Source organism: Vibrio cionasavignyae (assembly GCF_050337155.1).
GTDB classification, from domain to species: domain Bacteria; phylum Pseudomonadota; class Gammaproteobacteria; order Enterobacterales; family Vibrionaceae; genus Vibrio; species Vibrio nomapromontoriensis.
This window is the reverse complement of sequence record NZ_JAKJSR010000014.1, coordinates 1-115,343: the sequence shown is the minus strand read 5'-3', so window position 1 is coordinate 115,343 and position 115,343 is coordinate 1. Positions and strand designations below refer to the sequence as shown.

The following is a 115,343-nucleotide window of genomic DNA, read 5'->3' as shown; positions in this document are numbered from 1 at the left end:
AAAAAACTCAAACGCGCTATTTATCCCATTTGACGACCGTCTATCAAAAGGCAACGAAGCCTTTGCCGTACGTTTAGGTGAAGACGACAAAACAGCTTTCTTCAATGAATGGATACAAGCTCGCACTGACGATGGGTGGCTAAAAGAGCGCTACGAGTACTGGTTCTCAACCCTTGATTGGCAAAATCAGGTAGCAAGCGGACAATAGCTCATGACCAAACCCAACGCGTTTACCACCAAGCCTGACCAACCTCGTTTTTTCCGTTGGCGCCCTAACACGCTCGATATTGCGCTATTAACTTTATTAGCGATGGTGGCAGTATGGCTTGGCTATCGTTCTTCTATTGGTATTCACTACCAATGGCGCTGGCACGATGCATTCGCGTTGGTTTTCACTCCAAGGGCTGATGGCAGCTTACCCTATTTTGTTCAAGGTATTATTTCAACACTGCGATTAAGTCTATGGGGAATGTTACTGGCACTATCACTGGGTACACTACTCGGACTCGCCAAACACTCAGCCATTAAGGCGATCGCGATCCCTGCGAACTTATTCATCCAATTGGTCAGAAACATACCGCCACTGGTATTCATCTTTATTTTTTACTTTTTTGTATCTAACCAACTGATTCCATTACTCGGGCTAACCGAAGTTCTAAGAGAACATTCAGGATCAATTAATGGTATACAGTCTTTTCTGTTTGGTCCTAGTAGGTTATGGGAAAACTTACTGTCTGGGGTTGTTTGCATTGGGTTGCTGTCATCAGCGTATGTGGCTGAAATTGTTCGCTCTGGATTGGCGGCAATACCAAAAGGACAATGGGAAGCAGGCAAGACATTAGGGCTGTCGACTTGGAGCCAATATAAAGACGTTATTGCCCCGCAAGTCTTAACCATGATAAGCCCAGCTCTTGCAGGACAGGCCATTTCTTTAGTAAAAGACACCTCGATCGTTTCTTTAATCTCGATCCAAGAAATGACATTTGTTGGCACAGAAATCGCTAACTCTTCCGGCCTCATTTTCGAAATATGGCTGATTGTTGGCTTGTGTTACTTCATTTTATGCTTATCACTTTCACTGCTCTTTAAACGCCTTGAATCATCACGCTCATCCCCGCTTTAAAGGACGGGCATAAAATCTCAGCGATCAATATTCTCATCCATACAGCTCATTAAATAGGTAGATAGTGATCCACCAGAAGTACAACGAACAGTACCATTAAGTGTATGATCGAAAACTTAAATGTCTCTATCGCGGTTTTGTCATCTGCGGCAAATTTTAATTTCCAGGCATAATAGATAAAACCAGCACTTAATCCGGTTGAACCGACGAGATAGAGCAGCCCAGTCATTCCCACCAGCGCAGGCATTAAGCATACTAACGCCAATAAAATGGTATAGAGCAAAATAGAGGTTTTCGTATACTCCACTCCATGGGTTACAGGTAGCATTGGAATGTCTGCTTTAGCATAATCGTCCTTTCTATGTATCGCCAACGCCCAAAAATGAGGTGGTGTCCAAATAAAGATAATCATGACCAATAGCCATGCATTGGCATGAAGCTCACCAGTCACTGCTGTCCAGCCAAGTAGAGGCGGCATCGCGCCCGCGATACCCGCAATAACAATATTTTGTGGTGTCGCTCGTTTCAAATATAAGGTATATACCACCGCGTAACCCAGCAAACTTGCAAACGTAAGCCACGCTGTTAGCCAGTTTACGGTGGATGTTAAAATCACAAAACCCGCAACACCTATGCTTGATGCAAACACCGACACCTTAAATACGCTTAAATCTCCTGATGGTAACGGGCGCTTATGGGTACGAGACATGATGCCATCAATTCGACGATCTATTAGGTGGTTAAATGCCGCCGCCGAACCCGCCATAAGTGCAATCCCAAGTAAGCCCATAATAGTTTGCTGTAACGGCAGTGCCCCCGGAACGGCAAGACACATCCCAACTAACGCTGTAAGAATCATCAACGCCACCACTTTAGGCTTAGTTAAAGTAAGATAAACTCTCCAGTCAGCTTTATGCTTTGCAGCACCCTTGGAAACAACGTTACTTTTACTAGAAGGAATGAGCGGCACACCACTCGTTGGTACTGTCGTCGTTTTATTCATAGAGATCTCTCCTTATCCCCAGACGCTTTAGCGGGCGAAATCGACTCGTAGGACTCGATAACACTAAACTTAGGCTTACTACGCGTCACCGCTCTCGCAGACCAGATAACGTAATTAGTTTTAATCAAAGTCAATAGAAGCAATGCAGCCCCCAAGTTATGCAGAACTGCAATGCCTAACGGCAAATGAAACAGTACATTGCAAACACCAAGTAACAGTTGCATCACTAGCATCATGGCTAGCCCTTTTCCGAGACGCTTAAACGCTTTGTGTTGCTCGCGCATTAATTGATAAATAAGCAAACAAACCACCACTGTGACTAACATTGCGCCTATACGATGCGTGACATGAATCGTCATACGTGCTGCATAATCTAAAACCCCAAACTCATAGCTTTCCACACCAAAATGCACGGGCGTAAAGGCCGTGATAAAGTCCAAAGATTCAAACCACTGCCCTTCACATATTGGCAAGCTTGTACACACCACTGCCGCGTAATTAGACGACGTCCATCCACCGAGCATGATTTGAATAATGGTTAGTACGAGCGCGACTGCAGCTAAATACTTAAGGGAATTAGGCAACTCAGATGCAGATATCTGTCTTGAAAATGGCTCTGTATCTATCCCTTGATTCGGTGTGACGACTTTAGGTTGAAAAGGCTGGCGTTGTGGTGATGTCGAAAGATCGTTGGCTCCTACTTGCTCTGCTCGTCTATCAATTTCAACGCTGGGTCGTAACCGTAGATAACTAAAGAACAGCAGTGCAAACATGGTAAAGCCACCGAGTAAGTGCCCCATCACCACAATCGGCATGAGTTTCAGTGTCACCGTCCACATACCTAATGCCGCTTGAAAAACAATGATAACCGATAAGGATAACGGTAATAGCAAGCCCATTCGATGGCGTTCTTTGACAATGCCAGTCACGGTAATCATAAACACCAGTAACCCTAAAGCACCCGCTAAGTAGCGATGTATCATTTCTAGCCAAGCCTTGTCTTGCTCCACAGCCCTTTCGGGATATAGCGTGTTAGCCACTTGCACTTCCACTTTATCCGTAGGCACGGTCAACTGTCCGTAACACCCTGGCCAGTCCGGACAACCAAGCCCCGCATCCGCCAACCGAGTATAGGCCCCCATCGCAATGACAATCACGGTCAGTACTAAACTCAATCTGATTAGATGAATCAATTTCATAGCGACTCCTTGTTATCTCACTTTTTGCTTCCATGCGGCGAAACGTGAGCTTTTTAGCAAATGAACCGACCATTAAGTCACATCAATGCTTTACCCCACACGTGACAATTTAAGTAGCTTACGTAAATCCGTTAGCACTCCTTTACTGTGTGATGCTTCATTCTCAGCAGTCGCCGCTTCAAAAGACATGACAAGCTGTCCTAATGTATCGACAATCACATACCCTTCCTTTGGAACTGCACTGACAAATTGATCAGTCACCTCTATCATCATCACCGAGTCAGGTAATTCAGGCACCGTTTGACCGGGTAATACATAAACAACTGGTGTCACTCGCTCTTGGTGGCGCCCCAATGCAATATAGGTTTGCCCTAACACGTATAAACGATTTTGACACGCGGCTTGGCAAACGCTTGGAAGCATATAACCAAGTTGCCAGCTTTCGTGTTGCAACGGATTATTTACGCCAAGATCTCCAAGGGTAACTCTTGGCTCAACAAGCACTCCGTGGTTGGTAACGCCAGATTGATACCAATGATTAGACAAAATCGTTTTGGCGAAAATAAAAGGCAGGGCAAAGAATAAAATAAGCACAAGTAGGGTCAGCCTACCTTTCCACTGAGCACGACGATTTGTCCCCGAGTCGTTGTGCTTTCTTAGCGAATGTGGCGTGTTTTTGTGTTGGTGCTGTAACGTGTTCTCTTCGCTCATGACGCCTCCTTGCGAGATGATTTGAACGATCTTCTGGCGACAGCAAGCATAATGAATGCAAACACCGCCGCCATAGAAAACCATTGCAATGAATAACCAAAGTGCTTGTTAGAATTCATTGATATCGGCTTCCAAGGATGCACATTACCCGTTGACCCGTCTGTGGGCTGGATGACCCAACCAAGTAAAGGTTGGGTCATCCACTCAGCCATGTCAGCTAAATTCAAGTTCTGAATTCTATAAGTTTTATATGTGCTCGCGTTAACCTCTTGCAACATCGGTAACGTTTCTAAATACAGCGCATTTCCTAATGGATTCGGTTGCTTCTGATATAAACGTCCCGTCACTTGCACATGGCCCGTAAAGGGAGAGATATAAGGCAGCGCATCTCGACTGCCCATCACTGGAGCGAAACCTAATTCAAGCATGATGCGACGACCGCTAGAATCTTGCATGAGTTGGTACACCAAATAGCCAACTTTGCCATCAACCGTTTGGTTATCGAGATAAAATAGAATCGGTTCAGGTTGCAACTTCGCCAATATGGGATAACCAAGAAAAGCACGATATTCATGTTGAGCGGCATCAACGTTAGCCATGCTAACCGCGGTGGGAATATCCTGTTCTGACAGTAATGTTGGTGGCTGCTGAGCTCGTTCTGCAAGCATGGATTCAATATCTTGTTTTTCTAACCCACGCTCCCATTGCCAGAAACCCAATTTGACCAATAACGAAAAGACGACCACAGTTAAAATCAACGCCGTCCAAAACCAAGCCGACAGCATACTAGGAGAGCTTATGTTGACCCCATTAGTATTTAAAGTTGTTTTAGTACTGCTGCTACTTTTCATTATTTTTAACTTGGCCCTTGCTCTAATTCGAATGGTAAAAGACGACACAACTTCTGATAAACCGATGAGCTACTACCTTGGACGACGCGTACTATTCTCCGCTATAGTGGTTATATTGCTGATTATTGCCCTTAAGAGCGGTATTTTGGTGCCCAATATGAGGCCCTATTAGAACCTCAAGCCCAGCCCTTTCGACCTTGTAACGTGTTGTTCTACAACACATACACAAATACAAACAAACACAACCACACCACATCAACAAAATGCCAATACCAACTGCCCGCTTGAAACGCGAAATGGTTCTTGGGAGTAAAGTGATCCTTTGCAATTCGAAACAGTAATACGATTAAAAAGATAGTCCCCAAGCATACGTGTAAACCGTGAAACCCAGTGAGCATGAAGAAGGTATTACCGTACACGCCTGATTGCAGCGTCAATCCCATATCTTGATAGGCATGCGCGTATTCTACGGTTTGAAAATAGAGAAAGAACACCGCCAAAACGATGGTAATTTCTAACCAAACAATCAGTGCGGTACGTTTGTTTTTTTCTAAGCTGACATGAGCCATATGTAAGGTAATAGAAGACAGCAACAGAAGAATGGTGTTTTTAAGCGGTAAACCCTGCCACGGCATCGCTTCGGTTTCAGTCCCTCCGGGCGTCAGAGTCAACGGCCACATAGCTTCAAATGCTGGCCATAACACTTCATGCGTCATGACATTATTGTCTGCCCCGCCGAGCCATGGCACAGAAATCATTCGCGCGTAAAACAGTGCACCGAAAAAAGCACCAAAGAACATGACTTCTGAAAAAATAAACCAACTCATGCCCTGCTTAAATGAGCGAGTAATTTGTTCAGAGTACAGTCCTGATAAAGACTCTGTCACGACGTTACTAAACCAACCAGACAACATATACAGCAAAATAATAAAGCCTAACGCCAAGATGACGTTACCAATAACGCTTCCGGCTCCCCCAACTTCTAAATTTTGCACTGTTAGACCAGCACCAACGGCCACTAAGAACAACGCAATAGCGCCGATAATTGGCCAGCTACTTTGCGCTGGAACGTAATAAGATTGAGGTTTACTCATTGCTTAACTCCCTGTTAAGTGCGCTTTTACTGCCTGTACTGCTTTGACTAACATCAATGACACCCTGCGGGTTAACGCTATTAGAGTCACTATTATTGGCGCTATTGGTAATGTTGGTTGTATTGGTAATATTGAAAAGCGTGTATGACAAAGTCAGTGTGTGTATAGACTCAGGCACATCAGGCTCTATATAGAAAATAAGCGGCATTTCTGCCTGAGCGCTTGCTTCTAATGGCTGTTGATTAAAACAAAAGCACTCTATTTTATTAAAGTACGCCGCGCCCAATCCAGGAGAGACAGAAGGAACCGCTTGTCCTACTAAAGGCTGTGTCGCATTATTCGTCGCCATATAGGCGGTTTGGATCACCTGACCCGGATGCACATCCATAACGACCTGCTGAGGCGTAAACGCCCAAGGCATGTCTGGGTTAATGTGCGCCATAAACTCCACACGAATGGTTCTTGATGTATCGATCTGCATGCCAACCGGCTGAACTGCCGATACCGTATTCGTCTTACCGTTAATACCCAAGACGTCACACATCACGTCATATAAAGGGACAAGCGCAAACCCAAACCCAAACATACCGATCACCGCAGCGCATAGTATGGCTATCAGTTTTTTATTTGACGCTTGGGGTTTGCTTTCCATCAAAAGACCCGCCTTTAATCAACGCGTGGTGGCGTAGAAAATGTGTGATGCGGTGCAGGACTAGGTACCGTCCACTCAAGACCCTCTGCACGCTCCCATGGTTTCGCTTGTGCTTTTTCACCACCGCGAATGCACTTAATCACCAACCACAAAAAGATAAGTTGCGATAAGCCAAAGGCAAAACCACCAATTGATACTATCTGGTTCACATCGGCAAACTGAATCGCGTAATCAGGGATCCTTCTTGGCATTCCTGCTAACCCTAAGAAATGCATAGGGAAAAACAACACATTGACGGAAATCACTGAGCACCAAAAGTGCCACAAACTCAACTTATGGTCATACATATGTCCCGTCCACTTCGGCAACCAGTAATAAGCCGCCGCCATAATCGAGAAGACCGCGCCAGTTACCAACACATAATGGAAGTGCGCCACCACAAAATAGGTATCGTGATACTGAAAGTCCGCAGGCACGATCGCCAACATGAGTCCCGAAAAGCCCCCAATGGTAAATAAAATAATAAAGGCGATGGCAAATAGCATGGGCGTTTCAAAGGTCAACGCCCCGCGCCACATCGTTGCGACCCAGTTAAAGACTTTGACACCCGTGGGGACAGCAATCAGCATGGTGCAATACATAAAGAACAGCTCAGCAAACACAGGCATTCCCGTGGTAAACATATGATGCGCCCAAACCAAAAATGACAGTAAAGCAATACTGCATGTGGCATAAACCATCGAGTGGTAGCCGAATAACTTCTTGCCACTGAACGCAGGAACAATGGCGGAAATAATGCCGAATGATGGCAAAATCATAATGTAAACTTCTGGGTGTCCAAAGAACCAGAATATGTGCTGAAACATGACAGGGTCACCACCACCAGCCGCGTCAAAGAAACTGGTACCAAAGTACTTATCTGTCAATATCATGGTTACCGCGCCCGCAAGTACGGGCATCACGGCAATCAACAAAAACGCAGTGATAAGCCATGTCCACACAAAAAGCGGCATCTTCATTAACTTCATACCCGGCGCTCGCATATTGAAAATGGTCACGATGACGTTAATGGCACCCATAATCGAGCTAATACCCATGATGTGTACAGAAAAGACAAACAACGCGGTGCTGTCTGGTCCATATGTAGTGGACAATGGGGCGTAGAACGTCCACCCAAAGTCGGGGCCACCTCCGGGCATAAATAATGAAGAGAGAAGGATAAGGAACGCAAACGGCAGAATCCAAAAGCTTAGGTTATTCATACGAGGCAGCGCCATATCGGGCGCCCCTATCATCATAGGAATCATCCAGTTCGCCAACCCAGTAAAGGCTGGCATCACCGCACCAAACACCATCACTAAACCATGAACAGTGGTCATCTGATTGAAAAAATGCGGATCAATCAACTGCAAACCGGGCTGAAATAACTCTGCACGGATGACCATTGCCATCGCGCCTCCCGTCAAAAACATGATGAAACTAAACCAAAGGTAAAGCGTACCTATATCTTTATGGTTGGTAGAATACACCCAACGCGCCCAACCGGTTGGGGTGGCATGGTGCTCATCATGTTCAGGCTCGTCTTGTAATATCCCCTCTGAGACTGCACCACTTTCTGCACGGCTCAATTCAGCATCTGTCGCAGCTGACGATTTTGTTGTTTCCATGGGATCCATCTTCATCACTGCTCCTCGGAGCTAACAGGCTCCATTCCTTGAGTTTTGTACGCATTTACGTCTGATGCCTGCACGGTATCACCCGTATCATTTCCCCAGGCATTTCGCTGATAGGTTACGACTGCCGCGATTTCTTTATCACTCAGCTGATTAGCAAAGGACTGCATCGCCGTACCATTCACACCATCAACAATTTTTGCAAGGTGCACCGATACCTCTCCGGTCGTTGCCACAGGACTCCCCGCAATCGCAGGAAATGCGCCCGTAATTCCGCTCCCATTCGCTTGATGACACACGGCACAACGAGCGGTGTAAACCTCCTCTCCAAGAGCCATCAACGTTTCCATAGACAAGGTTGCATCCAACGATTTTGCGGCTTCTTCTTTCGCCAATGCCATTTCTTGTTTTTTCTCACTTAGCCACGCGTCGTAATCCTCTTGCGTCATCGCATGCACGACAATTGGCATGAAGCCATGTGCCTTACCACAGAGCTCTGCACATTGGCCTCGATAGACACCTGGCTGTTCTATTTTGGTCCATGCTTCATTAATGAAACCTGGGATGGTGTCTTTTTTGACGGCAAAGTCTGGTACCCACCATGAGTGAATCACATCATCCGACGTCATGAGAAAACGAATCTTCTGGTTGATTGGAAGTACCAAGGCATTATCAACCTCAAGCAAATAGTGAGCGCCTTTCTCTTCAATGCCATCTATTTGCTTTTGGCTGGTTGCAAGTAATGAATAAAAACCGACATCTTCGCCAAAATACTCGTAGTGCCATTTCCACTGTGAGCCAGTGATCTTAATGGTTAGATCCGATTGAGAAGTGTCTTCCATCGCAATTAACGTCTTGGTAGCGGGAATAGCCATAGCAACGAGGATGATAATGGGAATCACCGTCCATAACACTTCGACTTTGGTACTTTCGTGGAAATTGGCGGCGACAGCACCTTTCGATTTTCGATGTTTGATGATGGAATAGAACATCACACCAAAGACTAAAAATGCGATGGCACAGCATATGTAGAAGATAAGCATATGAAGGTCATAGACCTTATTGCTAATGTCCGTCACCCCACGGGTGAGGTTGTAGTTGTTTGATTCAGCGCTCACAGGCTGGCTGACGAGCATCGCCGTCATAGCCATCCATGAGCAAACGGGCAGCAATCTTTTCAAAAGATTTCTCCTTTGCCTAGCCACATCTCTCCTGATGCGGTTCCCCTTAAACATCAACCAAGCACGTCCAAACAGTGATCAAACTGATTAGGATGGTGATGCCGTAATCAAGCTCAGATTGCTTCATTCTTAGTCACAACACTCTAATCGCTATGTTGTAAATTCTAAAAAGGCAACTGAGCTTTAGCACGTTCCGCTACAAATTAGCGAAACAAGGTGAGCCAAAAGGCTCAAACAAACCCAACAGGTAAATGCTCAAAGCAAACAACGAACCACTTACTTATTAAGTTTAGTGTCAATAAATATAACGTAAGCACTTGTTATATTTTTGTTAATTAAATGCTAGTTAGAGAAGTCGAGTTCTGCAAGAAGAAAAATAAAAGGCTTGATTTTGTGATGACGCTTGGCTTGATTTTCGAAAGATTTTGACAAATTCCAAAACAAAAACTCTACTCGAAAGAGAGCGATGGGTCCCCCGAAACCATGCAGTTCCATCAGCAATTTCAAGCAAAAAAAACGCTAGACTGAATGTCTAGCGCTTCTATAGTTTGTATTAGCAATAGGACCAACCAGAGTCCTTCATACTAGTTACTCACTACTAGATACTTACTACTAATTATTAAGCTTGGACTGGTCGAAGCATGAACCAATAAGGGAAGTTCTCGCTTTTCGACAACACTGTGAAACCTCGACGTTCGAACGTCTTCACTACCGTCTCACTTGATGCCACGACATAAGTTGGCTTACCTGTTTCATCGGCTTGATCTGTTACTGTTTTAATCAAAGCACCCGCTAAACCTTTACCGCCAGCTTTAGGAGAAACACCTAATCCCCATAACCAGTAACAGTCTTGAAGAGGCGGTACTGCCAACATTTGCTCGCAAACCTCTTTTGCCAACTCAATTTTTGTCGAGCCCATCATGCGTGTCACAATCGCAAGTAATTCCATCTTCTGCATAATATCGGCTTCATGTTTACCCGGAGAGCGCATGATCACACAACCTTCATTGTCTGGTGTGGTGTACACTTCGCCGCCCCCTAAACCCCATTCGCCAAGAGCCCAACGCCAATATGAATCATGAGCAAAATCGGATGCTTCATCTTGTCGTAAAGCCGCCTGCATAGCTTCATTGTTTGCATATGCATCAATAAACATCTCACTCAATGCTGGCACGGCAGAGTAGTCTGCCTTTATAATCTTCAATTCAGACATGTTATTTCCTCAAACGGATCAAAATGACTAGGTCATAAACAGACGCCAGTTATGCTTGGCATCCTTGTTACCCAAATGGGTACTTACCAAAATATTTTTTATACCCAAACCTCAATAAAACAGGACTTGAGCAACTTGTCAATAGCAATCAGTTGCAAACGTTCGCATACCTAAGCTATTGAAGTTCCTCTTCAAAAGCCGTTTTGTCAGCATAATTCAGCTTCCGTATTAGATAAAAATAAACTGTCGATATAAGCTATCTAATTGCTGTCGAATGTCGTCAATAGCACCCCTGTCTCGCTCGGCAGATACAAGTAGCAATTGTCCCTCCAATGCCGTTATACGCTGACATAATTCCGTTAAATTGTGGCAAAAGCTTGTCTCGTAAACTGGCTGTATCGGCGTAGCTTCTGAAGATATTTTCCGTTTTGATGATGCAGGAGAAATACTATGTACCTGATTGTAGGAGATTTGCCTCTGTCGCCTGCTATTTGACTCTGCAATGGCTTGCTGCATCGCTGGTGTGACTTTGTCAGCATACAAAATCGCCAGTCCATTAACATTGCGAGCTGCCCGCCCAATAATTTGAATAAGCGCTTGTTTAGAGCGTAAAAAGCCAGCGTGGTCTGCATCAAAAATAGCAATCAGAGAGGCCTCTGGAATATCTAGTCCCTCTCTTAACAGGTTAATTCCAATTAGCACATCAATGTCACCACGCCGTAATGAGTCAATAATTTCTACTCGGTCTGAGGTTTTCACATCAGAGTGAATATAACCAACCTTAATACCTAACGTCTTAAGGTGTTGTTCAAGAGATTCGGCACTTCGTTTAGTTAACGTCGTCACCAATACCCTTTCATCAACCTGAATTCTTTTCTGTATTTCGCCAATAAGATCGTCAACTTGAGTAGCAAGCGGCCTAATATCAATGACTGGGTCTAAGAGCCCTGTGGGCCGGATAATCTGTTCAACCACATGATTACCTGAGCGCTTTAACTCATACGCTCCCGGTGTCGCTGATACAAAAATCGTCTGAGGTTTTAGCTTTTCAAATTCGCTAAACATGATGGGGCGATTGTGCTGTGCTGATGGCAACCGAAAGCCATAATCAATGAGTGTCTCTTTTCGGCTTTGATCGCTTTTATACATTGCGGATATTTGAGGAATCATGACATGAGATTCATCGATAAACAGCAAGCCATCTTTCGGTAAATAATCCAACAGTGTCGTTGGGGGCAATTCAACATCACGCTTATTTAAATAACTCGCGTAGTTTTCCATTCCAGAGCAATAACCAAAATCCCGCATCATGTCTAAATCATGCATGGTCCGCTCGAACAAGCGACTTGCCTCGGTTAAACGAGACTCGGCAGTAAGCGCTTGTATCCTTTTTTCAAGCTCAAGCTGAATGGATTCTCGAGCAGCCAGTAACTGACTTCGTGAAGCCGCATAGAGCGTTTTCGGTGATACTCGGTAGTGCTGTATGTCCTCTAAGGCTTTCCCTAAAATCGGATCCATCCACTGCAAACGTTCGACAGTTTGATTGCCCAAAATCACCCGAATCGCTTTATACTCAGAATCAGCAGGGAAAATATCAACCACATTACCATCAACACGAAACGTAGCTCGTTCAATCGTTTTTTGGCATTGCGTATATTGCAACGCATACAGTCTCGATACTAACTCTTCTTTATCAACCATTGCGCCTACCGTTAACGGTATTTGAATGGCCCGATAATCCGCAGGATCGCCCAACCCATAAATGGCAGACACCGACGCAACCACTATCGTATCTCTGCGCTCTACGAGCGATTTCGTTGTCGATAAACGTAGGCGTTCCAATTGTTCGTTGATAGCGGAGTCTTTGCGAATGAAGCGATCGCTTCCAGGAATGTAGACCTCTGGCTGGTAATAGTCGTAATAGGAGACAAAATACTCAACGGCATTATTGGGGAAAAAAGCCTTCATTTCACTGTAGAGTTGCGACGCCAGGGTTTTGTTATGAGCCAATATCAGAGTCGGTTTTTTTAATCGGTGAATAATATTCGCCATGGTAAATGTTTTACCAGACCCGGTCACACCTTGTAATGTCTGATGCGTTGCCGCATTTTGAACGCCTTGAATGAGCCTAGCTATCGCTTCTGGTTGATCGCCCGATGGGGGATATTTTGAGTGTAATATAAAAGAGTCGTAGGCCATCACGTCATCCTCAGCATCAATATGTCACTTGAGTATATACCCCACAAGATAATTTACATGACGATAGCGTTTCTCATTCGTTTACTTAGTGTGCCCTCTTTTGAACTATCTTTTACATGAACTATATTTGACAGACACTCAGCAGATCGAGGTCGATTTTGAAAAAGCAATTCATAAATAATTTTCGCTACGTAAGCTGGATTGCCATTATCAGCTCCCTGTGCGGGTCTGCTTTGTTAAGTTTAATCGGTGCGACCAAAGCTTACGCCGCTTTCTATGTCTATTTTATTGGTACAGAAAAAACCGCCAATATGTCGCATTTAGATACCGCTGATCTTGCAATAAATTATATGGTGAAATCTTTAGATACCTTTTTGGTTGCACTGGTGCTTTTTATCTTTGCGCACGGAGTGTTCACTTTATTTATTTGGGACAGTGAAAACGATAAACTCAAGTCGTTTAATGTCTTACATTGGATAAAAACACCCAATATCGGCCATCTAAAAAACATTCTTGCAGAAGTCATCATTGTCATTCTTTTTGTCAAATTCTTAGAGCTAGTTTTGGTTGATTTTAACAATCTGAGCTGGGAAACACTTATCTTACCTATCGCTATACTGATGTTAAGTTTAGGGCTAAAATTTCTCGGCTTAGCACACGATGAAAAACAACCGACCAACGATGATAAAGAGTAAGCATTGCAATGATCAATAGAGCTTTAAAAACCGTCACTGCGGCTGACATGCCGCAATTTAGCGCTTGTATGACGGCAGCGTTTTTAAGCGATCCTGCCGCGCGTTACATTTGGCCAAGCGCAGAACTTTTCATGCGAGTATTCCCAGACTACGCCAAGCTATATCAAGGGCCATCAATTATTGATGGTACCGCATGGGCGACAAAGGATTTTTCTGGCGTTATTACATGGCTCGCCCCCGACCGTCACCCCGATGAAGATAAGATAAAACAGCTCGCATTTACCACCTGCCCCACCGGAATCTTAAGTGAAGTACAACGTTTTTTTCATGAGCTTGAACAGTTTTACCCATCAGAGCCCTGCTGGTACTTACCTTTAATCGGTGTAGACCCTGCCTACATGGGACAAGGGATTGGTCATGATTTAATGGCAGCCACATTGCCGACGATTGACGCCAGTGGGAAACCCGCCTACTTAGAGTGCTCTAGCCCTAGAAATGTTGCCTTCTATCAGCGGTTTGGCTTTCAGCCTATTGGCGAAGTCTCACTCGGAGGAAGGCCGATATCCACTCCAATGATTCGCTTAGCAAAATAGCGTAAAGTAACATCCTGTTTAATATCGATTTTAGTTCTACTTCTCTTTATTCCAGTATATGATGCGCCACCTTTAAATGTGACGCATCACCACTACCATATGCCGTTAAGCAACGCGACCAATCAAGCGCTATTTCTTCTTATTTTTGCCAACCTATTAGCCTCTTTTTCAGATGTCTCTCTTAAAGTGCTCAATGGTGAAGTTCCGACTTTCCAGTATGTTTTCATTCGGCAATTATTCAGTGTCATTCTGCTGCTTCCCTTGTGGCTAAAGCTCCCTAAAGCAGTCCGAATGCAAGGAGGATGTCGCATTAATTTTTTACGTGCACAGTTCATTCTCATGGGCAGTGGCTGCGCGATGATTGCGGTCACCCACTTAACTCTCGCAACTGCAAATGCGATGTTTTATGTCGGACCAATATTGATGCTGCCATTGTCAGTGATATTGCTCAAAGAAAAGCTAAACTCTACCAAAGTGATTGCGACATTAATTGGCTTTATAGGTGTAGTCATTGTCCTACGCCCTGAACAATTTCATTGGGCTGCCATCGCAGGGCTTGGCAGTGCGCTCTCTATGGGGGTTGGAAATGTGCTGATTAAGCGACTGCCCAATGATCAGCATATTGTTGCCACGCTATTTTGGACGGGAGTAATGACTCTGCCACTCGCGCTTGCGCTCGCAATACCGCAGTGGAGTACTATTGAATGGCACCATATTGGCTGGATTATGGTCATTAATCTATTGGTTCTGGGCTATCATGCGCTGGTTGTGGTTGCCTATAGAAAGGCGCCTGCTAATCAAATCGCGCTGGCTGAATATTCTGGACTTATCTTTGTTACGGCGTTTGGGGTGATGTGGTTTGATGAAATACCCGATATCCTCACCCTTATTGGTATTGCGCTAATCGTTATACCTATTATGCCCATTCGATGGACAAAGTGGCTACCCCGCTCACAGCAAAAACAAGTTGAGACGATCTAGGCAAGTCGATACGGCTCAACGATACATGCCACTTGATGGTTACCTATTTCAACGGATCATCATCAGGTAATGCGCTATGGATCCATAGCGCTAATCGCTTTCTAATATTTTTTCCATCGCATTTATCGGCGGGAAGGGGGGTTATCTGATTCACTTCTACTAAAAACAAGTAGATGGCTTTTGCCTTCATGGACGGAGTCGTCCCTTGGTTGGTGAGTGTGTAACCTTGCATTGCAGCAATTTTAGTACCGACTTCTAACGCCTTCTTGAACAACTTGTCTTCATTTTCTAACTTCGCTGTTTTCGACATTTATTCACCATCAATCTCAATAAATCTTGATGCAATTATATGAGAAAATACCAATTAGTGTTTTTAAGCCAGTAGCAAATCCGACATTTTATCAATGGAATACGCTAGCGACACATGCGCCTCGAAAGCACCACTTTCGCCCACTATATCGCGACCCACTCTACCTCTATCAATGTCACGTCAGCCTGCTTGATTCGCCCTAAGAAACGATCACCCGCCATGATTTCACCCACACCTTTTGGGGTTCCCGTCATGACAACATCGCCATCTTCTAAATCCGTGTATGACAATAACTCGGTTAAAATCACATCCGGCTTATAGATCATTTGCTTAGTACCACCAAGCTGCATTCGCATACTATTGATGAAAAGTTCAACTTCCAATTCATTGATATCAATACCATTAAGTGGCACAAAGCGGCTGAATTTAGCTGAATGATGGAACGCTTTTGCTCGCTCCCAAGGCAGTCCTTTCGACTTTAACTGTGACTGCAATGCTCGCTTGGTTAAGTCCAACCCAAAGCCAACCCCATAAAAGCGCTGGTTTTTAACCAAAAAACAGATCTCGGCTTCATAGTGGAGTGGTTCATCGATATAAGAAAAGAGTTCTGCCGCAATGCTTGAGTTGGGCTTGTTAAACACCACCATATTCTCTGGAACTTCGTTTCCAAGCTCTTCAATATGTTCAACATAATTGCGCCCAACGCACAGTATTTTAGATGGGGTGTACTGCTCATTGTCGACTAAAACTGTTTTCATCATCCTTCCTTAGACATACAGGCAATTCATATCAAGAACTCATCGCGGTCTTAGCGGCTGCCACGTAATGACACACACTCACCGACGACGGTAGCCGAGCATGATAACGGAAGATGAATGACAACTTGATGATTTTGTCACTATTTTTGTAAAGTTGAGGTGAAGATCGAGGTTTGTTGCTAACGATAAATCAACGTCAGTGTTGGGGTATCGTCTTACTATCCAACATGAATTCTCATTGAACCTTGCAATTTACGTCGTTTTACATAACCATTTGTATATTCAATTAAGTTAGCTAAGTAGCCAATGTATGTCATCTGAACCCCTTTACATCCAAATCAAACGTTTCATCGAAAATAATATCGAAAATGGTCATTGGGCTGTGGGTCATCAGATCACAACCGAAATGGAGTTGACCAAGCAATTTTCTGTCAGTCGAATGACCGTGAATAAAGCTATTCGAGATCTGGTTGGCGAAGGCAAACTTGAGAGAAAACCACGATTAGGCACCTTTGTAAAAGCACCGTCGACAAAAGCAGAGTCACCTTTGCTGGATACCCGAAATATTGCTGAAGAAGTGCAGCAACGCGGCAAAACGTATTCCAGCCAAGTTATCCAACATGCGTCGATCAATGCTGATCAAGAGATCGCTATTAAGCTGGGCATCATGCTAGACAGTCCGGTCTTTTACAGTGAAATACTGCATAAAGAAGATGAGCAACCCATCCAACTCGAATGCCGCTGGGTAAACGCCAAATATGCTCCGAATTACCACCAGCAAGACTTCACAACCGTCACCCCTAATGAATACTTGAGTGCAAACTGCCCAATGAGTGCCGTTGAGCATACCGTCGAAGCCATCACATGTGATGCCAACCTCGCTTCTTTGCTCGCGATGAGCGCACATGAACCTTGCCTACTGCTTCACCGCAGAACATGGAGTGGTGATAAATTGATCAGCAGCGCCTTGCTATATCATCCTGGTAATCGATATCAACTAAGTTCAAAAATCACTCTCTAATGAACAGTGACTAGAACCCACCGCATCTATCTGTGTTCAAAACGACATCCCTAGCGATAACGATAATTCGTCATCAACCCTTAAATCACTCGCTGTTTTTCGGTACATTAACCACTAAAGACTGAGCTGGCAATAAGCCGCTCATCGCCGAAAATGCCCATCCAATAGAAGTAAAGTCGTACAGAGCATTTCGTAAACTCCCTGCTCAATAATTCCTCAACGATCACGTTTCTTTATCGATCTTCTTGATCAATTGTATAGATTAAACTAAATATTTGTATATACAATAATGAGCGGACTGATATGAATCTAATTCTAACCAATGCCAGACTGGTTTCCATGATAGAAGGCGCGAGCGGGTATACCCCGTCCGAACCTTGTTCTGTCATCATTGAGAACGGCATAATTGCCCGTCTGTCGCCAGAACGCGACACGAGCGTTGATGCTCATCTCAGCTTCCCTCGCATAGATTGCAAAGGCACGATTGTCACGCCGGGTTTTATCGACCCGCATACCCACCTTGTTTTCGCAGGTAACCGCGCTGAAGAGTTTGAAGCAAGGCTGCAAGGCGAGTCCTACGAGTCTATTGCACAACGAGGTGGCGGTATCAACAGTACCGTACTAGCGACGCGTGCAGCCAATGTCGAATCACTCATCGCCTTAGCCTTACCTCGCCTAGATAGCCTCATCAAAAGCGGTTGTACCAGCGTAGAAATCAAGTCAGGCTATGGTCTAACATTAGAAGATGAAGCCAAAATGCTCATTGCGGCCAAGTCATTAGAGCAGCATCGACGCATACGAATTACCACAACACTACTGGCAGCTCACGCGGTCCCACTAGAATATCGTAACGATCCCGATGGCTACATTGAATATGTCGTCAACACCATTATTCCTTATGTAGCCGAGCACAAACTCGCCGATGCCGTGGACGTTTTTTGTGAATCAATCGGCTTCAACTTACAGCAAACAGAGCGCGTATTTAAAGCCGCTGTAGAGCATGGTTTGGCGATTAAAGGCCATACCGAACAACTAAGTAATTTGGGCGGAACGCAGCTCGCCGCGCAATACCAGGCGCTTTCCGCTGATCATATTGAGTACCTAGATGAAGCTGGCGTGTTAGCTATCGCGCAAAACGGTACGGTCGCCACATTGTTACCCGGTGCTTTCTACTTTTTGCGTGAAACACAATTACCACCCATTCAAGCTCTCAGATTGCATAAAGTGCCAATGGCACTGGGTTCTGATCTCAACCCCGGCACCTCACCTTTTGCCGATCTTCGCTTAACAATGAACATGGCCTGCACCCTATTTCGTCTTACCCCTGAAGAAGCACTGCGTGGCGTAACTTGTCATGCTGCACAAGCGATCGGTCAACAAGACACGTTAGGAAAAATCGCCGTTGGTTATACGGCCGACCTAGCGATTTGGGACATCGCGCACCCAAGCGAATTGAGCTATCAAATTGGCATGGGTGAACTCAAGCATAGAGTCGTTAATGGGGTAATTGAAGATGTCCATTAAATCAACACAAACTGAACATTGCTTCCTTTGGCAAGGACGAGATGACCAAGAAGACGGAGAAAATCGCTATCGCCTCCATCATCTTATCAAGCCAGTGGCAACCTTAGCCAATCAACAGTTGGACAAACAACCTCGTGTGGCATTGCTCGGCTTTGAAACGGATGAGGGCGTTCAACGAAACAAAGGTCGCATCGGTGCCAGTCAGGGCCCTGATAGTATTCGCCAAGCGCTCTGCAACCTGGCTTGGCATGAAACATCAACACTCTATGACTTAGGAAATGTCTCTACAGTAGCAATGGCGCTAGAAGCAAACCAAGCCCTCACTGCTGAGATAATTTCACAGGAGTTACAACACGCTCCTCTCGTGGTACTGGGTGGTGGGCATGAAATTGCCTGGTCCTCTTTTCTAGGTCTTGCTCAGCACTTAGAAAAACAGAGCCCAGCACCACGTATAGGCATCATCAACTTCGATGCGCATTTTGATTTGCGTGAATACCGAACTCACCAAGGTGATGGCCGTACTACCAAGGCTTCAAGCGCAAAAAGCCAAACGTTACAACCTAGCTCGGGGACACCCTTTTCTCAAATTGCTGATTATTGTCAATCCCATCATCTGCCATTTAATTACATGTGTATTGGCGTCAGCAAAGCCAGCAATACCAAGGCGCTATTTGAACGGGCCGAGCAGCTCAATGTACAAACCTTGCTTGATGAAGAGATGTTGTTTGACGTCACGCCATCTCACCTTCAAGCGCTAGAGCGCTTCATAGATAACGTCGATCACCTCTATTTAACCATTGATCTTGACGTATTCAGTGCCGCTCATGCACCGGGGGTCAGTGCACCTGCCGCATTAGGTCTGTCTCCAGAGATTTTTTACCCTTATTTCAAAACCATATTAAAGCATAAAGACAAACTTCGTCTCGCGGATATTGCCGAGTACAACCCAGACTTAGATATCGATGGTCGCACCGCCAAGCTGGCGGCTCGCCTCGTTTGGCAAATTATGACCGCGCTATCCCAGACGAAATAGTGCTCTATAAAAGATAGACGAAAACAAACGTATTAATAACGATAAAAACAGTTAACCCAATAACTCTAAACGCAGCCCAATAAAAAGACCGACGTCGTGACTTCCATGAAGGGACGGCGATAAAGGTCTTCTGGCTAGCCATCAAAAGGAAAGGAACCATGACACACCGTTGTAATCCTCGCTTAGACACAGAGCGCACAATTCAAGCTCCACGCGGCACGACCCTAAATGCCAAATCTTGGTTAACCGAAGCACCATTGCGTATGTTGATGAATAATCTCGATGCTGAGGTGGCAGAACACCCACACGCCCTTGTTGTTTATGGTGGTATTGGACGTGCAGCAAGAGACTGGGCCTGTTATGACAAAATCGTTGAAGTGCTGAAGCGCCTTGAAGAAGACCAAACGCTTCTCGTGCAATCCGGTAAGCCTGTCGGCGTGTTCCCAACTCATAAAGATGCCCCTCGCGTACTCATCGCCAACTCAAACCTTGTACCTCATTGGGCAACATGGGAGCACTTTAATGAGCTCGATAAAGAAGGGTTAATGATGTATGGCCAAATGACTGCTGGCTCATGGATCTATATTGGCTCTCAAGGCATTGTGCAAGGAACCTACGAAACCTTTGTTGCTATGGCGAAACAGCACTTTTCTGGTGATCCAAGTAATAAGTGGATACTAACCGGCGGCTTGGGCGGTATGGGAGGAGCACAACCTCTTGCAGCCACCATGGCCGGCTTCTCTATGATCGCTGTAGAGTGTGATGAATCACGCATTGATTACCGACTAAATACCGGCTACGTCGATACCAAAGCGCATTCTCTTAGCGAAGCCCTATCGATTATCGAGCAAAGTGATACACCAATTTCTGTTGGGTTACTGGGCAATGCAGCGGATGTTTACGCTGAAATGGTGGCGAAAAATATCACCCCTGATGTGGTCACTGACCAAACGTCTGCTCACGATCCATTAAACGGTTACTTGCCTCAAGGCTGGAGCATGGAGCACGCAAAACGCCAAAGAGAACAGCACCCAGAGGAAGTTGTCAAAGCGGCAAAAGCCTCAATGGCTGTGCAAGTTCGTGCCATTTTAGACATGCAAAATAGAGGCGCTGTCGCCACCGATTATGGCAATAACATCCGCCAAATGGCCCTGGAAGAAGGCGTGAATAATGCCTTTGATTTCCCGGGCTTTGTTCCTGCCTATATTCGACCTTTATTTTGTGAAGGCATCGGCCCCTTCCGTTGGGCTGCCCTGTCTGGCGACCCAGAAGACATCTATAAAACAGACCAAAAAGTGAAAGAACTTATTCCCGATAACCCTCACCTTCACAATTGGCTAGACATGGCGAGAGAACGTATTCAGTTCCAAGGTTTGCCTGCCAGAATTTGCTGGGTTGGTTTGAAGGATCGTGAGCGTCTCGGGCAAGCCTTCAACGAAATGGTGAAAACAGGTGAGCTATCTGCACCAGTCGTCATTGGTAGAGATCACCTCGACTCAGGCTCTGTTGCCAGCCCTAACCGAGAAACGGAAGGCATGATGGATGGCTCCGATGCGGTTTCTGACTGGCCTTTACTGAACGCCCTACTCAACACCGCCGGCGGCGCTACGTGGGTCTCGCTTCACCATGGCGGCGGCGTAGGAATGGGATTCTCACAGCACAGTGGCATGGTAATTTGCTGCGATGGCAGTGAGGATGCCTCTCGCAGAATCGGTCGTGTTCTTCATAATGACCCCGCCACTGGCGTTATGCGTCATGCCGATGCCGGTTATGACATTGCCAAAGCATGCGCAACAGAGCAAGGGCTTGATTTGCCAATGCTCGACACTCGCTCTCAGCACAACAATGGTTAAGGAGCCTAACATGTTAAAACTCGTTCTAGAACCAGGTCAGTTATCGCTGAAACAATTGCGCCAAATCAGCCGTTCACCAGTTAACTTATCCCTTCACCCCGACGCGTTTGAAGGTATCGAGGCCAGTACTCGCGTTGTCGAGCAAGTTATTGCTGAAGACCGTACCGTTTATGGCATCAATACAGGCTTTGGCTTGCTTGCCAATACTCGCATCGAACCGGAAGATCTCGAAGTACTACAAAAAAGCATCGTACTGTCTCACGCAGCAGGCATTGGTAAGCTCATGAGCGACGAAACCGTACGCTTAATGATGGTACTAAAAATCAATAGCTTAGCCCGTGGCTACTCCGGTATTCGATTACACGTTATTCAAGCATTAATCGAGCTCGTGAATTCTCAGGTTTACCCTTGTGTACCGCAAAAAGGTTCAGTGGGCGCATCTGGAGATCTCGCACCACTGGCTCATATGAGTACCATTTTATTGGGTGAAGGCGAAGCAAGGCATAACGGGAAAATCATCAGTGGTCTTGAAGCGCTACAAATTGCCGGGCTGACACCAATCACCCTTGCACCGAAAGAAGGGCTCGCGTTACTTAATGGTACACAAGCTTCTACCGCCTTTGCGCTAGAAGGATTGTTTGTTGCTGAAGATCTCTTTGCTTCTGCAACGTTATGTGGCGCCATGTCCGTTGAAGCCGCACTGGGTAGCCGACGACCATTTGATCCTCGCATTCACCGTGTGCGAGGACACCGAGCGCAAATGGACGCCGCCCTTGCCTATCGCCACCTGTTAGATACCACAAGTGAAATTGGCGAATCACACCAGTGTTGTGAAAAAGTACAAGACCCTTATTCACTGCGTTGCCAGCCACAGGTCATGGGCGCGTGCTTGCAGCAAATACGCAATTCCGCTGACACTCTGCAAGTAGAAGCGAATGCAGTTTCTGACAATCCGCTGGTTTTTGCTGAGGACGGCGACATTATTTCTGGCGGTAACTTTCATGCTGAACCCGTTGCTATGGCGGCGGATAATCTGGCGCTAGCCATCGCGGAAATTGGCAGTTTATCAGAGCGAAGAATGGCGCTACTCATCGATAATGCATTGAGTAAACTGCCGCCATTTTTAGTCGATAACGGAGGGGTAAACTCTGGATTCATGATCGCGCAAGTCACCTCAGCGGCGCTGGCAAGTGAGAACAAAACCCTCGCCCACCCAGCATCAATAGACAGCTTACCAACCTCGGCAAACCAAGAGGATCATGTGTCGATGGCTACCTTTGCTGCTCGACGGTTACGCTATATGGCAGAAAACACCCGTGGCATCCTTGCGGTTGAATACTTGGCTTCCGCTCAAGGGTTGGACTTCAGAGCGCCATTAACGTCATCACCGCGAATTGAACAAGGCAAGCAACAACTCAGGGAGTCCGTCGCGTTCTACGATAAAGATCGCTACTTTGCTCCGGATATTGCCAAGGCAAACGACATTATTAAGCTGGCGCTGCACCATCAGTTGATGCCAGAGAATATATTACCAAGCGTTTAGGCTATTTTTCTAACAAAGCGATCTCTACAAAAACCGCGCATGAATACTCGTTTTTCTGGGCGGTTTATCTTTTGTCGGAATACACTAGAGTTTGATCGCTTTCAGCTGCATTTCGAGTGAGAATGTCAGGAGCAGTACAATAAAAATTGATTAGTTTTAGAAACGTTTGTAGACAGAAGTTAATTGCAGTAGTTGTTAAATTAGAAAATTACGAATAATCACAGGTATTGCAAAGTTGTTGTGAAGAGCTAGTGCGATGAGTAAAATCGCACTAGCAGTAAGGTTAGTATATACGACCAACAGTATAGGTGCGCACTAAACCAATTATGTTAATCAACCAGTTCTAGAGCTTCTCGCACAAGGAAAGGTCGGTAACATAATCACGCATCAAATTTTTCTTGTAGCCGATTTTAAGAGGGCATTCGAGCAACCCATTCGGTTTAATGATAAAACAATATCTAGCATAATTAATACTCGTTCCTATCGCCATACCTATAATCACCGAGATATATAGAACTCTTGTTAACCCTTTAACTTCTTTCTTATCCAAAAAAGCACTAATAAAAATTGACGATGCAAATAAACCTAATACAAACACAGACCATGCAGCTATATCAGGTAAAGGAACCCAATTAAATAAAACCTTTTCTAATTTATTAGTAAAAAACGGCGTCACTGTTTGATATGAAATCCACCCAGAAAAGAACGTGATAAAAACAGAAAGTACAAGTCTAATCTTCATCAAATGCACCTATAACAGATTCGACAAGCTTACCCTCAAATTGAGTTTTTTGATCTGCTCCCCAAACAAGAAGGCTACTCAACACTAAGATTACACTGGTTGCTAATATAGTTGTTGGAGCAACGATCGTTCCTATAACTAACGCTGTACCAGCTACAGCTAGAATATTAACAAGTAACTTCGCCTCATCGACCCCTAGCTGTTTTAAAGTGTATTCGTCATTTAAAACATACTGTAAAACGTTAATGGCAGAACCAACTAATATTTCCATAGGAGCGGTGACTTTGACATAACGAGCCATACCTTTAGCTGAATCCAAAGCACCTAAACCAAGCTTGACTACCTGAGGGTTTGAGGCTTTAAAACGATGACCCGCTAACAATGTTTTCATATGCTGTTTGTAACCTTTCAAGATCAGGAAATCGACTCCGTTATGTGTTTTCACGTAAGCAGTAACCCCCAACCCTCCTAATTTTTTAGCGGTATCAAATGCATCGTAAGTACCTTTCATTGCACCGCCGATATTTTGCGTTTTATCGAGCGCATCAAAAAATTCTTTCCACTCTTCCGGAGCAAGAACGGTAGTTTCTACAACGTCTTGTGTATATCGAATATGGATCTCTTTCTCTCCCTCTTTCGCTAGGAAGTTGTAAGGAGGCCAATACATATTATTAGGGTTAATTTCTGGCGAACTGGGTTGAACGGAAGCTATATCTACACTTCTACCTGACGGCTCCTGAGCGAGTTCACTAGCAAACTGTTCAAATATGTCATTTGATACTTCACCCATCGGTTTTAACGGACGCTCAAGTGGATTAGCTAAACCATCTTCCGTAGGATTTAAACGACCACGGATAGCATCATTCATGTTTTTAAATGCCTTGATGCCTCTTGCTTCAAGCGCGAGCTGTTCCTGCTCTTTCTTTTGGTAAAAGGCACTCTGATCCTGTGTGTATGCCCTTTGAGCATCAAAAATTGTCGAATACTTCACTCTTTTGTAAACCAATGAATTAACAATTGGACCATTCCCTAAATGTTGCTGCAGCGCGGTTTGATCATAAAACATATCAACGGCTTGATCATATGTGACATGACACTTTTCCCAAAAGGGACTACCACGCTGTGCGAACGGATAATTTCGACCTTTCGGTGGAAGGGGTCTGCTCATGATGTACTCACATTGTTGAATTAAGAGTGTGTAATCATAACGATTTTTCTTGGTGCGTAATATTGGAAAATTGTTAGATAGGTAAATTCACTATCAAAAACAACACTTAGAAGTCAATCGAGCACTCCTAGCGAAGATTTTGAACACTTGAATAAAACAACATACTTTCATGCGACCTTGTAAGTGTGTGATGCTTCCAGATCGATTTTAAGGGCAAAATCAACGTCTTCGTTTGTAGAAAGAACCGCACCATGAGCCTCATTTTTCATACTTTGTGAACTTGTGATATCAGATTAGCTACATTTGGGAAAAATTTGGTTCTCTACGAACTCGTACTTATGCGTGAAAATGATAAAGGGGCATTTTCGATTTAGAAAGTGCCAACTGTAACGTTTCTGAATAAAACCTATAACACCGAATACGGAAAGTCATTGTTGAATTCTCCTTCATTATTGATTTAACTCACGATATACCTTAATCACGACTGGGTGTTACCCGAGAGGAACGCTCACAAATTATGATATTTATTTGAGTGGCTATGGATACACACTTTTATTAAAACAACGAAACCACAAGCTAACCCGATCATACCACCATTAAAAACATCGCCAATCTAGTCACAACGCACGGGTTCTACCATTAAATTAAGGGTTGGGACAGTCACTAAATTTAGGTTGGATTTGTCTATATACCTGATATTCTCACGTTATTTTATTGATATGAGTCGTGACAATGACCACAATTCACGAGACAGTTCTCACTCCATTTACTCGACGCCTGTTTCAAATCGCCGTCTTGGTGATTGGCGCGGGCTTACTCCTTGGTGCAGTTTTTTATGACACGCAGGCGCTAACCCTCATATTATCAGCGTTAGCAACGCTGTATGTGATTGTAGGTTTTGTTTTCAAACCTAAGCTACGCCAACACATCTACCGACACGAGGATGCTATAGAGGTGACCAAGTCGGCACTCATGTCTCAAATAGACAAATGGGCATCAGGAAGCTTCATTGTGATGGCCGTAGCGAGCAATATCCATATATTGGTGGATGCCACTATGCCAATGCTTGCTAATCTGGTCTATCAAATATGCCTATCTGCATTCGTATACAAGCAAATGACTCACGACGTTTTGCTTATCTTGCCATTGACTGAGAAATATATCTTTCTAGAAAACAAGCAGTCAGACTGTTTGTTGATGCAAAGGTTTGACATCTATTCACTCACGCCCCCCACTGAAACATTGCCAGAGTCAGAGGAAAAAGAACCAATTGAAGCCAAAGAACAGGCGCTTCAGTTTATTGGCACACTGTCTCTGGTGGAAGAACCGTTTGAGGGTGAAGACGCTAGGGCCGTCCTTACTACGCTAAATCAGCATCTCTCCCTCACTCTAGGGAACACAGAAACCCAAAAGTCATGGCCAGAGCGCGGCAAAGCCTTTGTATTGAGCCTCGCTGGTCTATACGTGTACGTAGTTTGGCTGCCTGAGCTGTTTAAACTTATGTTTCCTGTTGGTCGATATCGAAATAAGCATCAGATGCTGGTGACACGAACTGAAGACATGTCAGATTTTGGGGTGTATTTTATGATGTTTATCATGTTCATCACTCTCGCCGTACCTTGTTTAATTGCAGTCTTTACCTTTTATCAACAGGTGAGGCGAGGCATGTTTAAGGCAACGTGCATCACCAACGAGGATCTCTGGCTATTAACGCCTAGCATAAAGGGTCATTATTCGAGAACAATATCACGCACTGAAATGGCCTACATCAGCTACGCTTATGGCCGATCCAATACTGAGTCTTCGGGTCCAATCGGTGTGTGTATCGACCACGACATAAAGCTGATTGGTGTTGATAATAACCTAATCTCATTGAACGGTTGGGCATGGAGCGGCCATTTTACATTCAATCATTTAGTCAAATTCGGTCTGCCAGTGCGCCTAGCTCAACAAAAAAGACCGCTACCAACTGAGTAACTACTAACACTGGCCGATAGTTGGGTTTGTAAAGTGTCTGAGAAATAAAACAAAGATATTTATAATTGCTCCAAGGTATTTTGCCGATTCACAACAAATTGTCCTAAACGTGACGACGCTATAGGGTAGTAATTTTAATTAATTGTATGATACGTCGACATAAATTTCATGTAACGAAGAGACTTTATACGAGTATGGCATCTGAAATACAGCTTATTATTTTTGATTGTGACGGTACGTTAGTGGATAGTGAGCGTCTTTGTAATCTTGCCTTAGAGCGTCAACTGGCTGAAGTTGGGGTTCGCTATAGCGCAGAGCAGCTCATCGCCAACTACCGTGGCGTTAAATTCACTGAAATCCTATCCAGTATTCAATCTGAATGCCAACTGACGCTTCCCGACTCGTTTGAGACAGAATATCGCCTTAAGGTTCGTGATCTCTTCGATCAGCAATTAACCGCTAATGAAGGCGTTGCCGAGGTATTAAAGTCTCTCACAATCCCAGTTTGCATCGGCTCATCGGCACCTCGTGCCAAGATAGAGCATGCTCTAAACGTCACCGGACTCGAAAAATACTTCGACAACGCAATATTTAGCGCTCATGAAGTGGGTTCTTGGAAACCAGAACCCGGATTATTTTTGCACGCGGCAAACACCATGGGGGTTGCCCCCGAGCATTGTTGTGTTGTAGAAGATAGTTTGGTGGGCTTACAAGCAACACATCGTGCAGGAATGACCAGTGTTTACTACGCCCCGCACTTAGAAGAGATTGACGTGTTTGGTTCTACTCATATCCAGCATATGTCCGAGTTGCTTAATGTTATTCGGTAATCTATTCCATCAAACGAGTAAGCAGTGAACCTATGCAAGCCCATCGATGGTAAGTTTTATTCCTGAGAGTAACAAAAATAGATAGCACAATCGGTATATCCATTGCTGGCTAACACGATGTAATAACCACACCCCTAACTTTACGCCAACCGGCGCAAGGGGCATCAAAATAAGCGCCGTGATTACGTTAACCCTGTCAAACTCACCAAGGACGGAATAAGGAACCAGTTTGACTAGGTTAACTAACCCAAATAACACCGCCATCGTCGCGACCAAGACCACTTTATCCAGTTTCAGTGGCAACATATAAATACTGGCAGGTCCGCCGCCCGCATGAATTGCGGTACTAGAAAAGCCACTCAATAAACTCCAGAACCACGCGCTCACTTTTCCCGCTGGTTTTTGCTTATTCTCGTCCACCAGCCAATATTGCCCACAGAATAGCAATGATAGGATGCCGATCAGCAACTTAAGGCCAGATTCCGGAGTGACACTCAAAAACAATCCAGCCAACATGACACCAAGAATCGCCCCTGGAAGCATCCGCTGAATTACTGAATAATCGGCATTTCGGTAATGATGTTTCACCGCAAACACATCCATCACACATAAAATCGGTAACAGAATCGCGGCAGCTTGTGTCGGTGCAATAGTCATCGCCATCAAGGGAACCGCGATAATACCCAATGCACCGCCTAACCCGCCTTTACCAATGCCATAAATTATCACGGTGGGAATCGCCGTGATATAAAACCATGGGTCAGTAACGAATAACACGAACCACTCCTTTACCAGCGATTACCTTTGCCTTTTTGATAAAGAGAAACGTCACTAGCCAAATCCTTTTTCAAGCAGATAATCACGGCTTTGTTTAATGTCGTTTAACGTCCCTGCAGAGTGTTTAGGATCTCGTTCTTGCTCAATAGTGATCCAGTCTGAATAACCGATCTGACTAAGCGCCGAATACACAGCAGCATAGTCGATTACCCCTTCGCCAATGGGACACATCACCCCTTGTGCGCAAGCTTGCCAAAAACCAACTTTATTTTGTATCACTTGAGTAAACACTGCCTGATTAATGTCTTTAAAATGAACGTACTCCAAGCGTGAAGCGTATTCAATTAAGCTTTGAGCCGGATCCATACCAGCGTAATGCAAATGCCCCGTATCCAAGCAAAGTCCCACCTCATGATGAGTAAGATCAGCCAGCATCCGATCAATTTCATCTCGGTATTCAATGTAGCCACCAGCATGAGGGTGAACGACAGGGCGAACACCATAATGCGCGGCAATGGTCGCGACCTCTCGAATCGTTTGCATCATTGTGCCCCAACGCTGCTCATCAAGTCTTGGCGCTTCATCGCTCAACCCCGCGCACGCACTGCGACGATCATTCACGCAATCAATCACCACAACTTTTTTGCTGCCAATACGTTTCAGCATCGAGCATAAGTCATGGGCTCTAGCCAATATGCTTTCTTTATGCTCAAAAGATGAAAGTGGCTCAAAGATAGTCCCCGCGCAAATTCTTAAACCACTCTCTACCATCGCGGCACTCACACGATCACCCTCAAGAGGCATGTAGCCGTAGGGGCCTAATTCCAGCCCTTGATACCCCGCCGATTTACCTTCCGTTATGACCGTAGTCCAAAGCGGGTTGTGCACATTAGTGGCCGATTCGACTCCCCAACAGCAGGGCGCACACGCGATAAAGTTATTCATGACTATCCTCCTTGTGATTGGTTGATACTGCTATTTAATCAGCGCGTTATTATCGCGCTTACACCCAATCAATATACTCCAAACCCCTCTTCCTTCGTTTTGCATTTATGCAAACCGCGTTTCTGCCAATGGCTATAACACCCCTCTCACTGCATCTTTTAGAATGGATTCATCACTCGAATTTAGTCGCTACTTTCAGCGCATACTGATACAGGATAAAACCATGGAACCTATCTATATTGTTGCAGCAAAACGAACGCCTATCGGCAGTTTCAACGGTGCCCTATCTCCGGTTCCCGCCCCTACATTAGGCGCTGCGGCTATTAAAGGTGCGCTAAGCCAATGTCATATCAACCCAACCCTGATTGACGAAGTCATCGTTGGTAATGTCCTTAGCGCTGGCATTGGCATGGGGCCCGGTCGTCAAGCGGCCATGCAAGCAGGTATTCCCGAAACGGTTCCGGCCTATACCCTCAATATGATTTGTGGCAGTGGCATGAAAACTGTCATGGATGCGGCCAGTCATATTAAAGCGGGGGATGCTGAAATTGTTGTGGCGTGTGGTATGGAAAGTATGTCACAAGCGCCATTTATACAGACTCATCAAGTCCGAGGCGGCGTTCGTATGGGCAGTATTTCTCTAGAAGATAGCATTATTACTGACGGCTTAACCGATGCCTTTAATCAATATCATATGGGCATGACTGCAGAAAACATCGCAGAGTCGCTATCTATCTCGCGTGAAGAGCAAGATGCGTTCGCCTTAAGTAGCCAGCTGAAAGCCGCAAACGCATTGGAAACTCATGGTTTCAGAACCGAAATCGAACCAATAGAGGTCTCGGTACGTCGTCAGCAATATACCGTTGAAATGGATGAGTATCCAAAGGCGAACACCACATCAGACAGCCTAGCTCGCTTGCGTCCTGCGTTTAAAAAAGAGGGAACCGTGACTGCAGGCAACGCGTCTGGCATTAACGACGGCGCCGCTGCCATCATTCTGGCTTCAAAATCAGCCGTGGAACGATATCAGTTACAGCCAATAGCGGAAATGGTTAGTTACGCTCAGGCAGGGTTGTCTCCCGACATGATGGGATTAGGACCGGTTCCGGCTATTGCTAATGCACTGGAAAAAACCACGTTATCACTGCAAGACATTGAAGTTTTTGAGCTCAATGAAGCCTTCGCCGCTCAAGCACTTGGTGTGGCTAAGCAATTAGCTGAACAGCACAATGTTGACCAAAACTGGCTCTTAGAACGCACCAACCATAATGGCGGAGCAATTGCTTTAGGTCACCCACTCGGTGCCTCCGGTATTCGGATTATTGTCAGCCTCGTTTATGAACTAGAACGTCAAAACAAAGATTATGGACTCGCATCCCTGTGTATTGGCGGAGGAATGGGGACAGCTGTCATCCTTAAGCGATGTGCGGCTTAGCCAAACGTAAACTAAAACTAAAACGTAAAGTAAAACTTAAAAAACAGAATCTAGAGTAGCCAAAAATAGTACTAACAACGTCTAGCACTAAGCCTCTTTATAAAGGCAAATGATGTATAAGGGTAAAGGATGAGAAAGAAAATCACAGGCAGCGATATTGCAGAAAAGCTACATGACGGCATGACTATCATGATTGGTGGTTTTATGGCGAATGGCGCACCAGAGGGTCTTATCGACTTGCTACTTGAGCACAATATTAAAGACATCACTCTTATCTCCACCGATACGGGTACGCAAACATCAGGGTCGGGTCGCTTAATTGCTGCCAAGCGTATTAAAAAACTCTTTGCCTCTCATATAGGGACAAACCCGGAAACAGGCAACCAAATGAACGCGGGCACATTAGACGTTGAACTCGTTCCTCAAGGGACGTTAGCGGAGCGTATTCGAGCTGGAGGCGCAGGATTAGGCGGAATCCTCACTCCTACTGGTTTGGGCACTATGGTTGCAGAAGGAAAGCAAGTCCTCAACATAGACGGCCAAGATTACTTGTTAGAAAAACCACTGCGTGCAGATCTCGCCTTTATTCGTGGTTCGCGTGTGGATGTAAAAGGCAACGTTTTCTACAACAAGACGACGCAAAATTTCAACCCGTTAATGGCAACCGCCGCTGATCTCGTTATTGTCGAAGCCGAATCTTTGGTGCCTCTTGGCGATATAGCACCGGAAAGTGTCCACACTCCAGGGCTTTATGTCGATTATGTTTATCACACGGAGGCAAAATAATGACAAATTTCCTCAAGACTCTGTCACTTTATCGTGATACTCCTATCGGCGAAAAAATTACCGATAAAGCCGCCATTCGCCGAAACATAGCCTGGCGTGTTGCACAAGAGTTGCACGATGGCGATGTGGTTAACCTAGGGATTGGTTTACCCTCGCTTGTCGCCAACGAAATTAGTAGCGATATTGAACTACTTCTTCAATCTGAGAATGGCTTATTGGGCATTGATGCTATTGCTAATGAACATAATCGCGACGCCGATTTAGTCAATGCCGGAGGTCAACCCATCACCGCGAGTATCGGTGCCAGTTATTTCGATAGTGCAGACTCTTTTACCATTATTCGTGGCGGGCATGTGGACGTCACCGTTTTGGGTGCGTTGCAGGTCGATGAGCAAGGGAACCTCGCTAACTGGATCATACCGGGAAAAATGGTCCCCGGTATGGGCGGCGCTATGGATTTAGTCGTCGGTGCAAAGAAAGTGATTGTGGCAATGGAGCACACCGCCAAAGGGAAGCATAAGCTACTACAAACCTGCTCCTTACCATTAACCGCACTCAACCAAGTCGATATGGTCGTCACGGAAATGGGCGTTATTGTTATCCACGATTCACAAATGATATTAACCGAAATAGCCCCCGGCTACACCCCAGAGGAAGTTCAGCAAGCTACAGAAGCCACATTAGTGATCCCCAAACCACTAACCATTATGCCGCAACCCATGCTGTAAATTATTACACGACAAACTGTTATGACGCTCCACGTCAGTATTGCCCATACATCCTGTGTGACACAGCGAGATGTGTGGGCTTTTTTGTTTGAGTCTACTTAACTGGCACGCCTCTGCTATTTCCCTATGTTAAATCAGGGAAATACTTTGCGACATCGACCACATCAATCTGCTCCGGTTTCAGGTATTTCTGTGCATAGACGAGATAAGCATTACTGCTTAATAGCAGCTTGAATGTTTCTATATCGATATGCTCATCCAGTGCCATTTTATACATGATATCAATCGCCACACTGATCGGCTTAGCCGTCTTATATGGACGATCGCTTGCCGTTAATGCCTCGAATATATCGGAGACGACCAGGATTCGCTCCGGTATCGACAACTCGTCGCCTTTGAGTTTTCTGGGGTATCCTGTCCCCTTCATCGTTTCATGGTGAGTAGAGGCATAACGCGGCACACGACTGAGTTCTTGAGGGAAAGGGATACTCTCCAAGATTTTTATGGTGCCTATCATGTGCTCATTAATCTTAAATCGGTCTTCTGCGGTTAAGGTGCCGCGTGTTATCGTTAAATTATACACTTCACCAAGATTGTATAAATGCTCAGGGACTATCATGTCTATCTGATGTTCAGGGTCAAACGAGATAGGCTGCTCACGTTTAATAATATGTTCTGGCTTATCAGACAGAAGTCTCTCTTCAAATGGAAGTGATGTACTCTCTCCCCTGTTGCTCTCCTCTGCCGGCGACAAACCCATCGTGTCATCAAAATGGCGAACCCAAACCGTTGACGCAATGTCCTTAATTCGCGCCACTTTTTCCTCGCTCATGAACTCGCCGCCGACGTTAGCATTAGCAACAAATTCAAAGTCTTGCTTAAGTTGCTGCTGAACTTCATACAACTCGGACTCTATTTGTTCGGTACTGTGTTCACCATTTAGTCGCTGTTGTAGCGATACTATTTCAGCATCACGCCAGAGCACTTCAAAACGGGTACGAATCTCATGAATACGATTGTAGTTAGCTTCAAGTTTGCTGCCTTTATCGACAATATGTTCGGGAGTAGTTATTTTTCCGCAGTCATGCAGCCATGCCGCAATTCTAAACTCGCGCTTTTCATCATCGTTGTTAAACCTGAACTGAGAAAATTGTTCAAGTTGAGATTTCTCTGCCGCGTCCGCCAACATCATGCCTAATTCAGGTACGCGGTGGCAATGTCCTCCGGTGTATGGTGACTTATCATCAATAGCTTGCGCGATTAGCTTAATGAAAGATTCGACAAACTCTTCTTGCGTCTTTTCATGTTGCTTTAGCTCTTTGGCCATATCTTTAATGGCAACCGATAAGTCCCACACTTCTTTTATCGGCGTTCTAACCACTGCCACCTCTTCATAACGCCTGTCCTGTATCTTCTCAGCTTCAACAATCAACTGCTTGATAGGTCGTACAATGGGTGCCCCAAACACCCACGCAAGCGGTAGCGTTAGACACATTAACAACAAGGTAATAAATATTGAGGTAATCACTCGAGATCGAACCGTCTCAAAGATCTCTCGCTCAGGAATGACGACCGCAAAGTATTCAGAATAGTGCTTGCCCGTTTCGATCTCTTTTAGATAAACATGCTTCTCTTCTCCATTTAACGTCATCGCGATAATGTCAGCGCTCAGAGTTGCAGACTGAACCATGTCATACAGCTCGGTATACGGCACTGTATTGTCGCTTTTATCACCCTGACTATGGAACCATTTACCCGCAAGGGCTGAACGCTGCGCTGGAGTGATATTATTTATCGCTAGGTTGAGGATCGGCACAAGGTCGGCAAGTTCACGGCTTAATACGATGTGAAAATCCATCGAGTACATTTCACCCAAGTCGATCAGATTTGAGTTAACTTTTAGGTCTGAATAAAACAGCCTATCCAAACCAAATGAAAGTACCGGCTTTGAATCAAGCACTGCAAAACACGCACCAGTTTCGACCGAATCAAACGCTGCATTCAGAGTTTCAAATTCTACTAGCTCAACACCGGGAAAGTCTTTTCTTAACGTGGGAATTATCGACCAACCGGCGATAATGGCGACCTTCTTTCCTTCTAATTGCGCATAATTAGAAATAATTTCGGTATCCATTTTGGTCACAACGGAAAAAGGTAATTCGTAGATTGGCTGTGTGTATACACCTTTTGCGTAATCAACAACACTTCCCTGCTGTTTCTGTGCTGATTGCAACGCATCTAAGTCACCTTGCACAAATTTATTAGCTAACTCTTTCCACGAGAACCCATTCACAAAATCAAATTCAAGGCCGGTGGTTTGTGAAATAAGTGCTATAACATCAACAGCATAACCATTGGGCTTACCCGCAACCGAATAATCCAAAGGCCCCCAATCATTTTGATTGGAGATCAAAACTGGACTCGCATTGGCGACAATCTCTTTTTGTCTATCAGTCAAGATAAGCTTAGGGCTTTCTGGAAACAGATCTTGCTCTGAGGGTGGTTTATTCGAAGCGATAATATTGCCTGATTTGGAGTAAACAAACGCTTCGACTTCGCTGTCTTCTCTTAACCCCAATGAAGAGGCAGAGATTTGGTCAGCTAACGAAGATAAAATGATATCAATACCAATTACCTTTTGGCTGTTATTACCGTTTTTTGAGTGGAATGCCAAAGAGTAAGTTTGTCCCGTCACCTGCAGATGATGAAATAAATATGGATCCGTTTTACTCACCGCATCGTACTTGGCTTCGATGTACCATGGTCGAGTGGTAGGATAATAGTTACTGCTCACGAGCGTTTCCGCTCTCAAATTGAAGGCCTCATCAAAATAAGCCGTTTTTCTCGTTCGTTTGCTGTCTATATCTCGCACTGTAATGACAACCCAACGATCACTTGCTTTTGCACCAAGCCTTTTCCTAACATCAGGCGAAGACTCTAGATTAATTATTTGGTAAAAGTCATCATTTTCTGAACCAACATAAATGCTGTAAAACAAGTCGTTATCTTTTACCGCCTCAGACAAAATCGCCCTCACCTCTTGTTCAGATAAATGATGACTGATTGAGCGACTAATTTTTGAGAGAAGTTGTATGGTATTGGTTGCGTCAGCGTCTACTTTGCCGATCACTTCATTCAATTGCTGAGAGACAATTGTAAGGTTAGACAACGTCTGTTCCGTCGCCATTTTTTTACTAAAATAATATTGCAAAGAAACCGCTACTATCGCGGTCAGGATTGTCGCAACGACAAACATTCCTACCACCGTGACCCGGAATGAAACCTTGGTATTATTCATTATTACTCTATCCTTGAGCCGCCTTCATTGATGGCTCTGCCTGACAATCAGTTTTTTGGAAAAATCCATATTTCCAAAATTACTTTTGAAGATTAGCAGGTTAGCGATAAATTGCTTTTGCAACGCAAACTAAACTTAAGTTTAACGACCTGTAAGCTATTTATTTATATGAAGTTGTGCGGTCCATCTCAAAACAGCGGTTTTACTGTTCGCAGAGATTTCTTAATGAGGACGCGATTAAAGGCCAGTGAGCATATCAAAGAAGCGTTGTCTGGAGGCCGGCGTATTGTCGCGATGAGTCTGGTACTCTACGTGCTTATCGGCATGCGCTGACGGTGATAGTTTGATACTCCACAGTGCGTTAAGTTGATTAGGTACAATCGAATATCGGACATCGATGATACGCAACTCATCGGTGGGGTCTTGCGCTAAATAACCATTGGAAAACCATCGGAAGCGTTCAATGTCTATCGCTTGCTGCGAACGCAGATCGAGCCAAGGAAAGTCTTTATTAATATTGAGCTTGCTGATGGATTCTCCGGGATAGGTTTTTACCGATGCGCCTACCCTCACCGCATCAATATGGTAGTTGCCCTCGACTTCATAAACCACTTTCCAAAGCAATATGTTAGCGAAGCTCGGCTTAGCCTCCAGCTGAACGGGAAAGTGTTGCCGTTCTTTAGCCAATTGCCATCCGGCAGCCTCAGCCCTATCCCTTTGTATCATTCCTAACGTCGGATAGATCAGCGCCCATAGAAACGCAATACGAGCTAACCACGGCTGTCGCTTTAGGGTGGCAAATACCAGCAATATCAATATGGGCAGTGTGAATACGGGATCAATGACAGAGACTGTATTCCAAGCATAACGCTCATTGGTTAACGGCCAAAATAGCTGGGTGCCATAAGTGGTACAGGCATCCAGCAACGCATGAGTGCTATAGCCTAAACCGCAATAAAGCCAACTCTGTTTGAACGACAGCCCGCGATTTTTTGCTATCAAACGATGCAAAAAAAGCGCACAAATTAAACTTCCAATCGGGATAAAAAACAGCGAATGCGTAAATTGTCGGTGAAACTCTAAAAACAGTAAAGGATCACTCTGTGAGCGAATAAGCACATCCAAATCCGGCGCCATTCCGGCAAGTAGCCCTAAAGCCCCAGCGACGACTAAGTGTTGTTTTTTGCTCACCGATTGGGGCAAAGAGGCGCCCAGTAAACCCTGCGTTAATGGATCCATAGTTAACTCATTGATAGCATAAAACTGAATCGAACACGATACATTCAGCTATAGCACTAAACGACCTTTAACAATGAGATATTTGCCCAATTTTGCGTGTAAACACGTCATAAGCACACGGTAAAGTGATTTGAAAGCACCCGTTTGTTGCGCTTCCTGAATGACGTTCTTCAAATCATCTTGTCATAAGAAACCAGCTAAAAACCACTTTACTTGCGATTTTTACTGCCAATTACCATCTCATAGCCATTGCAACTGGATTATTTTGGAAGGTCAAGTTAGGTGTGTCCTTCTCAGGTTAGGTTTTTGCTTCCAAATAAACACAGACTGGTTCGAACCAATGAATTAGTAATCGCTATTTTAATAGCAATAGATGCTATACAGACGCTCAACCTTACCACAGCTTCAATATCACCACAGGTCATTATGTGATATACATCACATAAACCAGCGGGCGTTATTTCATCAAACCAAGAATAAACTTATCATTCGCAACATTGGTACGTACCAATTGGTTTTTTGGCTAGCAATGTCGATTTGTAGGCTAGCTATGTTTACACATAGACTTTGTAAGAAATGAAAGTGCCGCCTGCAGGCTTTCTACAAATAGGGAAATTGATGACAAGACCAAAATGTAGCGGTGATTGCTATCACGACTTACGAGAACATTGACAATAAGCTCAATAAAACAACATTTTAACTTAGTATAGAGACCCCATATTATGGAATATTTTGACAAACTACATAATCAACTATCTTTGCTAGAAGAAAAGAACAAAGCAGCGCTTACCAAAGCAATTGAACAGTTCTCTAAAGCTATTGTTAACGACAAAATGATTCAGGTGCTAGGTACTGGTCACTCACATATGGTCGGGCTAGAAGGCTTCATCCGTGCTGGCGGTCTAGGCAACATTAACGCCATACTAGATTCAACGGTACTAACGAGTGACGGAGCGCTTCGTGGCTCAGAACTTGAAAAACTTAGTGGCCTTGCGGATGTTTTATGGAATGACCAAAACATCGCGCCAGGTGATGTTGTTGTTGTTATCTCAAACTCGGGTCGAAACGCTTTGCCAATCGAGTTTGCTCAGCGAGCAAAAAAGGAAGGCCATACTGTTATCGCAATCACTTCACTTGAACAATCTTCACTTTACCCTAGCCGCCACCACTCTAAATTAAAGTTGATGGATATCGCGGATATCGTACTGGATAACCTTGTTCCTGCAGGAGATGGTTTGTGTCTTGTCAATAACAAAATCACTGGCGCGTTCTCCAGCATCTCTGGTATGGCGTTGATGAACGTTATTTGTGTCGAGGCTCAGAAGCAAGCGCTTGAAGCAGGTGTCACACCACTCATCTTCACTAGTCAAAACGTCGATGGTTTTGATAATGATTATATTTATAACCATTTTGATGGAAGACTGAAGTGCAAATAGGCATGTTTATGGTACTGGGCTAATAAATACTCAACCCAATGTACAAACGATCTTTGAGAACGTTGAATGGCATCAGATAATCATCTCATGACTTAAGTCTTATTGATCGTTAGTATATTGTTAGACAGCTTAACTTAGTGAAGGAACCAATAGTGTATCTTTATCAAACTATTGCCGAAAAAATCCATAAGATGATTCAGACTCGAGAAGTCAACATGAAGCTTCCCGATGAACGCACCTTAGCTGAACAGTTTTCTGTTAGTCGCTCCACTATACGTAAAGCCATTTTCGAACTTAAAGATCGAGGTTTGTTACGAGTGACTCAAGGAGATGGTATTTATGTAAAAGATGGCGACCTGGTCCAAGACTTAGGATCCGGTTTCTATAGCCTAACCAATGATATGAAAGACATAGGCAGAACAGTTGAAACCACTGTGATTGACAGACAAGAAGTGTCTGTTGCTGATATGCCGAGTTTAAGTGACTTTAGCAGCTCAAAGGTCTACAAGATTTTACGCACACGAACCATTGATGGGGATCGTGGGATCTACGAGTTAAACTATCTTGATTCAGACAAACTTCCAAACCTATTGGATAAGGTTTCTGATAATGAATCTTTATACAATATCATTAATCAAGATTATGGTATTTACTTTGATGAAGGCCACGAACTTCTATCTGTTGTCATCGGCAATGAGGTAGCAGAACAAATTCTCGCTTTACCTGCAAACTCTCCTCTCGTACGGGTTGAAAGATGTGTCTACTTAAAAAACCAGCTATTTGAAAAATCTATTTCTTACATCAAACCAAATTTTTTCTCTTGGCGATATGAACTTAAAGGTAAAAAACCTCTTTTTTAGTCCGACGCAAATAGTATCGTGGTTCATTGAATTTAGCCTCTCCTTTGGAGGCTTATTTTAAGTCACGCACTCAACTTTCCTTCGCTCAAACCGATTCTCACTAAGCGCGATCTCTTCTCTTCCAATAACCGAGCAAAAAAGCAAATACCTTAAAAAGCAATAAAGGATCGGGCTCATTTAATGCCTTTTGTGTCTGTCCTTTTACTCTGTTGTTCTATTGACTCACCACTCTTGCAAAGCCCCCCACTAGCACACATACGTCATTATTTTTAACCCACGTCCTTTTTTAACGAGACATTAACAAATACTCTCCTAGCATCTATATGCACATCTATACATAAGGAGACTATTGTGAACGTGCTTATTGATACCGATGTTGATTTTGATGATTACATGGCAATGCTATACCTTCTGCACCATCCCGATATTTCTGTCGCAGGGATATCTATAACCGGTACTGGAGATGTTCATCTCACACGTGGCATAGACAACGTAAAAAATATGCTCACATTAACCGGAAACCCAGAACACTTAACTATTCCTGTTTGTCGTGGTTTCAACGCTCCACTACGATACAGCAACACTTTTCCTGGAGAAGAGAGAGAAGCCGCTGACAATCATTACGATAGTCCCTTCCCGTCATCAAATCCAAACAAGTCGGTGTACGATGCTATTGAGTTTCTTACGGACTTTATGTTGGAAACACAGGAACCTGTGACGCTTCTTTGTATTGGAGGGGGCACTACTTGGGGTCACATGTTCGAAAAAGCAAAAAGGAACGCTGCCTTAGCTGACGCGTTAAAAACCAAACTAACACGAATCGTGATGATGGGAGGAAACTTAACTGATGAGTTCGTGGAGCCGGGCGCAACAGGTAATATCCAACCTACGTTAGGAGAGCACCCTTGTTATAGTAACAAAGTTGCTGAGTGGAATATCTTTATTGACCCCCTTGGTGCTCAAATTATCTTCGAAAGTGATATTGAGATTGTTCTGGTTGCTCTCAATGCCACGCAGCAGGTTCCAGTTACCCAGTCCTTCGTTAACGCACTGGCTTCAATAAAAACCCCGAGCGCACAATTCCTCACTAGTGTTTTATCCAGCCCTACTATTCAACCTGGTATTGGCCACTACCTCGACTTCTGGGATCCACTCGCAGCCAGTGTCATTACCAATCCTGAACTCATCCACTCACGGACCTTCCCTATTCGCGTAGAACAATCACTAAACGAAGAAAATGATAAGTCGGGTCAAATACTGGTTGATCACGACCAAGGCTCGCCGGTGAAAGTTGCACTTTCAGCCAACGCTACTCTGACCTATGAAAATTATCTAAAAATAATATCACGTGACAACGTCACGATATAACTAAAAAAATAACAACGTCACATCACTAGGAAAGTAATATGAGATTTATCACATCAACACTCCGATCAATAGCACTAATCCTATCAGGATTTCTACTACTCTTGGCAACAGCGACCGCGGATACTCCGGCTTGGGACAACGCTGTCAACACTCCTCCCGCTGACTGGACGGGTCCTGTATTTGAACTTAGCGATCAATATCCAACGCAACTCCCAGCAAAGTGCACCAAACAGTCTTGTCCATGGCTATTTATAGATCTACCAATGAAAGCTAACCTCAATGCGACTAGCAGCCCTGACTGGTCACAGGATCCTGTTTATAACGAATATATCACTAGCATCTTAGATTACATCCGCCAAGGGCAAAGCGCTGATCTTAACAATAAACAAGGCCTTCAGGTCAACCTAGATGGTGAAACGAGGTGGTTTCATATCCCATGGATGGCCTATGCACAAAAAACTGGCCGTGAATTTGTTCACGGGCTTACCAATGAACGTACCGCTCACTTAAGTGATTTTTACGGTAATGTGAACAATGAAACAAACGACAAGCGAGGGTTTGAAACTTGGGCGGTGGGCATGTACAACGATATTGGTGCCTACACAGTCGGCCAAAGTTTTAATAACCAAGGTAAACCAGTTCTAGAAACTGTGAATGGCATCACCTCAACCAAAGGCATGCCATTTAAAGAAGGTACCGTTGTGGTTAAGTTTTTGTTTTCTACAGTAACGCCTAACGATGTACCCTATCTTAATAACTCACCTAAATGGCAAGCTAATCGCCATGTAGAAAGCGAAGGCGAGTTTCTCCAGTGCCAACGAAAAGTCCGCGACGTCTACCTAGTACAAGTTGATGTTGCTGTCGTTGACACTCGTTCACCTTCACGTTGGGTTTATGGCACGTTCGCATACATTGATGATGGTGGAAAAACCGTCTGGGACAACCTTAAACCCGTCGGTTTGCAATGGGGAATGGATCCTTGGACGTTTCCTGCCGTACCTAAATCAGAATCGATTCCCGCTCAGCAAAGTGTTTTGAACACTGAAATAAAACCCTATGAGCATTTTGGCTGCCAAAGCCGCCTTGCAGGACCGGTAGATAACAAACAAAGCTCGTGTTTATCCTGCCATGCTGGCGCGTACGCCAATCCGGATGATGCGAATCCAACAATGGGCGTCACCATTCCACCGATATTTGGCTTTGATGGTCTATGTGAACAATACAGCCAAGAAAACGTCAATTACTTTCAAACCACTCAATTTCCTCAAGCCTACAGTGGCGGTAATTATGTCAACTTGCTCAATCTAGACACCTCTCTTCAAATGCAGATAGCCGTACAGGAGCATGCTAAGTTTGCCGCAGACGCTCCACTCGAGTGTGAGGAGTAAAAAATGATTAAGTTTCAATATGGATTGGTGGCATTATTACTCTCATCCCACCAGCTAGAGGCGCAAACGCAAGAAGAGCTGTATGGACACTTAGAGCCCGAGCTTTCGGGCCACCTTCTGGCAGAAGTTCCTTCTCAACCATTTGCCGCGTCAGGCGTGGTTAAGCGTCCCTTTTTTGACTATTTCAATTGGCAAAACTTCATCGCGCTTATGTGGCCCTCTCATGTAAAAAGTCATGGTGAGGCTTTTGAGCCCGACAATCAAAAAGTGTTTGGACAATATAATGATGACCGCCTCCCGGTCTGGCTGGGTTGGAAGTCAGCATTTGATCTTTTCCCTCAAGATGGTTCAAAGCCCGTTGAATGGGTTGCCAACGGAACATCGGCAATCTGCAAAAACGATGGCTACAAAGGTAAGCCAGCGCTCGTTTCTGGTTCAAAGTTTAGTACGGTTGCAGACGAATTAGATCAAGCTTTTAGCGGACCATTGGTTGACCAAACCGGTCTATTTACTCGCTATGAGGTAAGAACAAATAGAGTCGAGTATGATTTTATTCGCGATAAGGGTTATTACAATCGCTCAAATTGGCCTGACGATGGTGTGATTACCCTTCCCAGTGGAAATGGCACTACAGAAGTTGGTGTCATTGAAGTAAAAGCCGCGTGGAGAGATTTAAGTAAAGTAGACCCTAAGTTTCACTCACGGTTTTTTAACTTAAAGAACGCTATTGTCTCAGTACCTGGTACGTGTGACGACAGCGAAAATGCCATGATGAAATGCGACTGCTCAACAACCACGGTTGGGTTAGTTGGATTTCACATTGCACAGAAAACACCAGACTTTCCTCAATGGGTGTGGGGCACTTTCGAACAAGTGGACAACCTTGGCGAAGACGCTTCAACACCATCAACAATGGTTCCTTCCTATTATGACCCTACGCTATATCAAAGAGAGTCAACCGTACTAAGGGCTAATCCCGCCAAGCACCCGGGGTCAAGCAGGGTACCAGAGCCTGGAGATTTCGCCGACACAACACCAATAAATGTGGTGCGTTTAAGCCAGATACCCGACACCCCGCAAAGAGAAAACCCAGAAGCACTGGGATACTCCACCACCGATATGAACCAGCGATATCGTGCCGCCTTAAAGGGTACTGTCTGGCAATACTATCAATTGATTGGGTCTCAATGGCCACAGTTGCCTTCTGCTTCACCGAAAAGCCCAACAGATGGCGACTTTGGGTGCGAAGATGGCACCGCTATGCAGGCTGGGGGAATGCCATTCCCAGAGTGCTTACTGGCTAACGTCACCATGGAAACCTACCACCAATATGATAGTTGTATGAACTGTCACCAAGGCGCGCAACGTGCTGGAGCGGACTTCAGTTGGATCTTAGCGACCCGCGCATACGATGATAGCAACGAGAAAGGAAAAGACAATGAAACAAAAAAATGATTCCACGCCGAATCCGCTGACACAAGCACAAGACTTTAAGTTTACTGAAAAAGTCATCGTCCCACTCAATATACATGGGCAAGGTGTGGTGCTCATATCGAAACAAAAAGACTGTGATCTGACTTATCTCGATCTTTGCTTAGGTTCAGAGCACCGCGCGGTAAAGCTCTCTATTACGAATCAGTCAACCACTCTATATGGCCTGACTGGACAAGGAGATTGGAGTCCGCTTGTATCCAGTGATGATTCCCTAGATCAAGATCCACTTTGCCAATATTGGTTGAGTATTGACAGTAACAATGCGGTGATTCGCTATGGGAAAGGCGAGATTCGTGGTAACACCGTTATTTTGGAGTACGGCTTGGAAAACCATCAACACTACTTAAAACCAGACGATGTAGGAAATGAAACGCAAAGCTGGCTAAAGCTCGTCCAGAGCGTCGATATTCTTGCCTCTGACAACCGGCTAGATTCAAGTGTACTCAATGATCCTGTGACGATTGACCCTCCATTATTTGTTGCTTCCATTGATACCATAAGTATGGACGACATCGCTTTTCATCAAAAAACCGTTATCGATAACCTCCCCCTCGCTTGTCAGCAACTTTACTCGAATATCGCAGGTAAGCAGTTTACGCTCAACACAGAGGCATTTCCTCAGTTTGAACAAGCGATTAACGAAAGTATTCTTGACAAAAATGGCTGGTGTTATAAGACATTACTGAATAAAATCGATGAGTTTGGTGATGATAACCCCAATGAAACCTACCTTCGAATCACAATGGGCGTCAATCAAGGGAACTCTCCAGGGATACCTTTTGTTATGGAGATCTGGCCCAGCGAACATGGCTCACCCATTCACAACCACGGTGACGCGAATGCCATCATTAGAGTGCTTTCAGGAGAGATCACCGTCAACTTATTTTCAATGCTATCGAAATTTCATAGTAAGCCATTCGCCACTCAGACTTTTAAAGAAGGGGAAATTACGTGGATATCTCCAGGCCTTAATCAAACCCATCAACTGAGAAATATCGCACCATCAGGGCAAGCGTGCATTACCATACAGTGCTATCAATACAGTACGGCTAACACTCAACACTATGAGTATTTTGATTATCTTGAACCAAATGGTGAAATCGAACAATTTACTCCCAATAGTGACATGGGATTTTTAGAGTTTAAGTCGTTAATGTGGCAAGAATGGCGACAACGACACGGCGCTTAACATACAATGTCAGTGATACATTAATGTGTCACTGACATCTTCGTGTAACTCAAAAAAAAACTTATAAGAGAACAGGTTAACTATACGGAAATGTGTACCCTGTAGTGGTCGAAATTACCTTGAAATTCTTTCACTGTACTACCAGCTAAGCAAACACCTCTTATTTAGTGCTGCTTCATAAACGCCACCGCTAAACCTGAAGAGATAAATGTTAATCCTGCCCCTACGTTTAGAGCTGATACCAATTTAGGTTTGCGCCTAAACCAATGAGATAACTGCGATGCGAAAACACCCATCAAGCTAAAACCAATCGCGGTAAGTAATGCGAACCAAACGCCATAACCAACCATTTGAACAGTGACCGAGCCTAACGCTGGATTGACGAACTGGGGGACAAAAGCGAGAACAAACATACCTGGTTTTGGGTTGAGGGCTGCTGATAAAAAGCCTGTCGAGAAAATCGCTTTTATTGATTGTTTTTTCGCCGGCTCCAAAGAGAATAAACTGCGGGTACGCAGTACCTTTATCCCTAACCAAATCAAATACGCTGCGCCCGCAATCTTAACGACATAGAACGCCAATTCTGAGGTTTGAATAAGTAAGGTAAGACCAAACGTTGCCGCAATAACATGAAAAAGGATCCCCGCGCCAGACGACAACCCCGAGACTATCGCCGCCACCCTACCTTGACTTAAACCCCGCCCAACGGCCAGCAAATTATCAGGCCCCGGTGAAATAACCAGCAAAAGACAAGCCACTGTATAGGGCAGAAAAACTTCAATTGGAAACATGTCACCTCCTTGTTACGTCTATTCAAGTGCTAACGTCGTATCCACACAACTCGAACTATCGGTATGCACATACTTCCCGTGAGCATCGATTGCTCTGTCACTATGACACTTGTGAAATCAGAGAGCTACCTGCTCCTTTTGTATTTGAGTACATACGCTTTACTTCACAGGAACTGTCATCATGTTTATGAAACAACCCATAAGTCACGGCTCTTTGGTTTTCATAAACAGCTAGAGTCCTTACCCTCCAGCTTCCAAGGAGGATTTAGTCTATTTTCGCCAGCCCAATATAGCTTAATTTTGTTGCCTGATGGGTCACTTAACGCCGCTTCTCTCCAAAGATAAGTCTGCATCGTTGGATCTTGAGAAAAATTGATACCCTTCGATTTTAGGTGCTCAACTAACTGATCAAGATCTTCATGCTCAAAATAAACGACACCACGACAATCTAAACCTTTCTTTTCAGTATCTAGATAGATTGAAAAAGTCGCATCACCATCTGGAAATGAAAAACGCGCGTAATAGTCGTTCCCAACAATTTGGGTCAACCCAAGTGTCGTATAGAATTTGACTGCCGACTCAATATCATGAACAGCCAAGGTTATTTGATTTAAGTTCATCTACTTTCCTTGTTTACGCCTCTATTTCAGCGTAAATATCCAACCATGGAATATAAAATACCAACTATTGGCCGTTATTCTTAAATGCACTTTTTAACGCATTACCTATTACACTAGAACCAAGCCTTTTGACCTGTCACATAGGCTGCTACAAACTCTAAAATTGAACCTTTCATTTAGATTTCAGCAGTAATGCATTAATTACAAAGATTTACCATGAAGCACACAACCTAAAAACTGCTCCCCCACACTTTTGCGACACATTCAACGTTATGCATAAAATCTAGAATTAATCTAAAGCCTAAGTAAGCTGCCGCTAACCTGAGTAATCGAGTTGTATTGCATTTTCAATACGATTGCATTGAGATCTGCATAGGTTGAAGTATCTGTTTTAATCGCCGAGGCTTTGACATCACCTCGCAATAACCTTAGCTCCAAGTTCGCACGTTTTAATACTTTCTACTGTACTTTCGCTTCAAAATTACTCTTCTGAATTTCTGAATATTGCCAACTTATGAGCGATTACTTGCCGTCGGTAAACCTAAACAGTATCAAGAGTTGCCTGTATGAGAAAGATGGTTGTGATTCTCAATTCTATGCTTAGAGACGGTGTTATATGGGACGAAAACTGCGCCAAAAATCAACTATTGACGCCATAGTCTCTTGTTAGTCCACATCACTTAACGCGTAACTTGAGCTAATAATGCTCCAGGCCAACCCCTGGCCAAGGATAGGGTATATAGCGTATTTTCTGCCGTTCGCCAGCTGCCATTCTGTGCCGCCTGCTTATCCCAAGCAAACATAAAGTATGTAAAAGTACTCACCACGCTAATGACACCAGTAAATGTCCAACTCCGATCCGTTATTTTGAATGCACCAACGGCTGACTTTTGGGTATATCGACCAATAGAAAATTCCGTCAACATCACGCTAAATCCGATGAAAATAACAAAAGCAAAGTAGATAAGAACAAACGCCCCACCCCCACTTTCACCAGCGGTATACGGGAATTTCCAAATATTCCCAAGTCCGACCGCGGAACCGACGGCGGCCATAACAAAGCCAAGCTTTGATCCCCATGTATCTCTTGATTGTGAAAGGTGACTTGCCACAACATCTCCGAAAGTAATGTTAAAAAATAGATGAATTTGATTGTGTTTCTGAGCAGTAATGAAAGCGACGCGTTGTGTGATCACGCGTCACTAGAAAAAGCGCTGCGTATAGTAGGAGGAGAGTGTGGCAAACGAAACCGTAGAATTACGGTATTAACATCAAAAAGTGCGAAAGGGACGCACTCATTCAATGCCAAGATATTTTCATCGCTCGGAAAACGGCAACTGCGGCTCAAAAAAAAGCAGTCGCCGGAGCGACTGCTTGATAACGACCAATTTAACGTTACATCGTAGGAAAATTGAAGCGACTAGCGTGCTCTTCCAAACGCACGCTGGCAGGCCATCGGCTTGTCACAGTTTTCATGCGTGTATAAAAACGAACACCGTCGCCACCGTGCATATTTAGCGGTCCAAAGATAGAGCGCTTCCATCCGCCAAAACTGTGAAACGCCATGGGTACGGGCAGTGGCACATTCACGCCAACCATCCCGGCAAGCACTTCTTCTTCAAACTGACGAGCGGTTTCACCGTCGCGAGTAAAAATCGCCGTGCCGTTACCGTACTCATGCTGATTAATCAATTCCAGTCCGGTGGCGTAATTGGGCACACGGACGATGGCGAGTACCGGACCAAAGATTTCTTCTTGGTAAATGGTCATCCCTGGCGTGACATGATCAAACAATGTCGGTCCCACAAAATAACCTTGCTCGTAGCCTGAGATTGTCAAATCTCTCCCATCAACCAACAAAGACGCGCCTTGCTCAACCCCATTTGTGACAAGGTCACAAATCTTTTGTTTATGCGGCGCAGAAATCACCGGCCCCATGTCATTTTCTTTACCTTCAACAATACCCGGCCCCACTTGCATCGTTGCTATTTGGGTTCGTAATTTATCAATTAAGCGATCCGCGGTTTCATCTCCCACCGCGACCACCACCGATAACGCCATACACCGTTCTCCCGCCGCGCCGTAAGCCGCGCCCATAATGGCATTAGAGGCCATATCTAAATCCGCATCGGGCATCACTAAGCAATGATTCTTGGCACCGCCTAATGCTTGGCATCGTTTGCCGTGCGCAGAAGCCGTTGCATAAATGTATTCTGCTATGGGCGTTGAGCCAACAAAACTCACCGCTTGAACACGTTCATCCGTCAGCAGAACATCCACTGCTTCCTTATCCCCTTGAACCACGTTGAATACACCGTCAGGTAAACCCGCTTGCTTAAGCAAGAGCGCTAGCTCGACTGCCAGAGAAGGATCCTTCTCTGACGGTTTTAATACAAACGTGTTACCCGTCGCCAACGCAATCGGAAACATCCACATTGGAACCATTGCCGGGAAATTAAACGGGGTAATACCAACGCAAACCCCTAAAGGTTGCATGAGTGAGTGGCTATCCACCCCTGTCCCCACATTAGAAGAGTGTTCGCCTTTTTGTAAATGCGGAATGCCACATGCAAACTCCACCACTTCAAGCCCACGCGCTAGCTCTCCAATGGCATCCGAATACACCTTTCCATGTTCACTAGAAATCAAACGAGCCAAGCGCTCTAGGTTCTCTTCCACTAACGCTTTAAAGGCAAATAATACTCGGGCCCGTTTTAGTGGCGAGGTTTTCGCCCAGTCGGCATAAGCATGTTGAGCGGCTGCAATCGCGTGTTGGGTTTGCGCCTCATCGCTCAGTCTAACCTGCTTAGTCTGCTGCCCTGTCGCGGGGTCAAAAATGGGAGAGATACGGTTAGACTGCGGTTCACCAACAGCATCATGAACTGCACCATTAATAAAGTTAAATACGGTTTCCATAACTGCGTTCCTTAATTTGATACCAATGTAGTGGATTCTGTTTGTAAAAGGCTCTGCACTGAATTTGAATTCGGCTCGTTCAATTGGCGCTCACGCCATGCAGTAATTAATCGTTGGTAGTTGGTTTTTACTTGAGCGACGAACTCATCATCCCCTATCTCATTCGACAACCATAAGCTAGACGGTAGACCAAAGAGAGTGCGCCCCACTGCAAAACCTTTAACAAGCGAGCAATCTGCCGCTGCGTTAAAACCCGCTTTTACCTCATCGATCGGCGCATCTAAACCGAGAATCAACACTCCTCGACAATAAGGATCATTTTCATGGACGATTCGTTCTACGCAACGCCACGAAGAAGGTGACAATGGTGGCAATTTCCACCAATCGGGTTTGACATCGATTGCATAGAATTGCTGCAATAACGCAACATAAAACCCATCATTTGCTTCACAGCCTTTCGGTAAGATAACTTCAAGAAGCAGTTCATGCCCAGACTGACAGCAAGCTTGGTACACCTCTTTAACCGTCTTTTCCTGTGCATGACGAAGCGTCGGCTCGTCATCTGGATGACAAAAGACCAGGCATTTCACCACATGTTCCAAGGGCCATGAAAGGAGTTGTGAACCAATATTCCCATGCTCAAGTTGCAGCGGTCGAGAGCCCGGAAGTTCAATGGGCCGACCTATCCACACCCCTGTTCCTGTCGCCGCATTCAGAACCGATTGACCGAATCGGCTGTCGCAAAGCACACCCGACTGCTCGGCTAGCCCTTCCTCAGCAGAGACCTCTTGTGACGCACGGTAGATCAACGCTTTTAGCGGGGCGATTTGAGACCGATCTGCCCCCGTATCTAGAACCATTTGTTCAAATTGACTGCGATGATCAAAAGCCAGAACACATAAATCGTCCCAGTGTTTTTTTCGAGTCGTGACACGATGTAAGTGGTTTAAATGCTGGTCTTGATCAGGACGCGGTACGCTTGATGCCCTGAGTAAGTAGTTGTCGAGCTCCTCTTTCGTTGGCATCGCTGGCGCGCAACCATGTCGAGATACCACCAAAGCGCCACAGGCGTTGGCATAACGACAAGCGTGCTCCCAGCCTTCATTATTGAGATAACCACGCAGCAGCCCGGACATAAACGCGTCGCCTGCGCCTAAAACGTTAAGGACATCAACACGCACCCCTTCAATCGTGATACCGTCATCAAGGCACTCAGGTATTTCGTTTGTAAACACAGAGCATCCTAATGCACCTCGTTTACATACAAGATCAGCCTGACTCACACGCCGCACTGTACGCAGCGCCTCCACCGTGTCCGTTGATCCGCCCGCGATATGAAACTCTTCTTCCGTACCAACAATCACATCGAAAAGACCCAGCACGTGCTGCAACTGTTGTGTTACTTCATCGGATCCAATAAAGCGCGTTTCTCCGTCGCCTAATGCGGTTAAACCCCATAATACCGGACGATAATCAATATCGAGCACTGTCTTAACATCATGTTTTTTTGCATAGTTTAAGGCAAGCAGTACCGCATCACGCGTTCGTGGGTGGGATAAATGTGTCCCGGTAATGGCTAAACATCGTGCCGAGGCAATATAGGATTCAGAAATATCGTCCACACTGATCGCCATATCCGCACAGTTATCTCGATAAAACACCAACGGAAACGTCTCTTCGTCCTTAATCCCCAGCAACACTAATGCCGTTAACCGCTCTTTATCAGTAATTAGGTGGCTTGTATCAACGCCGACAGATTGCAATTCTTGGCGTACAAATCGTCCCATATGTTCATCACCCACTCGAGCGAGCATGGAAGACTTTAGCCCTTGCCTAGCCGTGCCAAACGCAACGTTGCCAGACGAACCACCTAAGTATTTTGCAAATGTACTCATTGATTCTAACGGCGAGCCTATTTGCTCCCCATACAGATCAACCGCGACTCTACCCAAACAAATTAAATCCAGCGTTTTATCTTCCAACTTCATATTTCTATTCCCTACGACTAAGCGTTCATTTCACTCACTGCGCTTTAGCGGTTCCAATAGCAACAACAGTGTGTGCTGTTTTACCAACTGAAAAGATGATCAATCAAACAAAATGAAATTAGGTTAATGAAGAGAACGATCATTCTGTTTTACTCTTTATATGAAATGTACATTCTAAAATCAAAGTAAAACGAAATATTTAATCCAAATGAGTGATCACGGTTACATTACCGGCTTGTTATTAGACTTTAGTCTTACGCTAAAAAATGAAAAAATAGAAAAAATTTTCCAACTCTTTTTTCATCGAATTATTTTTGTAACCCAAATTCTTTAGCCAATCTAAATCAATAACTTAGAGATAAAAACAGAAACAACCTTGATATTTTATCTTTATTTATCATCAAGTTATAAAACTGCGACATATCACAAAAATTAACACCTACAAGATCTATGTAACAATTATAACAATTGTGCTCACTATCTAATGGCAAAAATAATTTTCTATCTATATAGTTATCAGTGAAATAAATGAAAAATATTTATCATTTAAAATACACAATAAATATCACCCTTTAATGGAATAAAAAGACCCAATTTATAATGCCTATTCATTAATCGTCGACATTACATTGTGAAACGTCCCGTGATAGGCAGTAAAAGTGATAACAACAAGGAGACAGTCAATGTCATCAAAAATGAACACTCTTTTTCAATGTGTAACCCGCTTCTCGCATAAGATTGCTTGCTATCAAGAGACCACTAAACGAGTGGTAAAAACGGGCCTCGTTGCTATTGGTTTAATGAGCCTTGTCGCGTGTGGCGGAGAAGAGAGCAAAAGCGATGTTGTGACAATTGGCGTCGCCATTCCTAACTTTGACGATACTTTCTTAGTCAATATGAAAGACTCAATGACCGCCTATGCAGAGAAGCAAGACAATATTGAACTCATCTTTGTCGATGCTAAAGAAGATACGGTTAAGCAGCTCGGTCAGGTACAAAACTTCATCATCCAACAAGTCGACGGCATTATTTTAGTGCCGGTAAATACCGATGCAACGCAACCGATGACAGACAAAATATTGGATGCAGGGATCGAATTGGTTTACCTCAACCGACGCCCTTCTTACCTTCCAGAAGGAGTGGCTTACGTCGGCTCTGAAGAGCTGCAATTTGGTAAAGAACAAGCGAAGTACGTCGCCAATAAAAGTGATGGTGGCAACATCGGTATTTTGATGGGCATGATGACCATTGAAGCCGCGATCCTTCGAACTGAAGGTGTCGAAGATTATTTCCAAGACAAACCTGACTTCAACATCATTCGTAAGCAAACCGCGTTATGGCAGCGCTCGCAAGCCATGGTCGTGATGGAAAACTGGATCAATTCGGGCGACAAACTTGATGTCATCATTGCCAATAACGACGACATGGCGCTGGGTGCTATTCAGGCACTGCGTGCCGCAGGCAAACTTGATGACACCATTGTGGTTGGCGTGGATGCAACGCCAGATGGATTAATGGCGATTGAAAGCGGCGCACTGGATGCCACCGTGTTCCAAGACGGCGGTGGTCAGGCTCGCGGCGCGATCGACGCAGCACTCAATGGCATCAAAAAACAACCGCGTGAAAAAATCACATGGATACCTGCCGAGCTTGTCACCAAAGACAACCTTGCTGAGTTCAAAGCTAAACAAGGTTAACGTCACCTTTACTCATATGTTCTATGTGCTGTCTTACCGTTCAAGTAGAACCGGCGCATAGAACATTTCAAACGGAGCTGTAATTATGAGTCAAGCCCTCTTGGAAATGCGTGGTATTTCTAAATCCTTCCCTGGAGTTAAAGCCCTCGATAATGTGCAACTGACATTAAGAAAGGGGCGCGTCATGGCCTTAATGGGCGAAAATGGTGCCGGAAAATCCACCCTAATGAAAGTGCTTTTTGGGATATATCAACGAGACGATGGCACCATTCGCTATCAAGGAACTCCCGTCAACTTCACCGGCGCTAAAGATGCGCTTGAGTCTGGAATTTCGATGATTCACCAGGAACTGTCCCCTATTCTTCACCGCAGCATTGCTGAAAACATTTGGTTGGGTAGAGAGCCCACTAAGGGGCCTTTCAATCTCATCGACCATAGCAAGATGTACCGTGATACCACCACGTTATTGGAAAAGCTAGATTTACACTTAGACCCTCGCACGCCCATGAGTGAACTTACCGTTGCCACCATGCAAATGATCGAGATTTCAAAAGCGATTTCCTATCACTCTAAGATCATCATTATGGATGAACCCACTTCTGCTTTAACGGGCAAAGAAGTTGACCATCTGTTCGAAATTATTGAATTACTCAAATCCCAAGGCGTCGCAGTGGTGTATATCAGCCACAAAATGGATGAGATTTTCCGTATTTGTGATGACATCACCGTCTTTCGAGATGGCAATTTCATTGGTGAACGTGAAGCGGCTTCCACTAACAACGACGAACTCGTTCACATGATGGTAGGACGCGATCTTGGTGACGTTTATCCGCCAATCACGGCTAAACCAGGCAAAGTGAGATTAGACGTACGAAACCTCTCTGTTGAGGGTCAGTTCAGTGATATCAGCTTCAAGCTTCATGAAGGCGAGATCCTTGGAATAGCCGGACTGGTGGGCTCTGGTCGCACCGAACTGATTGAAACGCTGTTTGGAGTGAGAAAAAAAGACGTAGGCGAAATTTGGATCAACGGTGACAACGTTGAAATCAAAACGCCTACCGATGCCATTAACCACAAGATGGCCTTTCTTACCGAGGATCGCCGCCATTCTGGTCTGTATTTGATGTTGGATATTTTTGCTAATACCTCCATTGCCCACCTTGACGCTTACCGCCATAAGGTCAGTAATTTACTTGATGTCAGAAAAATGCAGAAAGACTGCTCAACGCAATGCTCGTCACTCAAAGTGAAAACCCCTGGCATGTCTGAAGCCATTGATAATTTAAGCGGTGGCAACCAACAAAAAGTATTGCTGGCTCGTTGGATGCTAACCAAGCCAGACATTCTGTTTCTCGACGAGCCAACACGAGGTATCGACGTTGGTGCAAAATCCGAGATCTACAAGCTGATGCGTCTGCTCACAGGCATGGGGAAAAGCCTGGTCATGATCTCATCAGAATTACCCGAGGTCATTGGTATGAGTGACCGAATTCTTGTTATGCATGATGGTCAATTCAAAGGCGAACTGGACGGTCACGAGGCCTCTCAGCAACAAGTCATGTCATTAGCGTTCAATTAATACGTGTTTAATTGGCACCGCAAGCTAGCCCAACCTATCAAGGAAAGTAGTTATGATAGCTAAACTTCTTCAAGCCACGTCGGATCAACCGAAAACTGGCAACAAAACTCGTTTTATTTCCAAATACGCCATCTATGTCGTCTTTGTTGCCATGTGCGTGGTCATGAGCATTTTATCTCCGGTTTTTCTCACCGTCGCTAACTTACTCAATGTAATGACACAGATGGCCAGTATCGGTCTACTTGCGTTAGGCGTCACCATCATCATCATCACCCGCGGGATAGACTTATCTTCAGGTTCGGTGTTAGCGGTAGCAGCCGTGGTATCAGCCAGTACCGCGCAAACCCTCGACTGGGGCATGAGAATGTACCCAAACTTGCCTGAACTGCCGGTTATTGTGCCTATTTTGGTCGCGCTCGGTGTGGGGGCTTTTTGTGGCTTAATTAACGGAGCACTGATCGCTTACACGGGCATCCCACCATTTATTGCTACCTTAGGCATGATGATCATCGCTCGTGGCGCTGCGCTTTTATATTCAGACGGCCGCCCTATCAGTAGCCTAATCGATTCCTACCAATGGATAGGTCAAGGTAGCATTGCGGGTATTCCAGTGCCTGTGGTGATATTCCTCGTCATGGCGCTATTTACTTATTTGTTACTCAATTACACCCGATTTGGCAAATACGCTTACGCCATCGGTGGTAACGAAACCGCCGCCTATGTGTCAGGGATTAACGTGACAAAATACAAAATCCTGGTCTATGTCTATGCAGGTTTCCTCGCCGGTATTGCAGCCTTAATTCTGACGGCTCGTATTAACTCCGGGCAACCTGGATTGGGTAACATGTACGAACTTGATGCGATTGCGGCAGCAACGGTCGGCGGCGTATCGCACGCTGGCGGAATTGGTACCATTCAAGGCACGATTGTCGGCACGATGATTATGGGTGTACTGCAAAATGGTCTCGACCTACTCAATGTTTCCGCTTACTGGCAACAAGTCGTCAAAGGCTTGGTGATTGTTGTCGCGGTTATCTTTGATATGAAGCGCCAGAAGAAAAGCAAATAGCCGTCATACAACACACTCTAGATACACCGTTACCACAGAAGATTGAATGTAGGGACCTCCCCTGAGGTTTTCCGTGCCACGAAGTGTCCTGCTATCGTGGCTTTTTTTTTATTACGATATGGCAAGCTCACGTTGACGAATACGCGACACCTAAAGCGGTGACTGTGACTAAAGGGAGGCGTTGCCAAAAATGACGATGACGAAAGGTTACTGATGCTAAAAAGCCGAACTGATACAAAATCTAGAGTTAAAAATAATGAAGTAATGAAATAAGTGTTTCATTTCTGTTTTCGCTATTTCACATCGGTGAATAGCTCTGTACTATAGTCATTCACCAAGCCAGCTGCGTCTGGCGTAGACATTCTAAAGGTATTTATTATGGGTTCTGCAAGCAACCTTAGCGAACTTGAAAGCCAAATTCGTCAACAACACAGTAAGTTAAGCAAACGCTTGCAGCAAGTCGCCCACTACGTTCTGGAAAACCCCAACAGCATTGCCTTCGATACCGTCGCCGTTATTGCCAAAGCCGCCGATGTTCCCCCATCAACATTAATCCGTTTTGCGAATGCGTTTAATTACAGTGGCTTTAATGAACTGAAACAAATATTTCGTCAACACCTGGTCGATGAGACAACCAGCTACACACTGCGGGCAAAGTTAGTCAAAGCGCTCAGTGACGATCACCCTAGAGAAACACCCTTGGACATTTTACATGAGTTTGCTAACGAAAATTCTCAAGCCATGCTGCAGCTTGCTCAGCAAACATCGCCCGAAAAGCTTCAGCAAGCACTCGACATTTTGGCCAGCGCTGACAACATCTATCTCATTGGGCAACGCCGTTCTTTCAGTGTTGCTTCCTACTTTACTTATGCGCTGCGCCACTTAGAGTGCCGAGCATTTCTGATTGATGGATTAGGAGGTATGTATGAAGAGCAACTTAGTATGGTTGGAGCAAACGACGCCGTGGTTTCAATCAGCTTTTCGCCCTACGCTCAGGAAACCGTCAATCTAAATAAATTAGCAAGTAAAGCTGGGGCGAAGCAAATCATGATTACCGACAGTCTAGTCAGTCCGTTGGCGGAGTACAGTGACGTATGCTTTGTCGTGAAAGAGGCGAAGGTTGACGCTTTTCGCTCACAGTCCGCTTCGTTATGTTTAGTGCAGTCCATCGCGGTCGCGCTCGCATTTAAACAAGGCAGCACTCCTGAAGAATACGTGCTGCCAAATCGATAAGAATTAAAGAAGCACCGTTTTACCTGTTTGCATCGACTCTAAAGCCGCCTCGGCTAGTACCAAGGCGCGTTCGCCATCGTTGCCATCACAGATAGGCGTTGCTTTTCCTGCTAGAACATCGACAAAATGGGCCCACTCGGCAATGTAAGCTTGCTCATATCGCTCTAAAAAGAAGTATTGTGGTTTTGCACTAACACAACCACTTTCACCCCAGTGCTGAACGAGATCTTCTTTCATATTGCCCGCTTGCAGTAGCCCTTTCTCGCCATGCAGTTCCATACGTTGATCATAACCATAACCAGAGCGACGACTGTTTGAAATAGTCGCAATAGCGCCCGATGGAAAATTCATAACAATGACGGCAGTGTCAATATCCCCTGCTTCTCCTATCTCTTTGTCTACCATACAGCTTCCGTGAGCGGTAATAGCGATAGGATCCTCGCCTAGAATATAACGAGCCATATCAAGGTCATGAATACTCATATCACGAAACATACCACCCGAGGCTTTAGCATAGTTGGCAGGAGGGGGAGAGGGATCTCGCGAAGTAATCAGTAATGATTCTGCTTTTCCAATCACACCAGCGCCAAACTGCGACTTAAGCTTTTTGAATTGTGGATCAAATCGACGATTGAATCCAACTAGCATAGAAACCGGGGTTTTCGCCAGCACTGCCAAACAATCTCGCACACGGCTTAGCTCCAAATCTATCGGTTTTTCACACAAGATAGTTTTACCATTTTGTGCTGCAAGCTCAATAAAATTGGCATGAGTATCCGTTGCAGAGCCTATGCACACCCCATGTACATCTGGGTCTAGCATTGCCTCCTCTATTGTTTGGATCTTCGCATTATATTGCAGAGCCAGTTGATTGGCTCCCTCAACATAAGGGTCTACTATCGAATACAGCTTGGTGTCAGGATGATTATGGATATTGACGGCGTGTACTTTACCAATACGGCCCGCACCAAATAAAGCAATGTTAAACATACTAATTTCCTTGCCATGTCACGTACGTCATTACTGAACGTAAGCGTTAAAAAGATAAATGCGAATACCGCATCCATGAAGCCTATTATTTCTCGTCTTCGCTCTTCAACCCTACGCTTACTAATAAACCGCAGTCCAAAAAATACGCATCAACAACGACAAGATGAAAAATAATTATCACACAAAGTTACCTTAAAACCCGCTAGAAACCTACCAAAAAACTCACGCAATGCCTAGTTCAATGTAAATACTGATGTGTAGTCACATAAAGAGAAAAAGGAATTGGAAAATATTTATCACGCGATTGAAAATAGAGTTTACTCTGTTAAACGCCACCGACGAAATCGAACGTGGATAGCAAGATGACGGCTCATAACTATAGAAGGATAATTTATGCGTTACGCATTGCATGGAATGTGCTCACTGCACAACAATATTGTCAGCGATATTCGTCTAGCCAAAGAGACCGGCTATGACGGTCTAGAGATTCACACAGAGAAACTATGGCGTTACATCAACGCTGGCCTCACTAGCCAAGAGCTAAAAACTCGCCTACAAGATGCTAATATCGCTCCTTCCGCTATTGATATTATCGGGAGTGTCGAGAGCACAGGCAGCGCTGCGCAAAAGCAGCTTTTCAAAGACACCGAAATTCTATGTCAGTTTGCTAAAGATATTGGCGCACCAACCATCCAATTAAACGCATTCGAAGCGCTTACTGGACTATCCACTGAGGATAACATCCGAATTACCGCTCAAAATATTCGGAGCATCGCCGACATCGGTAAAGAACATGGCATTCGCTTTCAATATGAAGGCGCGGCATGGACGCCAATTGCAACATTGAAACACTACTTCCAGCTGCACGATGCGGTAAATCGCGATAATTTTGGTTTTGTTTTAGACACGTGGCATTTTTGGGCGTGTCGTGGCGCGACACCGGAAGACATCGCGAAGATTGACGCATCTCTAATCTACAACGTCCATATATCGGATGGTCACCGCCCTGATATAGGCGCACCTTGGGTTGATGAAAAAGAACTGCGTAACTGCCTAATAGGACAAGGGGAGATCCCTCTACAAGAATGGACAGCCGCGATACAAAGCACGGGGTATGATGGGTTCTACTCTGGGGAATTTTTAAATGACCAGCTGTGGGAAGGCGACCATTACGACACGGCGACGAGCATGCTTTTCGGCATGAAACGTCTATTTAACTGATCTGAAAAAAGTGCGACCAGTCCTCAATAAATTGAAAGCATAAAAAAAGCCGATGAATCATCGGCTTTTTCATATTGAGGTGAGCGAAACATTGTCCCCCTCACGCTACTTAATTTCTCGGCACATTAAGCTAACGGCTAATGTCTGAGCAAGATACATTGAAGAGCTCAAAGAACGAAAGCCCATCACTTCGCCCTCCTCTACCTCAAAACATACGTCCATTTTACTGCCGTGCGCCATCATCTGATTATCCGCAATAGCAATAATAGGAACGCCTCTGTCGTGCGCGCATTCAATCACGTTACTCGTTTCCATCGCATACGGTGCGAACGTCACTGTAAAGAGCACATCTTTCTCATTCATGTTACGTATCATCGGCGTTAGCATGCCACCGTGATCATCTAACAGAACCACGTTATTATCCGATTTCATCAACGCATACCAAAGATAGAACGCCACCGGGTACGCTCGGCGCATCCCTTGGATATAAATGGTCTCAGCTTGGTCCATTAAGCTGACAGCACGTTCTAATTTATGAGGCGAGACTGATACTTGCAGTTTTTCTATCGCATCCACATTCGCCGCACAATAGTCATTGAAGATCGCGGTAGGTGATTCAGGTCGATATGTGTCTTGGTCTCTTGCCTTGCGCACTCGGTCTTTATAATCACGAGGTCTGTTTAGATACTGATCACGAAACAACGCCTGCATGTGGCTAAAACCGCTAAAGCCCATTGCATTGGAAAATCGACTGAGTGTCGATAACGGGACATTGGCTTGTTCCGCAATCGTTGCCATCGTTTCAACGGCGACCATCATTGGTTGAGCCAACACATAATCTGCCACTTGTTGTAACCGTTGGCTAAGCGTGTCGTAACGCTTTACGATCAGCTCTTTTAGCGAATCTAAATCAGCAGGCACTTGAAGAATTTCCGTAGTTTCAACTTCCATACCCTACATCTTTCCTGTTTTTCTGGTGTTATAAAATCAATAATACCCCAAGGCTCAGCACTCTGGGGTATTAATTCTAAGATAAAAGCTCAAAGTTTCGTATTGCTTCTTCTTTCACGTATGGCATCGCTTTTTGCATGAAGTAAATACGGTCAAATTTTTCAGGCTCATCATTCATATAACCACGTAAATTGTTGCCAAGTGCCTGCCTCAAGCAGGTACCGATATTGAACTTTGAAACCCTGCTGTGCTTGAGTTTTTCCATATCTTCATCACGAATTCCACTGGTTCCATGAATTACTAATGGAATAGGCACTTCAGCGGCGATCCGGTCAAGCAAACCAAAATCAATGGTGCATGTTGGCTCGGTCAAACGGTGGATATTTCCTACAGAGATAGCCACACAATCGGCACCACTTTCGCGGGCGAATCTCGCGGCGTCTTCCGGACTCGTATCAATCGTTTTAATATGATCTCTACCTTCATCATAAGGTACCGACCCTATTTCACCCTCTACCGATGCGCCAAGCGCATGCGCCACATCCGCGACCTTACGAGTGCGTGCAATATTCTCTTCTAAGCTAAGCTGAGAGCCGTCAAACATAACAGAACTAAAACCCGCTTTTAGCGCTCGAAACACGATGTCTTCTTCGTAAGTATGATCTAGATGCAAACACACTGGCACTGTGCTTTTGGTCGCGAGACCCAGAAACATCGCAGCCGCGGTTTCGACACCATAAAAATCCACCACGTCTTTATTACATGCCAAGATCACCGCTTTGTTCACTTCTTCCGCCGCTTCCACAACGGCGCGCGCATCCTCAAAGCCAAAAACGTTAAAACACGGTACCGAGTAATTAGACGCTGCAGCGTCAGGCAATAAATCGTTTAAATTAACCAGCATAACGTTCCCCTTATTTAAACTTGGCTATCATGTCCTTGATGCCCGGAATGGTCTCAACCTGATACTCATGGTGAGGGTCAAAGTGTTGAACTAAAGACTTCGAGGTTTTACCCACGATGATAGTGAAGTAATACATTTCATAGCCAGGCGCCGCGACGCTAGGGTGATAACCCTTGTCTATCGCAATCACAGAGCCCGTTCGAACGTGGTACACCGGGCCAAAGTCGTCTTCATGTTCATAAAGGAACTGAGCGCCAAAACCAAAGTCAGGGTTGAAGCGGAATTGGTACACTTCCTCATACAGCGTTTCTTTGCTGCCATCTTCTTTGATGCGGTCTTCGTCATGTTTATGCGGTGGGAAACCCGACCAACCACCAGCGCCGACAGTAAACAACTCGCTTACGAGTAAACGTCCGCGTTTATCGGCATTACTTTGACCCAAAACGTGTTTGATTTTACGGTGTGTTTTTGTGTCATCAGAACCGTACTGAACCATTTCCACTTCGTCTGCTCGTACACAAAACGGTTCTAAAGAGGCATCGAATTTACCGCCTGCAATCATCACGTCCGCGTCCTCACTGACACAATCGATAGTTGCGGTATAGCCCAGAGGAACATAGACAGACTCTGGTTCACCATCCCAAACGGTTCGTCGTTTACCAATATTATCAAACACCTGTGGTTCATCGCTGCCATTACTCACCGTAATACAACATGTGCCACCCGCGAGAACAATCACAGATTCATAGCCTTCAACGGTATGGATATGTTGCTCGCTCTGGCTCAAACGTACTTGGTTAAAATAACAAAGCGGGGTGACGTCATCATTCACATCGACAATCGGCTGGTTTTGGTTGTTGAACGGGGGTATATGCTTACCCATATTTCCTTCTCCTCTATCGTTGAGTCGTCTTCGCCACTCAACATAATTTTTATTGTTTCACTCATTACGGACAAAAATGCCGGGTCGAGATGGTTGCAATCCATAGTGTCTTATTACTATAAAAATACCGACCCGGCTGACTTACACCCTCGTGATAAATGAAGGTTCAAGCCCAAAGCGTTATGCTCTACTCTCTACAAAGTCGAGCAACTGTTCTTTTGTTGGCATGGCTTCTGTACAACTGGTGCCACTCACGTTAATGGCCGCCGCCGCGGTTCCATGACGAACACCGTCCTCTAGTTCACCGCCGTTCACCAAGGTCCAAATCAGTCCACCTGCAAATGAATCACCAGAGCCAAACGGTTTGTTTGCTTTCACTCTAAAAATGCCTTGCTCAAATTTATAGCCATCTTTGCAATACACTTTAGAGCCCAGCTCGCCCGCTTTGATCACAACAACCTGCGTGTTTTCACGTAAAAAACGCTGCGCGGTTTGGTCATCATCTTTGTTACCTGGAGCAAGGACGGTTTCCATCATGTCGAACTCTTCGCGATTACCAATCACGATGTCAGACAGACCTGCGGCAATGCCGTAATAAATCGACGCATCCACATCGGTGCGCCATGAATAAGGACGATAATCCACATCAAGAATCACCACCGTGCCGCTTCTGCGAGCATGTTCCATCGCGATAAGCGTGGCTTCTCGGCTTGGGCTTTCAGATAGCGCAGTACCCGTTACCACCAGTGTTTTTGAGCTGGCAATATAGTCCGCACTCACTTGCTCTGGCTTGATAGTGAGGTCAGAGGCGTTGTTGCGATAGATAAGAACCGTACAGTCACTGGGCTTCATTTCAGTAAACGCCACCGAAGTACGAGAACCCGAGTCATCCGTCATCATGCCGTCAAGGTTAATACCCTGCTCTTGCATGTAGCCTTTGACGTAGCCACCAAACGCATCATTGGCAACACAGCCAATAAACCCGGTTTTACCGCCCAAGCGGCTAATCGCCACCGCAATGTTTGCTGCTGATCCGCCCACAAATTTGTTGAAACCGGTAATGTCGGCCATGTCGGTATTAAATTCACGCGCATAAAGGTCAACCCCAGCGCGACCTAACACGATGGCGTCGAGCTTGCGATCCTGAGGGAGTGCAATCTTAGTCATAGTGTTTCCCTATTAGTTGTATTCTACCCAAGCCGCATTTTGGTCTGCAGACTCCACACACTTCTCGCATAAACGAACCCCCTCGATACCAGCGTCAATGCCTGGGAACCAAATCTCAGACAAGGCATTTTGGTCATCACGATCAGCGGCATCAAAAGCCAGTGCAAAACGGTGATAAAGGTTCGCCCAAGACTCAAAATAGCCTTCTGCATGACCACCGCCAACGCGATTCGCTGCCACACCCGGTGCATCTTGGTGCAAGTAACCCATGCCACGCTCTAAGATGCGCGATGGCTCACCTTGGACTTCTAAGCGAAGTTGGTTGGGCTGCTCATCCCACCATTCAATCGACGCTTTTGAGCCGACGATTCGGATTTTCTGTTGGTGCATAGAACCTGCATTCACCGCTGATGCCCAAAGTGTCCCGACCGCGCCGCCTTTAAATTCCATCATGACGTGCGCGTTATCTTCTAACGGCGTGCGTGACTTAATGAAGCTTTGACGCATGCAAGACAAACGGTCGACCTCTAAGCCTGTCATCACTTCACACAAGTAAAAGGCGTGGGTGCCAATATCACCTAACACATAAGTTGGGCCTGAAACTTCTGGGCTAACACGCCATTTCAAACCTGGATCGTTAAGTTCATATTCTTCATTGTGAAACCCGTGAGCAAATTGCATGTTGATGACGCGAATGTCACCTAAATCACCACGCTGTACCATTTCACGCGCTTGCTGAACCATAGGGAAACCGCTGTAGCCGTACATCACACCAATGACACGGTTGTTTTGAGCGGCGATGACTTTTAGCTCTTCTGCTTCTTCTGAAGTAAAAGTGATCGGTTTTTCACAGACCACATGAAGATTGGCTTCTAGAGCCGCTTTGCAGATTTCATAGTGCGTTGAGTTTGGTGTTGCGATAGACACCGCCTGAATGCCATCTTCACGCTGCGCTTCCGCAGCAAACATTTCTTTATAGTTGGCGTAGCAACGATCGCCAGCTAAGCCCAAGTTGGTACCAAAGTCACGGCAGCGATCGGCGTCAAGATCAAACGCTCCAGCGACTAATTTGAACAAACCATCACGCTGCGCAGCATTGCGGTGGGAATAACCAATCTGACTACCACGTCCTCCACCAATCATTGCCCAGCGTAGAGGTTGTTCAAAGCGACGTTCTTCATTAAACATAATTTTGCTCCGTTACCTGATACATCCGATCACACGGATGTATCGTGGTTAAGTTATTGAGATTTTGTAATATTCTTTTTAAACACCGCGGCGCTGACTGACGCGACCTTCTTCCCAGTCGGCCACTTTCTTGGCGGTCTCTTCATTGCGAGTCACTTCAGGAAGCCCAACTTCCCACCAACAGTCACACTTAGACCAAGCAGCTGGAGAAACCGGGTCAATATCAACAACAATGACGTAAGTGCGGTCCGCTTCTTTTGCTCTTGCAAACGCGGCATCAAATTCAGTTATTGAGGTTAATTTTTCACTTATCGCGCCTTGTGCTTCAGCGTGCTTGGCAAAATCGACGCGAGCCAACTCACCATCTGGTCGACGACAATCTTCTAGCAAGTTATTAAATGACTCGTTGCCCGTGTTGTTTTGTAGTTTGTTGATAACGGCGAAACCACCGTTGTCACACACTACGACAATCATTTTGTGCCCAGTTAGCACTGACGAGTAAATGTCCGAGTTTTGGATTAGGTATGAACCATCACCGACAAGAACCACGACATCATTATCAGGGTTGGCAATTTTAGCGCCCCAGCCACCCGCAATTTCGTAACCCATGCAGGAATAACCAAAGTCGATATCAAATTTACCAATTTGGTAGTTTTGCCAGTTCATCGAGAGCTCAGCGGGTAAGCCACCAGCGGCAGTCAGAACGGTGTCACCCTCTTCCATACTGTGATTAAGTTTGCCAATTACCTCAGCATAAGAAGAGGTACCCGCAAGTAATTCACCGTCTTGTGGGTGGGTGCGTCGGTGAACCAACGCTTTCCACTCATCCGCTTCTGCTTTGGCTTTCGCAGCCCACTCGTCACTTGAGCGCCAGTCCGCCAACAGGCCTGAAAGCTTGTTCATACAGGTTTGTGCATCACCCAACACTGGGTGTGAACGGTGTTTAATCGCATCAAATTTAGCCACGTTGATGCTAATAAGTTGCATATCTGGGTTTTTAAATACGCTCCAAGAACCAGTGGTGAAGTCTTGTAAACGCGTACCAATGGCAACCACCACGTCGGCTTCATTCGCCATGTGGTTGGCAGAATTAGAACCTGTCACACCAATAGGCCCAGCATTCAACGGGTTGTCTTGCAGCATAGTGGCGCGACCAGCAATGGTTTCCACCACTGGAATATTGTGCTTAGCAGCAAATGCCGCAAGTTCATCGGTCGCCAATGAGTAATGCACCCCACCACCAGAAATAATCAGTGGTTTTTTCGCTTGAGTTAGAATCGCTTTCGCTTCTTCGAGCACAATCATTTCCGGCTCAGGGCGACGGATTCGGTGACATTTTTCAGCAAAAAAGACTTCCGGGAAATCATAAGCCAAGCCTTGGACATCTTGAGGCAAGCCAAGGAAAACTGGACCACAAGTTGCTGGGTCAAGCATGGTATCTAGCGCTTGAGGTAGCGTATGCATCAGCTGTGAAGGCGACAACACACGATCCCAATAACGAGTAAGAGGTTTGAACGCGTCGTTAGAGGTGACCGATGGATCTTCAAAGTTTTCTGGTTGCTGAAGCACAGGGTCTGGTAGACGACTCACGTAAGCATCACCCGAAATAAGTAAGAGAGGCAGGCGGTTAGTATGAGCAATACCCGCTGCAGTGACCATGTTCGTTGCGCCAGGTCCAATTGAGCTCGTCGCGATGCCAATACGTTGGCGTTTATTCGCTTTTGCATAAGCAATGGCCGCGGTCGCCATGGATTGCTCGTTTTGACCACGCCACGTCGGGATTTGTTCTTCGATATTCTTAAGCTGCTGACCAAAACATGTCACATTGCCGTGACCAAAAATGGCAAAGGCAGCACCAAACAGTTGCTCTTCTTTTCCATCGACTACAATTTTCTGCGCTGCAAGGTATTTCGCTAGGGCTTCAGCAACAGTTAGGCGTACAGTTTTCATCTTCTTCCTCGATATTTCTTACACGCAATTGGTACATTGCCGTGCCAATTGCGTATTCCATATATGTCGACTTTTTGGCTTATTGTTGGGTTCCCCTTCAATAAGCCATTTTTTATTACAAGCCGTATTTATTCGCGTAGCCTGTGATGTTCTCGTACGCGGTTTTTGCAAACGTTAGTGGATGTGCTTTAGCCGGATCTTGCTCGGCTTCGACTAATAACCAGCCTTCGTAGTTACGGGCTTTAAGCGCCGCAAACACGTCGTCATAATTCACATCGCCGGTACCTGGAACGGTAAACACGCCATCAAGCACTGCATTTAGGAATGATTTGTCTGCATCACGCGCCGCATTCATCACTTCAATACGCAGATCTTTAAAGTGCATATGACCAATACGGTGACCCCAGCGCTCAATAATATTGACTGGATTACCACCACCGTACGTGATGTGACCAGTATCCAAAGTGAGGTACACAGAATCACCCGTCAGTTCCATCAAGCGGTTGATGTCTTCTTCTGTCTCAACAATCGTGCCCACGTGGTGGTGGAAAGACAGTTTGATATCGTGCTTGTTTAATAGGTAGTCAGCGACCGTTGTCAATTTGTCCGCGTACGTTTTCCACTCGTCATCCGTTAAAATAACGCGAGATGACAATGGCTTAGTAATATCACCATGAACCGTATTGCTCACTTCACCGTAAACCATCGCTTTACAGCCAGCCGCTTTAAGTAGGAGGATGTGACCTTGCATTTCTGCAATTTCTTCTTCGGCGGTTAATGTCATTAAATTGCCACTGAACCAACCAGACGCCAGCACTAAATTGTGGTTTTTAAGCAGTGGAATAAGAACTTCTGGCTCTCTTGGGTATTTTGTCCCTAGCTCTGTGCCAGTAAAACCAGATTCCGACATTTCACTCAAACATGTCTCCAACGGGATTTCGCCACCAAGCTCTGGCATATCATCGTTTGTCCAAGTTAAAGGACTAATTCCATATTGAACTTTGCTCATGTTCGTACTCCAAAAATGTTTTTATAAGTTAAATGTAATGAGGTCCGTTATTTTCTAATCACTGCAAATGCGTATGTGGTAGAAAGGTTGACCGCACCAGTTTGCTTCACTGGGGACCAATATAATCTAAAAAACACATCATGAAAAATATTTTTCACTCAAAATGAATTAATGGAAAATTTAAATGAAAGTTGAAAAAAGCTAGGGTTTTCGCGGGCTAAAGGGGAAAAGTGGCACAGATCACACTTGGGATATATTAAATTAAATCAATAACTTAACACCATGATGACATTCGATAAATATTTTCCATATGTTGATCGACTTAACATTATAAAACAATGGGTCATTTAATTTATAGCCCTATTTAGCCTGAGGCTTTATGATTTACCTCGTCGCCAATATGAAAAATATTTATCAAACGTATTTACAATTATTATTATATTCGCTGGCGACTTATTGAATCCGATACGCTTACCCTACATTCATTGGTTGATCGGATAGCTGCCCACACTGCCTTATTTGATGGTTAAGTTAGTGCCGGGTCTCATACAAAGGAGCATGTAATGTCACCTAACTCTGAGACACAGTCTCATAAACACAATATCGCCTATATCGTTAGAATTTGTTGTATCGCCGCATTAGGAGGGATCTTGCTCGGCTACGATACCGCCGTAATATCAGGTGCTATTGGACCCATTAGAGATTATTTCGGCTTAACACCAGCGCAGACTGGCTGGGCCGTATCAAGTGTTGTTCTGGGCAGTATCATTGGCGCGGTATCAGCGGGGACCGTTGCTCTTAAATATGGACGTCGAAGCGCATTATTCTTATCAGCGGTACTATTCATTATATCCGCCATTGGTTCTGCCATTGCTCCCACTTTTACCATCTATGTATTATTAAGAATCGTGGGCGGCGTGGCAGTTGGCATCGCTTGTGTGGTTTCTCCAATGTATATGTCGGAAGTCGCGCCTAAAGATTTTCGAGGACGTGCGGTCAGTATGTTCCAACAATCCGCTGTGATTGGTCAAACCGGCGTCTTCTACGTTAACTACCTAATCGCCAAAGGCATGTCTGAAGCTTGGCTGGTTGATGTCGGTTGGCGCTGGATGTTGGCATCAGAGGTATTGCCTGCAGCATTATTTGGTTGCTTACTGATCATGATTCCAGAATCGCCACGCTGGCTTGTATTGAAGGGCCAACTTGGTAAAGCAAAAGAAACCCTTTCCCGTATATCAAACCCTGAACATGCTGACCGTGTTATTCTTGATATTCAAAAATCATTAGTGCCAGCAAACGCATCAAAAAACAGCAAAATCAGCCTACGCTCACCGCTTCTATTTTCAATTTTAGTCATTGGTACCTTTGTTGCCGCCGCGCAACAACTGACTGGTATTAACGTCATCATGTACTATACACCTGAAATTCTAAAACCTATCGCGGGTGGTACTGAAAACGCGTTATTCCAAACAACGTTTGTCGGCATTGTTTTCATTCTTGGTAACGCACTAGGTATGTACTTAATCGATAAAGTTGGTCGCTTACCACTAATGAAATACGGCACGCTTGGCTGTGCATTGGGCATGACGATTGTGGGCTATGTCCTCTACACCGGAACAGAAGGCTACGCTGCTTTATTTGCCTTGTGTTTGTATGTGGTGGCTTATGCGACGTCGTGGGGCTGCGCATGCTGGACCATGATTTCTGAAATATTCCCGAACAGCATTCGTTCACGAGCGATGGCTATCGCGGTTGGTGCTCAGTGGTTTACGGGATTCATCGTCACTCAAAGCTTCCCTATGCTCAATGAAAACCCGTATCTAAAAGAGAACTTCAATGGCGCCTTTGCTTTCTGGGTATTCGCAGCATTGTCACTGATTTGTATGGTGATTGTTGTTAAATATGTCCCTGAAACTAAAGGGGTTAGCCTTGAAGATATGGAAAAGGTCATGGCTAAAAAGTTAGGCAAAAAAGCGCCAGTTAAGACAACTGAAGCAACTGTATAAATCACACAACCATCGTAATAACAGGCTATTTGAGTGAATAGCCTGTTTTCTTTTTCACTATAAGCCGCGGTAGAATCTATGTTAGATAAAATGGCGTTCTTTATTTATGTCGTACGCACAGGTTCGATCTCAGCGGCGGCCCGAAAACTGAATATCTCCGTTTCCGCAGGAAGCCGATGGTTACAAGAGCTGGAGCAAAAGTTTGGCTTGCCCCTATATCGACGTAATAACCGCCTGTTGAAACCCACACCCGCGGGTCAAAAACTCTTCGACGATTTTTCCATTATTGTCGATCGTTCGGAAGCCGTGGTGCGTAGCATGCAAGATTATCAACAGTACGATAAAGGTCATATCGATATTATCTGCACACCCGTCTTTGCTAACCATTTCTTAATGGAAAAAATAAGCCAATACTTAACGTCTAACCCGAACGTGACGTTCAATCTCAACATCACCCCTTGGGCGCTCGATCATGCTGCTGACAGTGATATCACCATCAGCGCCAATGCCTCCTATCAGGGTTACCGAGAGCGCGATCTGCATTTGGTACGCCGCGAAATCATGCAAAGTCCATTTGTCGTTGTCGCTTCACCGGACTACCTGACAAAACATATGACCCCTGCTGCTCCTTGTGAGTTAACCAACCACCAATGTCTATTTGCCACCACCCTGACCGGCAGCAATGACTGGGTGTTTCATCAAAATAATGAATGCCAGATAGTAAAGGTGCCTAAGTCACTCGAGGTCAACGATAGCGACCTATTGTTGCAGGCAACATTAAACGGGGCAGGTATTGCCTACTTGCCATTATTTTTGGTCGACGATTACATTAAGCGTGGCGAAATCATCCCCATTTTGGAGGATTTTGATACCAGTGTTTGGAGCTTAAATGTTTATTATCAGCCACCTGCTACGGCGTCAGCCGTCGCCATCCACTTTAAAGAGTTTCTGTTAGCGTAGCGGTTAAAAGCAACTCGTTTAACAAGGTCAATCAATACCTCGAGTGTCACCGAGCATATTAGCGACACCACATTTCTCAGCACATCGCCCTTCCTCGCTCGCGATTTTCTATTGTGAGTAATCACAAGTTTGCAATGAATCCATGTGTACATGCATTCATTTGCGTTATAACAAGCTAACGTTCACAACCAATGAGATAACGATCATGGAAAATACTTTTGAGCACAAAATGCCAAATAAAGACGGGTATTTCGGCGAATATGGGGGAAGTTTTATTCCACCTCAGCTTAAAGAAATTATGGATGAGATTAGTGCAGCCTACGATGAATGTCGCCAAGATCCGGCTTTCAAGGCCGAGTTGGCCCGCCTTTATAAGCATTTTGTTGGTCGCCCAAGTCCTATTTTCCATGCTCAAAATCTCTCACAGAAATACGGCGCTGATATTTACTTAAAGCGTGAAGATTTGAACCACACTGGCGCTCACAAGATCAACCATTGTTTAGGCGAAGCCTTAATTGCCAAAAAGCTGGGTAAGAAGAAACTGATTGCAGAAACAGGCGCAGGACAACATGGTGTTGCCTTGGCGACGGCAGCTGCATTAGTCGGACTTGAGTGTGATATTTATATGGGCGAAGTCGATATCGCTAAAGAGCACCCAAATGTGGTACGGATGCGTATTTTAGGAGCAAACGTCATCCCCGCTACTCATGGTCGTAAAACATTAAAAGAGGCGGTAGATGCCGCATTTGAAGCTTATTTATCAGATCCACACACTCAACTCTACGCAATTGGTTCCGTGGTTGGCCCCCACCCCTTCCCTGCGATGGTTCGCGATTTCCAATCCATTATTGGTAACGAGGCTCGTATCCAGTTTCAAGAGATGACCAATACCTTACCTAACAATCTTGTTGCCTGCGTTGGAGGTGGGTCTAACGCCATGGGACTCTTTAGCGCCTTCTTAGAAGACGACCAAGTCGCCATCTATGGTGTTGAACCATCCGGTCGCGATTTGCATTCCGTTGGTGAGCATGCGGCCACGCTGACACTCGGTGAGCCTGGAGTCATGCACGGTTTCAAGTCTTATATGCTGACGGACAAAAACGGCGAACCGCAAGAAGTTTACTCCGTTGCAAGTGGGTTAGATTATCCGTCGGTTGGGCCACAACATGCCTACCTAAAAGATTCTGGGCGAGTGAATTATGGCCACATCAACGATCAAGAAGCCATCGATGCATTCTTTGAACTATCTCGACTAGAAGGCATCATCCCAGCCATCGAGTCCGCTCATGCGGTGGCCTATGCTATTAAGCTAGCTCAACAAGGCGAAAAAGGATCGATATTGCTTAACTTGTCTGGCCGTGGTGACAAAGACATCGATTTTGTCGTTGAAAACTATGGCAGCGACTACGGTATAGAGACATTAGTTTAACGCCACACGCAGACTAAAACCCCTTTCACTGGCGATGCTAAGTTCTAGCTTCGCCAGCAGTACCTTTCTCAGCAAGTGATAATATCAACATTAATTCCATTCATAGTACAAATATTCAGAACAATCATCTTCTCAATGTGATTTTTTGGATATAAAAACGAAAATGTAGAAATTAATTCCATAAAACACGCAACCCATTCGCCTCACTTATTTTATGACGCTAAATTACAGCCTAACGTTTGCACGTGCGAACGTAACGAAAGTAAAAATCCGCGCAGCAGTACGTCCAAACCATTTACAAGAGATGTACCGTTAAAATTATAAGAGAAGGGAATAGTATGAAGAATTCAAAAGTTCTTTTACCAGTGGTTGCTATCGGGCTTGCAATGAGCCCACAGGTTTTTAGCCATGGCTATGTATCAGCCATTGAAAATGGTATTGCGGAAGCCAGGGGGACATTATGTAAATTCCCCGCCAGCACGGGTGAAAAAAATACGGGTTGTGGTTCAGTACAGTGGGAACCACAAAGTATTGAAGGACCTGAAGGTTTTCCTCAAGGCGGGCCTGTAGATGGGCAAATTGCTAGCGCTGGGCTCACTCAATTTTCCCCACTCAACGAACAAACGGCTGACCGCTGGGTCAAACGCCCTATTACCTCTGGGATGCAAAATTTTGAATGGACGTTTACCGCAAACCACGTCACTAGGGACTGGAAATACTATATTACGAAGCCAGATTGGAACCCTAATCAAGCACTCACTCGCGACTCGTTGGATTTGACTCCTTTCTGTGTCGTTAACGGTAATATGGAAAAACCACCTAAACTGATGTCACACCAATGCCAAGTGCCGGAACGTAGTGGTTATCAAGTCATTCTTGCTGTCTGGGATGTGGGCGATACCGCTGCCGCTTTCTACAATGTTATTGATGTCGAGTTTAGTGGCGAAAACCCTGGTATTCCGGGTTGGACACCAGCTGGTAGCATCAACCCGACAATGGATCTTAATACTGGTGATTCTGTCTATACTCGTGTGTTTGATAACAATGGCGAGTTACCACACCTTTCCACCAGCATTACGATTGAAAGCGCTGACCAAGGCCAAGCTAATCAATGGGCTCATGCTCTTGCGACTAAAATCAATAGCGATCGCACCGATATTAAAGCGGGCTCCATGGACAGTCAGGGAAATGCCACGCCTATTTACGGAGCAAACCCTCTGTATGTCGCTGAAAATAGTGCTTTAGAGCGCGTGGAAATTGGCTATGACATCGTAACGCCTCCACCTGTGATTGGTGTCGACATTTCTGGACTACAACCAGAATATATTCTATCGGATTCCCCCGTAGAGCTCGCACTGGTCATCTCGGCAACGGGTAACGTTAAAGTTGAAATGGACGTCTACAATCACGGCCAAGAATCGCTTGCTAACCAGAAGGTTACACTAGCAGATGGTGAATCAAAAAATGTCAGCCTGCTATTGTCTAAATCCGAGCCGGGGCATCACATGCTTGTGACTCGCGTAAAAGATGAAAATGATAACCTGATTGATCAAACAACGCGTGATTTCATGTTAGTCGATGCAACTGAGCCTGGCGATTACGATTTCGTTTTCCCAAATAGCTTGTCTCAATACACAGAAGGGACGAAGGTATTAGCGACGGATGGTCAGATTTATCAATGTAAACCTTTCCCATATTCAGGCTACTGTATTCAGTGGTCACCCACTGCAACGCAGTATGAACCGGGTGTGGGCAGCCATTGGACATCAGCATGGACTAAGCTGAACTAATAATCGTCATTCGTATTATCAGGCACCTTATTGTTCCAACAAGGTGCCTTTTTTGTTACTAGGACAAATGACGTTAAGTTAGATCAGCGCACTTGTTCAAACATATCAACATAGAAATCGCTCGCTAGATCAATCCTATCACACCTATGCCTCTACAAGCATAACAATAGAAATGACCATTCCACCACTCAATCTCACTAGCAATCCTTTGCTTTAGATAAAAACATCATAAAGTAAACAAATTGAATAGTTTTTTAATGACTCATGAGAATACTAATGAATTGTTTTAAATAACAAAAACATCATAAAGCCATATTTATTGTATTCTTCGCTCAAAAACTCTACTTGACTCTAAAAGTTACATCTCCATAATGCACGCCGTTTGCGCGAAATAAGCAGGCATTCCGTAAGGAATTTGACTTAAGTATTTTGATTTAACGAGAGGTAAAAAATGGCTGCGGATAATAACTACAGTCTTGGACCGGTTCCCACATCGGCTAGGAAAGGGGTAGCGTCACTCACTATGGTGATGCTGGGACTGACATTTTTTTCCGCAAGTATGTGGACAGGTGGTTCCCTCGGTACCGGACTCTCTTTTAATGACTTCTTCCTCGCGGTTCTCATCGGCAACTTAATCCTCGGCATCTATACTTCTTTTCTTGGTTACATCGGCTCTTCTACTGGCCTCTCTACACACCTTCTTGCTCGTTTCTCTTTTGGTTCTAAAGGCTCATGGCTTCCATCAATTTTACTTGGCGGCACTCAAGTAGGCTGGTTTGGTGTTGGCGTGGCGATGTTTGCTATTCCAGTACAAAAAGCCACAGGCATTGATACCAATACGCTAATTATCGTCAGTGGCCTACTAATGACGGCGACTGTTTACTTTGGCATTTCTGCCTTGATGGTACTTTCTACTATCGCGGTGCCTGCTATTGCTATACTCGGTGGTTACTCTGTATTCACAGCGGTTGATAGCGTTGGCGGTGTCGCCGAGCTACAAAAAATACAACCATCCGAACCCATAGACTTTTCAGTCGCACTTGCGATGGTCGTTGGTTCCTTTGTCAGCGCAGGTACGCTCACTGCCGATTTCGTTCGTTTTGGTAAGAAACCAAAAGGCGCGGTGTTTATTACCATGACGGCCTTTTTTATTGGTAACTCACTGATGTTTATCTTCGGCGCAGCTGGTGCGGCAGTAACGGGTCAATCTGATATTTCTGAAGTGATGATTGCACAGGGCTTACTACTGCCTGCTATCATTGTGCTTGGTTTGAACATTTGGACCACCAACGATAACGCGCTTTACGCGTCTGGTTTAGGTTTCTCCAATGTAACGGGACTGCCAAGCAAATACATCTCTATGGCTAACGGTGTCGTAGGCACACTCTGCGCACTGTGGTTATACAACAACTTTGTTGGTTGGTTGACGTTCCTATCCATTGCGATTCCTCCTATCGGCGGCGTTATCATTGCGGATTTCATTGCGAATCGTAAAAAGTATCAGCATTTTGAAACTACTCAATTCCAAACGGTGAACTGGGCAGGTATTATTGCGGTCGCGTTGGGTGTAGCGGCAGGACACTTCTTACCAGGTGTGGTTCCAGTGAATGCCGTACTCGGTGGTGCTTTGAGCTATCTTGTATTAAACCCAATGCTCAATAAAAACAGTGCAGCACTTGCTAGCGCTGATACTCAATAATTAGGAAGTGCCAGTTATGTCATCTCTACTCATTCAAAATACCGCGATTGATCAACGAGAAGGTCGCTTTGACATTCTTGTTGAAAACGGCGTGTTCACGGCAATCGAGGCCGCAGGCTCACAACCAATGCAGGCTGATCGCGTCATCAATGCTGACGGACACATGGCCGTCGCACCATTTTGTGAACCTCATATCCATTTAGATACCACGCAAACGGCTGGAGAGCCGAGTTGGAACATTTCTGGAACACTATTTGAAGGCATTGAGCGCTGGTCAGAGCGTAAAGCATTACTGTCTATTGAAGACGTTAAAAAGCGCGCTAAGCAGACGCTAAAATGGCAAATCGCCAATGGTGTCCAACATGTTCGTACCCACGTTGATGTCTCTGATCCAACACTCATTGCGCTTAAAGCTATGGTGGAAGTACGCGAAGAAATGAAACCGTGGGTCGACATTCAAATCGTTGCGTTCCCACAAGAAGGCATTTTGTCTTATCCCAACGGTAAAGCACTACTCGAACAAGCGGTTCAGCTTGGCGCAGATGTGATTGGTGCGATTCCACACTTCGAATTCACGCGCGAATACGGTATCGAATCACTGCACTACGTATTTGAGCTTGCCAACAAGTACAATTGCTTGATTGACGTCCACTGTGATGAGATTGACGACGAGCAGTCACGCTTTGTTGAAACACTCGCGGCACTGGCACACAAATATGAAATGGGTGACAAGGTCACAGCCAGCCACACCACAGCCATGCATTCATACAATGGTGCGTATGCTTCACGCCTATTCCGTCTTTTAAAAATGTCGGGTATCAGCTTTGTTGCTAACCCGTTGGTGAACATTCACCTGCAAGGTCGTTTTGATGACTACCCGAAACGTCGTGGTGTCACACGCGTAAAAGAAATGCTTGCTGCTGATATTAACGTCTGCTTTGGTCATGATGATGTCTTTGACCCTTGGTATCCATTAGGTACAGCAAACATGCTACAAGTACTGCACATGGGCCTGCATGTCTGCCAAGTCATGGGTTATGATCAAATCAATCAATCGTTGGATTTGATCAGTACCAATTCAGCTAAGACCCTCAATATCCAGGCCACGCATGGATTAGACTTGGGTAAAGACGGAAGCTTATTGCTTCTGCCTGCCGACAATGGATTTGATGCAGTTCGACGCCAAGTACCGGTCAGTTACTCAATCCGCAAGGGTGAGATTATTGCCACAACGAAACCTGCACAAACGCAGATTCACTTAGATGCGGTTGAAGACGTCACATTTAAGCGCTAGCCCGAAGGACATCCCCCTTCATATCGGCTTCTACCCAGGGCAACAATTGTATAATTGTTGCCCTGTTTTGTGCTCGTCGTCATGAGAATTTCATTTAATCGCCCAATTGCTGTGCTAAACTAATTTTGCTCTGGTGTTCAGAGTTATTTAACGTAAGAGTAAAAAGAGTGCGAGTTGTATTGTCAGATAGTTCCATATGCGAGTATTTGTCATTCGTTTTATCCATTTACGCCTCGATTAAATAAACAGAACCACTAAGCAAGACAGCCGCAAGGCGAGCGTTTTAATCTGAAAGGTAAGGGACAAAAAATGTCTAACACAAGTACTGGCAAAGTAAAATGGTTCAATGAAGAAAAGGGTTACGGATTCATCGAGCAAGAAAATGGCGGAGCAGACGTATTCGTTCACTTCCGTGCTATTTCTGGTGACGGATTCAAAACTCTAAAAGAAGGCCAAGCGGTCACTTTCGAAGTTGAACAAGGTCAAAAAGGCCCACAAGCGACTAACGTTGTTCCTCAATAACAGCGCGCTAAAAATTTCTAGGCTTCGAGTAATCGAGGCCTTTTTTATACCCGCTCGTTAGCAAAACAACCACTAACCCATTAAAAACAAGTGGTTAGCCAATTACGCTCGTTTGCCCTCTCCAACTTCCACCGTTTGGAAGCCCCCCATATCAGACGTTCAAAGACCTCATCAACCAACGCATAATCAAGGACATACCAGCCCCCTCTCACGACAATAATTCTCTATCGAATCGATAAAAATCTTTCATTAGACTCAGGCGCCTTTTTATCCGTTAATGCGTCCGACTCTAGAGGGCGTTTTCTCCACAACTTTGCCCTGCTAAGAGGTGTTTCGTGACCATCAAGGACGACAATCACGGGGTGTAATTTTTCAGGTTAACGCTAATATTCATTATCCAATCGAGAAAGATTAGTAAAACCTATTGCTTTGGTAATATAAGCCGTGACTAACACTTCCAAACTTGACCATGTTCGTGCTAACTACAATGTGCAACATTGGAGCCAAAACTTCTTCGGTATCAATGATGATGGCGACGTTTACGTCTCACCACGTCAAGATGCTCAACATCCTATTCCCTTAACTCGTATCGCTCAGGCTTTGGAAGATAAAGGTCTCACACTTCCGGCGTTGGTGCGCTTTCCGCAAATTATTCACCAACGTGTCCACGGTATCTGTGACGCTTTTAACCAAGCAATTAATGATTACGGTTATCAAAATGATTACTTGCTGGTTTACCCAATTAAAGTAAACCAACAAAAAGATGTGGTTGAACAAATCCTAGCAAGCCAAGCTGAAGCAGAAACTAAGCAGCTCGGCCTAGAAGCCGGCAGCAAACCCGAACTACTTGCCGTGCTTGCAATGGCGCAACGTGCAAGCTCTGTCATCGTCTGTAACGGCTATAAAGACCGTGAGTACATTCGTTTGGCACTCATTGGTGAGAAGCTAGGGCACAAAGTCTTTATCGTGTTAGAAAAGCTGTCAGAGCTTGATACGGTATTAAGAGAGGCTCGTAGCCTCAATGTTAAGCCACGCATTGGCTTACGTATTCGCTTAGCGTCTCAAGGTGCAGGAAAATGGCAATCAAGCGGTGGTGATAAATCTAAATTTGGTTTGTCCGCTTCGCAAGTGCTACAAGTCGTTGAGCGCCTAAAGCAAGAAGATCAATTGGATATGCTGCAACTTGTGCATTTCCACTTGGGCTCGCAAATGGCGAATATTCGTGACGTACGTAATGGTGTGAACGAATCGGCTCGCTTTTACTGCGAGTTGCGCAAAATGTCTGTGCCGATTGCCTACTTTGATGTAGGTGGCGGCCTAGCGGTTGATTACGATGGTACTCGCAGCCAATCAAGCAGCTCTATGAACTACGGGCTGGCTGAATATGCTCGTAACATTGTTAGTACGGTAGGTGACGTCTGTGCGCTGTATGACGAAAAAGCGCCGGTGATCATTTCAGAATCTGGCCGTTCATTAACCGCGCATCACGCTGTGCTTATCACCAATGTTATTGGTACTGAAAGCTATGCCAGCGAGCAAGTGGATGCGCCGTCTGAGGAAGCGCCGATTTTACTGCAAAACATGTGGCAGAACTGGCAAAACCTAAAATCGGGAACCGATGCTCGTGCGTTGATCGAAATTTATAACGATACGCAAAGCGATCTATCAGAAGCTCAAACCCTGTTCGCAACAGGTGTGGTGGATTTGCACCAAAGAGCATGGGTAGAGCAATTGAGCTTAACCATTTATGGCGAATTACATCGTCAAATGGACAACAAAAACCGTTTCCACCGTCCAATTCTTGACGAATTGAACGAGCGATTGGCCGATAAGTTCTTTGTGAATTTCTCGCTGTTCCAATCGTTACCCGATGCATGGGGTATTGAGCAAGTCTTCCCTGTTCTTCCATTATCTGGATTAGACAGAGAAGACCAAACTCGAGCCATTATGCTTGATATTACTTGTGATTCAGACGGTACCATTGAGCAGTATGTAGATGGGCAAGGTATTGAATCCACATTACCAGTTCCTGCATGGAACAAGGATCAACCCTACTTAATGGGCTTCTTCCTTGTTGGCGCTTACCAAGAAATTTTGGGCGACATGCACAATTTATTTGGTGATACACACAGTGCAGTGGTGAATGTCACAGATAGTGGTGATATTGATTTCGCGACCATCGATCTTGGTGATACGGTGGAAGACATGATGCGTTATGTGCACATTGACGTTGATGCAATTCGTAGTAACTATAGAGAACTGGTTGAGCGTCATATTAATGCTGACGAGCAAGCACTTATTTTAGAAGAGTTAGAGTATGGCCTAACCGGTTATACCTATCTAGAGGATTTATAAATGAATGATTTGTTTACAAAAACTGATTATTCTCTGTATTCGAATGCGATGACATTTGTCCGCCGTCCTTACGTGAGAAACCCGATTGGAACCGACGCCGATGTAGTGGTTCTAGGTGTACCGCTAGACATGGCGACCTCTGGCCGTCCAGGTGCGCGTTTAGGCCCAGATGCTATCCGTCGTGCATCTGTCAATCTTGCGTGGGAAGGCAAAAAATTCCCTTGGACATTCAACGTATTTGATAAACTCAAAGTCATCGACTCAGGTGATCTAGTTTTTGATTGTGGTGACGCTGAAGATTTTACTTATCGTTTAGAAGCCGCGACAAGCGACATTTTAAAAAATGGTAAAACCATGCTCGCACTTGGCGGTGATCACTTTATTACGCTGCCAATTTTACGTGCTTACGCGAAGCATCACGGTGAAATGGCATTGATTCATTTTGATGCGCACACCGATACCTATGCCAATGGCAGCAGCTACGATCATGGGACGATGTTTTATCATGCGCCCAAAGAAGGGCTGATTTCTGCAAAGCACTCGGTGCAAGTCGGTATTCGCACCGAATATGACTACGACGATCATGGCTTTAATGTCATTAATGCTATGCAAGCCAATGATATGAGTGTCGACGAAATTGTTGCTCAAATCAAAGCAACAACAGGCGATAAACCTGTCTATATTACATTTGATATCGACTGCTTAGATCCAGCGTTTGCTCCAGGTACCGGTACCCCGGTTTGTGGCGGTCTTAACTCTGATAAAGTACTAAAAATCATCCGTGGTTTGGCAGGTATGAACGTGGTTGGCATGGATGTGGTTGAAGTATCGCCTCCGTATGACCAAAGCGATCTTACCGCATTGGCAGGCGCAACCATTGCTCTTGAATTACTGTATGTATTGGCGTCAAAGCCTACTGTTGGCGATTAAAACGACATATTCGGATCTACGTCGGATGATTGGAATCTAGCTCTGGTCATTACAATCGATAGCTCGCATTCATCAACAAGTCAGATCAAAAGGGGGGGATTCTCAATGAATCCCCTCTTTTTTCATCGGCCCAGCTAACCTAATAGGCTATCTCTCTTAATCAAATATCGCTTTTAATAGACTGAGTGCATTTTCAACAAACTAAGGCGCATTCCACCAGCGGATGTTCGCTAATACCATCGAAAATCGTGTGTCGGCTAATAACATAAATGGCGTATCAAGTTGGCTTAAATCCACCCCATTATTAGTAAATTCTTCGCTTGAAACTGTGACGGTCACAAACTCATCAACCGTTTGCAGTTGCTCCGTAATATCAATTTTCACAACACTCGCAGCTAAGCTTTGTTCTTGTCGATCTTGCACTGCTACATACACGCTACCTGTTGGACACTCGGTCACCTTAACCTCAAAACTCAAACCGCCTTTTGGATGCGCAAAGCAGCTAAAGTCTTCCGTATCCCCATCCGTTGTTGCAATGCATACCGACGCGCCAGCCTCTTTAAATACCAAACTCACCGCGTCTTGCTGCTGTTGATAGTTATAGGGTTTAGTCTCAATCGATACAAAGTTCATTGCGTTATTCCGAGACACTTCAACTCGGTTTCCACCTTGCGCTTGGGCGACAAGTAACTGAAAATCACCAATCGTTGAACGAACACCATACAGCTCTATTGCCGGACGCACATTTCCCTCAATGAAATGGTCGCTGTCATCGCGATCAAGCTGATCCAGATCGCGCTGCTGCAATCGCGAGGAATAATTCAATCCGTATCCATACTCAAACAGCGGAGCATGCTCCCCATTAGGATCTTGTTCATACTGTGAAACTTGGTAATTAGGAATGTGCTGAGGGATACGATTCACGGTCGCACTCAACTTTTTATTCGGCCAGCTATAAGACAGCTTACCTTGGAAGTCATAACGTCGGCGCTTCTCTTCATCTCCTACTAAGACATCGGTAATGCCCTTACCTTCACTGCCCGGAAGCCAAGCGGCAACAAATGCATCAGACATGGCGATTTCTTTATTAAGATATAAAGGACGACCACTGTAAAACACGGTAATGATCTTGGCACCCGCCGCATGCAAGCGATGTATTTTCTCAACATCTCTACGATAACTGCGCTTCAACTGGGAAAATTCTAGCGTTTGCCAGGCTTTAATATCGCCCATCATTTCCGCATAGGGATCTTCGCCAATAACCACAATCGCGACATCACCCGGCTGCACATCTTCTTTCAGCTCTGGGTCAAAATTAACATTGCTCTCTCCAAGTTCAGCCACTAACGCCATTTTCAGTGTCGTCGCACCGGGAAAGTCCTCCAATGTATTTTCGTCACCTTGCCAAGTCAGATTCCAGCCACCCGATTGTTTTTGAAGATCATCGGCGGCACTGCCTGTTACTAGTACTTTCTGATTCTTGCTCAGCGGCAGTATTTGATTGTTGTTTTTTAATAACACTAACGATTTTCGTACCGCTTCACGAGCAACCTCACGGTGTGCCTGTGCACCCAACAAACTTTGATTACCAGCAAGGACTCGCTGAGTGGGTGCAGGCTTTGTCCATAATCCCGCTCTCATTTTTACGCGCAGAATTCGCGTTACTGCGTCATCAATACGTGCGATTGGGATAACACCAGAGTGAATATCCGCTAACGCAGTGCGATATACTTCAATCCAGTGTTCATGAACTGGTACCATTAAAATGTCATTACCTGCATTGATAGCGTAAGTGGCATTACCATCGGTGCATTTGTTAATTTCAGCATGACCATGCCAGTCGGTCACAATCAACCCATCAAAGCCCATTTTGTCTTTGAGTACATCGTTTAAAAGATACTTACTGCCATGGATCTTATAGTTGTATCCGTTGCCCTCACCGGTGATATCACTCTGTGGCGAATGATCATAGTTGGCGGGATTTTCCCAAGTATTAAACGACGACATAACCACCTGCGCCCCTGCCTCTAAGCCACTGAAATAGCCCATGGCATGGATATTACGTAACTGATCTTCGCAATAGGCATTCACCCCACGATCAACGCCAGTCAGAGTTCCACCGTCCCCTACCCAGTGTTTAACATTGGAAATGACTTTATACTCACTTTTCAGCTCATTCTGGTCACCTTGCAAACCAATCACCATTTGCGACGCGTAAGCGTAAGTGATCTCAGGATCTTCAGAGTATCCTTCGTATACCCTACCCCAACGGAGATCGCGTGGTGTCGCGACTGTCGGCGCAAATGTCCAGTCTAGGCCAGTCGCAGCGACTTCCAACGCGGTAATTTTTCCGATTCGACGAATGAGTTCAGGATCTCGCGCCGCGCCAAGCCCAATATTGTGGGGAAACACCGTCGCGCTATACACATTATTATGACCGTGCACGGCATCTGTTGCCCACATAAACGGAATACGAAATGGCCGATCTGCGAAGGCTTCTTCGGTTGCATGCCAAAACTCATCGGCTTTATCTGCCCAATGTTGCGCTAGAGAGCGCTTATTCTCATTCGGCCACGCGCCACCACCGTTTAAGATAGAGCCAAGCTTATACTGTTTTGCTTCTTCAGGTGTGACGCCCCTTAGATCAGGCTGTATCATCTGGCCAAGCTTTTCTTCTACCGTCATCAAAGCAACAATACGAGCAACTTCCTGCTCAACGGCAGGATCTTTTTTAATCGAAGAGTTGATGCGAGGCCATTCTGGAAAATAAGGCGTGATTGTTGTCATCGGAATATCCTAAAGGTTTGCTACAGAGGTAGGAATAAGACGTCAGTACCCACTCTCGCAGAGGCGTTAGAGATGACTAAGTACTGAATTCATAACTTCAGCGATGATATAAGCGAACGAGCGACTCATTCGTGACCTAAGTCACAAGGAATAATCCCCTCTAAGGGCAGGTAACAAAACTCGGAAACAATCCACAATACCGTCAGGCATCATGAAACTTATATAGAGGCCTAGCATTATCTCATTGATTAACAATGAGTTACCGTGAAACTTACCATCAAACCTTTAAGAAGCACTTTCATACGGTTAACATTTACGCGCCAGCTTCCACAAGAAAATTAGCTTGGCGTACGTTCAACGAAGCGCAATATGACTGGTGCTATCTCTGACCACAATAGACACTGGCGGAATATCATAATCCGGCTCATTACCACTGATGAGATCCAATATAGTTCGAATAGCAATCTCCCCCATCTGCGCAAAAGGTTGACGCATGGTCGACAACCTGGGGATATAGAACTCCCCAATTGGCAGATCATCAAAGCCCACAACTGACACATCGTCGGGCACACGTAACCCCTTTCTATGCAAGGCTTGAATGACACCAAACGCCGACAAGTCATTCGCCGCAAACACCGCTGTAAACTCGGCGCCTGATTCAATTTTTTCCATTGTTCTCTGACACGCTTCATCTGCTTCAAAGTTAGCCGAAATCCAAGTAGGCTCACCACTCGGTAGCCCGGCTGCAGTCATTGCTCTTTTAAATCCTGCCAATCGCTGCTCTGTTTCGATGTTTCCTCTCGCTCCCATGGCATGAAATATTTGAGTATGCCCGAGTTGTAACAAATGATTCGTAGCGAGATACGCGCCAATTTCATTATCAACATTAATCATAGGCAATAATCCCGAACCATTACGGCACATCAAGAGTGCTGGCATGTCTCCGGTGATATGGGCAATTTCACTCTCGGCCAACTCACCACCAATAATGATCACACCGTCGACTGGACGATGAACCAAATCGTTAAGTTCATTGCGTTCTCTAGCGATATCCCAATTAGTCGTCTCGATAATAAGGTCATAACTGTGGCTATGCATTTGTTCATCCATGCCACATAGAATTCGGCTGACATAAGGTGCATCAAACGACGGAGCAATCACTCCTATCGTCATATTCCTTTTCGTATCTGACTCATCTTTACGAGGTTTATGCTTGAAACCCGTTTCAAATATAGCCAACTCAATTGCATCTACTTTTTGTTTAGCGATGAATGTTGTGCGATTTAAATAACGTGAAACGGTGCTTGCCGATACGCCAGCGCGTTTGGCAACATCATAAATGGTGGCTTTTTGAGCTGACATGGAGGTTGTGGATTCTCATATTATTCTCAGTTACGTCACAACATAGCGAATTCTTTACCAATAGGAAAAGGGAAACGTTAAATTAGAGAGCAAGCCAACATGAAAAATAGCGCAAGGTTAAACAATTTTACCTTATCGGCTGGTATCGTTGTTGTGTGAAAATTCTGCCACCTTGTGATATCTACCCTAGAATTCAGCCAATTAATGAGCAATCGTAGCTTCTATATAATTAATCACTATAACCACCTAAACAAAGATGATAAGTTTATGTAAAAATAATTAACAAGGAGTTCGTTATGCGTTCTAAATTCGCAGTGGTATGTGCATTAGGGTTAGCAGCTATTTTAGCGGGATGTGCAGCACCCAATGAAAATCGTAATAACCAAGAAATTGGCAACAAAATGGAAGCTGATGCGCAACACGAAAAAGAAATTTGTACCGCTTTAGGTGACATTAACTGCGCTCAGCAGTAATTGATGAAAAGTCATTGATTGAAAACAACGTAGCGGTTAATCACACCGCTACGCTTTACAGCTCCATCTTCTCTACCACATACCTTCGTCTTCTTAGCTGAATCCTGCTAAATAAACCTGAGTCGAGTTCAAAGAATCGCAACTAATCCTCAGTGTGGCGAATGGTCATATTTCTTGGAATCAATTCAATGCCAGGGTTGTATCGTTTAGCCGCGGCGTTCAACGCTAATTCCATCGCACTATCGCAAATAAGGTCAAATTGTTGAGGGGATGAATTAACCTTAAAAGGAAGGAAGTCCAACAGTCTGTTATCACCAAAGGTTGCTAGCTTCACTTTTCCCATCAGTTCAGGCTTTTCTAAGAAAACGTCTAAGACACCTTCTAACAAGGTATACGACATCGTCACAATGGAGTCTGGTAACTGGTCTGTATCAAGCCACAGCTCTAATAACCGTTTACCCTCCTCTCGGTTAAAGTGCTCACCATAAACCACCATAGACTGCGTTGTGACTAACTTTGCTGCGGCCTCAAAGCCGAGTTGCCGCTCGCGTGAGATATTGAGCGAAGGCAAGGCCCCAATCAAACCGATGCTCTTGGTCTCTTCATCTAATACCGAAGATGTCAAATTAAATGCCGCGCCAAAATCTTCACTGATCACGCAACTAAAATGCTCATCATCCAAAGAACGGTCTATCGCAATAACCGGCGTCCCCTTTTGTTGAATAGGTAGGTAATAATCGCTGGCTTCTGTAATCGTACTGGCAACAAATAGCGCATCAATGCGCCTAGAGATTAGAGCCTCTGCTACGCGCTTTTCTGTTTCTGGATCATCATCGGAGCAACCGATTAAAATTTGAAATCCCGCCTTACGAGAGTTTTGTTCAAGGAGCTTGGCTATCCGAGCGTAACTTGAGTTTTCCAGATCCGGAATAATAAGACCAAACGAGCGGCTATGCCCTGCCCGCAGCGACGATGCTGCGTGATCGGGGCGATAATTGTGAGCGTCGACCACCGTCATCACTTTTTTTTGGGTTTTTTCAGAAATTCGATATTTCTGTGCTTTACCGTTAATCACATAACTCGCCGTGGTCTTTGACACCCCAGCAAGCTTTGCTATTTCATCCAAAGTCATATCTCGATCCTTTCTGTGCGATGGATCATATAAATGAATTCCAACCATACTGACAAGTTGAATTATATGCTGAATCGGTTCAGTATAAAAGCTGAAAGGATTCAGCAAAGTTCACACTTTTGAAAACTGGCCTATATTTATAGTGATAGATCACCTATAGGACCTCGCTACAGCAAAGCCAATACACAAAAAATGGTTTGCTGAATTTTTTTAAAATTTTGCTGAATCGATTCAGTTTCACGTGAGTGATTAACTTAGTCGGTTCAAAAACAAGAATAACGTGGGTAAGCTAACATGCTTCAATTAAACAGCGACAACATCAAACTTAATCAATCGTCAGACGACAAACTCAGCGCCATTAAAGTGATCGCAGCAGACCTGACTGCAAAAGGGCTCGTTCAAGAAGGTTATGTCGACGGCATGCTTAATCGCGAAGGCCAAAACTCAACGTTTCTAGGCAATGGTATCGCGATTCCTCACGGCACTACTGATACCCGTGATCTTGTTCAAACCACCGGCGTGGCGATTCATCACTTTCCGAATGGTGTCGACTGGGGTAACGGTAATATCGCTTACGTCGCGATAGGTATCGCCGCTAAATCAGACGAACACTTAGGTATTTTAAAACAACTAACCAAAGTGCTTTCTGCTGATGGCGTTGAGAAAAAACTTAAGCAAGCGAAAACAGAACAAGAAATCATTGCGCTGTTGAATGGTGATGTTCAACTTGAAGCCGATTTCGATGCCTCTTTGATTCAGCTCAACTTCCCAGCAAGTGATATGCTCCAAATGGCGGCTGTCGCGGGTGGTTTACTTAAAAACACAGGTGGTACCGGCGCCGAGTTCGTTGCAGATCTTGTGACAAAGTCCCCCACTCATCTTGGCAAAGGACTATGGCTAGTCAGTAGCGACAAAGCCGTCACTCGCACGGGAATGGCCTTTGTCTCAACCATTAACCAGTGCGAGCTTGACGGTACACCTGTGCAAGCGCTTATTGCATTCGCTGCATGTAACAACGCTCACGAAGCAATGCTCAATAAAGTTACTGACCTTGTGTTTAAGCAAGAGCAAAGCAAACTGCTGTCACTTTCTACCGAACAACTGCTCGCTTTCTTCACTGGTGAGCAAGCCCCGGTCGTTGCAAATGACAGTGGCAATGTTGCTGTATTCAAAATTAAAAACGCTCATGGCCTGCATGCTCGTCCTGGCGCCATGCTGGTGGCTGAAGCGAAAAAATTTGAAGCCACCATTCAAGTATCTAACCTAAACGGCGAAGGCAAGGCGGTTAACGCGAAGAGCCTAATGAAAGTCATTGCTCTTGGCGTGAAACACGGTCATGAATTGCAATTTAGCGCCGATGGCGTCGATGCCGAGCAAGCGCTAGACGCCATTGGTAAAGCTATCGCTTCTGGTCTTGGTGAAGGGTAAGGATTGATGATGACGACTCAATTAAATGCATCCGTGACGAATAAAGTCGTCACTATTACCCTCAATCCTGCTTTGGATCTTACAGGCAGCTTAGATAAGCTCAATCAAGGTTCGGTGAGCTTAGTCAATACGGGTTCACTGCATGCGGCCGGCAAAGGCGTTAACGTTGCTAAAGTATTATCCGACTTAGGCGCAGACGTTACGGTAACAGGCTTTCTAGGCACCGACAATCAAGAGCTTTTTTGCCAACTCTTTACGGAGTTAAACGCTAAAGACGAATTCATTCGTGTTTCTGGCTCAACGCGTATCAACGTCAAGCTGGTTGAAAACAGTGGCGAAGTCAGTGACATTAATTTCCCAGGTGTTGAGGTTGACGCGCAAGCCATCACTCAGTTTGAGGCAACACTCGAAAAACTCATGCATAGCCATGACTACTTCGTCTTTGCCGGTAGCTTACCACGCGGTATTAGCGCCAAGCAGTGTGCGCAATGGATTGAAAAACTACAAAGTAATGGCAAACGCGTTCTGTTTGATAGCAGCCGCGATGCACTGACCCAGGGTTTAGATGCGAAGCCATGGTTAATAAAACCAAATGATGAGGAGCTCTCCCAATTCGTTGGTCGTGAACTCAGTACTCAAGAACAATGCTTGGAAGCGGCAGAAACGCTTTCTGATAAAGGCATAGATAACATCGTTGTCTCCATGGGCGCGGAAGGTGTTCTGTGGTTAAACGACAATAAATGGCTTCAAGCCAAGCCACCAAAAATGCATGTCGTTAGCACCGTGGGAGCTGGTGACACCTTGGTTGCTGGTCTGTGTTGGGGCCACATGCAAGCAATGCCAAAACTAGAATTACTCTCCTTTGCTACTGCGCTTTCCGCTCTGGCCGTTGGTCAGGTTGGCGTTGGCGTACCAAGTAAAGAAGACGTTGTATCCCTACAAAAACAAATACAGTCACAAGCGTTAAATCGTTAATCATCCGTATTGATGACTCTGATTTAACACGACAAAATGGACATAAAGGTCGAATCTATGAAAATTTCAATTATTACCGCCTGCCCTAGCGGGGTAGCAAACAGCATTATTGCCGCCGGATTACTTGATCAGGCAGCCAAGGCACTCGGCCATGATGCCCGCGTTGAATGCCACTCTAGTGTTGTTGAGACTCAAGTATTAACTGAGGCACAAATCGCAGAGTCTGACGCTATTATCATTGCAGCAAACGCGCCCGTTGATACCCAGCGTCTAATTGGTAAACGTGTTTATCAAGCCAGTATTTCTGAGTGCACGAGTGACCCTAAAGCGTTTTTAAGCAAAGCGATCAGTGATGCTCAACTATTAAACCAAGAAGCCGCACTCAGCATTTCGTCTACCGAGCCTGTGAATACCGAGAGTCTATCTACCACGAAAAAGATTGTCGCTATCACAGCATGCCCAACTGGTGTCGCGCATACTTTTATGGCAGCAGAAGCACTGGAAAACGAAGCGAAACGCCTTGGTCATCAGATTAAAGTGGAAACTCGCGGTTCAGTGGGCGCTAAAAATCAACTTAGCGATCAAGATATCGCCGATGCTGATCTTGTTATCATCGCCGCCGACATCGAAGTTCCTCTGGATCGTTTTAACGGTAAAAACATGTACAAGACCAGCACGAGTCTTGCATTGAAAAAAACCGAACAAGAGATCAACAAGGCATTTTCTGAGGCCACTCCTTATGCTCACGCAGGTGGAAACAACCAAACACCAGCAACAGAAGAGAAAAAAGGCGTTTATAAGCACCTAATGACCGGTGTATCACACATGCTTCCTGTCGTGGTTGCTGGTGGTTTGATTATCGCTCTTTCGTTCGTATTTGGTATTGAAGCATTTAAAGAAGAAGGCACGTTGCCAGCAGCGCTTATGACCATAGGTGGTGGCAGTGCGTTTGCACTAATGATTCCTGTTCTTGCTGGTTTCATTGCCTTTTCCATTGCTGACCGTCCAGGTCTTGCACCCGGTCTAATTGGCGGCATGCTGGCAAGCTCGACTGGTGCTGGCTTCTTAGGTGGTATCGTGGCGGGTTTCCTAGCGGGTTATTCAGCCAAGCTTATTGCCGATAAAGTCCAGTTGCCACAATCAATGGAAGCGCTCAAACCAATTTTGATCATTCCGTTTATTGCGAGCTTGTTTACTGGTCTTGTAATGGTATACATCGTGGGCGGCCCTGTGGCTGGCATTATGTCTGCAATGACGGATTTCCTAAATAATATGGGGTCTGCGAATGCAGTTCTGCTAGGTGTTATTTTGGGCTGTATGATGTGTTTCGACCTCGGTGGTCCAGTCAACAAAGCGGCATATACGTTTGGTGTTGGTCTATTGGCTTCTCAAACTTATGCTCCTATGGCTGCTATCATGGCCGCGGGTATGGTTCCGGCACTGGGTATGGGTCTTGCGACTTTCCTTGCAAAAGATAAGTTTGAGGCTGGTGAACGCGAAGCAGGCAAAGCGTCTTTCGTATTAGGCATGTGCTTTATTTCTGAAGGTGCGATTCCATTTGCAGCGAAAGATCCAATGCGTGTTATCCCTTCATGTATGGCTGGTGGCGCGCTAACGGGTGCACTATCTATGCTAGTAGGCGCAAAACTGATGGCACCACACGGTGGTCTGTTCGTACTACTTATTCCAGGTGCAATTTCACCAGTACTGATGTATTTAGTTGCTATCGCCGCTGGTACGGCGGTAACAGGCTTTACTTACGCGTTCTTGAAGCGCCGCGCGCAAACGCCGCAAGTCGCTAACGCTTAATGAGCTTCGCTCCCGTTATTAACACCCCTAGATAGAAAAGGCGCTGCATTTGCAGCGCCTTTTTACTATTTATACTTTCCAAATAAGTCCATTGCTAAGACTTATGTTTCGAACCTATATGCTATTACATGTAATGGCGACACTATCAACCGTTACACCGTCTACTAGCACATCGAAGCTTTGCTCCCCATTAAAGCCATTGTCACACGTCACAGCCAGACTGTAGGTACCGTCCCCAATATCGCTAGACACCATACTAACAAGACCAAACTGAACGACTAACCCATCGACAGTTACCGTGTGGCCTCCATGCCCAACAACTGAGTTATCAGACTGCCTCAATGTTAATGTCAGATTTGATGTTTGACCTTCATCTTGACTGATCGAGTTACTCGATAATGAGGTTGCTGCACCGTCGACTTCGGTAAAGCTAACAGCAGCGGTATTAGTGATTGAAAGTGAATCAACTAACGCTGTAATAGTATAGTTTCCCGCGGTACTCCCTGTGACAGTTGCGGTATAGGTTCCATCACCATTGTCAGTCTCATTCGAGAACGCCAATCCACTTGGTGCTGAGCTTAAAGTCAAGGACCCGCCACTCTGACCATAATCTTGACCATCTGCTTGTTTAAGCGTAACGGTCACTGCTGTGGATGTACCCGTTTTCATTGAATCACTTGCGACGCTAACCGTCGAATTTGATGCGCTTGGCCCAACAGCAACGAAGGTAATACCCAACGTCGCGATGTTTTGTGATTCAAACGATGCGGTCACATTTACCGTTCCTGCAGTACTAGAACTGATACTGCTTGTGAAGGTGCCGTTACCATCATGGCTTGTCGCCGGAACGGTCGCACTTCCAGAATATGCAAGAGCAACGGTTGCAGAACTTGGTACAAACAACGCGTTTGCATAGTCACGTAACACGATTGTTGCCACTGTGGTTGATGTACCATCTGCATCTACACTATTCGAACTCAGAGTAAATGTTGAATTAGACAAGCTAAACGCAGAAGTAAACGTCACAATTTGCGAGCCTAACGACGTTGACCCTAATAGCCCGGTTACCGTCACCGCTCCACCCGTTGTTGAGGTTAAGTTACTGGTATACACCCCTCCACCTTGAGACTGAACCGCTGAGCTCACCGCTGTACCTGATAGGCTCAAGGATACACTGCCTGATGAAGGCACATACGCATTACCAGCGTAGTCCTTAAGCGTCACCGTTACCACTGAGGCCGTTGTACCATCAGCAGAAACAGTGGCACTACTCACTGCCACCGTTGACTGGCTCACATCGAGATCGGCAACAAAGGTTACAACTTGCGAGCCTAATGACGTTGAACCTAGTAACCCAGTCACCGTCACAGCTCCACCTGATATTGAGGTTAAGTTACTGGTATACACCCCTCCTCCTTGAGACTGAACCGCTGAGCTCACCGCTGTACCTGATAGGCTCAAGGAGACACTGTCTGATGAAGGCACATACGCATTACCAGCGTAGTCCTTAAGCGTCACCGTTACCACTGAGGCCGTTGTACCATCAGCAGCAACTGTGGCACTACTCACCACCACAGTTGACTGACTCACATCAAGATCGGCAACAAAGGTTACAACTTGCGAGCCTAATGACGTTGAACCTAATTGCCCGGTCACCGTCACAGCTCCACCTGATGTTGAGGTTAAGCTACTGGTATACACCCCTCCACCTTGAGACTGAACCGCTGAGCTCACCGCTGTACCTGATAGGCTCAAGGAGACACTGCCAGATGCGGGCACATACGCATTACCAGCGTAGTCCTTAAGCGTCACCGTTACCACTGAGGCCGTTGTACCATCAGCAGCAACTGTGGCACTACTCACTGCTACAGTTGACTGACTCACATCGAGATCCGCTTCAAAGGTAATGTCAACTGAGTTAGATATTGAAACACCGCCAATACTTGCACCTATTGAATAGCTTCCACTGATTGTGCTGGAAAACGTCCCGGTATACGTTCCATCTTGATTATCAACACTAGATACCTGCGTGACATTTTGAGGAATAATGAACGTAATATCACCTTCGGACTCAAGGTAATTATTACCATCAAGATCCTTAAGCTGCACGGTAAAAGTGACAACATCGGTGCCATTAGCAGGCAACGTCTGTGTGTTCGCATTTAACGAGGAAGAAGAAATATCAGCGACTGGAGTAAATAACACACTCGCTGTACCTCCCAAGGCATTTCCATCGATAGCGCCCGAAATAACCACCGCTTGAGCATTCACTGAAGTAATGTCTGCTGTATACGTACCGTCACCCACAGATTGAATGTTCGCGATAGAGACACCTTGAGAGGGCTCAGCAGAAAGCGTAAGTGTCCCTGTATTCGTATCCCTAGCAACACTAAACTGATCTCGCTCCTGAACCGTCAATGTAATTGAGGTTACACCATCAGCTCGGGCGCTTGACGTCTGTGCAACGACACTGGTTTTCGCATAGTCAATGGGAAGCGCTTCACTACAAAACTCATTACTCGAAGGTAAGGGAATATCAAAAACCATAGCTTGCGTCGAGCTGGCTGTCACCGTTCGCCTTTCACCCCAGTAATAGCGGTTTTCATAGCGAATATAAGCTGAGCCCTCATAGTCAATCGTATCTACTGCTCGCGCTTCTTGAGCTAGCCCGTCAGTATTCGTTTGTCCCCACAAATACTGAGAATAGTCTCGATTGTACATCCAATAATACGCTTCAGGGGCGGGCTTAAATCGCACAACATCTTGTTGATCATCTAAACAAATGAGGCGCGCACTAATATCCTGATCAATTTTCTCACATAATTTGAGCGACATAAGTTGAATCTCGGTCATCGACTCAACCGCAGTAAACTCAACCTGCCCCCATGTTTCACCACCATAATAATACAATCGATATAGACCGTTTTCGATAAGGTTGGTTAAACTAATCGTATTACCAGTCACCTCGCCAGAAGACTCATAAGAATAACCTGAATAAAGATAATATCGACCTGAATCAATAGCTTGCGAACGTGACGTGTCGATAGGGCAAACAAGGCTGAGTTCTGTATCTATATCAAAGCGTGGTGGATTAACAATATTCAATGTTGCTTTAAATGACTTGGTGTCATTATTGGATACACCAAAACAAAAGTCCTCTAGATCTAACCCTTCGTCACCACTTTGCACCTCAATAACTTGCCCATCAACCTCAATAGAGGCTAACAGACTGTTTCCTTGACTATCTAGAAGATCAAAGTGACCAGCAAATGCCGGTACATTATAGATATCGAGTTTCTCTGGGTTATCACCCCATCCACTTGGCTTATATGCCCAACCGCCTCCTGATTTAGCAAAGGACAAGCGCAGTTTTTGGTTATTTGCCACGCCATCCTTATCAACTACATCCACTTCCAACTTACACTTTTCCTGACCGTACCAATCCAAGTTGTAATAAGACAAATGGGTAATTGCCTTTGATACGGTAAAGGTTTCTGCATTTTCTTGTAAAATGGCTGCATTACCCTCATATTGCCACTTGCCCGTCGAGGAGGTGTAGCTCCAGATAGGTATTACTCCGTCCTGCAGAGACAGTGGTAGGCCAGTATTTGGGTTCGTTGTCGTTTTCGGTACATCAAACGTTAATGTGACTTGTCCGCCATCAAAGCTCGACACCCTTTGACCACTTTCATCACTAATCTCAATTGCGGCAAAGCCTGCTGATATAAAGGTTAAGCTATCTGGAGAGGTAACATCATCAGGCAGATCGCCTAATACCCCCTTAGGAGAAAGCCCTCCAGGAAATAGATATAACGGATTATTGCTCTCATCTGCAATACCATTTGGGTCGGCAGACAATAGCATTAATGACACCGTAACATCTCCAATGGGAACAAAAGCATTTCCTGATTTATCTAAAAAACTTGTACCCGCCGGGATCGTTAAAGCGGCAGTAGCACCATCAAGTATTTGACCACCTATCGTCGTTTCAGACTTGGGAGCCGTGGCCACATTGACCAAAGAGTTGGTCGTATTCCCTGACATAGCGATGATCTGTTCGATATATACCGCACCTAAGTCGTCACTATTCTTCTTTGGAACCACCTCAATCCACGGCTGGTTAGATAACGATGAATCTGAAAGATCATAGACTTGGGAGTTAGAAAAAAAATCATCTCCACTTACAACAATCGTCATCGTTGCATTCGTACTATTCCCAATAGTCAAATTGTTAACAGACAAAGATATGGGCACAATGCCAGCATCCGGAACCAATACCACATTTTGTTGATATGCGGCTCCATCAACATACCCAGCAACATCACGACCAGCAACATCGCGTATTTGTACAGAAAAATCAGGTGATGCATTGGTAACATCAAATACAAATGATAACTCTAAACTGGACAATGACGTCGTATCCGTTTGATTAGATATGTTAATTGGAATTTGCTGGGAGTGAGACACATTTTTGACCGACGTATCGGTCGTTTCAGATGTGTCAAAGCACCCGTTTAACATAAGAATAGCGACCAATACGACGTAAACTGACTGCTTTAAGTTTCCGTACCTAAAACTTTTTAATATCATTGTATGCCCTCTGAAATGACTTCTATCAAACAAGATCTATATTCAACTAGTATAAATACATACCGTTTCACAGAAATTAATTGCAAAGCACACTATTGCTCACAAAATACTTGAGAACCCTCGTTAGAAAATAAAAAAACCAAGCTCTCACGCTTGGTTTTATATAAAAATGGTTATCAACACCCTTCCATTAAATATCACTATTTTGCCCTACTCGTCATACAATCACGGTCAAATCCTCAACGTTTACTTGAAACCAAATCGTATTTTCGGTTAATACCAACGACTAATAGTAGCAAGATACCAAACCAACCCACAGTTCCACCATTACCAGAGCCCCCCTCAGAAGCAAACGTGCCCCCGGTATACACAACACTGCCATATTGAGCGATGTAATTTTGCCGAGAAATATCGTCAGACACATAGTAGGGAGACGCTAAACCATCAATCACATTGGTTATCCAGCTACGATAATCACTAATTTCTGTATAAACCGCAGTCACTGCCGAATTATTATCTCCGCAGGTAGACGGTCCAAAACTAGTGATGCCGACTTGAGTTTGAACACCCCCATCATCCCAATAAATAGGCCCGCCGGAGTCCCCTTGGCACGTCCCTGCTTTTAATCCAGTAGACTGGCTCGCGTCACCGGTAAAGCACACTTGCTTATCCGTTAAGTTGCGACCGTTTCTAAAATTTGCCGCACAAAGTGTATTATTTACCCACTGCAAATTCGTTTTCTGTAGAATTGTCGTCCCTTCAACATTTGAACGAATATTGCCATGCCCTACTGCGGTAAATGAGTAGCTTGATGAACGGTAACTTTCAGAAGATGCTAAGTGAGCGGCTACACCAGAAGAGGTTGATGTTTCCAGTTTCAGCACCGCAACATCATTCGGCAATAGTGCTGTGATGTTGTTTGAAAAATTAGGATGAATATAGACTTCAACCACCCGCCTTCTATCAGCATTAAGAAAGTTACTTTCGTCTTCTAACATGGGCAATACCGTGGTAAACAACCCTGCAGCAAGATCGCCTTCAATACAGTGAGCAGCGGTCAATACGTGCTCTGAATCTAGAAGCGTCCCTCCACAATACGCGCCACTTGAATATCGTCCGTCATATTCAGTAGAGTCAATATAGAGACCAACATAAGAGGGAAAGTCTGCCGCACTGGCATTCTCTCCATTCACGATCATTGGGGTGATATCTATATCAATGGCTTGAACGGGAAAAACGCCAAATACACAGGCAGATAGCAGCGCTTTTCGAATTATCCCATGAGCGTGCTTTTTCAACATCCTTGCCATACAAAGCTCCTCAATATAATGAAGTACATCTCAAAAATAGACTTTTTTGATGCTCTCATTAACAGTATAGAAAGAAAATTGATGGAATGAATGAAGTTAGCACTGTCTCGGCAAGTTTAGATAGACTTGCTCTCATATTGTCGTTTTTGAGAATCAATACTGCGCAGAACCGAATGGTAGAATTACGGTATCAATACATGAGAGAATTGATGAATGGTGCACCAAGAAATACCATCAACCCTGTAGCCCAACGTGGTGCGGCTGACTACAGGGTTTAGGGAGGTGAAAACCACATCTTCGATTTACATTAAGCGGACTCTGTTCCACCCAAGTAAAGCAAGCATGGTTAGCAGAAGTAACGACATAGAGCCGCCTCCTGAGCCACTACTAGAGGCACCATTGCTTGGGCGTATATCAAACCCCTGTCCGATCAAGTATGCCCTTCTCTCCGCATCGGTCGATACATAAGTTGGCGAGACGTGTCCATTCAAAACGCGGGTGATCCAATCAGAGTAATCGGCTAGTTCAGTAAACACTGCTGTGATATTCCTCGTCTTGTCTCCACATGGTACAGGACCAAAACTGGTGATGCCGACTTGAGTCTGCGTACCATTATTATCCCAATAAATCGGGCCGCCGGAGTCGCCTTGGCAAGTACCTGCAAGCAAATCACTCGCAGCACTATAATCGCCCGTAAAACAAAGATGAAAGTTCTTTAGATAACTCCCGTCATCAAATGAACCCGCGCACACATCATTGTCAACCCAATTAAGATTAACTTTTTGCAGCCGCTCAGTTGTATCGATGTACGAGCTGGTGTTGCCATGACCAACAGCCGTAAATACATTACCTTCACTACGATAACTTTCATCATTGGGCTGAACGATAGCAGTACCGGTACTCACCGCTGACTCTAACTTTAGTATCGCTATATCATTCGGTAACAGTTGGGAAATGCTGTCGTTGTAATCCGATGGGTGGTAGATTTCAACCACTCGTCTTTTTTCTACATTTAGATAGCTACTTTCATACTGTAAGCCCGGGACAACCATAGTAAAAAGTTGCGTCTCTACACTACCATAGACACAATGAGCCGCTGTGATCACATACTGATCATTAAGTAGCGTTCCTCCGCAATAAGGTGCTGCAGAATAAAGGTAGTTATATTCAATCGAGTCATAAAACAAACTAACAAATGAAGGATAGTCACTCACATTTGCATCCGTACCATTGACGATATAAGGTGAAATATCCAACGCTGGTTTTATAGGCTCATCAGCCAAAACATTCAACGTCAACATTGAAAGCGCCATAAAAGCTAAATGCGGTTTATTCAATAAGTGAATCACGAGATCGTTACTCCTTGTCTACCATCGCACAAATCATGTCAGTCACGTTGATATCATCCCAACATATAACATGCAAACCACATTGAGATCATCGCTGCCTCGCTCTCACTTTGTACGACGCTCCTCAAACTTTATGGATAAACACCCAGCATCAGAAACAAAAAAACACCGCCATGAGACGGTGTTTTTAAAAAATCGCTATTTGCTAATTATCCGCGATAATAACGCTGAGGCACAAACGGCATTTTCTCAACTGTCATTGCCAGCTTTTTACCACGCACTTCTGCGAATACTTCCGAACCCACAGGCATAAACTCGGTTTTCACATAACCCATAGAAACCGGCTTACCTGCGGTCGGACCCGCAGTACCACTGGTAACAACACCAATTTCATTGTCATCTGCATCAAATAATACTGCGCCTTCACGAACGGGCGCTTTAGTTTGCCCAACCAAACCAACACGCTTACGGCTAACCGCTTTCGTTTCTATTTGATCTAGAATGATATCCGCACCAGGGAAGCCACCAGCACGCTCACCATCGGCGCGACGTACTTTTTGGATACCCCACAGTAAGCTAGCTTCTACTGGCGTCGTTGTCGTATCAAGATCATGACCATATAGACACAAGCCGCACTCAAGTCTCAGTGAATCACGAGCGCCAAGACCAATCCACTCCACTTCCTCTTCTGCTGTAAGCTTACGAGCAAGGGCATCAGCTTGATTGGCTGGCACTGAAATTTCATAGCCATCTTCACCCGTGTAGCCACTACGAGAAACAATACAGTCTGTCCCTAATAAACTAACCGTTCTTACATCCATAAACAGCATATCAGCAACTTCTGGTGCCAAACGCGCTAAAACTTGCGCCGCTTTTGGTCCTTGAATCGCCAGCAACGCGCGGTCTTGAATCACTTCCATCTCCACGCCATCCGTAAGGTGTGCTTCGATATGAGTAATGTCTTGCTCTTTACATGCTGCATTCACAACAACAAACAGATGATCGCCGAGGTTCGCAACCATCAGGTCGTCCATGATGCCGCCTTGCTCGTTAGTAAAGAAAGCATAACGCTGCTTACCGACAGGCAAATCAATGATATCAACAGGAACTAATGACTCAAGAATCTTCGCGGCATTCTCACCGTGTAAACGCAATTGACCCATATGCGACACATCAAAAAGACCAGCAGCATCACGACAATGTAAATGCTCTTTTTTTACACCCAAAGGATACTGTACTGGCATATCGTAACCAGCGAATGGAACCATTTTAGCGCCAACTTCAACATGAAGAGCGTGTAAAGGTGTCGTCAGTAGATCTTGAGTCACTTGTTCTTGTGCCATTTTATTCTCCGTGAGCTGTAATCAGCCGTTGTTTAACTTTCACGTCATCTTTATTAGCTCTAACGCTTTCGTCGCTAGAGCCCATTAATTTGCTTTAGAGCGTTTCTCGCCGTGTATCATTAATAAACTCAATGATTAAAAATACACCTGCCAGAAACCTTGTTTCCTATAATAAACAAGAATGCGCCAATTTTTCATCATTAACAACATTCGAACAGACAGAAATGTGACATTTAACAATTTAATCACAAACCAAAAAGCGAACAAAGCCGCCTATTTCACGTGTTTTTTGCCCTATTTTATGGAATTTCTGTGCATTTAACCACAAGAGCAAACGTTTGCCTTTATTATAAGAAACCTACCTGTTTGCTGACTATTTCGCCGTTACCCACAAAATATGCGCATCGTCGTCGCTGACAGAAATCAGCATATGCCCCATATTTGCATCATAATACACGCTGTCACCCGCGTTCATTTCTACCGGTTCATAGAACTCAGAAAAGAAGCGTACGGTGCCTGAAAGGATAAGTAAAAACTCTTCTCCATCATGACGAACCCAATCACTATACTCTTCAAAAGCACGTGCTCTAACCGTACTTTTAAACGGCATCATTTTCTTGTTTGAAAGCTGCGTGGCAAGTAATTCATGCTCGTAGGTTGGAGTGGGGTGTGGTTTCCCCTCGCCTTGCTTAGTCAGGTCTCGGCGCCCAGTTGCTACTTTTTTCTTTGGTGGTTCAAAGAGTTGTGGCATATCTATTTGAAGGCCTGTCGCTAACTTCTGCATAGCCTGAAACGTTGGAGAGATCTGTTCATTTTCTATCTTGCTCAATGTAGAGCGTGCCAAGCCTGTTCGTTGACTGGCCTCTTCCAACGTCAACCCCATTTTTGCTCGAATATCTTTTAATCGTTCACCCAATTTAAGGGGTTCAATATGTTCATCCGCTGCGTCTTTCGCTAGCGTCAAAGATGGGTACTCATCATAGATGTCTTCAGACATATTATCCCTCTAAATAGTCGCTTCCTTTGTCCTGTCCACATTGTTGCATGAAGCGACTTATTCATTAAAGGTCATGGTCAAAAATAAAGCGTGCTCTGGTTAACAAAACTGGAAACTGTGTTTCCTATAGGAAATTTTTGATTGATTGTTCACGCCACGCGAGGTATGTTACCGACTTGTTAGATGAAGAGATGCATTGACGCAATCAGTGAAGTGGCTCAATTCCACCTTAACTGAATGATTTAGTCCTAGTCATTGGGACCTATTCACGCTGCCTTTTTGAACAAGTTATTTTGTTCACGCAGTACAAAGACAAGCGTTATTCAATCGTAAAAGAGCACCGCATTACGGGCTCTACATAACAGATAGTTTGAATGATCGTCATATTGAATAAACGTCATATTGAACAAACAACGGAAGGTAAACTGCCATGACTGCTCAGTTCCTAAAAAGCTACCAAAGCCACAGCTTAGAAAACTTTTTCTCAACCAATCTCTCAGCGACAGATGACGCCGTATTTACTGGCATCCAAGCCGAATTTACCCGTCAAAATGAACAAATTGAGCTTATTGCTTCTGAGAACATTGTTTCCAAAGCGGTCATGCAAGCCCAAGGGACTTGTCTAACAAATAAATACGCCGAAGGTTACCCAAATCGCCGATACTACGGTGGTTGTGAACACGTCGACACCGTTGAAGCCATTGCTATCGAACGCGCAAAGTCACTTTTTAAATGTGAATACGCAAACGTTCAACCTCACTCTGGTGCACAAGCCAATGGCGCGGTAAAACTGGCGTTGCTGCAACCTGGCGATACCATTATGGGCATGTCGCTGGATGCTGGGGGTCACCTAACCCACGGAGCTCGCCCAGCCTTATCTGGTAAGTGGTTCAACGCCGTTCAATATGGTGTTGACAAAACCACGCTTGAAATTGATTACGACGCGGTTCGCGAACTGGCCATCGAGCACAAACCAAAAATGATCATCGCGGGCGGTTCTGCTATTCCACGCACCATTGATTTTGCTAAATTCCGCGCGATTGCCGATGAAGTAGACGCAATATTAATGGTCGATATGGCGCATATCGCCGGTCTCATTGCGACTGGCGCACACCCTAGTCCACTACCGCATGCGCATGTTGTCACCACCACAACTCATAAAACATTACGTGGCCCACGCGGTGGCATGATTCTTACCAACCACGAAGATATCATTAAAAAGATCAACTCTGCGGTTTTCCCTGGCTTACAAGGCGGCCCTCTTATGCACGTTATCGCAGCAAAAGCGGTCGCGTTTGGCGAGGCATTAGGCCCACAATTTAGTACTTATATTGATTCAGTGATCGCGAACGCAAAAGTTCTTGCTGAAGTATTGCAAACTCGCGGTTGCGATATCGTAACGGGCGGCACCGACACTCATTTGATGCTTGTTGACCTAAGACCAAAAGGACTTAAGGGCAACAAGGCTGAGGAAGCGCTTGAGCGTGCCGGCATTACTTGTAATAAAAATGGCATCCCATTCGATACCGAAAAGCCTATGATTACTTCTGGTATTCGTTTAGGAACACCTGCTGGAACCACTCGTGGTTTCGGAACTGAAGAATTTAAACTCATCGGAGAGTGGATTGGTGACGTTCTTGATGGCTTGGTTGAATCCCCAGAGGGCAACCCAGACGTTGAGCAGCGCATCAAAAAAGAAGTGAAGGCCCTGTGTGCTCGCTTCCCACTGTACCAATAAAGAACAAACATCCTTAAATATTTGGAGATATAGCAATGGATAACACTTTGAAGTTTTCTGACAGCCATGAATGGGTTCGTGATAACGGTGACGGTACCGTGACTATCGGAATTTCAGAGCACGCTCAAGAAATGCTGGGCGATGTGGTATTTGTTGACTTACCAGAAGTCGAAGACGAAATTGAAGCCGGTGAGAGCTTTTCTCTCGTTGAGTCGGTAAAAGCGGCTTCTGATTTGTATGCACCTGTTACTGGTGAAATCGTTGAAATCAACGAAGAGCTAGAAGACAGTCCTGAGCTTATTAACGAAGAGTCTTATGACGGTGGCTGGATTGTTAAAGTGAAGATGGCTGATGCATCTGAACTGGACAACCTAAAGAGCGCTGAAGACTACCTTGCGTCTATCGAAGACGAGTAAGCCAAGCACGAATCAAAGCTGCCCAATTTTGGGCAGCTTGTTTTTTTAAGGGTCTCGCAGAAGATCTTTGAGAAGGTAAAGGAACCATGACTGAATTACTTAACACGCTAAGCACACAAAACGAGTTTGTTGCTCGCCATAACGGTCCAAATAAATCAGACCAACAAAAAATGCTGGATGCCATTAATGCACAAAACCTTGATGCATTAATTACTGAAACAGTTCCAGCCCAAATTCGTTTAGAACAACCAATGACACTGACCGCGCCAATGAGCGAATCGGACATGTTAGTTGAAATGAAAAAGTTCGCGAATCTGAACCAAATCAAACGTTCATTTATCGGTCAAGGTTACTACAACACCTTTACTCCTAACGTTATTCTGCGAAATGTTCTTGAGAACCCAGGCTGGTATACGGCGTACACGCCCTATCAACCTGAGATCTCTCAAGGTCGCCTAGAAGCATTGCTTAATTACCAACAGATGGTCATGGACCTAACGGGTATGGAAATTGCCAACGCATCCCTACTCGACGAAGCAACAGCCGCGGCAGAAGCCATGACGCTTTGTAAGCGTGCTGGAAAAAGCAAAAGCAAAACCTTCTTTGTCGCTGACGATGTTCACCCACAAACGATTGAAGTCGTAAAAACTCGTGCTGAGTTCATCGGCTTCGAGGTTGTTGTTGGCACGCTAGATTCCCTACCAGAGCAAGATGTATTTGGCGCCTTAGTACAATACCCAGGTACAACAGGTCAAGTTCATGACCTCACGGACATTATTGCAAGCGCGCAAGCAAATAAAACACTCGTGACTGTTGCCACTGATTTATTAGCGTCTACGCTTCTTAAGCCTGCTGGTGAAATGGGCGCAGACGTTGTGATTGGCTCAGCGCAACGCTTTGGCGTTCCAATGGGTTATGGCGGTCCACATGCTGCATTCATGGCAACCAAAGAAAAACACAAGCGTACGATGCCAGGTCGTGTCATTGGCGTCTCCATTGACAGCAACGGCAACCAAGCACTTCGTATGGCAATGCAAACGCGTGAGCAACATATCCGTCGCGAAAAAGCCACGTCAAACATTTGTACTGCGCAAGCGCTTCTTGCCAACATGGCGTCTTTCTATGCGGTTTATCACGGTGAGGAAGGTCTAAAAACCATCGCACGCCGTACTCACCACATGACGGCAATTTTGGCTGCTGGCCTAACTAAGTCAGGCTTTGAATTAGCAAATAATAGCTTTTTCGATACCATCACCATCAACACTGGTGAGCAAACCGATGCACTATTTACTGCCGCACAAAATGCTGACCTTAACTTACGTAAGTTAGATGGCAAGCTGGGTATCAGTTGTGATGAAACCACCACGGTTGACGATATTAATGCTTTGTTTAACGTATTTGGCGTAAACGAATCCGTTAACGATCTTTCTACTGAAATCGCGGGTAACGAATTTGCTGCTATTCCAGAAAGCTGCCGCCGTAGCACTCGCTACTTAACGCACCCAGTATTTAACACGCATCACAGTGAAACTCAGATGATGCGCTACCTTAAACAGTTGGAAAACAAAGATTTCTCACTGACGCACGGCATGATTCCGCTGGGCAGCTGTACTATGAAGCTAAACGCGGCGGCGGAAATGATCCCTGTCACTTGGCCGGAATTTGGTTCCATCCACCCGTTCGCACCTTTAGAGCAAGCGGCTGGCTATACGGCTTTGGCACAAGATCTTAAAGAAAAGCTCTGTGAAATTACTGGCTACGATGACTTCTCATTACAACCAAACTCAGGCGCATCTGGTGAATACGCTGGTCTTATTGCGATTCAACGCTACCACCAAAGCCGCGGCGAAGGTCACCGTAACGTTTGTCTGATCCCAAGCTCTGCGCACGGTACCAACCCAGCAACGGCTTCTATGGTTTCCATGAAAGTAGTTGTGGTGAAATGTGATGATGCTGGCAACATCGACATGGTCGATCTTGCTGCGAAAATCGAAAAACATCGCGAAAACCTTTCCAGCATTATGATCACTTACCCTTCGACACACGGTGTGTATGAAGAGCAAGTGAAAGAAGTGTGTGAAATGGTTCATGAAGCTGGCGGTCAAGTTTACCTAGATGGCGCTAACATGAACGCTCAAGTAGGCCTTACGACTCCAGGTTTCATTGGCTCTGATGTTTCGCACCTTAACCTGCACAAAACCTTCTGTATTCCACACGGTGGCGGTGGTCCAGGTATGGGTCCTATTGGTGTGAAATCGCACCTAGCACCTTTCCTACCGGGTCACATTGAAAATGGCGTACAGGGCGAAGACTACGCTGTTTCCGCAGCAGACTTAGGTAGCGCATCTATCTTACCTATTTCATGGGCGTACATCGCAATGATGGGTGAACCGGGTCTAACAGAAGCCACTAAAGTCGCGATTCTTAATGCGAACTATGTAATGGAAAATCTGCTTCCACACTATCCGGTTCTTTACCGTGGAGCAAATGGCCGTGTTGCGCACGAGTGCATCATTGATATTCGTCCATTAAAAGAAGACACAGGCATCAGCGAAGAAGATATTGCGAAACGTCTCATGGACTATGGTTTCCACGCGCCAACAATGTCATTCCCAGTAGCTGGCACATTAATGGTAGAACCAACTGAATCAGAAGATTTGGAAGAACTAGACCGTTTCTGTGAAGCGATGATCGCCATTCGTAAAGAGATGACGCAAGTGAAAGACGGCGTCTGGCCACTAGACAACAACCCACTTGTTAATGCACCACATACTCAAGTGGATCTATCATCTGACTCTTGGGATCGCCCATACTCACGTGAGCTTGCTTGCTTCCCATCAAGACAGGCGAAAGCGTCTAAGTACTGGCCGACGGTAAACCGTGTCGATAACGTATACGGCGACAGAAATCTAGTTTGTAGCTGTCCAAGTATCGATAACTATATTGATTAGGTTTTTTGGTGATCACAGATAACCAAGTTGGAAACTAACTTGAATCACAAAAGGCGAACCGTTTGGTTCGCCTTTTTCATTCTAAACAGCGCAAATCCAGTCAACCATCGTCATATCAGCCCACTCAAAGATGGCGCAAGGTTTCTAGTTCGTAGTACTCGGTTTGTTTTTACAACTCAAACAAGCGTTAAACGAGATGAACCACAACGGCGAAACTAAGCTGTTGTATAGAAAGCATGACGAATAGCGTTGATTCATCGCGCTGATCCTTTATACGAAACGGATCGAGAACAAACATAAAATAGATTCCTGACAAAAACGGCTGTTTTGCTGTATCTGGCTTAGATTGCTTGAACACATTAACTGTAATATTGTGACCTGAACATTAGTATCAAAAAATTGGCAACAGAAGTGAGTCGTGCGTGCTGAACAACATCAACCTAAACTTATTACGCTCTTTGCATGTTTTGCTCGAAGAGTGCCATGTCAGCAGAGCAGCAGAGCGATTGAATATTACACAATCGGCGGTCAGCCGTCAGTTAGCCCAACTGCGTGAATTGTGTGGTGATCCTCTTCTGGTGCGTCAAGGTAATACACTGATTCCAACGCCTAGAGCTCTGTTATTGAAAGCAAAATTGGAGGGGCTAATATCTGAGTTCAACCACTTGCTAGATGATAAACCGTTTGATCCCAAAGACTGGCAAGGCGAACTTGTTCTCGCGTCAAGTGATTACGTTGCCCAATACGTGCTACCCGATATCGCCTCCCACCTCAGCCAACTCGCTCCACAGTTGGACATGACGTATCAGCTTTGGCATCCAGAAACCCTAGATAGACTCCATGAAACTGGCATTCATATCGCCTCTTCCATGTATCCAGAAAAACCAGAGGGGGTGTCGAGCATTCATATCGGCTCTGATATTTCAGTATGCTTGATGAAAGCGAGTCATCCACTGGCCAGCCAAGATACACTCAGTGTTGATGATTTGATTGGTTTTTCACATATCAAAGTTACTGGCGGTGGCGATAAAGATTCCAGCACAGACCTTGCTTTAAAGGAGTTAGGACTGTCACGCCATATCACATTAAAAGTGCCGTTCTTTTCCGCAGCCATCAAGCGATTGGTGTCCAGCGAACATTTAATGATCGTACCTAAACACATAGCAGTAAACCTTGCTAAGTATTGGGATATCACGCATAAGCCTCTCCCTATTGATACCCTAGCGCATAAATACTGGCTTATGTGGCACCCAAAGTACGACAGTGATTCTGCCCACAAATGGGTTAGAGAAGAGGTACGAGCGGTCATGCAATTATCTGAATTTTCAATACGCCATTAACAAAGTGACAACGCTATGATTTAAGATCATGCCCCCCATGACAAATAGTGATTTCAAATTATACCTATAATGTTGATAAATTATTGCCAAAGAGGAGAAAATATATGTCACTCACTGTTTGGTTATCACTGTTTACTGTTTGTTTATTAGGGGCGATGTCACCAGGCCCCAGCTTAGCTATCGTCGCAAAACATTCTCTGGCCGGAGGGCGAATTAATGGATTGGTGGCCGCGTGGGCTCATGCGATGGGAATCGGTGTCTATGCCTTCATCACGCTTATTGGTTTAGCGCTTGTATTACAACAAAGTCCTATGCTGTTTAAGGTAATCAGTCTAGGAGGAGCAGCATACCTAGCTTATCTGGGCGTTAATGCTTTGCGTTCAAAGGGGGGTGTAGCGGCAAAGTTGGAGTCAGGGGAGCAAGCAACACTCATTCAATCGGCTCGTGAGGGCTTTCTCATCTCCATTTTAAACCCTAAAATCGCTCTATTCTTCATTGCTCTCTTTAGTCAATTTGTGGCTCTTGGTAACAGTGTTAGTAATCAAGCCATCATCATTGCGACACCATTAGTTCTGGACGGCTTATGGTACTCATTCATCACATTACTGCTCTCTAACCCTAGAGTGGTTGATACTCTTCGTTCTAAAGCGGTTCTGATCGATCGACTATCTGGAGTGGTGTTAATTCTGCTTTCGATTAGGGTTGTGTTAACGGTTTAGTTCAAACAGCGTTTGAATAGAGATACTCTATTATAGAGATACTCTATTATTGTTCTTTAAGAAAATAAAATAGCTTTCATTGATTTTGAATAACAAAAGGCGAACCGTTGGTTCGCCTTTTCGATTTATCATATGTCAAATAGCTACGCCATGAAAACACAAAAATTAACGAATTATAAAAATAGTTTCACACTGAATATAATTACTCATTTTCGCCAAGTGGTTGCCAATTTTTACTAAACTTTGATATGCAATAAAAATTACCATCATCGCCAATAACGTATATATTGTCATTTACCACCTTTTGTACTGTGTATTTTATCCCCTTAATGAGAATGACCTCACTATGACAATTAAGTACATCAGCCATAACACTAATCTTATCACCTGCATTAATGCTTAGCTTAAGACTATGTACTTGCTGTTTTTTTGTGGCACATCTAGCTTTCTGTAAGGTACAGGTATCTACAAGAGTGCATACTACACAAATATCTACGCACTTATCTTCCATTTGAAACCTCTCAATGCTATCCCTCTACCCTTAAGTAGTCACAATTTGTTTTCCAAAAATAATTAAAACCTAAATACAATATGATAAGAACTCACACTTACCAATAAAATACGCATTCAACAGTTCCTTTATTTTTCCGTCTTTTCCTTCATTCTGAAATTTTTTGTATTATTTACATAAAAACGTCACACCATAGAGCAATGACACTTACCATTAATATAAAACTAATATAATTGCCATTGAGCATCTAAATTCAAGCCTTTTACTTTCTGACTCTATGTAATCGCTATTATTCACCTTAGATGCCGACGACTTTACAGCACGATATTTCACATAACATTAACCTAAATCAATAAATGCAAAGTAACGTGACTTAAACAGCTTTGAACTGTTTTGATTGGATAAATAATAACCCACACTATTCAATTGATTGCAATTAAAATAACGCCATTGGTTAGTAGCGACAAATATCCTCTACTATGAGTTTGCACACATAAATAATAGTCACAGGTCGTTAGGATTTGGAGGGAAGTTGAAGTTGAACGATAAGCAACTGATGTCGCTTATGAGTAGCGAATTTAAGATACGAATCATTATGCTTCGAAGCCAAAGCACTGAAGTGTAGATAGGTTAAATAGTAATCGATGAAAATAATTTCAATCGGGATAAAGATAGGTTAAAGCTGTTCTGGTCTTGCACGAACATTGTGGAATTGTCGCTATAACCCTAGTCATATCATCTAAAATCACCAAGAAGAGGTTCAGTTTCAATGGTAAATTTACGCTGTATGAAGCGAACCAATATTTCGTTATAGACTACTTTTCCTTCCGGAGTCAGAATAAATTCCTCCCGTGTGCGTGAGAAGAAAATCAACTTCCTTTTAATAAGAGAGCGCATAGTTCTCGGTGAGTGCTTGCTGCATTTTGCACCGAGTTTTATAATGCCCCCATTACCCAACTCAGTAATCACCGCTTGCTGTAGAGTCGTGATGTTCCCCATGTGTATTACCTCAGAGATTCTACTTTAACGTTAGCTTCAATAGGTCTGATTGCACTTCTAGCCCTTCCCTAGCAAGCTCTTCGACAATCAAACGATAGACCATATTTATTTTATAATTATGCTGGCCGTTATATTGCGTAGCCGATTGGTTAACCATCATTCGTAACTGCTTTCTATAATCTAGATCTGGATTAGAGTCGAAATACCCGTCTTCTGACTCATTCCCTTCCTCATCTGGAAGGCACTCAAATATCTCATGATGATTGCTTACTAACACCTTCATCATTTCAAAGCACTTTATTGTGCACGCTGAATTCTTATGCGCACGAATCAAAGCATCTATTCTTGAAGGCTCTGCTACAAAATTCACCATGGAATACCTCGCATTCTAGTTTGTATTATTTCATTGTTGCTAAAAAAAAAGTTGCACGCAAAATTGTAGTCGAAGAATGGCTATATCTGGTATCACTAGTGCATACTAGATTCCGTAGAATATAGCCATATATTTACCTTTGTAACTAGCCTCTAAAACGAGTCTAGTTACAAAAATGAACTTAACGCGACACTCTTAGAATAGGTAACGTAATCGAGCGTGGACGGCGCTATCATCTTTAAAAGCACCGGAATTACGTTGAGATGCTTGGTGCTTAATGTTACGGTATTCCACACCGAACATCGTTTGACTATCAAAGTTGTACTTCGCACCCACCGCTACCATGTTACGTGTGCCATCAATATTGCCGCTAGTGGAGAGTGTTTTACCTTCATTGCCACTCATTTTCACAGTTGACCCGTAAAGATACGGTTCAAACCCCATATCAAACTTGTACGATGCATAAGCATCGAATGCTTGAGACTTTTCAGACAACACTTTGCTCCCTGTAGCAGCATTGTTTGCTCCACCAGCAAAGCCATTCATGTGATAGTTTTTACCATCAACGTATGATGCTGCGAAATGTACGCCATGCGCCATATACTGAGCCATCAAGGTATTCGCAACAATGTCAAAGTCGCCGGTTTTACCAAATGTAGTTTGGTTCGCGCTTTGTTTCATTTTAGATGATGTATGAGCCGCACCAACTTTAATACCGTTATCAAATTCATAGCTTAGCGCTCCACCTACATTGCTATCACGCGATAGTGAATGAGATTGTGTATTAGTACCTGTACCACTTGAGTCTGAAATCGTATTTTGCATACCGTATTGAAGACCCAGCTTAAAGCCTCCCCATTTATTTTGGTATGTCAGACCTTTATCTAGACGGCCTGTACCAGAAGAGCCACCATCACTAAACTGATAGATACCGCCGGCATCGTGGTCGGAAATAAAGAGTACATCCGTAGCACCCGTTACGTCATAAACTGCTGCCCATTGCTTACCCGCACGTAGTTGACCCCAACCCGTACCATTATCGTTTAGGCCGACATAACCTAATCGGTTTCTAAATACGTCGGCACGCTGATCGTGGCCATTAATTAGATTGACTTGCCACTCCATGAAACCTTCAACCGCAACAGCATCATTGATCGTTCTATCGAAGCCAAAGTTGATACGAGAAGAGCCAGTACTCATTTGAGCGCCTTCACCCGAGTTTTTCTCTTTTCCAATCGTCATATCAACACGACCGCCAACCGTCACTGTGTTTGTGCCGTCGTTATATACCTCTGCTGCAACCGCTGAACCCGATGCCACAAACGCGACAGCCATTGCAATAATCGTTTTTTTCACTTGTAATCCCCTTAATATTTCAATTTGTATATCGCCGAAGATAGACCCCGTCAATGGCGTGCACTTTATGAATTCAAGGCGTGACTTTCAAAATAGGTTCCATTGGCTATTCGAATGAGTTTGACTGATTTTTTAACAACCACGCGTGTGCAAACGGTTTATGTGATTTTTTGGTTAAATTCATAACAAAAATCCAACGTCTATACCCGGTACGGTGATTTTATTTAAGGGAACTAATGCCGAATAATTAAAACACCACCAATGTTAGGCGAGCTTAATTCGACGTCTTTAATGAATGAAGAGAAAATTGTTTGAATACTTACCACTTCTAAAAGTGGTGACGGACATATCCTACTGTTGTGCTATCTTTGATTGGTATTGTGGTTGTTTTGTGACAACTCAATAACTAACTAGACTATCGTAACCAGCGACCAATGAACCTCCTTCTCTACATGACTCGCAGCCTTGATTGTCTTTATTCTTTAAGTTCAAGTCGTACTTGTATTCAAGCAACGGCAATTCATGTTGCCCTGCACAGAAACTTGCCCGCACTCCTTAGTAAAAAACAAGTAGAACACTAAGCCCACTACATTGAACAAAAAACCAGTCTAGTCACAGTTCGCATTACTTTTAGTAATGAGCTATCCAAATATTTATCGTGATTAACATCACACTTTTTTATTGCTAGAACTTCTTCGAATCTCTACTATCTGCGCCTCAAAGCCTATAGGGCTTTCTATCACTCATTTAACCACCTACTACCAAAACGAGAACCAAAAGAAATGGCACCCAAATACCCATTAGCTAAGCTGACCTTTCTTATTGCTATTTTAACTGCTGTAGGACAGATGACACAGACAATGTATGTGCCTTCCATTGGACAAATGGCGCAAGAATTTCGCGTCAACCCAGCAATGCTTCAGGCAGTAATGGCGTGCTACCTTATTCCTTATGGTCTCTCGCAATTTATCTATGGCCCTCTGTCTGACAAACTTGGCCGTAAACCGATTATTGTCGCTGGACTCGTGATCTACCTAGTCGGTGCTCTCATTAGCCTATTTGCACACTCATTTGAATTGTTTTTGCTCGGTAGCTTTATTCAAGGTGCCGGAATAGGCAGTGGCGGCGCAATGTCTAGAACGCTTTCTCGCGATTGTTTTTCTGGTGAAGAGCTACATCGAGCAAACAGTATCATTAGTATGTGCGTTATATTCTCGCCTCTCCTTGCCCCGGTGTTAGGGGGCGTGTTGACCGAGACGATGGGTTGGCGCTCAAGCTACCTATTTTTAACCCTGTTCGCCGTCGCTGTCGTGATCATTATGTCGTCAAAACTTGCAGAAACATTGCCAGAAGAGCGAAGAAGCAAAACCTCAGCCATAGAAAACTATCGCTTTGTCTTATCTGACAAACGTTTCCAAGGCTATGTGGTCTGCCTAGTGGCTACCTTTGCGGGTGTCGCCGTGTTTGAAGCAGCGGCGGGAGTACTATTTGCTGGTGTTCTCAAGCTCTCTGCATTTACGGTTAGCATTTTGTTTGTATTACCTATTCCCGGCTACTTGCTCGGCGCTGGATTCTCGTCGGTCATTGCAAAACGTTACGGCAATCGCGCGGCCTTTAAATTTGGCCTGATTGCCATAATGATTGGTTCTATTGTTGTATTAGTTCCTGGCTTGCAAGGCTCGACAGACGCTTGGACTTTGACCGCGGGCTCTACCATTTACTTTCTTGGCGCTGGCGTTCTTTTTCCTGCAGCTACAACGGGGGCGTTAACACCATTCCCTAATCACGCAGGAACAGGTGGAGCGGTGTTAGGTGGGATGCAAAACCTTGGTGCCGGACTAACAACATTAGGCGCGTCGCTCATACCAGCGACTAGCCAATTACCGCTCGGTATCATTATGTTGGTCATGGCGCTGCTCGCCATGTGGGGGCTGCATATTGCGAAGCGAGATAATGGCCCGAACAATGCTAGCGATACTGTCATGGTGTAACTGCATCTAGGTATCGATGTTCTAGGTATAGGTGTATCTAGGTATAGGTGTATCTAGGCGTAAATGTCATTAAGTGCAATCTACTCTGCTCGCTCTAAATCTCATAAAACCAAGTGTCCTCTTGGACATTCAATAATTCTGGGTCAGTGCCATCTAGCTGATAAAGATAAAAGGTTTTTAAGGGCGGAGAGTAGATATGTAGGGTGACCAATGCCTGGCTATCCGATTGTAAGTTGGATATTTGGTGGATATCTTGGTCACGGCTGACCGTCACTGTCTGCTCAGTGTATAACGCGGATTGAGTGGCATAAATATGACCATTTGCCGCGACTTCGAATTCAGTCTCCGTCGCATCGCCCAATAATACTTTCACTCCGCAGGCCGTACCTCGATGGTCATGAATTTTACTGCGCTGCCCGCTAAGCCAACTCAAAATAAGAATTTCACAATGCTCATTACGAAACAGCCTCTTCCGGCTGTAATGATCCTGCTCAAAACTGGCCAACGATCGTATTTCTTTATGACTCAGCGCAACATTGTCGAGTAAAAAACGAATGACGGCTAATGAGAGTGGCCTTGTAGCTCCTTGTACTTGAGCGATAAGCTCGTGAAAACTCATCTGGTGGTCATAGCCCAACAATGAGCCAATATCGCTGTTCGAGTTGTCTGAACTATCGGCAATATTTCGCACGTTCCCCCCTTGCTTTATGCTGTATTTGTATAGTTCTTTTGCATCTATGAGCTGTAGTAACCATAGCTCATGGACCAAGAAGTCGACAACATACAAGCATTACGACTTATGTAGTCAACTCCCTAATGATTATTAATTACCTCTATAGTAGGTAGCTTATTGATAAATTCCACTTTCTCGATTGTTGCAAACCTGTATAATTAGCGAACATTATTGTTTAATGTCTCATTTTTATCGTTAATATCATCGAGCCCGATGTGGATTTTATATGAATTTGTCCCAGTTTAATGCTCCACAGCTGCTCAAAAAGACGGTAAACCGCTCCATTACCATTGTAAAAAATGTTCGCATTAATTATCGGCGTATAAGCCGGCACAGCAGCCGAAACTTTAATAAAAAGCACACTCAAATCCTAGAAATGATCGGTAAAGGAATTCCTGCTGCTGATATATATAACAAAATCGGCTTGCTTTATGAATCTCGTCATCCTGGGCTACGTTGCTCTATGTTGGAACTTCATGGTGATACTCTGATTCACGGTGGTGCACCGAGTATGCCCGAAGAATACTGCCGAGCCGTCAACGGTTTAAAGATAGGTCCGGATATCGGTTCTTGTGGCACGTCAACTTACACGGGTAAACGAGTCATCGTAGAAAACATCGAGACCGATCTAAGATGGAAAAATATCAAACAATTCGCCCTTCCTCATGGTATGCGTTGCTGCTGGTCTGAACCGATTAAAAGCTCAAGTGGCGAAGTACTTGGTGCATTTGGTATGTATTACGACTTCCCCGCGACACCAAACAAAGATGAATCTAAAAGCCTCGCCTCCGCTGCTATGTTGGCGAGTATTGTTATGGAGCGGGATCAAAACCAAAAACGTATTAAAGAATTAGCCTATACCGATGGGTTGACCGGTTTTTCAAGCCGAGCCTATTTTTACCTCAACCTTGAAAAGTTAATAAAACAATCTCAGCACAACAATCAGCGGTTCGGTGTCATATTTATTGACCTAGATAACTTCAAAAATATTAATGACAGCTTTGGACACGATGTAGGCGATCTTTACCTTCAAGATATCGCAAGCCGATTGACACCAATTATCAACGACTCGTATTTAATCTCCCGCCTTGGCGGAGACGAGTTTTGTATTATTGTTGAAGAGTCATCCGGTCAATGCAACAGCGAACAAATCGCGCAGCGCTGTCTTAATGAAATATCACAGACCTCAGAAATTTCAGGTCGCGAGTTTGTACAATCATGCAGTATCGGTATCGCTCATTATCCTGAACATGGTAGCGATGTCAGTACATTATTAAAGTCGGCTGACACGGCCCTATATCGCGCTAAAGATGCAGGGAAAAGTCAATATGTTATCTATGATAAAGCATTTACAGTAGCGGCCGAATATCAATTCAATGTCGAGCAATTATTACGTACTGCGATAGACAACCAAGAAATTACCATCGTCTACCAACCGCAAATTGATTTAAATACTCAGCGAGTCATTACCGTTGAAGCCCTTTGTCGTTGGTATCACCCTGAACTCGGCCAAGTTTCTCCGAATGAGTTCATCAAAATCGCCGAGCGTACAGGGATGATAAAGTCACTCACTGAATTCGTCATCACCACCGCATGCAAACAAGCTGTGTTGTGGCGACTCGCGGGATACCCTCGAATTCGATTAGCGGTCAATATTTCGGCAGCGCACTTTTTAGACCCAGACTTTGTCCCATTGGTTGAACGAATACTCTACGAAACTAAGATGGAGCCTTCCGATCTTGAGTTAGAAGTAACAGAAACCGTTATTCAAACCAAACCCAAAAATCAACTCGTATTTAAACGCTTAAAAGAACTTGGCATTAAACTCGCTATTGATGATTTTGGAACCGGCTATTCGTCTTTCGCATCACTCAAACACTTAGATGTGGATGTACTGAAAATTGATAAGTACTTTATCGACGACATATTGATTGATAGAAAATCACAGTACCTCGTGGAGTCAATGATAGGTATGGCTCACAACCTCGGGTACTACGTGGTTGCAGAAGGAGTGGAGAATCAAGAACAAGCTCAACTACTCAAACCTATGTCATGTGACGTTGCGCAGGGCTACCTGTTTAGTAAACCGACCCACCCGGAAAATATAGAAACACTTCTGCGCCAAGCCCACTAAAACAAACGTTAGCCCTAAAGTGTTGCTATTGGCACGATGCTATTACCTCCACCTGCACTGACCGAGGTTGAACCACCCGCTAAATCTACCGATTTAGCACCGCTTTAATGGTGTATGTCCTCACGTCTCTCATTGGTGGTAAGCATGCCCAAAAATCGACGTTTCATCTATTTCCCTTTGTTATTAAGCCCTATATCGCATGACCTTTTACCCGATTTGTTTGGTAGTGAGAAACGAGGTCATCTTGGGCTGCGAGGGCCGCTTCAACACGCTGCTCAAAGTTATCCGGCTTTTTATCCTTACGTAAGAAGTATTTTGCTGGTTCCCTTCTAAATGATTCTCCTGTAATTACCGCTTCTTTGCCATGCTCCATAAACGCTAAGATTTGAGCTAATGGGTAAGTCATATCGCCTTCTCGATGAAAAGAAAGCTTACCGATATCAATACCCATTATCCCCATCGGTCGGTAGCCCGTTTGGTTTTTGTTCTCAAATTGCAATACGATATTTAAGCCAA

The 115,343-nt window shown here is 44.8% G+C and carries 89 protein-coding genes and 5 pseudogenes (1 of these 94 running past the window's edge); 49 read left to right on the top strand and 45 right to left on the bottom strand.

The window, feature by feature from the left end; genetic code table 11:
* Positions 1-208, top strand: the 3' end of a protein-coding gene (locus tag L4D74_RS11125) for a transporter substrate-binding domain-containing protein (protein WP_428752265.1). Its footprint begins 569 nt before the window's first position; the window shows 208 of its 777 coding nt (coding positions 570-777); the start codon falls outside the window, past its left edge; it ends in the stop codon at positions 206-208.
* Positions 209-211: 3 nt separating this feature from the next.
* Positions 212-1,123: an amino acid ABC transporter permease gene (locus tag L4D74_RS11120; RefSeq protein WP_428752175.1), complete on the top strand. Its 912-nt coding sequence runs from the start codon at positions 212-214 to the stop codon at positions 1,121-1,123.
* Between the two features lie 49 nt (positions 1,124-1,172).
* On the opposite strand, the gene cyoE is transcribed toward L4D74_RS11120, so the two are convergent.
* The 4 genes from cyoE to L4D74_RS11100 all read right to left on the bottom strand — a co-directional run bounded on the left by cyoE (position 1,173) and on the right by L4D74_RS11100 (position 4,821).
* The gene (gene cyoE / locus L4D74_RS11115) at positions 1,173-2,126 is read right to left on the bottom strand and encodes a heme o synthase (RefSeq protein ID WP_428752174.1); all 954 of its coding nucleotides are present in this window, start codon (positions 2,124-2,126) and stop codon (positions 1,173-1,175) included.
* Positions 2,123-3,325, bottom strand: a complete 1,203-nt coding sequence (locus L4D74_RS11110; RefSeq protein ID WP_428752173.1) for a COX15/CtaA family protein — start codon at positions 3,323-3,325, stop codon at positions 2,123-2,125. The genes cyoE and L4D74_RS11110 overlap by 4 nt, the downstream gene beginning before the upstream one ends.
* A gap of 90 nt (positions 3,326-3,415) precedes the next feature.
* Entirely contained in the window at positions 3,416-4,036 is a 621-nt protein-coding gene (locus L4D74_RS11105) for a hypothetical protein (protein ID WP_428752172.1), read from the bottom strand.
* Positions 4,033-4,821 (bottom strand): SURF1 family protein, encoded by a 789-nt coding sequence (locus L4D74_RS11100; protein ID WP_428752171.1) that lies wholly within the window; start codon positions 4,819-4,821, stop codon positions 4,033-4,035. Before L4D74_RS11100 ends, L4D74_RS11105 begins: the two co-directional genes overlap by 4 nt.
* A 13-nt stretch (positions 4,822-4,834) precedes the next feature.
* Between L4D74_RS11100 and L4D74_RS11095 the strand changes: the two genes are divergently transcribed.
* A complete protein-coding gene (locus L4D74_RS11095) occupies positions 4,835-5,059 on the top strand; it encodes a DUF2909 family protein (RefSeq protein ID WP_428752170.1) in 225 nt (74 codons plus the stop codon).
* A gap of 40 nt (positions 5,060-5,099) precedes the next feature.
* On the opposite strand, the gene L4D74_RS11090 is transcribed toward L4D74_RS11095, so the two are convergent.
* From L4D74_RS11090 to uvrB, 6 genes are all read right to left on the bottom strand, one after another.
* Positions 5,100-5,981 carry a cytochrome c oxidase subunit 3 gene (locus tag L4D74_RS11090; protein WP_428752169.1) on the bottom strand — a complete coding sequence of 294 codons (882 nt, stop codon included), beginning with the start codon at positions 5,979-5,981 and terminating at the stop codon, positions 5,100-5,102.
* The gene (locus L4D74_RS11085) at positions 5,974-6,633 is read right to left on the bottom strand and encodes a cytochrome c oxidase assembly protein (RefSeq protein WP_428752168.1); all 660 of its coding nucleotides are present in this window, start codon (positions 6,631-6,633) and stop codon (positions 5,974-5,976) included. Before L4D74_RS11085 ends, L4D74_RS11090 begins: the two co-directional genes overlap by 8 nt.
* A gap of 14 nt (positions 6,634-6,647) precedes the next feature.
* Entirely contained in the window at positions 6,648-8,315 is a 1,668-nt protein-coding gene (ctaD, locus tag L4D74_RS11080; protein WP_428752167.1) for a cytochrome c oxidase subunit I, read from the bottom strand.
* Positions 8,315-9,487, bottom strand: coding sequence for a cytochrome c oxidase subunit II (coxB, locus tag L4D74_RS11075; RefSeq protein WP_428752166.1), 1,173 nt, complete (start codon positions 9,485-9,487; stop codon positions 8,315-8,317). The genes ctaD and coxB overlap by 1 nt, the downstream gene beginning before the upstream one ends.
* 619 nt (positions 9,488-10,106) lie before the next feature.
* Positions 10,107-10,700: a GNAT family N-acetyltransferase gene (locus L4D74_RS11070; RefSeq protein ID WP_428752165.1), complete on the bottom strand. Its 594-nt coding sequence runs from the start codon at positions 10,698-10,700 to the stop codon at positions 10,107-10,109.
* A 228-nt stretch (positions 10,701-10,928) separates the two neighbouring features.
* On the bottom strand, positions 10,929-12,899 hold the full coding sequence (gene uvrB, locus L4D74_RS11065) for an excinuclease ABC subunit UvrB (protein ID WP_428752164.1): 1,971 nt from the start codon (positions 12,897-12,899) through the stop codon (positions 10,929-10,931).
* 158 nt (positions 12,900-13,057) lie between these two features.
* Here uvrB and L4D74_RS11060 point away from each other — a divergent pair, with 158 nt between their 5' ends.
* From L4D74_RS11060 to L4D74_RS11050, 3 genes are all read left to right on the top strand, one after another.
* The gene (locus L4D74_RS11060) at positions 13,058-13,594 is read left to right on the top strand and encodes a YqhA family protein (protein WP_428752163.1); all 537 of its coding nucleotides are present in this window, start codon (positions 13,058-13,060) and stop codon (positions 13,592-13,594) included.
* Between the two features lie 8 nt (positions 13,595-13,602).
* Positions 13,603-14,187: a GNAT family N-acetyltransferase gene (locus L4D74_RS11055; protein ID WP_265677473.1), complete on the top strand. Its 585-nt coding sequence runs from the start codon at positions 13,603-13,605 to the stop codon at positions 14,185-14,187.
* A 99-nt stretch (positions 14,188-14,286) separates the two neighbouring features.
* Positions 14,287-15,168 carry a DMT family transporter gene (locus tag L4D74_RS11050; RefSeq protein WP_265677471.1) on the top strand — a complete coding sequence of 294 codons (882 nt, stop codon included), beginning with the start codon at positions 14,287-14,289 and terminating at the stop codon, positions 15,166-15,168.
* A gap of 43 nt (positions 15,169-15,211) precedes the next feature.
* Here the strand turns inward: L4D74_RS11050 and L4D74_RS11045 are convergent, their stop codons facing one another.
* Together L4D74_RS11045 and L4D74_RS11040 are read right to left on the bottom strand one after the other, a co-directional pair.
* Complete coding sequence (locus tag L4D74_RS11045; RefSeq protein ID WP_265677470.1) at positions 15,212-15,478, bottom strand: DUF5062 family protein; 267 nt, start codon at positions 15,476-15,478, stop codon at positions 15,212-15,214.
* Positions 15,479-15,621: 143 nt separating this feature from the next.
* Entirely contained in the window at positions 15,622-16,236 is a 615-nt protein-coding gene (locus tag L4D74_RS11040) for a fumarylacetoacetate hydrolase family protein (RefSeq protein WP_428752264.1), read from the bottom strand.
* A gap of 310 nt (positions 16,237-16,546) precedes the next feature.
* Between L4D74_RS11040 and hutC the strand changes: the two genes are divergently transcribed.
* The 5 genes from hutC to hutH all read left to right on the top strand — a co-directional run bounded on the left by hutC (position 16,547) and on the right by hutH (position 23,210).
* Positions 16,547-17,257, top strand: a complete 711-nt coding sequence (gene hutC / locus L4D74_RS11035; protein WP_428752162.1) for a histidine utilization transcriptional repressor HutC — start codon at positions 16,547-16,549, stop codon at positions 17,255-17,257.
* A gap of 303 nt (positions 17,258-17,560) precedes the next feature.
* Positions 17,561-18,781, top strand: coding sequence for an imidazolonepropionase (gene hutI / locus L4D74_RS11030; RefSeq protein WP_428752161.1), 1,221 nt, complete (start codon positions 17,561-17,563; stop codon positions 18,779-18,781).
* Positions 18,771-19,814, top strand: a complete 1,044-nt coding sequence (gene hutG, locus L4D74_RS11025; RefSeq protein ID WP_428752160.1) for a formimidoylglutamase — start codon at positions 18,771-18,773, stop codon at positions 19,812-19,814. Before hutI ends, hutG begins: the two co-directional genes overlap by 11 nt.
* 158 nt (positions 19,815-19,972) lie before the next feature.
* Positions 19,973-21,667, top strand: a complete 1,695-nt coding sequence (gene hutU / locus L4D74_RS11020; protein WP_428752159.1) for a urocanate hydratase — start codon at positions 19,973-19,975, stop codon at positions 21,665-21,667.
* A 10-nt stretch (positions 21,668-21,677) separates the two neighbouring features.
* The gene (hutH, locus tag L4D74_RS11015; RefSeq protein WP_428752158.1) at positions 21,678-23,210 is read left to right on the top strand and encodes a histidine ammonia-lyase; all 1,533 of its coding nucleotides are present in this window, start codon (positions 21,678-21,680) and stop codon (positions 23,208-23,210) included.
* Positions 23,211-23,553: 343 nt separating this feature from the next.
* Here the strand turns inward: hutH and L4D74_RS11010 are convergent, their stop codons facing one another.
* Both L4D74_RS11010 and L4D74_RS11005 read right to left on the bottom strand, forming a co-directional pair.
* Positions 23,554-23,952, bottom strand: a complete 399-nt coding sequence (locus L4D74_RS11010) for a hypothetical protein (protein WP_265677462.1) — start codon at positions 23,950-23,952, stop codon at positions 23,554-23,556.
* Positions 23,942-25,018, bottom strand: a complete 1,077-nt coding sequence (locus tag L4D74_RS11005; RefSeq protein WP_428752157.1) for a hypothetical protein — start codon at positions 25,016-25,018, stop codon at positions 23,942-23,944. The genes L4D74_RS11010 and L4D74_RS11005 overlap by 11 nt, the downstream gene beginning before the upstream one ends.
* 834 nt (positions 25,019-25,852) lie before the next feature.
* On the opposite strand from L4D74_RS11005, the gene L4D74_RS11000 reads away from it, so the two are divergent.
* Together L4D74_RS11000 and L4D74_RS10995 are read left to right on the top strand one after the other, a co-directional pair.
* The gene (locus tag L4D74_RS11000; RefSeq protein ID WP_428752156.1) at positions 25,853-27,097 is read left to right on the top strand and encodes a hypothetical protein; all 1,245 of its coding nucleotides are present in this window, start codon (positions 25,853-25,855) and stop codon (positions 27,095-27,097) included.
* 194 nt (positions 27,098-27,291) lie between these two features.
* Positions 27,292-27,927: an HAD family hydrolase gene (locus tag L4D74_RS10995; RefSeq protein WP_428752155.1), complete on the top strand. Its 636-nt coding sequence runs from the start codon at positions 27,292-27,294 to the stop codon at positions 27,925-27,927.
* Between the two features lie 30 nt (positions 27,928-27,957).
* Here the strand turns inward: L4D74_RS10995 and L4D74_RS10990 are convergent, their stop codons facing one another.
* Together L4D74_RS10990 and L4D74_RS10985 are read right to left on the bottom strand one after the other, a co-directional pair.
* Positions 27,958-28,704: a sulfite exporter TauE/SafE family protein gene (locus tag L4D74_RS10990; RefSeq protein WP_428752154.1), complete on the bottom strand. Its 747-nt coding sequence runs from the start codon at positions 28,702-28,704 to the stop codon at positions 27,958-27,960.
* 54 nt (positions 28,705-28,758) lie between these two features.
* The gene (locus L4D74_RS10985) at positions 28,759-29,649 is read right to left on the bottom strand and encodes a TIM barrel protein (protein ID WP_428752153.1); all 891 of its coding nucleotides are present in this window, start codon (positions 29,647-29,649) and stop codon (positions 28,759-28,761) included.
* 223 nt (positions 29,650-29,872) lie between these two features.
* On the opposite strand from L4D74_RS10985, the gene L4D74_RS10980 reads away from it, so the two are divergent.
* From L4D74_RS10980 to L4D74_RS10970, 3 genes are all read left to right on the top strand, one after another.
* Positions 29,873-31,084, top strand: coding sequence for an acetyl-CoA C-acetyltransferase (locus tag L4D74_RS10980; protein WP_428752152.1), 1,212 nt, complete (start codon positions 29,873-29,875; stop codon positions 31,082-31,084).
* 129 nt (positions 31,085-31,213) lie between these two features.
* Positions 31,214-31,870, top strand: a complete 657-nt coding sequence (locus L4D74_RS10975) for a CoA transferase subunit A (protein ID WP_265677454.1) — start codon at positions 31,214-31,216, stop codon at positions 31,868-31,870.
* The gene (locus L4D74_RS10970; RefSeq protein WP_265677452.1) at positions 31,870-32,598 is read left to right on the top strand and encodes a 3-oxoacid CoA-transferase subunit B; all 729 of its coding nucleotides are present in this window, start codon (positions 31,870-31,872) and stop codon (positions 32,596-32,598) included. Before L4D74_RS10975 ends, L4D74_RS10970 begins: the two co-directional genes overlap by 1 nt.
* 124 nt (positions 32,599-32,722) lie before the next feature.
* On the opposite strand, the gene L4D74_RS10965 is transcribed toward L4D74_RS10970, so the two are convergent.
* The gene (locus tag L4D74_RS10965; protein WP_428752151.1) at positions 32,723-35,896 is read right to left on the bottom strand and encodes an HD domain-containing phosphohydrolase; all 3,174 of its coding nucleotides are present in this window, start codon (positions 35,894-35,896) and stop codon (positions 32,723-32,725) included.
* Positions 35,897-36,133: 237 nt separating this feature from the next.
* On the bottom strand, positions 36,134-37,135 hold the full coding sequence (locus tag L4D74_RS10960) for a metal-dependent hydrolase (protein ID WP_428752150.1): 1,002 nt from the start codon (positions 37,133-37,135) through the stop codon (positions 36,134-36,136).
* Between the two features lie 722 nt (positions 37,136-37,857).
* On the opposite strand from L4D74_RS10960, the gene L4D74_RS10955 reads away from it, so the two are divergent.
* From L4D74_RS10955 to L4D74_RS10930, 6 genes are all read left to right on the top strand, one after another.
* Entirely contained in the window at positions 37,858-38,571 is a 714-nt protein-coding gene (locus L4D74_RS10955) for a sugar isomerase domain-containing protein (RefSeq protein ID WP_428752149.1), read from the top strand.
* A gap of 152 nt (positions 38,572-38,723) precedes the next feature.
* Positions 38,724-39,431, top strand: coding sequence for a GntR family transcriptional regulator (locus tag L4D74_RS10950; RefSeq protein WP_428752148.1), 708 nt, complete (start codon positions 38,724-38,726; stop codon positions 39,429-39,431).
* 351 nt (positions 39,432-39,782) lie between these two features.
* Entirely contained in the window at positions 39,783-40,799 is a 1,017-nt protein-coding gene (locus L4D74_RS10945) for a nucleoside hydrolase (protein WP_428752147.1), read from the top strand.
* A gap of 38 nt (positions 40,800-40,837) precedes the next feature.
* Positions 40,838-42,187 carry a hypothetical protein gene (locus L4D74_RS10940; RefSeq protein ID WP_428752146.1) on the top strand — a complete coding sequence of 450 codons (1,350 nt, stop codon included), beginning with the start codon at positions 40,838-40,840 and terminating at the stop codon, positions 42,185-42,187.
* Positions 42,188-42,190: 3 nt separating this feature from the next.
* Positions 42,191-43,642 carry a hypothetical protein gene (locus L4D74_RS10935; RefSeq protein ID WP_428752145.1) on the top strand — a complete coding sequence of 484 codons (1,452 nt, stop codon included), beginning with the start codon at positions 42,191-42,193 and terminating at the stop codon, positions 43,640-43,642.
* Entirely contained in the window at positions 43,626-44,870 is a 1,245-nt protein-coding gene (locus tag L4D74_RS10930; RefSeq protein ID WP_428752144.1) for a cysteine dioxygenase, read from the top strand. Before L4D74_RS10935 ends, L4D74_RS10930 begins: the two co-directional genes overlap by 17 nt.
* 164 nt (positions 44,871-45,034) lie before the next feature.
* On the opposite strand, the gene L4D74_RS10925 is transcribed toward L4D74_RS10930, so the two are convergent.
* The gene (locus tag L4D74_RS10925; protein WP_428752143.1) at positions 45,035-45,661 is read right to left on the bottom strand and encodes a LysE family translocator; all 627 of its coding nucleotides are present in this window, start codon (positions 45,659-45,661) and stop codon (positions 45,035-45,037) included.
* 221 nt (positions 45,662-45,882) lie between these two features.
* Positions 45,883-46,281 (bottom strand): VOC family protein, encoded by a 399-nt coding sequence (locus tag L4D74_RS10920; protein ID WP_428752142.1) that lies wholly within the window; start codon positions 46,279-46,281, stop codon positions 45,883-45,885.
* 510 nt (positions 46,282-46,791) lie between these two features.
* On the opposite strand from L4D74_RS10920, the pseudogene L4D74_RS10915 reads away from it, so the two are divergent.
* Positions 46,792-46,940, top strand: a pseudogene (locus L4D74_RS10915) (IS110 family transposase); the annotation flags it as partial.
* Positions 46,941-46,961: 21 nt separating this feature from the next.
* Here L4D74_RS10915 and L4D74_RS10910 read toward each other — a convergent pair.
* The 4 genes and pseudogenes from L4D74_RS10910 to L4D74_RS10895 form a co-directional block, all read right to left on the bottom strand.
* A complete protein-coding gene (locus L4D74_RS10910; RefSeq protein WP_428752263.1) occupies positions 46,962-47,105 on the bottom strand; it encodes a DUF1294 domain-containing protein in 144 nt (47 codons plus the stop codon).
* Positions 47,100-47,393 (bottom strand): annotated as a pseudogene (locus tag L4D74_RS10905) (sodium-dependent transporter); the annotation flags it as partial. The pseudogene L4D74_RS10905 and the gene L4D74_RS10910, both read right to left, overlap by 6 nt.
* Before the next feature lie 283 nt (positions 47,394-47,676).
* Positions 47,677-49,197 carry a CoA-acylating methylmalonate-semialdehyde dehydrogenase gene (locus L4D74_RS10900; RefSeq protein WP_428752141.1) on the bottom strand — a complete coding sequence of 507 codons (1,521 nt, stop codon included), beginning with the start codon at positions 49,195-49,197 and terminating at the stop codon, positions 47,677-47,679.
* 11 nt (positions 49,198-49,208) lie between these two features.
* Positions 49,209-51,185, bottom strand: a complete 1,977-nt coding sequence (locus L4D74_RS10895) for a bifunctional 5-dehydro-2-deoxygluconokinase/5-dehydro-2-deoxyphosphogluconate aldolase (RefSeq protein WP_428752140.1) — start codon at positions 51,183-51,185, stop codon at positions 49,209-49,211.
* Between the two features lie 683 nt (positions 51,186-51,868).
* Between L4D74_RS10895 and L4D74_RS10890 the strand changes: the two genes are divergently transcribed.
* The 4 genes from L4D74_RS10890 to L4D74_RS10875 all read left to right on the top strand — a co-directional run bounded on the left by L4D74_RS10890 (position 51,869) and on the right by L4D74_RS10875 (position 56,763).
* Positions 51,869-52,882: a sugar ABC transporter substrate-binding protein gene (locus L4D74_RS10890; RefSeq protein WP_265676811.1), complete on the top strand. Its 1,014-nt coding sequence runs from the start codon at positions 51,869-51,871 to the stop codon at positions 52,880-52,882.
* An 85-nt stretch (positions 52,883-52,967) separates the two neighbouring features.
* Positions 52,968-54,461, top strand: coding sequence for a sugar ABC transporter ATP-binding protein (locus L4D74_RS10885; protein WP_265676812.1), 1,494 nt, complete (start codon positions 52,968-52,970; stop codon positions 54,459-54,461).
* 52 nt (positions 54,462-54,513) lie between these two features.
* On the top strand, positions 54,514-55,530 hold the full coding sequence (locus tag L4D74_RS10880) for an ABC transporter permease (protein WP_265676813.1): 1,017 nt from the start codon (positions 54,514-54,516) through the stop codon (positions 55,528-55,530).
* 378 nt (positions 55,531-55,908) lie between these two features.
* Complete coding sequence (locus L4D74_RS10875) at positions 55,909-56,763, top strand: MurR/RpiR family transcriptional regulator (protein WP_428752139.1); 855 nt, start codon at positions 55,909-55,911, stop codon at positions 56,761-56,763.
* Between the two features lie 3 nt (positions 56,764-56,766).
* Here the strand turns inward: L4D74_RS10875 and iolG are convergent, their stop codons facing one another.
* Positions 56,767-57,753 (bottom strand): inositol 2-dehydrogenase, encoded by a 987-nt coding sequence (gene iolG, locus L4D74_RS10870; RefSeq protein WP_428752138.1) that lies wholly within the window; start codon positions 57,751-57,753, stop codon positions 56,767-56,769.
* A gap of 393 nt (positions 57,754-58,146) precedes the next feature.
* Between iolG and L4D74_RS10865 the strand changes: the two genes are divergently transcribed.
* On the top strand, positions 58,147-58,974 hold the full coding sequence (locus tag L4D74_RS10865) for a sugar phosphate isomerase/epimerase family protein (RefSeq protein WP_265676816.1): 828 nt from the start codon (positions 58,147-58,149) through the stop codon (positions 58,972-58,974).
* Between the two features lie 105 nt (positions 58,975-59,079).
* Here L4D74_RS10865 and L4D74_RS10860 read toward each other — a convergent pair whose 3' ends face one another.
* The 7 genes from L4D74_RS10860 to iolE all read right to left on the bottom strand — a co-directional run bounded on the left by L4D74_RS10860 (position 59,080) and on the right by iolE (position 67,026).
* Positions 59,080-59,925, bottom strand: coding sequence for a MurR/RpiR family transcriptional regulator (locus L4D74_RS10860; protein WP_265676817.1), 846 nt, complete (start codon positions 59,923-59,925; stop codon positions 59,080-59,082).
* A gap of 76 nt (positions 59,926-60,001) precedes the next feature.
* A complete protein-coding gene (locus L4D74_RS10855) occupies positions 60,002-60,829 on the bottom strand; it encodes a class II fructose-bisphosphate aldolase (RefSeq protein WP_265676818.1) in 828 nt (275 codons plus the stop codon).
* A gap of 10 nt (positions 60,830-60,839) precedes the next feature.
* The gene (locus tag L4D74_RS10850; RefSeq protein WP_265676819.1) at positions 60,840-61,712 is read right to left on the bottom strand and encodes a 5-deoxy-glucuronate isomerase; all 873 of its coding nucleotides are present in this window, start codon (positions 61,710-61,712) and stop codon (positions 60,840-60,842) included.
* A gap of 180 nt (positions 61,713-61,892) precedes the next feature.
* The gene (gene iolC, locus L4D74_RS10845; protein ID WP_265676820.1) at positions 61,893-62,879 is read right to left on the bottom strand and encodes a 5-dehydro-2-deoxygluconokinase; all 987 of its coding nucleotides are present in this window, start codon (positions 62,877-62,879) and stop codon (positions 61,893-61,895) included.
* Between the two features lie 12 nt (positions 62,880-62,891).
* Positions 62,892-64,067 carry a Gfo/Idh/MocA family protein gene (locus L4D74_RS10840; RefSeq protein ID WP_265676821.1) on the bottom strand — a complete coding sequence of 392 codons (1,176 nt, stop codon included), beginning with the start codon at positions 64,065-64,067 and terminating at the stop codon, positions 62,892-62,894.
* 78 nt (positions 64,068-64,145) lie between these two features.
* Positions 64,146-66,017 carry a 3D-(3,5/4)-trihydroxycyclohexane-1,2-dione acylhydrolase (decyclizing) gene (gene iolD, locus L4D74_RS10835; protein WP_265676822.1) on the bottom strand — a complete coding sequence of 624 codons (1,872 nt, stop codon included), beginning with the start codon at positions 66,015-66,017 and terminating at the stop codon, positions 64,146-64,148.
* 115 nt (positions 66,018-66,132) lie between these two features.
* Positions 66,133-67,026: a myo-inosose-2 dehydratase gene (gene iolE, locus L4D74_RS10830; protein ID WP_265676823.1), complete on the bottom strand. Its 894-nt coding sequence runs from the start codon at positions 67,024-67,026 to the stop codon at positions 66,133-66,135.
* Positions 67,027-67,589: 563 nt separating this feature from the next.
* On the opposite strand from iolE, the gene L4D74_RS10825 reads away from it, so the two are divergent.
* The 9 genes from L4D74_RS10825 (at position 67,590) to speB (ending at position 80,011) form a co-directional block, all read left to right on the top strand.
* Positions 67,590-69,032 carry a sugar porter family MFS transporter gene (locus tag L4D74_RS10825; protein ID WP_265676824.1) on the top strand — a complete coding sequence of 481 codons (1,443 nt, stop codon included), beginning with the start codon at positions 67,590-67,592 and terminating at the stop codon, positions 69,030-69,032.
* Positions 69,033-69,110: 78 nt separating this feature from the next.
* On the top strand, positions 69,111-69,992 hold the full coding sequence (locus L4D74_RS10820) for a LysR family transcriptional regulator (protein ID WP_265676825.1): 882 nt from the start codon (positions 69,111-69,113) through the stop codon (positions 69,990-69,992).
* Positions 69,993-70,221: 229 nt separating this feature from the next.
* Positions 70,222-71,421, top strand: coding sequence for a tryptophan synthase subunit beta (gene trpB, locus L4D74_RS10815; RefSeq protein ID WP_428752262.1), 1,200 nt, complete (start codon positions 70,222-70,224; stop codon positions 71,419-71,421).
* A 338-nt stretch (positions 71,422-71,759) separates the two neighbouring features.
* Complete coding sequence (gbpA, locus tag L4D74_RS10810) at positions 71,760-73,211, top strand: N-acetylglucosamine-binding protein GbpA (protein WP_265676827.1); 1,452 nt, start codon at positions 71,760-71,762, stop codon at positions 73,209-73,211.
* Positions 73,212-73,662: 451 nt separating this feature from the next.
* On the top strand, positions 73,663-74,910 hold the full coding sequence (gene codB / locus L4D74_RS10805) for a cytosine permease (protein WP_265676828.1): 1,248 nt from the start codon (positions 73,663-73,665) through the stop codon (positions 74,908-74,910).
* 16 nt (positions 74,911-74,926) lie between these two features.
* Positions 74,927-76,204, top strand: coding sequence for a cytosine deaminase (locus L4D74_RS10800; RefSeq protein ID WP_265676829.1), 1,278 nt, complete (start codon positions 74,927-74,929; stop codon positions 76,202-76,204).
* 309 nt (positions 76,205-76,513) lie between these two features.
* Complete coding sequence (cspE, locus tag L4D74_RS10795) at positions 76,514-76,726, top strand: transcription antiterminator/RNA stability regulator CspE (protein ID WP_265676830.1); 213 nt, start codon at positions 76,514-76,516, stop codon at positions 76,724-76,726.
* Between the two features lie 444 nt (positions 76,727-77,170).
* A complete protein-coding gene (gene speA / locus L4D74_RS10790) occupies positions 77,171-79,081 on the top strand; it encodes an arginine decarboxylase (RefSeq protein ID WP_428752137.1) in 1,911 nt (636 codons plus the stop codon).
* Positions 79,082-80,011: an agmatinase gene (gene speB, locus L4D74_RS10785; RefSeq protein ID WP_428752136.1), complete on the top strand. Its 930-nt coding sequence runs from the start codon at positions 79,082-79,084 to the stop codon at positions 80,009-80,011.
* A gap of 201 nt (positions 80,012-80,212) precedes the next feature.
* On the opposite strand, the gene L4D74_RS10780 is transcribed toward speB, so the two are convergent.
* Positions 80,213-82,798 (bottom strand): glycoside hydrolase family 3 protein, encoded by a 2,586-nt coding sequence (locus tag L4D74_RS10780; RefSeq protein ID WP_428752135.1) that lies wholly within the window; start codon positions 82,796-82,798, stop codon positions 80,213-80,215.
* Positions 82,799-83,152: 354 nt separating this feature from the next.
* Positions 83,153-84,160 (bottom strand): LacI family DNA-binding transcriptional regulator, encoded by a 1,008-nt coding sequence (locus L4D74_RS10775; RefSeq protein WP_428752134.1) that lies wholly within the window; start codon positions 84,158-84,160, stop codon positions 83,153-83,155.
* Between the two features lie 296 nt (positions 84,161-84,456).
* Between L4D74_RS10775 and L4D74_RS10770 the strand changes: the two genes are divergently transcribed.
* Positions 84,457-84,633, top strand: a complete 177-nt coding sequence (locus L4D74_RS10770; protein WP_250616083.1) for a hypothetical protein — start codon at positions 84,457-84,459, stop codon at positions 84,631-84,633.
* Between the two features lie 142 nt (positions 84,634-84,775).
* Here the strand turns inward: L4D74_RS10770 and cra are convergent, their stop codons facing one another.
* Positions 84,776-85,813, bottom strand: coding sequence for a catabolite repressor/activator (gene cra / locus L4D74_RS10765; RefSeq protein ID WP_428752261.1), 1,038 nt, complete (start codon positions 85,811-85,813; stop codon positions 84,776-84,778).
* Between the two features lie 246 nt (positions 85,814-86,059).
* Between cra and fruB the strand changes: the two genes are divergently transcribed.
* From fruB to fruA, 4 genes and pseudogenes are all read left to right on the top strand, one after another.
* Complete coding sequence (fruB, locus tag L4D74_RS10760; protein ID WP_428752133.1) at positions 86,060-87,193, top strand: fused PTS fructose transporter subunit IIA/HPr protein; 1,134 nt, start codon at positions 86,060-86,062, stop codon at positions 87,191-87,193.
* Positions 87,194-87,226: 33 nt separating this feature from the next.
* Complete coding sequence (pfkB, locus tag L4D74_RS10755; RefSeq protein ID WP_428752260.1) at positions 87,227-88,168, top strand: 1-phosphofructokinase; 942 nt, start codon at positions 87,227-87,229, stop codon at positions 88,166-88,168.
* Between the two features lie 57 nt (positions 88,169-88,225).
* Positions 88,226-88,520, top strand: a pseudogene (locus tag L4D74_RS10750) (PTS fructose transporter subunit IIB); the annotation flags it as partial.
* Positions 88,499-89,977 (top strand): annotated as a pseudogene (fruA, locus tag L4D74_RS10745) (PTS fructose transporter subunit IIBC); the annotation flags it as partial. The pseudogenes L4D74_RS10750 and fruA, both read left to right, overlap by 22 nt.
* A gap of 114 nt (positions 89,978-90,091) precedes the next feature.
* Here fruA and L4D74_RS10740 read toward each other — a convergent pair.
* From L4D74_RS10740 to L4D74_RS10720, 5 genes are all read right to left on the bottom strand, one after another.
* Positions 90,092-94,567, bottom strand: coding sequence for a beta strand repeat-containing protein (locus L4D74_RS10740; RefSeq protein ID WP_428752132.1), 4,476 nt, complete (start codon positions 94,565-94,567; stop codon positions 90,092-90,094).
* Positions 94,568-94,806: 239 nt separating this feature from the next.
* Positions 94,807-95,877, bottom strand: a complete 1,071-nt coding sequence (locus L4D74_RS10735; RefSeq protein WP_428752131.1) for a S1 family peptidase — start codon at positions 95,875-95,877, stop codon at positions 94,807-94,809.
* Between the two features lie 302 nt (positions 95,878-96,179).
* Complete coding sequence (locus tag L4D74_RS10730) at positions 96,180-97,190, bottom strand: S1 family peptidase (RefSeq protein WP_428752259.1); 1,011 nt, start codon at positions 97,188-97,190, stop codon at positions 96,180-96,182.
* A 245-nt stretch (positions 97,191-97,435) separates the two neighbouring features.
* Entirely contained in the window at positions 97,436-98,569 is a 1,134-nt protein-coding gene (gene gcvT / locus L4D74_RS10725; RefSeq protein ID WP_428752130.1) for a glycine cleavage system aminomethyltransferase GcvT, read from the bottom strand.
* A 373-nt stretch (positions 98,570-98,942) separates the two neighbouring features.
* On the bottom strand, positions 98,943-99,566 hold the full coding sequence (locus L4D74_RS10720) for a helix-turn-helix domain-containing protein (RefSeq protein ID WP_265676842.1): 624 nt from the start codon (positions 99,564-99,566) through the stop codon (positions 98,943-98,945).
* Positions 99,567-99,996: 430 nt separating this feature from the next.
* Between L4D74_RS10720 and L4D74_RS10715 the strand changes: the two genes are divergently transcribed.
* The 5 genes from L4D74_RS10715 to L4D74_RS10695 all read left to right on the top strand — a co-directional run bounded on the left by L4D74_RS10715 (position 99,997) and on the right by L4D74_RS10695 (position 106,730).
* Entirely contained in the window at positions 99,997-101,304 is a 1,308-nt protein-coding gene (locus L4D74_RS10715) for a serine hydroxymethyltransferase (protein WP_265676843.1), read from the top strand.
* 35 nt (positions 101,305-101,339) lie between these two features.
* Positions 101,340-101,720, top strand: a complete 381-nt coding sequence (gene gcvH / locus L4D74_RS10710; RefSeq protein WP_428752129.1) for a glycine cleavage system protein GcvH — start codon at positions 101,340-101,342, stop codon at positions 101,718-101,720.
* Positions 101,721-101,806: 86 nt separating this feature from the next.
* Positions 101,807-104,671 carry an aminomethyl-transferring glycine dehydrogenase gene (gene gcvP, locus L4D74_RS10705; protein WP_428752128.1) on the top strand — a complete coding sequence of 955 codons (2,865 nt, stop codon included), beginning with the start codon at positions 101,807-101,809 and terminating at the stop codon, positions 104,669-104,671.
* 422 nt (positions 104,672-105,093) lie between these two features.
* Positions 105,094-106,011, top strand: a complete 918-nt coding sequence (locus L4D74_RS10700; RefSeq protein WP_428752127.1) for a LysR family transcriptional regulator — start codon at positions 105,094-105,096, stop codon at positions 106,009-106,011.
* 104 nt (positions 106,012-106,115) lie between these two features.
* Positions 106,116-106,730: a LysE family translocator gene (locus L4D74_RS10695; RefSeq protein WP_428752126.1), complete on the top strand. Its 615-nt coding sequence runs from the start codon at positions 106,116-106,118 to the stop codon at positions 106,728-106,730.
* Positions 106,731-106,932: 202 nt separating this feature from the next.
* Here the strand turns inward: L4D74_RS10695 and L4D74_RS10690 are convergent, their stop codons facing one another.
* From L4D74_RS10690 to L4D74_RS10680, 3 genes are all read right to left on the bottom strand, one after another.
* Positions 106,933-107,241 (bottom strand): hypothetical protein, encoded by a 309-nt coding sequence (locus L4D74_RS10690; protein ID WP_428752125.1) that lies wholly within the window; start codon positions 107,239-107,241, stop codon positions 106,933-106,935.
* Between the two features lie 1,018 nt (positions 107,242-108,259).
* Positions 108,260-108,526 carry a hypothetical protein gene (locus L4D74_RS10685; RefSeq protein WP_428752124.1) on the bottom strand — a complete coding sequence of 89 codons (267 nt, stop codon included), beginning with the start codon at positions 108,524-108,526 and terminating at the stop codon, positions 108,260-108,262.
* Positions 108,527-108,808: 282 nt separating this feature from the next.
* The gene (locus L4D74_RS10680) at positions 108,809-109,969 is read right to left on the bottom strand and encodes a porin (protein WP_428752123.1); all 1,161 of its coding nucleotides are present in this window, start codon (positions 109,967-109,969) and stop codon (positions 108,809-108,811) included.
* 782 nt (positions 109,970-110,751) lie between these two features.
* Between L4D74_RS10680 and emrD the strand changes: the two genes are divergently transcribed.
* Positions 110,752-111,960: a multidrug efflux MFS transporter EmrD gene (gene emrD / locus L4D74_RS10675; RefSeq protein ID WP_428752122.1), complete on the top strand. Its 1,209-nt coding sequence runs from the start codon at positions 110,752-110,754 to the stop codon at positions 111,958-111,960.
* Positions 111,961-112,054: 94 nt separating this feature from the next.
* Here the strand turns inward: emrD and L4D74_RS10670 are convergent, their stop codons facing one another.
* Positions 112,055-112,579, bottom strand: a complete 525-nt coding sequence (locus L4D74_RS10670) for a cysteine dioxygenase (protein ID WP_428752258.1) — start codon at positions 112,577-112,579, stop codon at positions 112,055-112,057.
* Positions 112,580-112,919: 340 nt separating this feature from the next.
* On the opposite strand from L4D74_RS10670, the gene L4D74_RS10665 reads away from it, so the two are divergent.
* The gene (locus tag L4D74_RS10665; protein ID WP_428752121.1) at positions 112,920-114,827 is read left to right on the top strand and encodes a bifunctional diguanylate cyclase/phosphodiesterase; all 1,908 of its coding nucleotides are present in this window, start codon (positions 112,920-112,922) and stop codon (positions 114,825-114,827) included.
* A 190-nt stretch (positions 114,828-115,017) separates the two neighbouring features.
* Here the strand turns inward: L4D74_RS10665 and L4D74_RS10660 are convergent.
* Positions 115,018-115,343, bottom strand: a pseudogene (locus L4D74_RS10660) (hypothetical protein); the annotation flags it as partial.

Bases quoted from the DNA above. Each gene is read 5' to 3' on its own strand.
- L4D74_RS11120 (WP_428752175.1), top strand. From the start codon at position 212: ATGACCAAACCCAACGCGTTTACCACCAAGCCTGACCAACCTCGTTTT.
- cyoE (WP_428752174.1), bottom strand. From the start codon at position 2,126: ATGAATAAAACGACGACAGTACCAACGAGTGGTGTGCCGCTCATTCCT.
- L4D74_RS11110 (WP_428752173.1), bottom strand. From the start codon at position 3,325: ATGAAATTGATTCATCTAATCAGATTGAGTTTAGTACTGACCGTGATT.
- L4D74_RS11105 (WP_428752172.1), bottom strand. From the start codon at position 4,036: ATGAGCGAAGAGAACACGTTACAGCACCAACACAAAAACACGCCACAT.
- L4D74_RS11100 (WP_428752171.1), bottom strand. From the start codon at position 4,821: ATGCTGTCGGCTTGGTTTTGGACGGCGTTGATTTTAACTGTGGTCGTC.
- L4D74_RS11095 (WP_428752170.1), top strand. From the start codon at position 4,835: ATGTTGACCCCATTAGTATTTAAAGTTGTTTTAGTACTGCTGCTACTT.
- L4D74_RS11090 (WP_428752169.1), bottom strand. From the start codon at position 5,981: ATGAGTAAACCTCAATCTTATTACGTTCCAGCGCAAAGTAGCTGGCCA.
- L4D74_RS11085 (WP_428752168.1), bottom strand. From the start codon at position 6,633: ATGGAAAGCAAACCCCAAGCGTCAAATAAAAAACTGATAGCCATACTA.
- ctaD (WP_428752167.1), bottom strand. From the start codon at position 8,315: ATGAAGATGGATCCCATGGAAACAACAAAATCGTCAGCTGCGACAGAT.
- L4D74_RS11070 (WP_428752165.1), bottom strand. From the start codon at position 10,700: ATGTCTGAATTGAAGATTATAAAGGCAGACTACTCTGCCGTGCCAGCA.
- uvrB (WP_428752164.1), bottom strand. From the start codon at position 12,899: ATGGCCTACGACTCTTTTATATTACACTCAAAATATCCCCCATCGGGC.
- L4D74_RS11055 (WP_265677473.1), top strand. From the start codon at position 13,603: ATGATCAATAGAGCTTTAAAAACCGTCACTGCGGCTGACATGCCGCAA.
- L4D74_RS11050 (WP_265677471.1), top strand. From the start codon at position 14,287: ATGCCGTTAAGCAACGCGACCAATCAAGCGCTATTTCTTCTTATTTTT.
- L4D74_RS11045 (WP_265677470.1), bottom strand. From the start codon at position 15,478: ATGTCGAAAACAGCGAAGTTAGAAAATGAAGACAAGTTGTTCAAGAAG.
- L4D74_RS11040 (WP_428752264.1), bottom strand. From the start codon at position 16,236: ATGAAAACAGTTTTAGTCGACAATGAGCAGTACACCCCATCTAAAATA.
- hutC (WP_428752162.1), top strand. From the start codon at position 16,547: ATGTCATCTGAACCCCTTTACATCCAAATCAAACGTTTCATCGAAAAT.
- hutI (WP_428752161.1), top strand. From the start codon at position 17,561: ATGAATCTAATTCTAACCAATGCCAGACTGGTTTCCATGATAGAAGGC.
- hutG (WP_428752160.1), top strand. From the start codon at position 18,771: ATGTCCATTAAATCAACACAAACTGAACATTGCTTCCTTTGGCAAGGA.
- hutU (WP_428752159.1), top strand. From the start codon at position 19,973: ATGACACACCGTTGTAATCCTCGCTTAGACACAGAGCGCACAATTCAA.
- hutH (WP_428752158.1), top strand. From the start codon at position 21,678: ATGTTAAAACTCGTTCTAGAACCAGGTCAGTTATCGCTGAAACAATTG.
- L4D74_RS11010 (WP_265677462.1), bottom strand. From the start codon at position 23,952: ATGAAGATTAGACTTGTACTTTCTGTTTTTATCACGTTCTTTTCTGGG.
- L4D74_RS11005 (WP_428752157.1), bottom strand. From the start codon at position 25,018: ATGTTTTATGATCAAACCGCGCTGCAGCAACATTTAGGGAATGGTCCA.
- L4D74_RS11000 (WP_428752156.1), top strand. From the start codon at position 25,853: ATGACCACAATTCACGAGACAGTTCTCACTCCATTTACTCGACGCCTG.
- L4D74_RS10995 (WP_428752155.1), top strand. From the start codon at position 27,292: ATGGCATCTGAAATACAGCTTATTATTTTTGATTGTGACGGTACGTTA.
- L4D74_RS10985 (WP_428752153.1), bottom strand. From the start codon at position 29,649: ATGAATAACTTTATCGCGTGTGCGCCCTGCTGTTGGGGAGTCGAATCG.
- L4D74_RS10980 (WP_428752152.1), top strand. From the start codon at position 29,873: ATGGAACCTATCTATATTGTTGCAGCAAAACGAACGCCTATCGGCAGT.
- L4D74_RS10975 (WP_265677454.1), top strand. From the start codon at position 31,214: ATGAGAAAGAAAATCACAGGCAGCGATATTGCAGAAAAGCTACATGAC.
- L4D74_RS10970 (WP_265677452.1), top strand. From the start codon at position 31,870: ATGACAAATTTCCTCAAGACTCTGTCACTTTATCGTGATACTCCTATC.
- L4D74_RS10965 (WP_428752151.1), bottom strand. From the start codon at position 35,896: ATGAATAATACCAAGGTTTCATTCCGGGTCACGGTGGTAGGAATGTTT.
- L4D74_RS10960 (WP_428752150.1), bottom strand. From the start codon at position 37,135: ATGGATCCATTAACGCAGGGTTTACTGGGCGCCTCTTTGCCCCAATCG.
- L4D74_RS10955 (WP_428752149.1), top strand. From the start codon at position 37,858: ATGGAATATTTTGACAAACTACATAATCAACTATCTTTGCTAGAAGAA.
- L4D74_RS10940 (WP_428752146.1), top strand. From the start codon at position 40,838: ATGAGATTTATCACATCAACACTCCGATCAATAGCACTAATCCTATCA.
- L4D74_RS10935 (WP_428752145.1), top strand. From the start codon at position 42,191: ATGATTAAGTTTCAATATGGATTGGTGGCATTATTACTCTCATCCCAC.
- L4D74_RS10930 (WP_428752144.1), top strand. From the start codon at position 43,626: ATGAAACAAAAAAATGATTCCACGCCGAATCCGCTGACACAAGCACAA.
- L4D74_RS10925 (WP_428752143.1), bottom strand. From the start codon at position 45,661: ATGTTTCCAATTGAAGTTTTTCTGCCCTATACAGTGGCTTGTCTTTTG.
- L4D74_RS10920 (WP_428752142.1), bottom strand. From the start codon at position 46,281: ATGAACTTAAATCAAATAACCTTGGCTGTTCATGATATTGAGTCGGCA.
- L4D74_RS10900 (WP_428752141.1), bottom strand. From the start codon at position 49,197: ATGGAAACCGTATTTAACTTTATTAATGGTGCAGTTCATGATGCTGTT.
- L4D74_RS10895 (WP_428752140.1), bottom strand. From the start codon at position 51,185: ATGAAGTTGGAAGATAAAACGCTGGATTTAATTTGTTTGGGTAGAGTC.
- L4D74_RS10890 (WP_265676811.1), top strand. From the start codon at position 51,869: ATGTCATCAAAAATGAACACTCTTTTTCAATGTGTAACCCGCTTCTCG.
- L4D74_RS10885 (WP_265676812.1), top strand. From the start codon at position 52,968: ATGAGTCAAGCCCTCTTGGAAATGCGTGGTATTTCTAAATCCTTCCCT.
- L4D74_RS10880 (WP_265676813.1), top strand. From the start codon at position 54,514: ATGATAGCTAAACTTCTTCAAGCCACGTCGGATCAACCGAAAACTGGC.
- L4D74_RS10875 (WP_428752139.1), top strand. From the start codon at position 55,909: ATGGGTTCTGCAAGCAACCTTAGCGAACTTGAAAGCCAAATTCGTCAA.
- iolG (WP_428752138.1), bottom strand. From the start codon at position 57,753: ATGTTTAACATTGCTTTATTTGGTGCGGGCCGTATTGGTAAAGTACAC.
- L4D74_RS10865 (WP_265676816.1), top strand. From the start codon at position 58,147: ATGCGTTACGCATTGCATGGAATGTGCTCACTGCACAACAATATTGTC.
- L4D74_RS10860 (WP_265676817.1), bottom strand. From the start codon at position 59,925: ATGGAAGTTGAAACTACGGAAATTCTTCAAGTGCCTGCTGATTTAGAT.
- L4D74_RS10855 (WP_265676818.1), bottom strand. From the start codon at position 60,829: ATGCTGGTTAATTTAAACGATTTATTGCCTGACGCTGCAGCGTCTAAT.
- L4D74_RS10850 (WP_265676819.1), bottom strand. From the start codon at position 61,712: ATGGGTAAGCATATACCCCCGTTCAACAACCAAAACCAGCCGATTGTC.
- iolC (WP_265676820.1), bottom strand. From the start codon at position 62,879: ATGACTAAGATTGCACTCCCTCAGGATCGCAAGCTCGACGCCATCGTG.
- L4D74_RS10840 (WP_265676821.1), bottom strand. From the start codon at position 64,067: ATGTTTAATGAAGAACGTCGCTTTGAACAACCTCTACGCTGGGCAATG.
- iolD (WP_265676822.1), bottom strand. From the start codon at position 66,017: ATGAAAACTGTACGCCTAACTGTTGCTGAAGCCCTAGCGAAATACCTT.
- iolE (WP_265676823.1), bottom strand. From the start codon at position 67,026: ATGAGCAAAGTTCAATATGGAATTAGTCCTTTAACTTGGACAAACGAT.
- L4D74_RS10825 (WP_265676824.1), top strand. From the start codon at position 67,590: ATGTCACCTAACTCTGAGACACAGTCTCATAAACACAATATCGCCTAT.
- L4D74_RS10820 (WP_265676825.1), top strand. From the start codon at position 69,111: ATGTTAGATAAAATGGCGTTCTTTATTTATGTCGTACGCACAGGTTCG.
- trpB (WP_428752262.1), top strand. From the start codon at position 70,222: ATGCCAAATAAAGACGGGTATTTCGGCGAATATGGGGGAAGTTTTATT.
- gbpA (WP_265676827.1), top strand. From the start codon at position 71,760: ATGAAGAATTCAAAAGTTCTTTTACCAGTGGTTGCTATCGGGCTTGCA.
- codB (WP_265676828.1), top strand. From the start codon at position 73,663: ATGGCTGCGGATAATAACTACAGTCTTGGACCGGTTCCCACATCGGCT.
- L4D74_RS10800 (WP_265676829.1), top strand. From the start codon at position 74,927: ATGTCATCTCTACTCATTCAAAATACCGCGATTGATCAACGAGAAGGT.
- cspE (WP_265676830.1), top strand. From the start codon at position 76,514: ATGTCTAACACAAGTACTGGCAAAGTAAAATGGTTCAATGAAGAAAAG.
- speB (WP_428752136.1), top strand. From the start codon at position 79,082: ATGAATGATTTGTTTACAAAAACTGATTATTCTCTGTATTCGAATGCG.
- L4D74_RS10780 (WP_428752135.1), bottom strand. From the start codon at position 82,798: ATGACAACAATCACGCCTTATTTTCCAGAATGGCCTCGCATCAACTCT.
- L4D74_RS10775 (WP_428752134.1), bottom strand. From the start codon at position 84,160: ATGTCAGCTCAAAAAGCCACCATTTATGATGTTGCCAAACGCGCTGGC.
- L4D74_RS10770 (WP_250616083.1), top strand. From the start codon at position 84,457: ATGCGTTCTAAATTCGCAGTGGTATGTGCATTAGGGTTAGCAGCTATT.
- cra (WP_428752261.1), bottom strand. From the start codon at position 85,813: ATGGTTGGAATTCATTTATATGATCCATCGCACAGAAAGGATCGAGAT.
- fruB (WP_428752133.1), top strand. From the start codon at position 86,060: ATGCTTCAATTAAACAGCGACAACATCAAACTTAATCAATCGTCAGAC.
- L4D74_RS10740 (WP_428752132.1), bottom strand. From the start codon at position 94,567: ATGATATTAAAAAGTTTTAGGTACGGAAACTTAAAGCAGTCAGTTTAC.
- L4D74_RS10735 (WP_428752131.1), bottom strand. From the start codon at position 95,877: ATGGCAAGGATGTTGAAAAAGCACGCTCATGGGATAATTCGAAAAGCG.
- L4D74_RS10730 (WP_428752259.1), bottom strand. From the start codon at position 97,190: ATGGCGCTTTCAATGTTGACGTTGAATGTTTTGGCTGATGAGCCTATA.
- gcvT (WP_428752130.1), bottom strand. From the start codon at position 98,569: ATGGCACAAGAACAAGTGACTCAAGATCTACTGACGACACCTTTACAC.
- L4D74_RS10720 (WP_265676842.1), bottom strand. From the start codon at position 99,566: ATGTCTGAAGACATCTATGATGAGTACCCATCTTTGACGCTAGCGAAA.
- L4D74_RS10715 (WP_265676843.1), top strand. From the start codon at position 99,997: ATGACTGCTCAGTTCCTAAAAAGCTACCAAAGCCACAGCTTAGAAAAC.
- gcvH (WP_428752129.1), top strand. From the start codon at position 101,340: ATGGATAACACTTTGAAGTTTTCTGACAGCCATGAATGGGTTCGTGAT.
- gcvP (WP_428752128.1), top strand. From the start codon at position 101,807: ATGACTGAATTACTTAACACGCTAAGCACACAAAACGAGTTTGTTGCT.
- L4D74_RS10695 (WP_428752126.1), top strand. From the start codon at position 106,116: ATGTCACTCACTGTTTGGTTATCACTGTTTACTGTTTGTTTATTAGGG.
- L4D74_RS10690 (WP_428752125.1), bottom strand. From the start codon at position 107,241: ATGGAAGATAAGTGCGTAGATATTTGTGTAGTATGCACTCTTGTAGAT.
- L4D74_RS10685 (WP_428752124.1), bottom strand. From the start codon at position 108,526: ATGATGAAGGTGTTAGTAAGCAATCATCATGAGATATTTGAGTGCCTT.
- emrD (WP_428752122.1), top strand. From the start codon at position 110,752: ATGGCACCCAAATACCCATTAGCTAAGCTGACCTTTCTTATTGCTATT.
- L4D74_RS10670 (WP_428752258.1), bottom strand. From the start codon at position 112,579: ATGAGTTTTCACGAGCTTATCGCTCAAGTACAAGGAGCTACAAGGCCA.
- L4D74_RS10665 (WP_428752121.1), top strand. From the start codon at position 112,920: ATGAATTTGTCCCAGTTTAATGCTCCACAGCTGCTCAAAAAGACGGTA.